The sequence below is a fragment of the Limnohabitans sp. TEGF003 genome (assembly GCF_055395455.1).
In genome coordinates, this window is sequence record NZ_AP029225.1 from 442,669 (window position 1) to 552,574 (window position 109,906).

General features: G+C 62.0%; 111 protein-coding genes and 1 tRNA gene (2 of these 112 running past the window's edge). 73 read left to right on the forward strand and 39 right to left on the reverse strand.

Annotation, left to right across the window (positions count from 1 at the left end):
* Both ppk1 and ACZ5RT_RS02240 read left to right on the forward strand, forming a co-directional pair.
* On the forward strand, positions 1-751 hold the 3' end of the coding sequence (ppk1, locus tag ACZ5RT_RS02235) for a polyphosphate kinase 1 (RefSeq protein WP_464453375.1). 1,334 nt of this gene lie to the left of the window's left edge; the window shows 751 of its 2,085 coding nt (coding positions 1,335-2,085); its start codon lies off the left edge, out of view; the stop codon is at positions 749-751.
* A 5-nt stretch (positions 752-756) separates the two neighbouring features.
* Complete coding sequence (locus ACZ5RT_RS02240; protein WP_291926322.1) at positions 757-1,218, forward strand: SixA phosphatase family protein; 462 nt, start codon at positions 757-759, stop codon at positions 1,216-1,218.
* A gap of 114 nt (positions 1,219-1,332) precedes the next feature.
* On the opposite strand, the gene ACZ5RT_RS02245 is transcribed toward ACZ5RT_RS02240, so the two are convergent.
* From ACZ5RT_RS02245 to ACZ5RT_RS02270, 6 genes are all read right to left on the reverse strand, one after another.
* Positions 1,333-2,835: a Ppx/GppA phosphatase family protein gene (locus tag ACZ5RT_RS02245; RefSeq protein ID WP_464453376.1), complete on the reverse strand. Its 1,503-nt coding sequence runs from the start codon at positions 2,833-2,835 to the stop codon at positions 1,333-1,335.
* 106 nt (positions 2,836-2,941) lie between these two features.
* On the reverse strand, positions 2,942-3,970 hold the full coding sequence (gene arsB / locus ACZ5RT_RS02250; RefSeq protein ID WP_464453377.1) for an ACR3 family arsenite efflux transporter: 1,029 nt from the start codon (positions 3,968-3,970) through the stop codon (positions 2,942-2,944).
* A 55-nt stretch (positions 3,971-4,025) separates the two neighbouring features.
* Positions 4,026-4,514: an arsenate reductase ArsC gene (locus tag ACZ5RT_RS02255; protein WP_464453378.1), complete on the reverse strand. Its 489-nt coding sequence runs from the start codon at positions 4,512-4,514 to the stop codon at positions 4,026-4,028.
* 28 nt (positions 4,515-4,542) lie between these two features.
* Entirely contained in the window at positions 4,543-4,875 is a 333-nt protein-coding gene (locus ACZ5RT_RS02260; protein ID WP_464454177.1) for an ArsR/SmtB family transcription factor, read from the reverse strand.
* 23 nt (positions 4,876-4,898) lie between these two features.
* The gene (gene arsJ / locus ACZ5RT_RS02265; protein WP_422172483.1) at positions 4,899-6,185 is read right to left on the reverse strand and encodes an organoarsenical effux MFS transporter ArsJ; all 1,287 of its coding nucleotides are present in this window, start codon (positions 6,183-6,185) and stop codon (positions 4,899-4,901) included.
* A gap of 1 nt (position 6,186) precedes the next feature.
* Positions 6,187-7,230, reverse strand: coding sequence for an ArsJ-associated glyceraldehyde-3-phosphate dehydrogenase (locus ACZ5RT_RS02270; protein WP_464453379.1), 1,044 nt, complete (start codon positions 7,228-7,230; stop codon positions 6,187-6,189).
* Between the two features lie 179 nt (positions 7,231-7,409).
* On the opposite strand from ACZ5RT_RS02270, the gene ACZ5RT_RS02275 reads away from it, so the two are divergent.
* The 13 genes from ACZ5RT_RS02275 (at position 7,410) to ACZ5RT_RS02335 (ending at position 20,434) form a co-directional block, all read left to right on the forward strand.
* Entirely contained in the window at positions 7,410-9,635 is a 2,226-nt protein-coding gene (locus ACZ5RT_RS02275; protein ID WP_464453380.1) for a PhoX family protein, read from the forward strand.
* Between the two features lie 392 nt (positions 9,636-10,027).
* The gene (pstS, locus tag ACZ5RT_RS02280; RefSeq protein WP_464453381.1) at positions 10,028-11,047 is read left to right on the forward strand and encodes a phosphate ABC transporter substrate-binding protein PstS; all 1,020 of its coding nucleotides are present in this window, start codon (positions 10,028-10,030) and stop codon (positions 11,045-11,047) included.
* Between the two features lie 122 nt (positions 11,048-11,169).
* The gene (pstC, locus tag ACZ5RT_RS02285; protein WP_464454179.1) at positions 11,170-12,147 is read left to right on the forward strand and encodes a phosphate ABC transporter permease subunit PstC; all 978 of its coding nucleotides are present in this window, start codon (positions 11,170-11,172) and stop codon (positions 12,145-12,147) included.
* A 13-nt stretch (positions 12,148-12,160) separates the two neighbouring features.
* Positions 12,161-13,009, forward strand: coding sequence for a phosphate ABC transporter permease PstA (pstA, locus tag ACZ5RT_RS02290; protein ID WP_108426998.1), 849 nt, complete (start codon positions 12,161-12,163; stop codon positions 13,007-13,009).
* Between the two features lie 19 nt (positions 13,010-13,028).
* Positions 13,029-13,808 carry a phosphate ABC transporter ATP-binding protein PstB gene (gene pstB / locus ACZ5RT_RS02295; RefSeq protein ID WP_108426997.1) on the forward strand — a complete coding sequence of 260 codons (780 nt, stop codon included), beginning with the start codon at positions 13,029-13,031 and terminating at the stop codon, positions 13,806-13,808.
* 13 nt (positions 13,809-13,821) lie between these two features.
* Positions 13,822-14,520, forward strand: a complete 699-nt coding sequence (phoU, locus tag ACZ5RT_RS02300) for a phosphate signaling complex protein PhoU (protein ID WP_108426996.1) — start codon at positions 13,822-13,824, stop codon at positions 14,518-14,520.
* Complete coding sequence (gene phoB, locus ACZ5RT_RS02305; RefSeq protein WP_464453382.1) at positions 14,517-15,212, forward strand: phosphate regulon transcriptional regulator PhoB; 696 nt, start codon at positions 14,517-14,519, stop codon at positions 15,210-15,212. The genes phoU and phoB overlap by 4 nt, the downstream gene beginning before the upstream one ends.
* A 3-nt stretch (positions 15,213-15,215) precedes the next feature.
* Entirely contained in the window at positions 15,216-16,550 is a 1,335-nt protein-coding gene (gene phoR / locus ACZ5RT_RS02310; RefSeq protein WP_464453383.1) for a phosphate regulon sensor histidine kinase PhoR, read from the forward strand.
* Positions 16,551-16,678: 128 nt separating this feature from the next.
* Positions 16,679-17,089: a DUF1924 domain-containing protein gene (locus tag ACZ5RT_RS02315; RefSeq protein ID WP_422172475.1), complete on the forward strand. Its 411-nt coding sequence runs from the start codon at positions 16,679-16,681 to the stop codon at positions 17,087-17,089.
* Positions 17,086-17,571, forward strand: a complete 486-nt coding sequence (locus ACZ5RT_RS02320) for a diheme cytochrome c (protein WP_464453384.1) — start codon at positions 17,086-17,088, stop codon at positions 17,569-17,571. The genes ACZ5RT_RS02315 and ACZ5RT_RS02320 overlap by 4 nt, the downstream gene beginning before the upstream one ends.
* 57 nt (positions 17,572-17,628) lie before the next feature.
* On the forward strand, positions 17,629-18,393 hold the full coding sequence (locus ACZ5RT_RS02325; protein ID WP_422172473.1) for a cytochrome b/b6 domain-containing protein: 765 nt from the start codon (positions 17,629-17,631) through the stop codon (positions 18,391-18,393).
* Between the two features lie 29 nt (positions 18,394-18,422).
* Entirely contained in the window at positions 18,423-19,091 is a 669-nt protein-coding gene (locus tag ACZ5RT_RS02330) for a winged helix-turn-helix domain-containing protein (protein WP_291926397.1), read from the forward strand.
* On the forward strand, positions 19,088-20,434 hold the full coding sequence (locus tag ACZ5RT_RS02335; protein WP_464453385.1) for an ATP-binding protein: 1,347 nt from the start codon (positions 19,088-19,090) through the stop codon (positions 20,432-20,434). The genes ACZ5RT_RS02330 and ACZ5RT_RS02335 overlap by 4 nt, the downstream gene beginning before the upstream one ends.
* 19 nt (positions 20,435-20,453) lie before the next feature.
* Here ACZ5RT_RS02335 and ACZ5RT_RS02340 read toward each other — a convergent pair whose 3' ends face one another.
* Positions 20,454-23,162, reverse strand: coding sequence for a cation-translocating P-type ATPase (locus tag ACZ5RT_RS02340; protein WP_464453386.1), 2,709 nt, complete (start codon positions 23,160-23,162; stop codon positions 20,454-20,456).
* A 106-nt stretch (positions 23,163-23,268) separates the two neighbouring features.
* On the opposite strand from ACZ5RT_RS02340, the gene ACZ5RT_RS02345 reads away from it, so the two are divergent.
* Positions 23,269-23,880 carry a hypothetical protein gene (locus tag ACZ5RT_RS02345; protein WP_416559349.1) on the forward strand — a complete coding sequence of 204 codons (612 nt, stop codon included), beginning with the start codon at positions 23,269-23,271 and terminating at the stop codon, positions 23,878-23,880.
* On the opposite strand, the gene ACZ5RT_RS02350 is transcribed toward ACZ5RT_RS02345, so the two are convergent.
* Complete coding sequence (locus ACZ5RT_RS02350; protein ID WP_422172469.1) at positions 23,869-25,860, reverse strand: site-specific recombinase; 1,992 nt, start codon at positions 25,858-25,860, stop codon at positions 23,869-23,871. The genes ACZ5RT_RS02345 and ACZ5RT_RS02350 overlap by 12 nt on opposite strands.
* Before the next feature lie 96 nt (positions 25,861-25,956).
* On the opposite strand from ACZ5RT_RS02350, the gene ACZ5RT_RS02355 reads away from it, so the two are divergent.
* Positions 25,957-26,412 (forward strand): MaoC family dehydratase, encoded by a 456-nt coding sequence (locus tag ACZ5RT_RS02355; protein ID WP_464453387.1) that lies wholly within the window; start codon positions 25,957-25,959, stop codon positions 26,410-26,412.
* Here ACZ5RT_RS02355 and trmL read toward each other — a convergent pair.
* Complete coding sequence (gene trmL, locus ACZ5RT_RS02360; RefSeq protein WP_464453388.1) at positions 26,403-26,900, reverse strand: tRNA (uridine(34)/cytosine(34)/5-carboxymethylaminomethyluridine(34)-2'-O)-methyltransferase TrmL; 498 nt, start codon at positions 26,898-26,900, stop codon at positions 26,403-26,405. The genes ACZ5RT_RS02355 and trmL overlap by 10 nt on opposite strands.
* 22 nt (positions 26,901-26,922) lie before the next feature.
* Positions 26,923-27,669: a phosphoribosyltransferase family protein gene (locus ACZ5RT_RS02365; RefSeq protein WP_464453389.1), complete on the reverse strand. Its 747-nt coding sequence runs from the start codon at positions 27,667-27,669 to the stop codon at positions 26,923-26,925.
* A gap of 86 nt (positions 27,670-27,755) precedes the next feature.
* Between ACZ5RT_RS02365 and ACZ5RT_RS02370 the strand changes: the two genes are divergently transcribed.
* From ACZ5RT_RS02370 to ACZ5RT_RS02405, 8 genes are all read left to right on the forward strand, one after another.
* Positions 27,756-28,670 (forward strand): biotin synthase, encoded by a 915-nt coding sequence (locus ACZ5RT_RS02370; RefSeq protein ID WP_464453390.1) that lies wholly within the window; start codon positions 27,756-27,758, stop codon positions 28,668-28,670.
* A 94-nt stretch (positions 28,671-28,764) separates the two neighbouring features.
* Positions 28,765-29,241, forward strand: a complete 477-nt coding sequence (locus ACZ5RT_RS02375; protein WP_291926424.1) for a DUF2244 domain-containing protein — start codon at positions 28,765-28,767, stop codon at positions 29,239-29,241.
* A gap of 77 nt (positions 29,242-29,318) precedes the next feature.
* Complete coding sequence (gene coxB / locus ACZ5RT_RS02380; RefSeq protein ID WP_291926427.1) at positions 29,319-30,491, forward strand: cytochrome c oxidase subunit II; 1,173 nt, start codon at positions 29,319-29,321, stop codon at positions 30,489-30,491.
* A gap of 32 nt (positions 30,492-30,523) precedes the next feature.
* Entirely contained in the window at positions 30,524-32,140 is a 1,617-nt protein-coding gene (gene ctaD / locus ACZ5RT_RS02385; RefSeq protein ID WP_108426980.1) for a cytochrome c oxidase subunit I, read from the forward strand.
* A gap of 5 nt (positions 32,141-32,145) precedes the next feature.
* On the forward strand, positions 32,146-32,262 hold the full coding sequence (locus tag ACZ5RT_RS02390) for a cytochrome oxidase small assembly protein (protein WP_369907575.1): 117 nt from the start codon (positions 32,146-32,148) through the stop codon (positions 32,260-32,262).
* A gap of 10 nt (positions 32,263-32,272) precedes the next feature.
* On the forward strand, positions 32,273-32,902 hold the full coding sequence (locus ACZ5RT_RS02395) for a cytochrome c oxidase assembly protein (protein ID WP_422172462.1): 630 nt from the start codon (positions 32,273-32,275) through the stop codon (positions 32,900-32,902).
* Positions 32,899-33,123 (forward strand): DUF2970 domain-containing protein, encoded by a 225-nt coding sequence (locus tag ACZ5RT_RS02400; RefSeq protein WP_291924531.1) that lies wholly within the window; start codon positions 32,899-32,901, stop codon positions 33,121-33,123. The genes ACZ5RT_RS02395 and ACZ5RT_RS02400 overlap by 4 nt, the downstream gene beginning before the upstream one ends.
* Before the next feature lie 44 nt (positions 33,124-33,167).
* Positions 33,168-34,049, forward strand: coding sequence for a cytochrome c oxidase subunit 3 (locus ACZ5RT_RS02405; RefSeq protein WP_422172461.1), 882 nt, complete (start codon positions 33,168-33,170; stop codon positions 34,047-34,049).
* Between the two features lie 118 nt (positions 34,050-34,167).
* Here the strand turns inward: ACZ5RT_RS02405 and ACZ5RT_RS02410 are convergent, their stop codons facing one another.
* Positions 34,168-34,401, reverse strand: a complete 234-nt coding sequence (locus ACZ5RT_RS02410; protein WP_199220066.1) for a twin transmembrane helix small protein — start codon at positions 34,399-34,401, stop codon at positions 34,168-34,170.
* A gap of 14 nt (positions 34,402-34,415) precedes the next feature.
* On the opposite strand from ACZ5RT_RS02410, the gene ACZ5RT_RS02415 reads away from it, so the two are divergent.
* The 5 genes from ACZ5RT_RS02415 to ACZ5RT_RS02435 are packed head-to-tail and all read left to right on the forward strand — an operon-like array spanning position 34,416 to position 38,468.
* Positions 34,416-35,159: an SURF1 family protein gene (locus ACZ5RT_RS02415; RefSeq protein ID WP_464453391.1), complete on the forward strand. Its 744-nt coding sequence runs from the start codon at positions 34,416-34,418 to the stop codon at positions 35,157-35,159.
* Positions 35,110-35,823 (forward strand): SCO family protein, encoded by a 714-nt coding sequence (locus ACZ5RT_RS02420; RefSeq protein WP_464453392.1) that lies wholly within the window; start codon positions 35,110-35,112, stop codon positions 35,821-35,823. Before ACZ5RT_RS02415 ends, ACZ5RT_RS02420 begins: the two co-directional genes overlap by 50 nt.
* 3 nt (positions 35,824-35,826) lie before the next feature.
* On the forward strand, positions 35,827-36,957 hold the full coding sequence (locus tag ACZ5RT_RS02425; protein WP_464453393.1) for a COX15/CtaA family protein: 1,131 nt from the start codon (positions 35,827-35,829) through the stop codon (positions 36,955-36,957).
* On the forward strand, positions 36,954-37,850 hold the full coding sequence (cyoE, locus tag ACZ5RT_RS02430) for a heme o synthase (protein ID WP_108426972.1): 897 nt from the start codon (positions 36,954-36,956) through the stop codon (positions 37,848-37,850). Before ACZ5RT_RS02425 ends, cyoE begins: the two co-directional genes overlap by 4 nt.
* 9 nt (positions 37,851-37,859) lie before the next feature.
* Complete coding sequence (locus tag ACZ5RT_RS02435; RefSeq protein WP_422172457.1) at positions 37,860-38,468, forward strand: SCO family protein; 609 nt, start codon at positions 37,860-37,862, stop codon at positions 38,466-38,468.
* Positions 38,469-38,527: 59 nt separating this feature from the next.
* Here ACZ5RT_RS02435 and ACZ5RT_RS02440 read toward each other — a convergent pair whose 3' ends face one another.
* From ACZ5RT_RS02440 to ftsY, 3 genes are all read right to left on the reverse strand, one after another.
* The gene (locus ACZ5RT_RS02440; protein ID WP_464453394.1) at positions 38,528-39,532 is read right to left on the reverse strand and encodes a Bug family tripartite tricarboxylate transporter substrate binding protein; all 1,005 of its coding nucleotides are present in this window, start codon (positions 39,530-39,532) and stop codon (positions 38,528-38,530) included.
* 104 nt (positions 39,533-39,636) lie between these two features.
* The gene (gene rpoH, locus ACZ5RT_RS02445; RefSeq protein ID WP_464453395.1) at positions 39,637-40,569 is read right to left on the reverse strand and encodes an RNA polymerase sigma factor RpoH; all 933 of its coding nucleotides are present in this window, start codon (positions 40,567-40,569) and stop codon (positions 39,637-39,639) included.
* Positions 40,570-40,725: 156 nt separating this feature from the next.
* Positions 40,726-41,757: a signal recognition particle-docking protein FtsY gene (gene ftsY / locus ACZ5RT_RS02450; RefSeq protein WP_464453396.1), complete on the reverse strand. Its 1,032-nt coding sequence runs from the start codon at positions 41,755-41,757 to the stop codon at positions 40,726-40,728.
* Positions 41,758-41,785: 28 nt separating this feature from the next.
* Between ftsY and ACZ5RT_RS02455 the strand changes: the two genes are divergently transcribed.
* Both ACZ5RT_RS02455 and ACZ5RT_RS02460 read left to right on the forward strand, forming a co-directional pair.
* A complete protein-coding gene (locus ACZ5RT_RS02455) occupies positions 41,786-43,228 on the forward strand; it encodes a M16 family metallopeptidase (protein WP_464453397.1) in 1,443 nt (480 codons plus the stop codon).
* Positions 43,229-43,269: 41 nt separating this feature from the next.
* Positions 43,270-44,640: a M16 family metallopeptidase gene (locus tag ACZ5RT_RS02460; protein WP_464454181.1), complete on the forward strand. Its 1,371-nt coding sequence runs from the start codon at positions 43,270-43,272 to the stop codon at positions 44,638-44,640.
* A gap of 4 nt (positions 44,641-44,644) precedes the next feature.
* Here the strand turns inward: ACZ5RT_RS02460 and ACZ5RT_RS02465 are convergent, their stop codons facing one another.
* Positions 44,645-45,175 (reverse strand): hemerythrin domain-containing protein, encoded by a 531-nt coding sequence (locus ACZ5RT_RS02465; protein ID WP_291924506.1) that lies wholly within the window; start codon positions 45,173-45,175, stop codon positions 44,645-44,647.
* Positions 45,176-45,436: 261 nt separating this feature from the next.
* On the opposite strand from ACZ5RT_RS02465, the gene ACZ5RT_RS02470 reads away from it, so the two are divergent.
* The 3 genes from ACZ5RT_RS02470 (at position 45,437) to coaD (ending at position 47,068) form a co-directional block, all read left to right on the forward strand.
* Positions 45,437-45,724 (forward strand): hypothetical protein, encoded by a 288-nt coding sequence (locus ACZ5RT_RS02470; protein ID WP_464453398.1) that lies wholly within the window; start codon positions 45,437-45,439, stop codon positions 45,722-45,724.
* A 140-nt stretch (positions 45,725-45,864) separates the two neighbouring features.
* Positions 45,865-46,512, forward strand: coding sequence for a 16S rRNA (guanine(966)-N(2))-methyltransferase RsmD (rsmD, locus tag ACZ5RT_RS02475; protein ID WP_464453399.1), 648 nt, complete (start codon positions 45,865-45,867; stop codon positions 46,510-46,512).
* 49 nt (positions 46,513-46,561) lie between these two features.
* Positions 46,562-47,068: a pantetheine-phosphate adenylyltransferase gene (gene coaD, locus ACZ5RT_RS02480; protein WP_291924500.1), complete on the forward strand. Its 507-nt coding sequence runs from the start codon at positions 46,562-46,564 to the stop codon at positions 47,066-47,068.
* A 127-nt stretch (positions 47,069-47,195) separates the two neighbouring features.
* Here the strand turns inward: coaD and recJ are convergent, their stop codons facing one another.
* The 3 genes from recJ to ACZ5RT_RS02495 are packed head-to-tail and all read right to left on the reverse strand — an operon-like array spanning position 47,196 to position 50,150.
* Positions 47,196-48,989, reverse strand: a complete 1,794-nt coding sequence (gene recJ / locus ACZ5RT_RS02485; RefSeq protein WP_464453400.1) for a single-stranded-DNA-specific exonuclease RecJ — start codon at positions 48,987-48,989, stop codon at positions 47,196-47,198.
* Positions 48,990-49,007: 18 nt separating this feature from the next.
* Positions 49,008-49,967, reverse strand: coding sequence for a hypothetical protein (locus tag ACZ5RT_RS02490; RefSeq protein WP_464453401.1), 960 nt, complete (start codon positions 49,965-49,967; stop codon positions 49,008-49,010).
* A 39-nt stretch (positions 49,968-50,006) separates the two neighbouring features.
* A complete protein-coding gene (locus tag ACZ5RT_RS02495) occupies positions 50,007-50,150 on the reverse strand; it encodes a hypothetical protein (RefSeq protein WP_416559300.1) in 144 nt (47 codons plus the stop codon).
* A gap of 97 nt (positions 50,151-50,247) precedes the next feature.
* On the opposite strand from ACZ5RT_RS02495, the gene ACZ5RT_RS02500 reads away from it, so the two are divergent.
* The 3 genes from ACZ5RT_RS02500 to ACZ5RT_RS02510 all read left to right on the forward strand — a co-directional run bounded on the left by ACZ5RT_RS02500 (position 50,248) and on the right by ACZ5RT_RS02510 (position 53,281).
* Positions 50,248-51,444, forward strand: coding sequence for an MFS transporter (locus ACZ5RT_RS02500; RefSeq protein ID WP_464453402.1), 1,197 nt, complete (start codon positions 50,248-50,250; stop codon positions 51,442-51,444).
* A 21-nt stretch (positions 51,445-51,465) separates the two neighbouring features.
* Positions 51,466-51,933: a CoA-binding protein gene (locus ACZ5RT_RS02505; protein WP_464453403.1), complete on the forward strand. Its 468-nt coding sequence runs from the start codon at positions 51,466-51,468 to the stop codon at positions 51,931-51,933.
* A gap of 64 nt (positions 51,934-51,997) precedes the next feature.
* Entirely contained in the window at positions 51,998-53,281 is a 1,284-nt protein-coding gene (locus ACZ5RT_RS02510) for an O-acetylhomoserine aminocarboxypropyltransferase/cysteine synthase family protein (RefSeq protein WP_422169788.1), read from the forward strand.
* A gap of 68 nt (positions 53,282-53,349) precedes the next feature.
* Here the strand turns inward: ACZ5RT_RS02510 and ACZ5RT_RS02515 are convergent, their stop codons facing one another.
* Together ACZ5RT_RS02515 and nhaA are read right to left on the reverse strand one after the other, a co-directional pair.
* The gene (locus tag ACZ5RT_RS02515; protein WP_464453404.1) at positions 53,350-54,192 is read right to left on the reverse strand and encodes an acid phosphatase; all 843 of its coding nucleotides are present in this window, start codon (positions 54,190-54,192) and stop codon (positions 53,350-53,352) included.
* 135 nt (positions 54,193-54,327) lie between these two features.
* Positions 54,328-55,515, reverse strand: coding sequence for a Na+/H+ antiporter NhaA (gene nhaA, locus ACZ5RT_RS02520; RefSeq protein ID WP_464453405.1), 1,188 nt, complete (start codon positions 55,513-55,515; stop codon positions 54,328-54,330).
* A gap of 90 nt (positions 55,516-55,605) precedes the next feature.
* Between nhaA and ACZ5RT_RS02525 the strand changes: the two genes are divergently transcribed.
* From ACZ5RT_RS02525 to ACZ5RT_RS02575, 11 genes are all read left to right on the forward strand, one after another.
* Positions 55,606-56,874, forward strand: a complete 1,269-nt coding sequence (locus tag ACZ5RT_RS02525) for a lipoprotein-releasing ABC transporter permease subunit (RefSeq protein WP_464453406.1) — start codon at positions 55,606-55,608, stop codon at positions 56,872-56,874.
* The gene (gene lolD, locus ACZ5RT_RS02530) at positions 56,867-57,562 is read left to right on the forward strand and encodes a lipoprotein-releasing ABC transporter ATP-binding protein LolD (protein WP_464453407.1); all 696 of its coding nucleotides are present in this window, start codon (positions 56,867-56,869) and stop codon (positions 57,560-57,562) included. The genes ACZ5RT_RS02525 and lolD overlap by 8 nt, the downstream gene beginning before the upstream one ends.
* A gap of 4 nt (positions 57,563-57,566) precedes the next feature.
* The gene (locus ACZ5RT_RS02535; protein WP_464453408.1) at positions 57,567-58,391 is read left to right on the forward strand and encodes a TatD family hydrolase; all 825 of its coding nucleotides are present in this window, start codon (positions 57,567-57,569) and stop codon (positions 58,389-58,391) included.
* Complete coding sequence (locus ACZ5RT_RS02540; RefSeq protein WP_464453409.1) at positions 58,388-58,933, forward strand: DNA-deoxyinosine glycosylase; 546 nt, start codon at positions 58,388-58,390, stop codon at positions 58,931-58,933. Before ACZ5RT_RS02535 ends, ACZ5RT_RS02540 begins: the two co-directional genes overlap by 4 nt.
* Positions 58,930-59,700 (forward strand): class I SAM-dependent methyltransferase, encoded by a 771-nt coding sequence (locus tag ACZ5RT_RS02545; protein WP_464453410.1) that lies wholly within the window; start codon positions 58,930-58,932, stop codon positions 59,698-59,700. Before ACZ5RT_RS02540 ends, ACZ5RT_RS02545 begins: the two co-directional genes overlap by 4 nt.
* Before the next feature lie 150 nt (positions 59,701-59,850).
* On the forward strand, positions 59,851-60,339 hold the full coding sequence (locus ACZ5RT_RS02550; protein WP_464453411.1) for a tripartite tricarboxylate transporter TctB family protein: 489 nt from the start codon (positions 59,851-59,853) through the stop codon (positions 60,337-60,339).
* 13 nt (positions 60,340-60,352) lie between these two features.
* Entirely contained in the window at positions 60,353-61,864 is a 1,512-nt protein-coding gene (locus ACZ5RT_RS02555; protein ID WP_464453412.1) for a tripartite tricarboxylate transporter permease, read from the forward strand.
* Between the two features lie 172 nt (positions 61,865-62,036).
* Positions 62,037-63,011, forward strand: a complete 975-nt coding sequence (locus ACZ5RT_RS02560; protein WP_464453413.1) for a Bug family tripartite tricarboxylate transporter substrate binding protein — start codon at positions 62,037-62,039, stop codon at positions 63,009-63,011.
* A gap of 1 nt (position 63,012) precedes the next feature.
* Positions 63,013-64,635 carry a gamma-glutamyltransferase family protein gene (locus ACZ5RT_RS02565; RefSeq protein WP_464453414.1) on the forward strand — a complete coding sequence of 541 codons (1,623 nt, stop codon included), beginning with the start codon at positions 63,013-63,015 and terminating at the stop codon, positions 64,633-64,635.
* Positions 64,635-65,543, forward strand: coding sequence for a DMT family transporter (locus ACZ5RT_RS02570; RefSeq protein ID WP_291924462.1), 909 nt, complete (start codon positions 64,635-64,637; stop codon positions 65,541-65,543). The genes ACZ5RT_RS02565 and ACZ5RT_RS02570 overlap by 1 nt, the downstream gene beginning before the upstream one ends.
* A gap of 40 nt (positions 65,544-65,583) precedes the next feature.
* The gene (locus ACZ5RT_RS02575) at positions 65,584-66,384 is read left to right on the forward strand and encodes an SDR family oxidoreductase (RefSeq protein WP_291924460.1); all 801 of its coding nucleotides are present in this window, start codon (positions 65,584-65,586) and stop codon (positions 66,382-66,384) included.
* A gap of 122 nt (positions 66,385-66,506) precedes the next feature.
* Here the strand turns inward: ACZ5RT_RS02575 and ACZ5RT_RS02580 are convergent, their stop codons facing one another.
* Complete coding sequence (locus tag ACZ5RT_RS02580; protein ID WP_291924458.1) at positions 66,507-67,406, reverse strand: DMT family transporter; 900 nt, start codon at positions 67,404-67,406, stop codon at positions 66,507-66,509.
* Positions 67,407-67,529: 123 nt separating this feature from the next.
* Between ACZ5RT_RS02580 and ACZ5RT_RS02585 the strand changes: the two genes are divergently transcribed.
* Entirely contained in the window at positions 67,530-68,513 is a 984-nt protein-coding gene (locus ACZ5RT_RS02585) for a quinone oxidoreductase family protein (protein WP_108426948.1), read from the forward strand.
* Positions 68,514-68,607: 94 nt separating this feature from the next.
* Here the strand turns inward: ACZ5RT_RS02585 and ACZ5RT_RS02590 are convergent, their stop codons facing one another.
* From ACZ5RT_RS02590 to ACZ5RT_RS02605, 4 genes are all read right to left on the reverse strand, one after another.
* Entirely contained in the window at positions 68,608-69,756 is a 1,149-nt protein-coding gene (locus ACZ5RT_RS02590) for an aminotransferase class V-fold PLP-dependent enzyme (RefSeq protein WP_464453415.1), read from the reverse strand.
* Positions 69,757-69,929: 173 nt separating this feature from the next.
* Entirely contained in the window at positions 69,930-70,445 is a 516-nt protein-coding gene (lspA, locus tag ACZ5RT_RS02595) for a signal peptidase II (RefSeq protein WP_108426946.1), read from the reverse strand.
* A 31-nt stretch (positions 70,446-70,476) separates the two neighbouring features.
* Entirely contained in the window at positions 70,477-73,332 is a 2,856-nt protein-coding gene (ileS, locus tag ACZ5RT_RS02600) for an isoleucine--tRNA ligase (RefSeq protein WP_464453416.1), read from the reverse strand.
* A 132-nt stretch (positions 73,333-73,464) separates the two neighbouring features.
* Positions 73,465-74,502 (reverse strand): bifunctional riboflavin kinase/FAD synthetase, encoded by a 1,038-nt coding sequence (locus ACZ5RT_RS02605; RefSeq protein WP_464453417.1) that lies wholly within the window; start codon positions 74,500-74,502, stop codon positions 73,465-73,467.
* Positions 74,503-74,683: 181 nt separating this feature from the next.
* On the opposite strand from ACZ5RT_RS02605, the gene ACZ5RT_RS02610 reads away from it, so the two are divergent.
* Positions 74,684-75,241, forward strand: a complete 558-nt coding sequence (locus ACZ5RT_RS02610) for an HNH endonuclease (protein ID WP_108427148.1) — start codon at positions 74,684-74,686, stop codon at positions 75,239-75,241.
* A gap of 131 nt (positions 75,242-75,372) precedes the next feature.
* The gene (locus tag ACZ5RT_RS02615) at positions 75,373-76,269 is read left to right on the forward strand and encodes a DNA ligase (RefSeq protein WP_464453418.1); all 897 of its coding nucleotides are present in this window, start codon (positions 75,373-75,375) and stop codon (positions 76,267-76,269) included.
* A gap of 126 nt (positions 76,270-76,395) precedes the next feature.
* On the opposite strand, the gene ACZ5RT_RS02620 is transcribed toward ACZ5RT_RS02615, so the two are convergent.
* A complete protein-coding gene (locus ACZ5RT_RS02620) occupies positions 76,396-77,511 on the reverse strand; it encodes an acyl-CoA dehydrogenase family protein (protein WP_464453419.1) in 1,116 nt (371 codons plus the stop codon).
* 10 nt (positions 77,512-77,521) lie between these two features.
* Positions 77,522-78,703: an acyl-CoA dehydrogenase family protein gene (locus ACZ5RT_RS02625; RefSeq protein WP_108426942.1), complete on the reverse strand. Its 1,182-nt coding sequence runs from the start codon at positions 78,701-78,703 to the stop codon at positions 77,522-77,524.
* Between the two features lie 118 nt (positions 78,704-78,821).
* Here ACZ5RT_RS02625 and purN point away from each other — a divergent pair, with 118 nt between their 5' ends.
* Positions 78,822-79,397, forward strand: coding sequence for a phosphoribosylglycinamide formyltransferase (gene purN / locus ACZ5RT_RS02630; RefSeq protein WP_464453420.1), 576 nt, complete (start codon positions 78,822-78,824; stop codon positions 79,395-79,397).
* Here purN and ACZ5RT_RS02635 read toward each other — a convergent pair.
* Positions 79,394-79,630: a DUF1653 domain-containing protein gene (locus ACZ5RT_RS02635; protein ID WP_291924441.1), complete on the reverse strand. Its 237-nt coding sequence runs from the start codon at positions 79,628-79,630 to the stop codon at positions 79,394-79,396. The genes purN and ACZ5RT_RS02635 overlap by 4 nt on opposite strands.
* A 53-nt stretch (positions 79,631-79,683) precedes the next feature.
* On the opposite strand from ACZ5RT_RS02635, the gene ACZ5RT_RS02640 reads away from it, so the two are divergent.
* Positions 79,684-80,982 (forward strand): RsmB/NOP family class I SAM-dependent RNA methyltransferase, encoded by a 1,299-nt coding sequence (locus ACZ5RT_RS02640; protein ID WP_464453421.1) that lies wholly within the window; start codon positions 79,684-79,686, stop codon positions 80,980-80,982.
* A gap of 111 nt (positions 80,983-81,093) precedes the next feature.
* Positions 81,094-82,305, forward strand: coding sequence for a DesA family fatty acid desaturase (locus ACZ5RT_RS02645; protein WP_291924437.1), 1,212 nt, complete (start codon positions 81,094-81,096; stop codon positions 82,303-82,305).
* 258 nt (positions 82,306-82,563) lie between these two features.
* Here the strand turns inward: ACZ5RT_RS02645 and rpmG are convergent, their stop codons facing one another.
* The 3 genes from rpmG to trxB all read right to left on the reverse strand — a co-directional run bounded on the left by rpmG (position 82,564) and on the right by trxB (position 84,309).
* Positions 82,564-82,734 (reverse strand): 50S ribosomal protein L33, encoded by a 171-nt coding sequence (gene rpmG / locus ACZ5RT_RS02650; RefSeq protein ID WP_006298735.1) that lies wholly within the window; start codon positions 82,732-82,734, stop codon positions 82,564-82,566.
* Positions 82,735-82,760: 26 nt separating this feature from the next.
* Positions 82,761-82,994 (reverse strand): 50S ribosomal protein L28, encoded by a 234-nt coding sequence (rpmB, locus tag ACZ5RT_RS02655; RefSeq protein ID WP_108426937.1) that lies wholly within the window; start codon positions 82,992-82,994, stop codon positions 82,761-82,763.
* Between the two features lie 355 nt (positions 82,995-83,349).
* Positions 83,350-84,309: a thioredoxin-disulfide reductase gene (gene trxB / locus ACZ5RT_RS02660; RefSeq protein ID WP_108426936.1), complete on the reverse strand. Its 960-nt coding sequence runs from the start codon at positions 84,307-84,309 to the stop codon at positions 83,350-83,352.
* A gap of 162 nt (positions 84,310-84,471) precedes the next feature.
* On the opposite strand from trxB, the gene ACZ5RT_RS02665 reads away from it, so the two are divergent.
* The 7 genes from ACZ5RT_RS02665 (at position 84,472) to ACZ5RT_RS02695 (ending at position 92,601) form a co-directional block, all read left to right on the forward strand.
* Positions 84,472-86,874 carry a DNA translocase FtsK gene (locus tag ACZ5RT_RS02665; protein WP_108426935.1) on the forward strand — a complete coding sequence of 801 codons (2,403 nt, stop codon included), beginning with the start codon at positions 84,472-84,474 and terminating at the stop codon, positions 86,872-86,874.
* Positions 86,875-86,879: 5 nt separating this feature from the next.
* On the forward strand, positions 86,880-87,566 hold the full coding sequence (gene lolA / locus ACZ5RT_RS02670; RefSeq protein WP_464453422.1) for an outer membrane lipoprotein periplasmic chaperone LolA: 687 nt from the start codon (positions 86,880-86,882) through the stop codon (positions 87,564-87,566).
* A 16-nt stretch (positions 87,567-87,582) separates the two neighbouring features.
* Positions 87,583-88,881 (forward strand): replication-associated recombination protein A, encoded by a 1,299-nt coding sequence (locus ACZ5RT_RS02675; protein ID WP_291923733.1) that lies wholly within the window; start codon positions 87,583-87,585, stop codon positions 88,879-88,881.
* 187 nt (positions 88,882-89,068) lie between these two features.
* Complete coding sequence (locus tag ACZ5RT_RS02680) at positions 89,069-89,998, forward strand: branched-chain amino acid ABC transporter permease (protein WP_422171638.1); 930 nt, start codon at positions 89,069-89,071, stop codon at positions 89,996-89,998.
* Between the two features lie 11 nt (positions 89,999-90,009).
* The gene (locus tag ACZ5RT_RS02685; RefSeq protein WP_464453423.1) at positions 90,010-91,086 is read left to right on the forward strand and encodes a branched-chain amino acid ABC transporter permease; all 1,077 of its coding nucleotides are present in this window, start codon (positions 90,010-90,012) and stop codon (positions 91,084-91,086) included.
* An 11-nt stretch (positions 91,087-91,097) separates the two neighbouring features.
* Entirely contained in the window at positions 91,098-91,883 is a 786-nt protein-coding gene (locus tag ACZ5RT_RS02690) for an ABC transporter ATP-binding protein (protein ID WP_233249409.1), read from the forward strand.
* Between the two features lies 1 nt (position 91,884).
* Positions 91,885-92,601 carry an ABC transporter ATP-binding protein gene (locus ACZ5RT_RS02695; RefSeq protein ID WP_108331346.1) on the forward strand — a complete coding sequence of 239 codons (717 nt, stop codon included), beginning with the start codon at positions 91,885-91,887 and terminating at the stop codon, positions 92,599-92,601.
* A 98-nt stretch (positions 92,602-92,699) separates the two neighbouring features.
* On the opposite strand, the gene ACZ5RT_RS02700 is transcribed toward ACZ5RT_RS02695, so the two are convergent.
* The gene (locus tag ACZ5RT_RS02700) at positions 92,700-93,665 is read right to left on the reverse strand and encodes a Bug family tripartite tricarboxylate transporter substrate binding protein (RefSeq protein ID WP_464453424.1); all 966 of its coding nucleotides are present in this window, start codon (positions 93,663-93,665) and stop codon (positions 92,700-92,702) included.
* 147 nt (positions 93,666-93,812) lie between these two features.
* Positions 93,813-94,853 (reverse strand): CDP-6-deoxy-delta-3,4-glucoseen reductase, encoded by a 1,041-nt coding sequence (locus ACZ5RT_RS02705; RefSeq protein ID WP_464453425.1) that lies wholly within the window; start codon positions 94,851-94,853, stop codon positions 93,813-93,815.
* Between the two features lie 47 nt (positions 94,854-94,900).
* On the opposite strand from ACZ5RT_RS02705, the gene ACZ5RT_RS02710 reads away from it, so the two are divergent.
* Entirely contained in the window at positions 94,901-95,863 is a 963-nt protein-coding gene (locus ACZ5RT_RS02710; RefSeq protein ID WP_422171632.1) for an SDR family oxidoreductase, read from the forward strand.
* Positions 95,860-96,261: an RNA-binding S4 domain-containing protein gene (locus ACZ5RT_RS02715; RefSeq protein WP_291924405.1), complete on the forward strand. Its 402-nt coding sequence runs from the start codon at positions 95,860-95,862 to the stop codon at positions 96,259-96,261. The genes ACZ5RT_RS02710 and ACZ5RT_RS02715 overlap by 4 nt, the downstream gene beginning before the upstream one ends.
* A gap of 66 nt (positions 96,262-96,327) precedes the next feature.
* Here the strand turns inward: ACZ5RT_RS02715 and ACZ5RT_RS02720 are convergent.
* Positions 96,328-96,412: transfer RNA gene (locus ACZ5RT_RS02720), tRNA-Leu, on the reverse strand.
* A gap of 38 nt (positions 96,413-96,450) precedes the next feature.
* Here ACZ5RT_RS02720 and cysM point away from each other — a divergent pair.
* From cysM to ACZ5RT_RS02735, 3 genes are read left to right on the forward strand one after another with little or no spacing between them, the layout of a single operon-like run.
* Positions 96,451-97,353: a cysteine synthase CysM gene (cysM, locus tag ACZ5RT_RS02725; protein ID WP_291924402.1), complete on the forward strand. Its 903-nt coding sequence runs from the start codon at positions 96,451-96,453 to the stop codon at positions 97,351-97,353.
* Positions 97,354-97,364: 11 nt separating this feature from the next.
* Positions 97,365-97,922, forward strand: coding sequence for an NUDIX hydrolase (locus ACZ5RT_RS02730; RefSeq protein WP_464453426.1), 558 nt, complete (start codon positions 97,365-97,367; stop codon positions 97,920-97,922).
* On the forward strand, positions 97,922-98,149 hold the full coding sequence (locus ACZ5RT_RS02735) for a sulfurtransferase TusA family protein (RefSeq protein ID WP_291924413.1): 228 nt from the start codon (positions 97,922-97,924) through the stop codon (positions 98,147-98,149). The genes ACZ5RT_RS02730 and ACZ5RT_RS02735 overlap by 1 nt, the downstream gene beginning before the upstream one ends.
* A 107-nt stretch (positions 98,150-98,256) precedes the next feature.
* Here the strand turns inward: ACZ5RT_RS02735 and galU are convergent, their stop codons facing one another.
* Together galU and ACZ5RT_RS02745 are read right to left on the reverse strand one after the other, a co-directional pair.
* Complete coding sequence (gene galU, locus ACZ5RT_RS02740) at positions 98,257-99,141, reverse strand: UTP--glucose-1-phosphate uridylyltransferase GalU (RefSeq protein WP_464453427.1); 885 nt, start codon at positions 99,139-99,141, stop codon at positions 98,257-98,259.
* Between the two features lie 25 nt (positions 99,142-99,166).
* Positions 99,167-102,190 carry a valine--tRNA ligase gene (locus ACZ5RT_RS02745; RefSeq protein WP_464453428.1) on the reverse strand — a complete coding sequence of 1,008 codons (3,024 nt, stop codon included), beginning with the start codon at positions 102,188-102,190 and terminating at the stop codon, positions 99,167-99,169.
* A 330-nt stretch (positions 102,191-102,520) separates the two neighbouring features.
* Here ACZ5RT_RS02745 and ACZ5RT_RS02750 point away from each other — a divergent pair, with 330 nt between their 5' ends.
* From ACZ5RT_RS02750 to ACZ5RT_RS02760, 3 genes are all read left to right on the forward strand, one after another.
* Positions 102,521-102,943, forward strand: coding sequence for a rubrerythrin family protein (locus tag ACZ5RT_RS02750; RefSeq protein WP_108426923.1), 423 nt, complete (start codon positions 102,521-102,523; stop codon positions 102,941-102,943).
* A 107-nt stretch (positions 102,944-103,050) separates the two neighbouring features.
* Entirely contained in the window at positions 103,051-104,400 is a 1,350-nt protein-coding gene (locus tag ACZ5RT_RS02755) for a (Fe-S)-binding protein (RefSeq protein ID WP_464453429.1), read from the forward strand.
* Positions 104,401-104,411: 11 nt separating this feature from the next.
* Positions 104,412-105,002, forward strand: a complete 591-nt coding sequence (locus tag ACZ5RT_RS02760; protein WP_291928912.1) for a DUF3501 family protein — start codon at positions 104,412-104,414, stop codon at positions 105,000-105,002.
* Positions 105,003-105,074: 72 nt separating this feature from the next.
* Here the strand turns inward: ACZ5RT_RS02760 and ACZ5RT_RS02765 are convergent, their stop codons facing one another.
* The 3 genes from ACZ5RT_RS02765 to ACZ5RT_RS02775 all read right to left on the reverse strand — a co-directional run bounded on the left by ACZ5RT_RS02765 (position 105,075) and on the right by ACZ5RT_RS02775 (position 108,127).
* Positions 105,075-106,046, reverse strand: a complete 972-nt coding sequence (locus ACZ5RT_RS02765) for a Bug family tripartite tricarboxylate transporter substrate binding protein (protein ID WP_464453430.1) — start codon at positions 106,044-106,046, stop codon at positions 105,075-105,077.
* A gap of 30 nt (positions 106,047-106,076) precedes the next feature.
* A complete protein-coding gene (locus ACZ5RT_RS02770) occupies positions 106,077-107,198 on the reverse strand; it encodes an NADH:flavin oxidoreductase/NADH oxidase (RefSeq protein WP_464453431.1) in 1,122 nt (373 codons plus the stop codon).
* A gap of 233 nt (positions 107,199-107,431) precedes the next feature.
* Positions 107,432-108,127 (reverse strand): pseudouridine synthase, encoded by a 696-nt coding sequence (locus tag ACZ5RT_RS02775; RefSeq protein ID WP_422171597.1) that lies wholly within the window; start codon positions 108,125-108,127, stop codon positions 107,432-107,434.
* Here ACZ5RT_RS02775 and yaaA point away from each other — a divergent pair.
* The 3 genes in view from yaaA to ACZ5RT_RS02790 are tightly spaced (at most 23 nt apart) and all read left to right on the forward strand, a layout consistent with a single transcriptional unit that may run on beyond the window.
* Positions 108,126-108,902, forward strand: a complete 777-nt coding sequence (yaaA, locus tag ACZ5RT_RS02780; protein WP_464453432.1) for a peroxide stress protein YaaA — start codon at positions 108,126-108,128, stop codon at positions 108,900-108,902. The genes ACZ5RT_RS02775 and yaaA overlap by 2 nt on opposite strands.
* A complete protein-coding gene (gene queF, locus ACZ5RT_RS02785; protein ID WP_464453433.1) occupies positions 108,899-109,744 on the forward strand; it encodes an NADPH-dependent 7-cyano-7-deazaguanine reductase QueF in 846 nt (281 codons plus the stop codon). Before yaaA ends, queF begins: the two co-directional genes overlap by 4 nt.
* 23 nt (positions 109,745-109,767) lie before the next feature.
* Positions 109,768-109,906 carry the 5' portion of a PACE efflux transporter gene (locus ACZ5RT_RS02790; RefSeq protein ID WP_464453434.1) on the forward strand. It continues 290 nt past the right edge of the window, so only the first 139 of its 429 coding nucleotides appear in the window; it begins with the start codon at positions 109,768-109,770; its stop codon lies beyond the right edge, outside the window.

Sequence of the window (109,906 nt, forward strand, 5' to 3'; positions counted from 1 at the left end):
TTTGGTGACCCGCCGCGAAGGCCGCTCCCTCAAGCGCTACGGACATTTGTCGACCGGCAATTACAACCGCCGCACCGCAGCGCTGTACACCGACATCAGCTACCTCACAGCAGACGCTGACATCACATCGGACATGGACCAATTGTTTGGTCACTTGGCCAGCCAAAGCCGCTTGCCCAAAATGAAGCGCTTGCTGGTCGCGCCTTTTCAGCTGCACAGCGACTTGCAATCGCGCATCGAGGCGGTGGGTGACGCGGCGGCGCGTGGTGACTTTGCACGCATCGTCATCAAGATGAACGCCCTGACCGACCAACCGCTGATCGAGGCTTTGCTGGAAGCCGGACAAAAGGGCGCGAAGATTGACTTGATCGTGCGGGGCGCTTGCATGTTGCCTGCGCGTGTGGCGGGTTTGAGTGAAAACATCCGCGTGCGCTCGGTCATTGGCCGCTTTCTGGAACATTCCCGTGTGTTTTATTTCTGCGCCGGTCAGGAAGAGTCGCTGTATTTGTCCAGCGCCGACTGGATGAGTCGCAACATGACACGCCGGATCGAGCTGGCCTGGCCTGTGACCGACCCGGTTTTGCGTCAGCGCATCATCGACGAATGCCTGATCGCCTACCTGCACGATGGCCGTGACGCCTGGGATTTGGCGGCAGACGGTCAATACCACCGGGTCGGTCTGACGGTTCCAGGTCATGGTGCACAAAACGCCTTGATGCAGCGCTACGGGGCGTCTACCCAAGGGGACTGAGAGCGATGGATTTGATTTTGTGGCGTCACGCCGAGGCCCACGAGGCCGAACCCGGAGAAGATGACTTGCAAAGGGCTCTGACGCCGCGTGGCCGCAAGCAGGCCGAGCGCATGTCGGTTTGGCTCGAAAGCCAGCTGCCAGAAGGCACGCGCATTTTGAGCAGCCCTGCGGTCAGGGCCGAGCAAACGGTTCGTGCTCTCGGGCGCAAATACAAAGTTCGCGATGCCTTGTCACCGGGCGCTTCGGTGCAGGATATTCTGGAAACAGCAGGTTGGCCCGATGCCAAGTACCCGGTTTTGCTGGTTGGGCACCAGCCCGCACTGGGGGCGGTGATTTCACAGTTGCTGCGCATGCCCGATGCGGCGTGCGCGGTGCGCAAGGGGGCCGTATGGTGGTTGCGCAGGCGCAGCCGTGAAGGTCAGGATCAAACCGTTTTGCTGACCGTGACCGCCCCAGAGCGTCTGTGAGGAGGCTCAGTCCTTGGCGGGCCGACCGGTTTTGATGGTCGGAACGCTGCTCAGCGCCTTTTTGAAGCTCACGTCAGTCAGACCATGTGCGCGCTCACTGTGTGCGGATGGTTGTCAGTCTGTGAGCACTTCGAACTGCCATTCGGTTTTTTGCCAAGCCGTTTTTTCTTCACGCAAGAGGTGGGCCGACTGCGGCCAGAGCTCGGCCCAGTCGCTGCGCAAGGTCAAGCGCGCGGTGCGTTGCAGGGCATCGCAGTGGATGGTCAAACCCGACAGGTCCGGGTCGCGTCGGGCATGGCACAAAATGACCGCCAATCGGAGCGCCATGAGCTGCTGGACAAAGCTGGCGTCATCCATCTCGATTTCAAGTTTGCGCAATTTGCCCCGATGCCCCAACACCAATTGGCTCAGGCGGTGCAACTCATTGAGGGTGAAGCCGGGCAAGTCGGTGTTGTCCAGGATGTAAGCGCCATGCTTGTGGTAATCGCTGTGCGAGATGCGCATGCCGGTTTCGTGCAACTGGCAGGCCCAGTGAAGTTTTTGCAGATAGCGCTGACGATCTTGCGCTGAAGTGCTGCCGCTTTCCGGGATGAGCGATTGCAACAGGCTTTGGGCCGTGCGTGACACCCGTTCGGCCTGCAGCTTGTCGGTACCAAAGCGTTGCGCCAGCCAGTCCACCATCGATGACCTGACATCCTGTGTGCTTTCCCGATCGATCAGATCGTAAAGCGCACCGTGCCGGAGCGCACCTTGGGCCGCTTGCATCTCGTCGATGTGCAGCAGATCAAACACCGCTTGCAAGACGGCCAGCCCCCCACCAATCACGGGCTTGCGGTCTTCCTTGACCCCTTCGAGCCGCAGGTTGTCTGGTTTTTGGGCTTTGAGCAGGCGGTCCTTGAGCCAGGCGAGGCCTTCGCGGGTGATGAGACCCTCTGGCCACCCGGAAGCGGTCAAGACATCGGCCACAGCACCGACCGTGCCGGACGAGCCATAGCATTTGTCCCAGTGGTTGCGGTTGAACAGGATCTGGGCTTCATCAAGCACCGCCTTGGCCGCAATTTCCGCAGATTTGAAGCAGGCCGGTGTCCAAATCCCGTCGGGAAAGAACTTCATGGACCAGGCCACGCTGCCCACGCGGTAAGACTCCAGCGTGTTGGCTTTTTCACGTTGACCCAAAATCATCTCGGTCGAGCGACCTCCGATGTCCACCACCAGGCGACGCTCATCGGATTGCGGCAGCAGGTGTGACACGCCCAGATAGATGAGTCGGGCTTCTTCCTTGCCGGCGATCACCTCGATCGGGAAGCCCAGTAGGCGTTTGGCCTTGCTCAGAAAAACATCGCGGTTGCGTGCTTCGCGCAGGGTTTGCGTGGCCACGGCCCGCACCTGGCTGGGGCGAAAGCCTGCAATGCGTTCGCCAAATCGGGCCAGGCATTCCCAGCCCCTGGTCATGGCCTCTTCTGTCAGATGGCGCTCGGCGTCCAGCCCATTGCCTTGCCGAACGGTCTCCTTGATGTATTCGACCCGCCGCAGTTGTCCCGCATCCATCTGACCGATTTCGAGGCGAAAGCTGTTGGACCCCAGGTCAATGGCAGCGTAAAGGGACTTGGTTTGCATGGACGCAGTGGGTACGGCAAAAGAGCCACAGATTATGTGACGGATGTATGAAACTTGAATGACAGCCCAAAACGCAGTCGAGACAGGTTAAAGCGCAGGCCGGGTTTCAAGGGGTTGTCTGGGCCACTGACCGGGGTGCCCAGGCGTTGACCAGTGCGACCAGTGTCAACATCACCGGCACCTCGACCAACACGCCCACCACCGTGGCCAAGGCTGCGCCCGATTGCAGGCCAAACAGCGAGATGGCGACCGCCACAGCGAGTTCAAAAAAATTGGACGTGCCAATCAGGCAGGCCGGTCCCGCCACGTTGTGCGGCAGCTTGAGCCAGCGTGCGCCCCACCAGGCGATGAAAAAAATACCATAGGTCTGCAACACCAAGGGTACGGCAATCAAGGCGATGACGAGTGGTTGCTCGATGATCGTATGAGCTTGAAAACCGAACAACAGCACCACGGTGGCGATCAAGCCACTGATCGACAGTGGTTTGAGTTGCGCAACACGGCGCTGCAGCCGCTCGCTGCCTTGGGTCAGCCACCTCTGGCGGCACGCCATGCCTGCGGCCAGTGGCAAGACCACATACAAGACGGTGGAGAGCAGCAGCGTTTCCCAGGGCACGGTGACATCGGTCACACCCAGCAAAAAAGCGGCGATGGGGGCAAAGGCCACCACCATCACCAGGTCATTCACCGACACCTGGACCAGCGTGTAGTTGGCATCGCCCTTGACCAGCTGGCTCCACACAAACACCATGGCCGTGCACGGGGCCACGCCCAGCAAAATCATGCCCGCAATGTAGTCATTGGCCGATTGGGGATCGACCCAGGGGGCAAACAGGTATTTGAAAAACAGCACGCCCAAAGCGGCCATGGTGAAAGGCTTGATGAGCCAATTGACCACCAGGGTCAGCAGCAGGCCCTGCGGTTTTTTCCCCACGTCTTTCACTGCGCTCCAGTCGATCTGCACCATCATCGGGAAAATCATGACCCAGATGCACAGCGCCACCACCAGGTTGACATGCGCCCATTCCAGGCTGGCCACGACCTGAAAAATCCCGGGGGCGATCAGGCCCAAGCCCACCCCAGTGAGGATGCCCAAGGCGACCCAGATCGACAGGAAACGTTCAAAAATACCCATGCTGTTGTTCAGTTCTTGTGTGTGGGGTGTCCCGCGCCAGGGCGCGGAGGGATCTTCAGGACTGGCCAATCCGATCCAGCTCTTTTTTCAGCGACAAACGGTCCAGCTTGTCGATAGGCAGGCTGAGCAAAATCGATATCCGGCGGTGCAATTTGATGAACGCCTCCCGGAAGGCCTTGTCTTTGTTGGCTTCACTGCCGCTGGCGTGCGAAGGGTCTTCCACGCCCCAGTGCGCACTCATGGGCTGGCCAGGCCAGACCGGGCAGACTTCACCGGCAGCGTTGTCGCAAACGGTGATGACGAAGTCCATGACCGGGGCATCGGGCGTGGCAAATTCAGACCAGCTTTTGCTGCGCAGCCCTTGGGTGTTCAGCTGGTGCCGCGTGAGGCAGCGCAGGGCTTCTTCCTTCACGGTGCCATCGGGTTGGCTACCCGCGCTGTAGGCCACAAAACGGTGCGGCCCCAGGTGGTTCATGATGGCTTCGGCCATGATGCTGCGTGCGGAGTTGGCAGTGCAAATGAAAAGGATGTTGTGTTTTTTCATGTGAGCGTCCATGGGTGAGAAAAAATCGTCAGCAGCATGCGGTGTCACACGCCACGGTGGGCATGTCGTCGCAAGGCACGCCTTGGCAGCAGTGGTCGGTCAAGAAGCCGACCAGGTTTTGCATGGTCGGCATGTCGGCGCGGTAACGCATGAACCGGCCTTCGCGTTGCACGCTCACCAGGCCCGCATGGTGCAGTTCCTTGAGGTGAAAGGACAGCGTGTTGGCAGGCACCGCCAGCGCTTGCGTCAACTGGCCCGGTTGCATGCCTTCAGGGCCTGCACCCACGATGGCGCGGAACAAACGCAGCCGCGAGGTTTGCGCCAAAGCCGCCAGTGCCTTGACGGCGAGGTCTTCGTCCATGGCGTTCAAAACGGTGTCGGTGGTCATGGGGTGCCTGTCTTTTCTGAAGGGGGGGTGTGCTCAAGCAAGCCCAAGGGCAGGCGCAGTGTGGTCAGCCAGCACAGCAGCAGCATCAGCGCCGATCCCAAGAGGGCGTACAACAGCCCGCCCCATTGGTACAGCAGGCCTGACAGCAGCGTGCCCATGAAGCGGCCCAGCGCGTTGGCGGCGTAGTAAAAGCCCACGTCTTCGGCCGCTTTTTCAGAGCCTGCATAGGCCAGCACCAAATAACTGTGAACCGAAGAGTTGATGGCAAAGGCAAAGCCGAACAGGCTCAGACCCCCGACCACCCACCATTGCAGCTGCGGCGCTTGCAGCCAAAGCGCAGCGGCGATGCCCAACGGAATGAGCGTGAGCACCGCCGACCACCAGCGGGCTGCAGGCACTTCGCGGCTCAGACCGTCGGCGCTGCGGCGCACCAGCTGCGGGGCCAGTGCTTGCACCAGGCCATAGCCAATGGTCCACGCGGCCAAAAAGCCGCCCACCATGGTGAAGGTCCAGCCCACCGAGTAGAGGAACACCGGTACGCCCACCACAAACCAGACATCACGCGCACCAAACAAGGCCACGCGGGCGGCGGCCAGTGCGTTGATGCCTGCGCTTTTGGCGAACAACTCTTTGGCCGAGCCCGAAGGCTTGCTCTTGCCCATCATGGGCGGCAGGCTCGTCACCACCCCGATCAGCACCAAGGCAAGAAGGCCCGACATGGCCCACAGCGAGCCCTGAAAACCCAGCGTCTCCAGCAGCAAACCACCCAGAAAAAAGCCAAAGCCTTTCATGGCGTTTTTGCTGCCCGTGAACCAGGCCACCCACTTGAAGAGTTGGCCGTTGCCTTGGTCTTTGGCTTGCGCCTGCGTGATCTTGATGGCCGATTTGCTGGCGGTTTTGGTCAGGTCTTTGGCCACGCCACACACGCCCTGCGCCAGCACCACCCAAGCCACCGACATGGTTGCTGTCCACTCGGGCTGTAAGGCCGAGAGCAAACCAAAGCCGATGATCTGCGTGACCAGTCCCACGGTGAGCATGCGGGCGATGCCAAAGCGTGTGGCCAGCCAGCCGCCGATCAGGTTGGCCAACACACCCGCGCCTTCGTAGAGCAAGAACAAAAAGGCCAGCGTGAACGGCGAGTAACCCAGCTTGTAAAAGTGCAGCAGCACCAACATGCGCAACGCGCCGTCGGTCAGGGTGAAGCCCCAATAGGCGGCGGTCACGATGCCGTATTGACGTTCTGCGGCGGTGATACCGCCGTCGTTGCGCTCAGCCGCGTTCATCTCAGATGCCGACTTCTTGCATGTGGCAGGCCAAATCGACCATGCGGCAGGCGTAGCCCATTTCGTTGTCGTACCAGGCGTAGACCTTGAGCAGTGTGCCGTCGGTCACCAAGGTGGACAGTGCGTCCACGATGGCGCTGCGTGTGTCGCGGGCGTAGTCCACGCTGACCAAGGGCCGCTCCTCGTATCCCAAAATGCCTGCCAGCGGGCCTTGGGCCGCAGCGGCAAACAAGGCGTTGACTTCTTCGGCGCTGGTTTCGCGCTTCATCTCGAACACGCAGTCGGTCAGCGACGCGTTGAGCACCGGAGCACGCACGGCGTGGCCGTTGAGCTTGCCTTTGAGTTCGGGGTAGATCAAGGCAATGGCGGTGGCGCTGCCCGTGGTGGTGGGGGCCAGGCTCATCATGGCGCTGCGGGCGCGGCGCAGGTCTTTGTGCGGCGCGTCTACCACCAGGTTGGTGTTGGTCGGGTCGTGGATGGTGGTGATCTGACCGTGCCGAATGCCAATGGCTTCGTGCACGACTTTGACGACCGGGGCCAGGCAATTGGTGGTGCACGATGCGGCCGTGACGATGCGGTCTTTGGCCGGGTTGTAGAGCGTGTGGTTGATGCCGACCACGATGTTCAGCACATCGCCCACCTTGACAGGCGCGGCCACGATCACGCGCTTAGCGCCCCGGTCCAGGTGGCCTTCAATCGTTTCGGGGGTGAGGAACTTGCCCGTGCATTCCAGCACCAGGTCCACGCCCATGTCGCCCCAAGGGATGTCGGCCGGGTTGGCGTGCGACGAGAAGCCCAGGGTGCGATCTCCGATGCGGATGTGGCGATCGCTCTCGGCTTCAATGCGCTCGCGCCACTTGCCCTGAACACTGTCAAACGCGAGCAAATGCGCCGTGGCGGCTGCGCCGCCTTTGAGTTCGTTGACATGCACCACCTCCAGGCGGTTGCCTGCGCGGGGGTCGTCAGACGGGCGCTCGGCAGCGCCCATGGCTGCACGCAAGGCCAAGCGGCCAATGCGGCCCATACCGTTGATACCGATTTTCATGGGTTATCTTTCAATGCTTCTGGAAATGTAATGTTCGTCACTGTGCCATGCATTTGTGACGCATTCATGACAAGATTTCAGAGGCAGTCGGCCGAGGATCTGTCATTCAACCTTCAGATTTTCGCCATCAAAATGTCACGTGAAAGCCCTCCAATGGCTCTTTTCCCCTGGAGCTTCACATGTCTCACCACGATCTTGACCCGATTTGCAACACCTCTGACAACCCCCACTTTCAAGATGTCCTGAGCCAGTCCTTGCAAAATCCCGCACGTCGGGGTTTGTTGCGCGGTGGTTTGGGTCTGGCGGGTCTGGCCATGCTGCCCGGCTGTGCCAGCTTGACCACAGGCGCGCCTGCTGCGCCCAAAGCCTTGGGCTTTGCTGCGGTGGGAAAAAGCCTGCTCGACAACGTGATCTTGCCGCCGGGCTACCAATACAGCGTGCTGCACGCCACAGGCGATGCGCTCGATTCGGCCTTGGCGGCCTATTCCAACCGCGGCCTTGAGTCGGACGACTGGTCGCGCCGCATTGGCGATCACCACGATGGCATGGACATTTATTACATCGACGCCAATGGCCGCTATTCCGAGAAGGACACGGGCCGCGCCGTGCTGTGCGTGAACCACGAAAGCTCGGCCGATGCGCACTTCATGCACCCCAATGGCCAAACTTCCAACAAGGTCAGCGGCAAGAAATTTACCCAATTTGGCGACTGGGATTTGGGCGTCCGCCCTGAGTTGGAAGTGCTCAAGGAAATCAACCACCACGGCGTCTCTGTGGTCGAGATCGTGAAAACGCCGCAAGGCTGGCGAATCAAGCAAGATTCGCCCCTGAACCGCCGTATCACCGCACAAACGCCTGTGCGCATCAGCGGCCCCCGCGCTTCGATCGAGCAGATTCGCAGTTTGATGGTGACCCGCTGGGACACGGCCGGGGCCATGGCTCGCGGCACACTCAACAACTGCGGCCATGGCAAAACGCCGTGGGGCACGTATTTGGGCTGCGAAGAAAATTGGGCCTATTACTTCCAGACCACCAGCGAAGGTCAAGCCTTGACAGCGAAAGAGCTGGCTTCGCGCAAGCGCTATGGTGTGGCCGCTGCCGCGCCTGCTGCCGGTTCGACCAAGTCTGTCAGCCAGGGCTGGCACACCGTGTCGTCCACCGATGACCGCTTTGCCCGCTGGAACCTCGCGGCCGTGGGAGCGAATGCCGAAAAGGATTTCCGCAACGAAGCCAACACCTTTGGTTTCAACGTGGAGATCGACCCCCTGGCTCCCAACTCCACGCCGGCCAAGCGCGTGGCCATGGGCCGGTTTGCGCACGAAGCTGCGGTGTGTAGCCTGCCTGTGGCGGGCCAGCCTTTGGCGTTCTACATGGGCTGCGATGCACGCAACGAATACATCTACAAATTTGTGAGCACCGCCGTGTGGGACCCACGTGACGTGGGTGGTGGCATGGCCGCTGGCGACAAGTACCTGAGCGAGGGCAAGCTCTATGCGGCCCGCTTTGATGCTTCAGGCCAGGGCGAGTGGCTGGAGCTGACCATCGCAGACCCGCGCATTGCCAAGTACAGCGCCTACCCATTCGCCAATCAGGGGGATGTGCTGGTGAATGCCCGACATGCCGCCGATGCCGTGGGTGCAACCAAGATGGACCGTCCGGAGTGGGGCGCCGTCAACCACCGCAATGGTGAGGTGTACTTTGCCCTCACCAACAACAGCGCCGCCAACCGCACGCCTGGCAAAACCGATGCAGCCAACCCCCGTGCCTACATGGATCTGGATGGAAAAAAAGGCATGGGTAATCCGCACGGTCACATCATCCGTTTCAAAGAGCCAGGTCATCAAGCTACGGCCAAAAACTTTTCCTGGGATATCTTCTTGTTCGGTGCCGAGGAAGACTCCGGTGACGCCAACCTGTCGGGCCTGACCGCCAAGAATTCGTTCTCTTCGCCCGACGGCCTGTGGTTCAGCAAAGCCACCGGCATCTGCTGGATCCAGACCGACGATGGGGCCTTCACCGACGAAACCAACTGCATGATGCTGGCCGCCATTCCGGGCCAGGTGGGCGACGGCGGCAAAGTCACCGTGAAAAACAAGATGGTGGTGGGGGGGGCCGAGCAGACAGGCACGCAAGAGACCTTCTTGGGTGCCGCATTGGGCGAGGCCAAACTTCGCCGCTTCCTGGTGGCACCTCCAGGCGCTGAAGTGACAGGCATCACCGAAACACCGGATGGCCGTACCTTGTTTGTCAACATCCAGCACCCCGGCGAATTGTCCAAGCCCCTGTCCTCAAGCGCAGCGCCTCAGAGCGTCTGGCCAGGCAACCAGGGTTATGGCGTGGCCGGTCGACCCCGTTCGGCCACCATCGTCATCACGCGCAAGGATGGTGGCGTGATCGGCTTGTGATGCCTCACGAAAATCACCTCTGCCCGCTTGTCGGGTGAGTCCAAGGCCACGCCAACGCGCGTGGCCTTTTCAATTCAGGCGCTGCATGACCCCCCAAGAGCGCCATACCGCAGCGATGGCGGTGAACAGGCCCAAAGGTTGAAATCAGAAGGAAAACGCAATATTTAGGTACTTTTGATTGCAAAAAACCTCAAATCCAAGCGTTCAAGCCCGTTCCCCGATTGATCGGGGCAAGTCTTTGTTGCATTGACACGCGGCGCGTCACCAAAACAAGTGGTGAATTGACACGCAGTTGTCACAATTGGTGGATAGAGTTGAAACAAGGGAGCAGGAAACGATCTTGCGCACCTTTTGAAGAGCAGAATTTTTATCACCCTGAACCAGGAGTTGACATGTTGAAATTGAAATCCGTCATGGCCGCTGTGGGCCTGAGCGTTGTGGCGGCCACCACATGGGCTGCCGACATCACCGGCGCCGGTGCCACATTCCCTTATCCGATTTACGCCAAATGGGCTGAGGCCTACAAGAAAGAGACTGGCACCGGTTTGAACTACCAGTCGATCGGCTCTTCTGGTGGCATTCGTCAGATCCGCGCCAAGACCGTCACGTTTGGCGCGTCGGACGCCCCTGTGCCCGGTGCGGACCTGGACAAGGACGGCATGGTGCAATTCCCGGCCATCATTGGCGGCACCGTGCCTGTGGTGAACCTCGAAGGTTTCAAGCCCGGCGAGTTGCGCATCACCGGCCCTGTCATGGCCGAGATGTTCATGGGCAAGATCACCAAGTGGAACGACCCCAAGTTTGTTGCTTTGAACCCCGGCAAAAAGCTGCCCGACCAGAGCATCACCGTGGTGCACCGCGCCGATGGTTCCGGCACCACCTTCAACTGGACCGATTACCTGACCGCCGTGAGCAAAGAGTGGGCTGATACCGTGGGCAAGGGCGCTGCGGTCAAGTGGCCTGCTGCTTCGTCGGTGGGTGGCAAGGGCAATGAAGGCGTGGCCGCCAACGTGAACCGTGTCAAGGGCGCGATCGGCTACGTGGAATACGCCTACGTCAAGAAAAACAACATGAACTTCCTGCAGTTGCAAAACGTCGATGGCAAGTACGTCAGCCCTGACGACACCACTTTCGCAGCCGCCGCTGCCGGTGCCGACTGGTTCAGCGTGCCCGGCATGGGCATCTCGATGGTGAACGCCAAAGGCGCCACCAGCTGGCCTGTGAGCACTGCTTCGTTCATCCTGATGTACAAGGACCCGAGCGACAAGAACCTGTCCAAGGAAGCCATCAAGTTCTTTGACTGGGCCTTCAAAAACGGCAAGGGCATGGCTGCCGAGCTGGACTATGTGCCATTGCCGGACGCTTTGACCAAGCAAATCCGCGAGCGCGTCTGGACACAGATCAAGAACTGATGAGCCTCTGAAGGGTGTCGCTGGCGACACCCTGCCATGCAGCCCCGCCATCGCAGGATGCCGGGGCATGCACGCTGAAAGTGAACACGATGCAGTTGTCTCAAGGAATCAATATGGACCCGATGGCCGTGGCGGACAGTGCGACCCAAGCCAACATGATGGCGGTGGTCAAGCGCCAACGCTTGCAGGATTTTTTCTTCCACAAGATCACCATGGGTTTTTCCCTGCTGGTGTTGTGTGCCTTGATGGGCATCATCATTTCGTTGCTGATCAACGCCTGGCCGTCCTTTGCCAAGTTCGGTCTTGGCTTTGTCTGGCGCGTCGAATGGGACATCATCAACGGTGAGTTCGGCGCAGCGATTGCCATCTTTGGTACGGTGGTCAGTGCGCTCATTGCGCTGGTGATCGCCGTGCCTTTGTCTTTTGGCATTGCCCTGTTTTTGACCGAAACCTGCCCGACCTACCTGCGCCGCCCATTGGGCACAGCCATTGAGTTGCTGGCGGCGGTGCCTTCGATCATTTACGGCATGTTCGGCTTGTTCATTTTTGCGCCTTTGTTTGCCGAATATGGCCAGCCTGCACTGCAGTCCACCTTGGGTCAGATGCCCTTGATTGGCAGTTTGTTTGGTGGTGCCATGAACGGCATTGGCATTTTGGCGGCCGGCATCATTTTGGCCTTCATGATCTTGCCCTTCATTGCTGCTGTGATGCGCGATGTGTTCGAGATCGTGCCGCCTATCCTGCGCGAGTCGGCCTATGGCCTGGGTTGCACCACCTGGGAAGTGGTGCGCAACATCGTTTTGCCCTACACCCAAAAAGGCGTGATTGGCGGCATCATGCTGGGCCTGGGCCGGGCCCTGGGCGAGACCATGGCCGTGACCTTTGTGATCGGCAATTCGCAGCGCATCAGCGCTTCGCTGTTTTCGCCAGGCACGTCGATCGCCTCGACGCTGGCCAATGAGTTCGGCGAAGCCGATGACTTCCACCTCACCACCCTGTTTGCGCTGGGCTTTTTGTTGTTCGTGATCACCTTTGTGGTGTTGGCCTTGGCCAAGATCATGATCATCCGGGCCGAAAAAGCCAAAGGCACCAAGACCTGAAAGGCCTGACACCATGAATCTGACCATTTACGCGCGGCGCAAACGCGTCAACCAGATCGGCCTGACCTTGTCCATGCTGGCCATGGCCTTGGGCTTGTTTGTGCTGCTGTGGATTTTGTTTGTGCTGTTCAAGAACGGCATCTCGGCCATCAACTGGGCCATGTTCACCGAATCCACGCCAGCCCCCGGCTCCGAGGGCGGTGGCTTGGCCAATGCCATCGTGGGCAGCGTCATGATGGTGCTGGTCACCGCCCTGGTCAGCACGCCCATTGGCATTTTTGCGGGCGTGTACCTGGCCGAATACGGGGACGAAAGCAAGACCGCCGAGCTGACCCGTTTTGTCACGGACATCATGCTGTCCGCGCCTTCCATTGTGTTGGGCCTGTTTGTGTACGCCATTCTGGTGGCCCAGGTGAAGCACTTTTCGGGTTGGGCGGGCTCGCTGGCGCTGGCGCTCATTGCCATTCCGGTGGTGGTGCGCACCACCGAGAACATGCTGCGCCTGGTGCCAGGCAGTCTGCGTGAAGCCGCTTTTGCACTCGGCGCACCGCGCTGGAAAGTCGCGACCTTCGTGACTTTGCGTGCCGCCAAAGCGGGCGTGATGACCGGTTTGTTGCTGGCGCTGGCCCGCATCAGCGGTGAAACCGCACCGCTGTTGTTCACCGCCTTGAACAACCAGTTCTTCTCATGGGACATGAACTCGCCCATGGCCAACTTGCCTGTGGTGATTTTCCAGTTCGCCATGAGCCCCTATGACAACTGGGTCCGACTGGCCTGGGGTGGCGCACTGCTGATCACCCTGACGGTGCTGGTCCTGAACATTTTGGCCCGCGTGTTCTTCCGCGAAAAAGTCAAAGCCTGATTGAAAGACAAGGTTTCCTATGCCCAATACCGCTTCTGTGCCACTCAAAAATGCCATTGAAATCCGCGACCTCAGCTTTTTCTATGGCACCTTCAAGGGCCTGAAAAACGTCAACCTCAACATCGCCGAGCACAAGGTCACCGCCTTCATCGGGCCTTCGGGTTGCGGCAAGTCCACGCTGCTGCGCACGCTCAACCGCATGTACAGCCTGTACCCTGGTCAGCGCGCTGAGGGTCAGATCAACTTTTATGGCCAGAACATTCTGGACCCCAAACAGGATTTGAATTTGCTGCGTGCCCAGGTGGGCATGGTGTTCCAGAAACCGACACCGTTCCCGATGTCGATCTACGACAACATCGCTTTCGGCATTCGCTTGTATGAAAACCTCAGCCGTGCCGACATGGACGAGCGCGTCGAGTGGGCCTTGACCAAGGCCGCCATCTGGAACGAGGTGAAGGACAAGCTCGGCCAAAGCGGTTTGTCGCTGTCAGGTGGCCAGCAGCAGCGTCTGTGCATCGCCCGCACTGTGGCGGTCAAGCCCAAGGTCATCTTGCTGGACGAGCCCACCTCGGCGCTCGATCCGATCTCGACTGCCAAGGTCGAAGAGCTGGTCAGCGAGTTGAAGAAGGACTACACCGTGGCCATCGTCACGCACAACATGCAGCAAGCGGCCCGTGTGTCCGACTTCACGGCTTACATGTACCTGGGCGAATTGGTCGAATTCGGGCAGACCGAGCAGATCTTCATGAAGCCCGCCCGCCAAGAGACCGAAGACTACATCACTGGCCGTTTCGGCTGATCAGGAGCACACCATGGAAAAACACATTTCAAGTCAGTTCGATGCGGACCTGACCAGCGTCTCTTCCCGCGTTCTGGAGCTGGGTGGCCTGGTGGAGTCGCAAACCCGCCATGCGGTCTATGCCTTGGCCCAGTTCAGTCTGGAAGTGGCCAACCAGGTCATTGCCACCGAAAAACAAGTCAACAGCTTAGAGGTCGAGATCGACGCCGAGCTGGCTTCCATCATTGCCCGTCGCCAGCCCACGGCACGCGATTTGCGCTTGCTGATGGCGATCTCCAAAATCACGGCCAATCTGGAGCGTGCTGGCGATGAGGCCGAGCGCATTGCCCGCATGGTCAAACTGATCCTGGAGCAGGGCAGCCCGCGCAATTTGCCATCGTCGGAATTGCGTGTGGCGTCCGACCTGGCCTCCGGGCTGTTGCGCAAGGCCCTGGATGCGTTTGCACGGCTGGATGTGAACACGGCTTTGGTCATCCTGAAAGAGGACGACCTGATCGATGCCGAGTTCAACGGTTTTGTCCGCAAGCTCGTCACCTACATGATGGAAGACCCGCGCACCATTTCGGCCAGCCTGGACTTGCTGTTTGTGGCCAAGGCCATTGAGCGCATCGGCGACCATGCCAAAAACATCGCCGAGTTTGTGATCTACGTGGTCAAAGGTGCCGACGTGCGCCACACGGCCCTGACGGACATCGAAAAAGCGGTCCAATGAGAAGCTTGCCGAGAATTCTGATCGTCGAGGATGAAGCGTCGATTGCCGAATTGATTTCGGTGAATTTGCGACACAACGGTTTCCAGCCAGTCTGGGCGATGGACGCGGAATCGGCGCAACGTGAGCTCGACGAGATCCTGCCGGATGTCATCTTGCTCGATTGGATGCTGCCGGGTGAAAGCGGCCTGACGCTGGCGCGCCGCTGGCGTGCTTCGGCGCGTACCAAAGTCGTGCCGATTTTGATGCTCACCGCCCGGGGTGATGAAGCCGATCGTGTGGCGGGACTGGATGCCGGTGCCGACGATTACATCGTCAAGCCGTTTTCGCCGCGTGAATTGCTGGCGCGCATCCGCGCGGTCTTGCGTCGGCGTGTGCCCGAATCGGCGGGTGGGGCGGTGAAGATTGGCCAGTTGCAGCTCGATGCCGACACCTACCGGGTGAGCTGGCAGGACAAGCCCCTGAAGGTCGGGCCGACGGAGTTCAAATTGCTGCAATACCTGATGCGGCACCCAGAGCGGGTACACACCCGGGGCATGCTGCTCGACAAGGTCTGGGGCGATCATGTCTACATCGAAGAGCGCACCGTGGATGTGCATGTCAAGCGTTTGCGCGAATCGCTGGGCGATGCGGGCGCGATGATCGAAACCGTGCGGGGTGCGGGCTACCGCCTGACGGCCGCACCTGCGGTGTAAGACATGTGGATCGCTGTTCTTGAAATCCTGACGCTGATGGCGCTGGTGGCCGCGCCTGCGTGGTTCTGGGGCGGTCCGTTGGAGGCAGCACTCGCGGCATGCGTTGCGCTGCTGTGGATGCTGCTTTTACAGATCTGGAAAGTTCGGCGTCTGGAGTTGTGGCTGTCCCAGCCCGATTGGCGAACGGAGCTGCCCTGGAAAGGCGTGTGGGCCGAGATTGCTCAGCGCATTCAGCGGCAATTGCGGCTCAATGACAAACAGCTGCTCACCAGCGAACAGCGCCTGCAATATTTCCTCCAAGCCATTCAGGCCTCTCCCAACGGGGTGACCTTGCTCGATGCCGAGGGCCGCATCGAGTGGTGCAATGCCACGGCGAGCAACCACCTTGGCCTGGACGCCAAGCGGGATGTGAAGCAGCACATCGTGCATTTGCTGCGTGACCCGGTTTTTTCCAGGTACTTTGCACAAGGCCAACACGATGCTGAAGTCATCATCGATGGGCGGTCCAACTCGCTGATTCAGACACCCAAGCTCTCGGTCCAGCTGCATGCTTATGGTGATGGGCAGCTTTTGCTGCTCAGTCGGGACATCACCTCGGTGACCTTGGCCGATGCCATGCGCCGGGATTTTGTGGCCAATGTGTCGCACGAAATTCGCACGCCCTTGACCGTCTTGAGCGGATTTGTGGAAACCCTGCAAACCCTTCCCTTGAACGAGCAAGAACGCCAGAATTATTTGCAACTGATGTCGGTGCAGGCCGAGCGCATGCAAAGTCTGGTGGCGGATTTGTTGACCCTGTCACAACTGGAAGGCAGCTCGCCGCCCGGTAACCACGAGCAGGTGCCTTTGCCGGAGTTGATGACGCAAGTCGCCGCCGATGCGGCGGCTTTGTCGGCGGTTCTCTCGGGTCAAGAGGGTGACGAGCGTGGTCCCGTCCATGTGCTCAATTTTGACACCCAGGCGGATTGGGCCTTGCTGGGTGTGCGTTCCGAATTGCTCAGCGCAGTGTCGAATCTGGTGAGCAATGCCGTGCGCTACACCCCTGCGGGCGGCACGGTCCATGCAACTTGGGTCAGGACCCCCGAGGGCGCGACATTCTCCGTGACCGATACCGGTCCGGGCATTGCCCCTGAACATTTGCCGCGTTTGTCTGAGCGCTTTTACAGGGTCGACCGCAGCCGCTCACGCGAGACGGGTGGCACAGGTTTGGGCTTGGCCATTGCCAAGCATGTGGTGCAACGCCATGGGGGTGAGTTGCGCATTGAAAGCCAGGTGGGCAAAGGCTCCAAGTTCATGCTGACTTTCCCGGCCAGTCGGGTGGTGCCGTTGAAGGATTGACGGCGGGCATCGCCGTTTGGCAGGCCGTCTGGGTTTGTCGCGCAGGGGTGCCCCAGCGGTATGGCTTAAGAGTCGCTTCAGGTAAGACCTTTAATCTCGAGTTTGAGACGGGATGAAAGGTCGATGCCATGTTGAACTTTAAAAAATGGAGCTGCCCGATTGCCTGGGCGCTTGCCTTCTTGGCCTGGGGCTCAGGCGCACATGCGCTGGAGGCGACGCCCGAGTCGGAACTGCAGCGCTGGCAGCAAGCCGCAGGGCAAGCGGGCGATGCGGCCAAAGGTCAGGTCTTTTTTCAGCAGCGCCATGGCGGCGAGTGGTCGTGTGCGTCCTGCCATGGGCAGCCACCGACCCGCGAAGCCAAGCATGCGGCCACCGGCAAAAAGATCGCTGCTTTGGCCCCGGCTTTCAATGCCGAACGCTTGACCGACAGCGCCAAGGTCGACAAGTGGTTCAAGCGCAATTGCAAGGACGTCTTGTCGCGTGAATGCACACCTGCTGAAAAGGCCGATGTGCTGGCTTATCTGGTGGGTCTGAAATGAGCGGGCTGACGTTTTCCAAATTGCCCGCTGGGTGTGTGTGGTGGGGCGTGTTATGGCTTGAGCTGTCTGCGCCGGTCATGGCCGATGGGCCGCTGATGCCCGCGCAGGTGCCGTCTGTTTACAAACAGGAGTGTGCGGCCTGTCACACGGCCTACCCGCCGGGCTTGTTGCCTGCGGCGTCGTGGCGTCGCATCATGGGTGGGCTGGACCGGCATTACGGCAGTGACGCCTCTCTGGAGCCCGCCCAAGTGCAACAAGTGTCTGCATGGCTCTTGGCCCATGCCGGCACCTACAAGCGCGTGCGAGAAGAGCCGCCACAAGACCGCATCACGCGTTCTGCCTGGTTTGCGCGCAAGCACCGCGAAATCGCACCCGCCGTCTGGCAACGCGCCAGCATCCAAAGTGCGGCCCAGTGCAGTGCCTGCCACACCCAGGCCGAGCAAGGCCAGTTTGACGAACACCAGGTGCGAATCCCCCGTTGACCTGGGCCCCAACCGGCCGTGCAAACGGCAGGGGGTTTTGAACACAAGGAATTTGAAATGATGACCCATGCTTCTCCTGGTACCGCTGCCCGCACTGAGGCGCCCGCGCCAACCCGTCGCACGGTGGATGCGTTCACGCGCACGCTGCACGCTTTGTTGGCGATGAGTTTTTTGGGTGCCTACATCACGGCCGAGAGCGAAATTTTCAGGTTGGTGCACGTGACCCTGGGCTACACGCTGGGCGGTTTGTTGCTGGTGCGTGTGGTTTGGGGTTTGCTGGGGCCGCGCCATGCGCGTTTGTCTGCGCTGCTGGGCAAGTTGCGCGGCTTGGGTGCCTGGCTGCAGGGGCTTGGTCATGGGCTTGGTGGCGTGCAGGCCTCATGGCGTCAGGGGCAAAACCTGTACATGGCCTTGACGGTTGCGGCGGTGTTGCTGGCCATTGTCCCGGTGGTGTTGTCTGGCTACGTCACCTACCAAGAGTGGACGGGTGAGTGGATGGAAGAAGTGCACGAGTTTTTCGGCAACGTCATGTTGGCGGCCGTGCTGGCGCACATCGCCGGGGTGGTGGTCCTCAGTCTGCTGCGTCGCCGCAATCTGGCCACGCCCATGTTGACCGGGCGTGTGGAAGGCGCCGGGCCCGATTTGATCCGATCCAACCAGGGGTGGTGGGCCATTGTGTTGCTTGCTGCGGTTGTGTCGTTCTGGGTGTGGCAGTGGCAGGCCTCACCTCAGGGACAGGGCGAGGGCGTGGCCGCCTGGTTGCACCCTGCACCCGGCAAGGCACAATCGATGCAGAGCGACGATCATGACGATGACGATTGATTTTTCAGACCCCCATTCAGGCTGGACACATGCGCGTTTTATTGGCGGAAGATGACGAGTTGCTGGGCTCCGGCCTGAAAGCCGGTTTGCAGCAGCAAGGCTTTTGGGTGGACTGGGTCCGCGACGGCGTGGCGGCTGAGCGTGAGCTGTTGGCCGGGGTGTACGAAGCCTGCGTGCTCGACTTGGGTTTGCCTCGCCAGGATGGCATGCAGTGCCTGGCGGCGGTGCGCCGCCAAAAAGTCACCACCCCGGTGTTGATTTTGACGGCGCGGGATGGCGTGCCCGACCGCATCGCCGGACTGGATGCTGGTGCCGATGACTACCTGGTCAAACCGGTGGATTTGATGGAGCTGGCCGCACGCCTGCGGGCACTGGTGCGCCGTGCCCATGGCGTCGCAGAGCCCACTCTGGAGGCCGGGGCTTTGCGCCTGGACCCGGCCTCGCGCCAGGTATGGCTGGGCGAGCGGGCGGTCGAATTGTCCTCGCGTGAGTACGAGGTGCTGCACATTTTCATGCTGCACGCGGGCCGTGTGCTGACCCGTGGACAGATCGAACAGCACCTGTACCAATGGGGAACCGAGGTGAGCAGCAACACGGTCGAGGTTCACATTTACAACCTGCGCAAGAAGCTGCATGCGGACGTGATCGAAACCCTGCGAGGCGTGGGGTACATGCTGCCCCAGCAAGTCAAGGCATGAAAGTCTGGCGACCTTCTTCGCTTCAATGGCGGCTGACGCTCAGCCTGTTGGCGGTCACCGGGCTGGTCTGGACTTTGGTGCTGGTCATGACATGGCTCAAAACCGAGCACGAGCTCAGCGAGTTGCTGGACGCCCATCTGGCGCAAACCGCAGCGGTGCTGGCGGTGCAGACCAGCGATGAGCACGACGACGACTTCACCACCGCACCGGTGCTGCACAAGTACCAGCCCCGGGTCGCTTTTCAGGTCTGGCATGAAAAAAAGCTGGTCTTTCGCTCGGCCGAGGCCCCTGTGTCGCCGTTGGCACCTTGGGGCCGAACCGGCATCTCCGACCAGCGGCTCGGTGACCAAGCCTGGCGTGTCTTTGCCACGCCCGGGCGCGAGCGCGATGTTCAGGTCATGGTGGCCGAGTTGCAATCGGCCCGCAACGACATCCTGAAAGCGGGCCTGAAGTCCGCCATCGTCCCCATGCTGCTGGCTTTGCCTGTTTTGGCCTTGCTGATCTGGGGGGCGATTTTCAAGTCCTTCGCGCCGCTTCGCCAGCTGAGCCAGTCGGTCTCGCAGCGCCAGGCCGATGCCCGCGAGCCTCTGAGTGAAGAGGTGTCGGCCGAAGTGCGGCCGCTGGTCAAGGCCCTGAACCGTTGGTTCGAGCAGACGGCCCAGCAAATGGATGGCGAGCGCCGTTTCACGGCCGATGCTGCACATGAGTTGCGAACACCGATTGCGGCCATTCGCATGCAGGCACAAGTGGCGCGTGGAAGCGATTCCGACAGCGATCGCCAGATGGCCCTGGATGCCGTGTTGCGGGGGTGTGACCGTGCCACACGGCTGGTGACCCAGCTCTTGCAGTTGGCCCGACTCGATGCCGATGACGCCGCGCAGGGCGCTGTGGTTTGCGATGCCGTCGCCGACACCCAGGCCCTGTTGGCGGACCTGGGTCCGCAGGCACGTGCCAAACAGCAAGTCTTGAGTCTTGACGCGCCTGCTTCCTTGCATGTGCCCATGCCGCCCGGTCTGGTGGGGGTGTTGGTGGGCAATCTGGTGGACAATGCCCAGCGCTACAGCCCGGTGGGTGCACAGATCCGTGTGCGTTGGGAAGCATCACCAACCCCAAGCCTCAGTGTCGAAGACAGTGGCCCGGGTTTGAGTCCTGCCGATCTGGACCGATTGGGGGACCGTTTCTTTCGGGTCCCCGGCAATGGCGCGGATGGCAGTGGGTTGGGGTGGTCGATTGTTCGGCGCTTGGCCCAGCGCTACCACTTGCAGGTGACGTTGGGGCACAGTCCAGACTTGGGTGGGTTGAGCGTCGTCGTGCGCTGGCCTGCCGTGCCAGCGCACAACTGAGGGGCTTGTGCGCTCAGGTTCAGCCACGGCCCTGGGGTGGGCTTGGCCTTGCGCTCATGGCCCAGTGCAAAACCGAGACGCCGACACCGCTGAGCGCACCTGAAGCGACCGCGGTGAGCCACGGCCACAGCGGCGGGGGCTCAAACTGAAGCGGGCCTGAGAGCCAGGGCCAATGGATGGCCAAAACCAGAAAGAAACCGGCCAAGGCGATCACCCCGTAGGCCACGGCGTTGGGTGTGCGCAAGCTGCGCCAGAACTGACCACCGCCTGCACGGTTGGACAGGATCAAGGCAGCATTGCCGGTGATCAGCGTGATGAACAGCATGGCGCGGATTTGCGCTTCGCTCAAAGCCGCAGTCAAAGCCATCGCATCCAGCGCAGGTGTCCACGGCATCGACCAGAACGCCTCGCCTGCGCCAGGCCACAGCTTGGCAATGGCGTACGTCAGGGCCACACAGGCCAGCACCGCCAGTCCTTGTCCCAAGGCCAGGCCGATGGTCCGAGCGCCAAACAGGGCCGTGCGGGTATCGCGGGGTGCTTGACGCATCACGTTGGCCGGGGCGGGCTCGTTCTCGAAGGCCAGCGAACAGGCTGGGTCGATCACCAGCTCCAGCAAGGCCACATGCAAGGGCAGCATCAGTGCAGGCCAGCCCATCAGCATGGGCACCAAGGCCATGCCCGCGATCGGGATGTGGATCGCAAAGATGTACTGCATCGACTTTTGCAGGTTGCCGAAAATGCGGCGGCCCAAACGGATGCCCCGAACGATCGAGGCGAAGTTGTCGTCCACCAGCACCAGGTCGGCGGCTTCGCGGGCGACGTCGGTGCCCCGTGCGCCCATCGCGATGCCCACGTGGGCGGCCTTCAGGGCCGGGGCGTCGTTCACGCCATCGCCCGTCATGGCCACCACCTGACCCTGCGCCTGCAGCGCCTGCACGATGCGCAGTTTCTGGTGCGGCGAGATGCGTGCACAGACGGTGACGTGGCGCAGCCGCTCGCGCAAAGCGGCGTCATCCAGGCCTTCCAGGACATCACCGGTCAGGGTTTCACCCTCGGGCAGTCCGGCTTGCCGGGCGATTTCGCGCGCTGTGGCAGGGAAGTCGCCCGTGATCACAATGACCTGAATGCCGGCCGATTGGCAGTCGGCCATGGCCTGCGGAATTTCGGGGCGCAAGGGGTCGGTCAGCCCGATCAGGCCCAGCCATTCAAAGTCAAAGTCGTGCGGGGTATCGGGGTAGCTTTGGCCTTCAAATCGGCTATGTGCCACCGCGAGCACGCGCAAGCCCTGTGCGGCCATGTCTGCCACGCGGGCCAGCCAGTGCGCGCGTGCACTCGGGCTCAGGTGGCACAGGTCCATGACGGCTTCGGGGGCCCCTTTGACCGAGACCACATGCGGGTCATCTGGGTCGAACTGCCAGACATGCGACATGGCTTTGAGGCTGGGGCTGAGGGCGTAGGTTTGCACCAGCTGGCCCTCGCCAAAAGCGCGATCGGCCTCGCTCAGATGGTCTTTGCCCATCGCATGGAAGGCGGTCTCCATTGGGTCGAAAGGTGTGGGGGCACTGGCCAGAATGGCGTGCTCGATCAAGGGGTGAAAAGCCGTGGAGAGTGGTGCAGCGGTTGCGGCCGGCGTGGACGACGCTTGGCCCATTGCGGGTGTGCGCCACTGCAGCACCTCGCCAGGCTCTGAGCTGCCAGCCACCCGGGGCACGGCCAGTGCGGTCACGGTCATGCGGTTTTGCGTCAGGGTGCCGGTTTTGTCGGTGCACAGCACACTGATCGCCCCCAGGGTTTCGATGGCGTTGATGTGCCGGGTGAGCACGCCCTCACGCGTCAGGCGACGCGCGCCCATGGCCGGAAACAGCGTGAGGACCACGGAATACTCTTCGGGCAGGATGGCCATGGCCAGCGCGATGCCCGACAGCAAAGCGGGCACCCATTGACCGGTGCGCCAGACCAGGGTCAGCACCATCACCACGCAGAGCACCGCCACCAGACTGGCCAGCACCTGGACCAATTGGGCGGTCTGTTGTTGCAAGGGGGTGTCGGCTTCTTGTACCTGGTCCAATGACAGACCAATTTGTCCGATCTGGCTGCGCATGCCGGTGGCCGTGACCCGCACCTGGCCGCTGCCGCGCACAACAAACGTGCCGCCATGCACGCAGGCCTGGGGTGGCGGCTTGGGCATTGGCGACCCTGAGCCGCCTGGCTGTGGCTCCAGCGGGCTTTTGTCCACGGCCACCGATTCGCCCGTCAACAGGGATTCGTCCATTTGCAGGTTGCTGGCCTGCAGCAGCCAACCGTCTGCAGCCACCCGGTCGCCTTCTGACAGCAGCAAACAGTCGCCTGCCACGACGTCGCTGGCGGGGATCAGCTGTGTTTGGCCGTCTCGCAGCACACGGGCCTGGGCTTGTGTGAGCTGGCGCAGGGCCTCAATGGTAGCTTCGGATTTCCCCTCCTGGTAAAAACTCAGCACCAGCACGGCCAAGACAAAGACCGACAGCGTCAGACCTTCGGTCAGGTCGCCCAGCAGCATGTACAGCAGTGCTGCCGTGACCAGCAAGGCGAACATGGGTTGGCGCAGCATGTCGGCCAGGCGTCGCCAAACGGAGCGACGCGTGCCCTGCGCCACTTCGTTCGGGCCATCCGCGGCCAGCCGCACTTGGGCTTGGGCTGTGGTCAAGCCTTGTGCGGTGTTAAGGTGATCGGGTGGATGATCGATTGCCATGGTCATCGCTCAGTTTGCGGGTGCTCATGCGGGCGCGTTTTGACGCAAGTCAAGTGAAGCCGATGGCCTCGCCCTTTGTCCATCTGCGTTCGCCCTAGGAGGCCCCATGAACCCCAAAATTCAGGAATTTCTGGACCGCATTCAGCAGCTGGAAGCGGCCATTGAGCAAGAAGCCAAAAGCCGCCGACAACAGTGGCAGGCCGATTTTGAAGAACACAAGGTGCGTTTTGAAAAAGAGGTGCTGGCGCAGCAAAAGCGCTTCAAGGAGGGCTTGCTCGGTTATGTGCTCACGGCCGAGTGGCGGCATGTGTTGTGTGTGCCCTTCATTTACCCGGTGCTCTTGCCCATGCTGCTGCTTGACGCGTTTGTCACGCTCTACCAATGGGTGTGCTTTCCCCTGTGCGGCATTCCCCGCGTCAAGCGCTCGGACTATTTTGTGTACGACCGCACGCACCTGGCCTATTTGAACTGGCTGGAAAAAATCAACTGCGCCTACTGCTCGTATGGCAATGGCTTGATGGCCTATGGCCGTGAGGTGGTGGGATTGACCGAAAAATACTGGTGCCCGATCAAGCACGCACGTCGCATGATGCAAACGCATGCGCACTACCACGGCTTTGCCGATTACGGCGACGCTGAAAACTACCGCGCCGAATTGGCCCGTTTGCGGGCCGAACTGATGCAGATGCGAACGGACGCTTCGAACTCAGACCTCTGATGCCGCAGCAGGTGCGGGTGGCCGCAGGAACGACATCGGTTGTGTGCGGATGCGCTGCACAATGGCTTGGCGGATGCGCCCCCGGTTGGCCATGCTGACACTTTGTGAGGTCAAGGCCACGCGGAAGGCCAGGTAAAAACTCACGCCCAGGTTGAGCGGGCCAATCACGAGCAAGCCCGCCAAGGCCCAGCTGAAGGCCGGTGTGCCGAGTGCGGGCAGGCCCAGCGTGAACGCTGCTGCGGCGATTTGACCGGCCGAGAGGGTCACGTGCCGGACGTCCAGACCCAGTCCAAAAAATTGGGCAATGACCGGCACCAGCCCGAGCATCAAGCCCAGCGAGATGTTGGCGGCCAGGCCTGAAACATGGCTTTGCAGATACAGACCCAAGCGTTCTGCCCGCTGCACCCCGATCCAGCGGCGCAGGCGGGGGTGGTAGCGCAAAGCCGAGCCCAGCTGGTGCAGCACAAAAGCGTTTTCCACCCAGCCTGCGACGATGCTGGAGACAAACAGCAGCACGCCTGTGAAGGCGGCGAACAAGGCCGTGGGGCCCAGCAAACTGACCGAGGACAGCACATAACGGGCTTCGGCCTCGTTGGCCATGGGGGCCAGTCCGAGTTGGGTCAGCGCCAGGCAAATCAGCAACACCATCGGCACCACAGCCAGCAGGTTGCCCAAAATGGCCGCAATCTGGGACCGGAACAGGTGAGCCACCTCGTCCACAAAGCCTTGCACGCCTTCGTCGTTGTCGATGGATTTGAGTTTGGCGGCCATGGCGGGCGCTGTCACGGCCGGTTGTTTGGTGGCCACTGTCCAGTGCAGCAGCATGACCAGCACAAACGACATCGCGTAGTTGGTGCCTGCAGCCAGGCCTGCCCAGAAAGGGGAGAGGGCCAGACCCACGATCGCGAATTTGGCCCAGGTGGTCAGGCCGATGACCGCGCCACCGCCCAGTGCCTTGCCCAGCATGCGCCGGTATTCCACAGCGTTGCGGGTGATGTAGTGCTCACCGTTTTCAGCGCTGCGCTGCGCCACTTTTTCGGCCAGCATGTGGCTGTTGGCAGCCCACAGGCTGCGGATGCTGCGGCTGTCGTGGCAGACCTGCGCCAGGTGCGCCAGCAAAGCCAGCATGGCCGGGATGGGTTCGTGCGTGAGCAAGGCTTCCATCAGGTATTTGCAGCGGATCACCAGATGCCGCAACTGCCGCAGCCGGAACACGATGCCCACCGAAATGCCGTGTTCTTGCAGGTGGGCATAGACGGTGTAGGCCGCATGCCTGCAATGGTCCAGTTGCAGCTTGAGGGCTTGTGCGGCCGTTTGGCAGGCTTGACTGTGCGGGCCGTGTTGCTGCAAGGCCTGGCGAAACACCTCCAGCGCCATGGGCAGATCGTGAAATGGGCGGGTGTTTTCGTCCCGGCTGCTCATGCGAGTGCGGATTTCCGCCGAGTGGCCGGTGGCATTGATCTGGCCCACGCAATAGGTCAGCGCGTCCATCAGATTCTCTTGCAAGGCCGGCGGGGCTTGCGCAGGGGCCTGGGGCAGCATCAGCCGCGTCAAACCGCCCAGCGTGTGCTCGTCCAGAGCTTGCAACCATTGCACATCAAAAGGTTCTGGCTGCAGAAACAGGAACAGTGCACCCAGATCGCCTGTATCGGGGGTGGCGGGCAACAGCTTCATGCGCAGGCGCTGGCCCATGTCGCTGATGAACGCCGTGCGCGGTGCAAAACCCAAGTCGGCCAGCAAAGGCGTGGGATCGGTGTCGTCCAGAAACGCCCGCCACCAGCTTTGCCAGGCGGCCGTCAAGTCGGGGCGGGCCAGCAAGGCATCGACCAGCAGGCCCAGCCGGGCCGCCGCTTCCCCGGGCGATTGCCGGTCACCACGCACCCACTGGACCACATCGTTGAGCCACAGGTGACGGTCGACCCGGTGGGGCAGTTGCATCAGTTGTTGTGTCAGGCTCAGCAGGGTCGGTGGAGAGGGCATGCGGTAGAGGGGTGGTGGTTGTCGTTTTTCACCATACCGCAAAGTGGTGTCTCTTCGTCGACAGCCCGGCTTTTGCAAGGTGAATAAAGTAACCAAATGAAAACATTTCAAACATTGGCCGATCTGGCCGCTTGCGTGGGCCATGATGTGGCCGCGACCGAGTGGGTGACCATCACCCAGCAACAGGTCAACCAGTTCGCCGAGGCCACGGGTGATCACCAGTGGATCCACGTCGACGAGGAGCGAGCCAAGCAGGGTCCCTTTGGCGCACCGATCGCGCACGGCTTTTTGACCTTGTCCTTGTTGTCGCAGTTCTTTGACAAAACCATTGTGGTCACATCGGCGCGCATGGGCGTGAATTACGGCCTGAACAAGGTGCGTTTCATGGCGCCGGTGCCGGTGGGCAGCCGTTTGCGCGCGCACCTGCATTTGCACTCGGCCACGCCCATTGAAGGCAACGGCTTGCAGCTGCAGTGGAATGTGACGGTGGAGCGCGAAGGCAGCGACAAACCGGTGTGTGCGGCCGAGTCGCTGGTGCGCATTTACGCCTGAGTCGGCAGGCCCGGTGCCGGGCTGGCCCCGGCAAAGCCGTTTTGGCGCCAGGCCTCGAACACGGTCACTGCCACCGCGTTCGACAGGTTCAGGCTGCGCTGGCCCTCGCGCATGGGCAGTTTGATGCGCTGGGCCGGGGCGAACTGTTCACGCAACTCGGGCGACAAGCCCCGGGTTTCCGAGCCAAACACCAGCCAGTCGCCGGGTGTAAAAGCCACACCATGCGCAGCGCGGCTGCCGCGTGTGGTCAGGGCAAACATGCGCTCGGGGTCGGGTTGTTCGTGTGCCAGAAAGCTGGCCCAGTCGGCGTGGCGGCGCAAGTCGGCGTACTCGTGGTAGTCCAGACCCGCACGGCGCATGTGCTTGTCGTCCATCGAAAAGCCCAGCGGTTCGATCAGGTGCAGTGTGCAGCCGGTGTTGGCCGCCAGGCGGATGACGTTGCCGGTGTTCGGCGGGATTTCGGGCTCAACCAGGACGATATGGAACATGGCCGGTATTGTGCCTTGGCCTTCAGGCGTCGCTGCCTGCTTCGGTGCGTGCCAGCACCAGGGCGCTGACCTGCGCAGCCCCGGCTTCGCGCAGCACCCGGGCTGCGGTGTGCAGGGAGGCGCCGCTGGTCATGACGTCGTCAATCAGCAGCACTTTTTGGCCGCGCAGTTGTGCGGCCCGCAAGGGCTCTACCGCGAAAGCGCCCACCAGATTGGCCAGCCGCTGCGCACGGGGCATGGTGCGCTGCGAAGGCGTGTCGCGGGTGCGCAGCAGCAATTGGGCGTCGGCTTTGTTCGGGCTCAATTGGCGTGCCAGCAGCCAGGACTGGTTGTAACCGCGTTCGGCCAGGCGCTGGGCCGACAGCGGAATCGGCAGCACCCAGTCGGCCGCGTCCAGTGTGTCTTCGGCCCAGGGGCTGCTCAGCATCAGGGTGGCCAAAGGCCCGGCCCAGCCAGGTTGCTGCTGAAACTTGTAGCGGGCGATCAGGTCCACCCAAGGCCAGGCATAGGCGGTGGCTGCCAGACACCGGTCCAGTGGCGGCGGGGTTTGGATGCAGGCGCCGCAGCGCTCGCTGGGGTGGGGTAAGGGCAGGGCGCAGCCCGAGCAGCGGTGTTGTGGCTGGGCAAAGCGGCTGATGCAGGTTTCGCACAGCGGTGACTGGGGCCAGCTTTGGCAAACTGCGCAGCGGCTGGGCAGCCAGCCCCAAACAGGGTCGAGGTGCGGCGACCAGAGTCTTGAGCCTATCCCTTGGAACCATTTGGGCCACATGAAATCAATATACTGCCGCCACCCCCTGACCACAAGGCGAACCTGTCGTTGGCCTGAAGCAGGACCTCCTCTTTTGAGCCTTGGCCATGTCTGCACCTGAACGCCCCCCCTCGCTGGACCCTGTTGCCGCTGCCCGCTGGTCGGCGCATCCGGTGGGCGAGGCTTCGCCTTGGCTGCACGAAGAAGTGGCTTCTCGCATGCAGGAGCGGCTGGATTTCATCAAGTTGCAGCCCGAGCGCTGGGTCCATTGGGAGCCTTGGCGCGGTGGGCTGCAGGCGCAGCGGGCTTTGCAAAAGCGTTACCCGAAAGCCGAAGTCTGGTTGACCAGCGAACAGCCGGCTGAGGCCATGGCCGCGCGAGAGGTGGCGCAGGCCCGTTGGTGGCAGGCCGAGCGTTGGTTTGGGCCCCGCATCGCGCTGGGCTTGCCGCCAGCAGGCCAGGCCCAGATGCTGTGGGCCAACATGCTGCTGCACACCTGTGCCCAACCTCAACAAATTCTGAAAATCTGGCACAACACCCTGGCTGTGGATGGCTTTTTGATGTTTTCGTGTTTGGGGCCCGACAGCTTGCGGGAATTGCGCGAGGCCTATGCCCGTCAGGGCTGGCCCGCACCTGCCCATGAATTCACCGACATGCACGACTGGGGTGACATGCTGGTGGAGGCTGGTTTTGCCGAACCGGTCATGGACATGGAGTGCATCACCCTGACTTATGAAACGCCTGAGCGCCTGCTGGCCGATTTGCGTGCCTGGGGCCGAAATTTGCACGTCCAGCGTTTTGCAGGTCTGCGAGGGCGTCGCTGGCGAGCGCAGCTGGATCAGGTGCTGATGGCACTGGCCAGACCTGAAGAGGGCGGGCGTTTGTCGCTCAGTTTCGAGATCGTGTATGGCCATGCGCTGAAACCCCAGCCACGAGCCGCTGTGAGTGCCCAAACCGAAATCGGCTTGGATCAGATGCTTCAAATGCTGCGCAGTGGCAGCCGGATATCCGACAAAGTTTGAGTTGAATCAAAACCCCGAGTTAACTCGGGTAAAATCCGCCCGGTTTTGGCCAGATTGCGTGCCGCCAGCATGTTAGGTTATTGAAAGTTGACACGTGTCAAATCCAACTTACCAGTTTGCACAAGAGTCCGGACCGGCCATTCAATGGCAGCTTCGGCGCAATTGCTCGGTGACGCCCGCCCAGCTGGGTTGGCTTTACCTGTCCTTGTGTGTCTTGTCGCTGGGCATTGGGGTGTTCTTCTGGATGCAGGGGGCCACTTTGGTTCTGGCTTTCGCTGGGCTTGAAATCGCGCTGGTGGGCTTGGCTTTTTTGGCCTACGCCCGACATGCGACCGATGGCGAATGGATTTCATTGCAGGGCACCAGCCTGGTGGTGGAGAAAGAGTCTGCCGGACGCCGTGAGCGTGCTGAGTTTGCGCGTCAGTGGGTGAGGGTTGAGCCCAAATCCGGTGACCACAGCCTGATCGAGTTGTCAGGCCAGGGTCGCTCGATCGAGGTGGGGCGCTTTGTGCGCCCCGAGCTGCGTCAGGTTTTGGCGCGAGAAATCAGAAGGGCATTGCGTTCCGCGTGATGCCTGGCGGTAGACAGGGCTGGGCCTGGTTTGCCAAAGGTGTGAGTTCAACAGAGTCTTGGAAGTTAGTGAGAACCATGAAGAATATTTCCAACCAATTGGCTTCGCTGCTATCCCGCGCGGGCATTTTTGCAGGCGCTTGGGTGGCTACGGCAGCCCATGCCGTCAATGATTTGCCGGGCGGCCCTGCGGTCAACCAGCTCAACTTCGCACCTGCAGCGACCAAAATCGCGGAAGAGCAGCACTGGCTGCACTGGATGATGTTGATCATCTGCACGGTGATCTTCATTGCCGTGTTTGCGGTCATGTTCTATTCCATCTGGAAGCACCGCAAGTCGGTGGGTCACAAACCTGCGACCTTCACCGAGTCCATCACCGTGGAGGTCGTCTGGACGGCTGTGCCTTTCCTGATCGTGATCCTGATGGCCTTGCCCGCCACCAAGGTGCTGGTGGCCCAGAAAGACACCACCAACGCCGATCTGACCGTGAAGGTCACGGGCTACCAGTGGAAATGGGGCTATGACTACATCAAGGGCCAGGGCGAAGGCCTGAGCTACATCTCCACCCTGGACTCCACCCAGCGTGCCATGTCTGACGCGGGCAAGCCAGAAGGCGACAACTACCTGCTGAAAGTGGACAACCCCCTGGTGGTCCCTGTGGGCCAGAAAGTGCGCGTGATCACCACTGCCAACGACGTGATCCATGCTTTTGCCGTGCCTGCTTTCGGCATCAAGCAAGACGCGATTCCCGGTTTCGTGCGCGACACCTGGTTCCGTGCCGAGAAGACCGGTGATTTCTACGGCCAGTGCCAGGAACTGTGCGGCAAGGAACACGCTTACATGCCCATCCATGTGAAAGTATTGTCTGCTGCCGATTACGCGGCCTGGGTTGATACCGAGAAGAAAAAGCAAGCGGCCAAAGCTGACGATCCAGCCAAAGTGTGGGCACTGGACGACTTGTCCAAGCGTGGTGAAAAAGTGTATGCCGCCAATTGCGCTGCTTGCCACCAAGCCAACGGCAAAGGTGCGGGTGCCATCAAGGCCATCGACGGTTCTGCCGTGGTGCTGGACGCTGACAAATCCAAGCAAATTGCGATTTTGCTCAACGGTGCTGGCAACGGTGCCATGCCTGCCTGGAAGCAGTTGTCGGACACCGAGATTGCCGCTGTGATCACGTACACCAAGAACAACTGGTCCAACAAGACCGGTCAAATCGTGCAACCGGCTGAAGTTCTGGCTGCTCGCAAATAAGCCGTACCGTATTCAAATCAAAGGAAATCAAGATGAGTGCCGTTCTAGACCATCACGATCACGCCCATGACGATCACGGTCACGCGCCTGCGGGCTGGCGTCGCTGGGTGTATGCCACCAACCACAAAGACATCGGTACTTTGTACCTGTTGTTCAGCTTTGCCATGCTCATGATCGGTGGCGTGTTGGCGCTGGGCATCCGCGCCGAGCTGTTCCAGCCCGGTCTGCAAGTGGTCAACCCCGAGTTGTTCAACCAGTTCACCACCATGCACGGCATCATCATGGTGTTCGGCGCGATCATGCCCGCCTTCGTGGGCTTTGCGAACTGGATGCTGCCTTTGCAAATTGGCGCTTCCGATATGGCCTTTGCCCGCATGAACAACTTCAGCTTCTGGTTGATGATTCCTGCTGGCCTGATGCTGGTCGGCTCGTTCTTCATGCCTGGCGGCGCACCTGCTGCGGGCTGGACGCTTTACGCACCTTTGACTCTGCAAATGGGTCCCTCCATGGATGCGGGTATTTTTGCCATGCACATCCTGGGTGCTTCGTCCATCATGGGCTCGATCAACATCATCGTGACCATCCTGAACATGCGCGCCCCCGGCATGACCTTGATGAAGATGCCCATGTTTGCATGGACCTGGCTCATCACCGCTTACTTGCTGATCGCCGTGATGCCTGTGTTGGCTGGCGCGATCACCATGACCTTGACCGACCGTCATTTCGGCACCAGCTTCTTCAACCCCGCTGGTGGTGGTGACCCGGTCATGTACCAGCACATCTTCTGGTTCTTCGGTCACCCCGAGGTGTACATCATGATCTTGCCGGCCTTCGGCATCATCAGCCAGATCGTGCCCGCGTTCTCGCGCAAGAAACTTTTCGGCTACGCCTCCATGGTGTACGCAACATCGTCGATCGCCATCCTGTCGTTCATTGTGTGGGCCCACCACATGTTCACGACCGGCATGCCTGTGACCGGCCAGCTGTTCTTCATGTACGCCACGATGTTGATTGCCGTGCCGACCGCTGTGAAGATCTTCAACTGGATCGCCACCATGTGGCGCGGTTCCATGACGTTTGAAACCCCCATGCTGTTCGCAGTGGGCTTCATCTTCGTGTTCACCATGGGTGGTTTCACCGGCTTGATTTTGGCCATGGCCCCCATCGACATCCAGTTGCAGGACACTTACTACGTGGTGGCCCACTTCCACTATGTGCTGGTGGCTGGTTCCTTGTTCGCTTTATTTGCCGGTTTCTACTACTGGGTGCCCAAGTGGACCGGTGTGATGTACAACGAAACACGCGGCAAAATCCACTTCTGGTGGTCGCTGATCTCCTTCAACATCACGTTCTTCCCCATGCACTTCCTGGGTCTGGCCGGCATGCCACGTCGTTATGCCGACTACCCCATGCAGTTCACCGACTTCAACATGATCGCTTCGGTGGGTGCATTCTTCTTCGGTTTTGCCCAGGTGTACTTCTTCCTGTTCGTGGTCTTGCCGACCATGATGGGCAAGGGCGAGAAAGCCGCTCAGAAGCCATGGGAAGCTGCCGAAGGTCTGGAGTGGGAAGTGCCCTCGCCAGCGCCCTTCCACACCTTTGAAAACCCACCCAAGCTGGACGCCACCGCGACCCGCGTGATCGGTTGATCGACATGGCCATGACACCTGAGCAAAGAAAAAGCAATGTGCGCCTGGGCCTGATCCTGGCTTCGGTCGCACTGGCGGTGCTGCTGGGTTTTGTGGCCAAGTTGCTTTTGTTGAACCCTTGAAAGACCTCCAATGAACCTGCGTGGTGAAAACCTGAAGATGGTGGGCAAGCTGGCGGTGGTGACCGCGGGCATGTTCTGCTTCGGTTACGCGCTGGTGCCCATTTACAAGGCCATTTGCGAAATCACAGGCATCAACATCCTGTCGATTTCCGAAACCCAGATCCCTGGCAATGCCAAGGCGGGTAAAGCGGCCGAGGTCTTGCGCAACAGCCAAGTGGACACCACGCGCACCATCACCGTCGAATTCGATGCCAACGTGCGCGGTCCCTGGCAGTTCAAGCCTGAAAAGCGATCCATGCAGGTTCACCCCGGTGAATTGAGCACGGTGATGTACGAGTTCCAGAATGTGCAAAACCGCCGCATGGCAGCGCAAGCCATTCCCAGCTATGCACCACGGCAGGCGGCCAACCATTTCAACAAGCTCGAGTGTTTCTGTTTCAACCAGTACACCCTGGAGCCTGGCGAAAAGAAGTCCTGGCCTGTTGCTTTTGTGATTGACCCGAAGTTGTCCAAAGACGTGACCACCATCACGCTGTCCTACACCTTCTTTGAAGTGGGTGGCAAGACACCGGCTGCGCCGACAGCACCCTTGGCGGCTGCCGTACAACCCTTGCCGGTCAAAACAGGTCTGGGTTCATGAACGGGCCAAAGCTTCCTGTGTCCAAAACGTCCTGGTTGCGTACCATTCAGGCCGTTCTTTGGTCCTTTGTCGGTCTTCGCAAGAATGCCGAATACCAGCAAGACATTGAGAAGCTCAATCCGTTCCACATCATCGGTGTGGCCATCGGCGCAGCATTGTTGTTTGTCCTGGGGCTGATCGCCCTGGTCAATTGGGTTGTGGTCCAGCCAACGGGCCTTTGATCCATCCAAATTAGATTTCGAAAGAAGAGAGAGCAGGAGTCCCCATGAGTTCAGCAGCACACGGCAGCACGCCTTATTACTTCGTACCGCACGAATCACGTCATCCGGTCATGTCGGCCATTGGCTTGTTTTTCGTGATCCTGGGCGCAGGCCAGTGGATCAATGGCTCCGAGTGGGGCATGTATTGCCTGTTTTTTGGCTTGGCCTGGTGGCTCATCGTTTTGTACCAGTGGTTCTCGGAAGCCGTTCGTGAAAGCGAAGGCGGCATGTACGGTCACAAGATCGACCTGTCCTACCGTTGGAGCATGACCTGGTTCATCTTCTCGGAAGTCATGTTCTTCGGTGCGTTCTTCACGGCCTTGTGGTGGGCGCGTTCGCATTCGGTGCCATCCTTGGGCAGCCTTGAAAACGCATTGCTGTGGCCTGACTTCAAAGCGGCCTGGCCCAGTGTGGTAGCCGGTGCCACCTCGTCGCCAGCGGGCATCGTTGAGCCTTTCCAGACCATGGGCCCTTTCTGGTTGCCCACGATCAACACGGCTTTGTTGCTGACATCGGGCGTGACTTTGACCATTGCACACCATGCCTTGCAAGTGGGTGACCGCAGCAAGACCATCAAGTACATGTGGTTGACCGTCTTGCTGGGTGTGACCTTCCTGTTCGTTCAGGGCTACGAATATGCGCACGCCTGGGGTGACCTGAACCTCAAGCTGTCGTCCGGCATCTACGGCTCCACTTTCTACATGTTGACCGGCTTCCACGGTTTCCACGTGTTCGTGGGCATGTTGATGCTCTTGTTCATCACCTTGCGTCTGCAAAAAGGCCACTTCACCAAAGACCGCCACTTCGGCTTCGAGGGTGCGGCTTGGTACTGGCACTTTGTGGACGTGGTCTGGCTGGGCTTGTACATCCTGGTGTACTGGATGTGATAGAGCCGATGGCACAACAAAAAAGCGCCCAAGGGCGCTTTTTTGTTGCGGGTTGGCCTCGTTGGAGTGGTGTGCAGTGCCAGATCGAAGTGGCAGCGGTCAAGCCAGCGGGATGCGTTCAGGTTCCCGGTGGAATGCCCGTGGGTTGGATCCAACCCATCTTCCAGGACACCAGCACGCAAATGAAGAGGACAATCGAAAAGCCCACCCGGAAAGCCAAAGCGGTGGCCATGTTGCCTTTTTTGGGTGCCTGGCCTTCGGCAGGGGGCGCGCTGCCTCGCATCATGTACATCAGGGCCGCACCCAGACTCAACAAAATGGCAACGAAGGCGATGGCAACCAGAATTTTCATGGACACATTATCCAATGACTGAGAAAACCCCGGGCTGGCAAAGATGGCTGGTGCTTGGCATGGCGCTGCTGGGTGTGGCTGTGACTTTCTCTCTCGGTCTGTGGCAGCTCGGTCGAGCGGCCGAGAAAACTGCGCTGCAAGACGCCAGAACGCAGCAATCGGCCATGGCCGCGCTGGACGGCCGCAGCCTGGGCTCGGCACCGGGCGACGCAGCCTCGCGTGCCGCGCTGATCCACAGGCGCATGGTGCTGACAGGGCGTTGGCTGCCCCAACACACGGTGTACCTGGAGAATCGGCAAATGAACGGCAAGCCCGGCTTCTTTGTGCTGACCCCGCTGCAAATCGAGGGCACGGGCGCGGTGATGCTGGTGCAGCGCGGCTGGGCGCAGCGCGCCTTCACCGACCGCACCGCATTGCCCCCCATCGAGACCCCGGCCGGGCAAGTCGAAGTGCCAGGGCATTTGGCCCCATGGCCATCAAGGCTCTATGACTTTGGCGGGGCCGAGCAAGGCCCGATACGGCAAAATCTCGACCTGCAAGCATTTCGGCGTGAGACAGCGCTGCCTTTGCTCGAAGTCACCTTGCTGCAATCAGGTGCAGCGTCTGAAGGCTTGCTGCGCGAGTGGCCTGTGGTCGCCAGTGGTGTTGAAAAGCACCACGGATACGCTTTTCAATGGTTTGGCCTGAGTGGCCTGATCGCTCTACTTTATGTCTGGTTCCAAATTGTCCAACCCCGCCGCCAAAAACGACCTGCCTGACAGCCCCCTGGCCATGACCGTGCACGAGATGCCCCGACCGGGCGATGTCGTGCAGGCCGATGCACAGCGCACGCGCATGGGCCGCTGGAAGATGATCGCCATGCTGCTGATCTGCGCTTCGCCGGTCATCGCTTCGTACTTCACCTACTACGTGGTGCGCCCGGAAGGACGCCGCAACTATGGCGAACTGATCCAGCCCCAAAAAGACATGCCCAAGGCTTCGGCCCAAAATCTGCAGGGCGCGGCGGTGCCCCTGGCCAGCCTGAAAGGCCAGTGGCTGCTGGTGAATGTGGGCTCGGGTGCGTGCGCTGAGCGTTGCCAGCAAAACCTGTACTTCCAGCGCCAGCTGCGCGAAATTTTGGGCCGTGACAAGGACCGTCTCGATCGCGTCTGGCTGATCACCGACGATGCCCCGGTGGCCGAGACCTTGCTGCCGGCCCTGAACATGGCGCATGTGCTGCGCCTGGATGCCGCCACGGTGCAAAGCTGGATCAGCCCGGCCCCAGGTCAGCAACTGCAAGACCATTTGTACGTGGTTGACCCGATGGGCAACTTCATGATGCGTTTCCCCGCCAACATGGATGTGCCCAGTGCGTCCAAAGCCAAACGCGATCTGGAGCGGCTGCTCAAGGCCTCAGCGTCCTGGGACCAAGCGGGGCGCTGACACATGACCGAAGTGGACCTGTACAACCTGGCACCTGTTTTCCAGTTGATGGCCGTGGGCCTGGCCGTGGCCGCCTTGCCCCTGGCCTGGTGGTTCTGGCGGCAGCGCAGTGCCACGCCCGCCAGCCGTTTGAAGGCCTTGACCCTGATCACCTTGTTCCTGACCTTCGATTTGGTGCTGTTTGGCGCTTTCACGCGCTTGACCGATTCCGGCCTGGGATGCCCCGATTGGCCGGGCTGCTACGGCAGTGCCACACCCCTCGGGGCGAAAACCGAAATCACGGCCGCGCAGACCGCCATGCCCACCGGGCCCGTGACGCACGGCAAGGCCTGGATCGAGATGGTGCACCGCTACCTCGCCACAGGCGTGGGGGTGTTGATCATGAGCCTGGCGGCCATGACCTGGTGGCAGCGTCGTCACAGCCGCGTGCTCAGCCCCTGGTGGCCCACTTTCACACTGGTCTGGGTGTGCTTGCAAGGGGCATTCGGGGCGTTGACGGTGACCATGAAGCTGTTCCCCGCCATCGTGACCTTGCACCTGATGTTCGGCATCGGCTTGCTGGCCTTGCTGATGGCGCAGGCCGTGCGTTACGAAGGGGCTGCATCCCGGCCCATCCCGTCGGCCTTGCGCAGTGGTTTGTGGTGGGGTTTTGGCTTGCTGTGGCTGCAAATCGCTTTGGGCGGCTGGGTCAGCACCAACTATGCGGTGCTGGCCTGTCCTGATTTTCCGACCTGCAACGGCCAGTGGGTGCCTGACATGAACTGGCAGGGCTTCAGCCTTTGGCGGGAGTTGGGGCTCACGCCCGAGGGTCAGGTCCTGCCTTTTGTGGCCCTGTCAACCATCCATTTTGTGCACCGCTCGGCGGCCTGGCTGGTGTTGGGGGTGTTGCTGTGGTGTGGCTGGCGCTTGCGTCAGCAAGCAAAACTGCACACGGCGGGCCGACTCTTGCTCGGCCTGTCGGCCCTGCAGTTCTTCACAGGTTTGAGCAATGTGGTGTTTGACTGGCCCCTGCTGGCCGCTGTGCTGCACACCGGGGGCGCTGCGGCGATGGTCGTCACGCTGACTTGGGTGCTCTCCATCAGTCGGGCCGATAATGCCTTGCGTTTTTCCAATCCATCAAGGCCTGCCGAATGACCGCCGCCACTGCCCGTTTGCCCCTGTCCGCCTGGCAACAGTATTACGCGCTGACCAAGCCCCGCGTGGTTCAGCTGATCGTCTTTTGTGCCTTGATCGGCATGGTGCTGGCTGTGCCCGGCCTGCCCAGTTTCGCTGAATTGAAGCTCGGCCTGTGGGCCTGCATCGGCATCTGGCTGGTGGCGGGTGCCGCAGCGGCCTTCAACTGCCTGGTCGAAAAAACCATCGACGCCAAAATGAAGCGCACCGCCTGGCGACCAACTGCCAAGGGCGAATTGAGTGACCGACAGGCCTTGCTGTTCTCGGCCGTGCTCTGCGCGGTGGGCTCGGCCGTGCTGTACGTGCTGGTCAACCCGCTGACCATGTGGCTCACCTTTGCCACCTTTGTGGGCTACGCCATCATTTACACGGTGATCCTGAAACCGCTCACGCCGCAAAACATCGTGATCGGCGGGGCCAGCGGGGCCATGCCGCCCGTGCTGGGCTGGGCGGCCATGACGGGCCAGGTCGGGCCCGAGGCGCTGATCCTGTTCCTCATCATCTTCCTGTGGACACCCCCGCACTTTTGGGCGCTGGCGCTGTACCGGGTAGAGGACTACCGCAAGTCGGGCCTGCCCATGCTGCCGGTGACGCACGGCAACGAATTCACCCGTCTGCAAATCCTGCTGTACACCATCGTGCTGATGGCGTCCTGCCTGATGCCCTTTGTGTACGGCATGAGCTCCTGGCTGTACCTGGCCGCGGCGGTGGTGCTGAGCATCGGCTTCATCGGCTATGCGGTGGCTTTGTATCGCGAATATTCGGACGAGCTGGCTCGCAAGACTTTCCGTTTTTCGCTGATCCACCTGAGCGCCTTGTTTGCCGCTTTGTTGATCGACCACTACATTTTTTGAGACCCCAGCATGTTGCAACGCAGAGTTTTTTCACGCGCCGCTTTGGCTTTGGGCCTGGCTGCCGTGGTCGGTGGCCTGATGGGTTGCGGTCAGGACAAACCGGCGTTCCGCGCGGTGGACATCACAGGCGCTGACTATGCCCAAGGCTGGGAGCTGAGCGACCAGGACGGTCAGGTGCGCACCCTCAAGGACTTTGCGGGCAAAGCCGTGGTGGTGTTTTTTGGTTTCACCCAATGCCCCGACGTCTGCCCCACCGCCTTGCAGGAAATGGCGCAGGCCAAACAATTGCTGGGGGCCGATGGGGCCAGGCTGCAGGGCATCTTCATCACGGTGGACCCTGAGCGCGACACACCGGAGTTGCTCAAGGCCTACATGGCCAATTTCGGTCCGGATTTTGTGGCCTTGCGCCCCACGCTGGAGCAGCTGCCCCAGGTGACCAAGGACTTCAAGATCTATTACAAAAAGGTCGAAGGCAAAACCCCCACCAGCTACACCATGGACCACTCGGCGGGCAGCTTCACCTTTGACCCGCAAGGGCGGATTCGCCTGTACAACCGCCATGCCAGCGGCGCCGAAGCGCTGGCCGCCGATGTGAAGATCTTGCTCAGCGGCAAATGAGTCCGGGCTGATGGGCCCGGGGCTGAACACACAGCTTCAGGTGTCCCGCTTCAGGTCCTTCAGTTCAACTCGATTTTCTGGCTGCGGATGATGTCGCCCAGGGCTTTCGTGTCGGACTGAATGCGGTTGCGCAAACCTTCGGGCGACGAACCCACCACCTGCCAGCCCTGCTGGAACAGCCGCGCACGCATCTCGGGCGCACGCACGATCTCGCTGACCACGGCCGACAGCTTGCTGGCCACAGCCGCGGGCATTGAGGCCGGAGCGGCCACCGCGTTCCAGATCTCCAGCTGGTAATCCTTCACGCCGATCTCGCTCAGACTGGGCACATCGGCGGCCAAGGGGCTGCGCCCGGTGCTGGATGTTCCGATGGCCCGCAATTTCCCGCCACGCACTTGGGCGGCGGCCATGGCGGGCGGCAGCAAGGCCAGTTGCACCTGGCCACCGATCATGGCGGTGATGATTTGCGGATTGCCGGGGTAGGGCACATGCACGGGCGCAATGCCAGCTTTGGTCTTGAGCAGTTCCATGCCCAGGTGCGCCACCGTGCCTACGCCAGGCGAGGCATAACTGAGTTGGTCACCCGCTTTTTGGGCCTGGCTCAGCCATTCGGCAGCGGTTGGGCCCGGTGCGTTGGCCGGTACTGCCAGCACCAGTGGCGCTTTGCCGATCAGGCTGATGGGCGCCAGGTCTTTGAGCGGGTCATAAGGCACCTTGGGGTTCAGGATGCGGGCAATCGTCATGTTGCCGTTGATCATCAGACCCAAGGTGTGGCCGTCGGTGGACTTGGCGACAAAGTCGGCGGCGATGTTGCCGCCCGCGCCCACCTTGTTCTCGACGATCACGTTCTGGCCCAGGGCTTTGGCCAGCGGTTCGGCCAAGGCACGCGCTGTCAGGTCGGGGCTGGAGCCTGCCGGAAAGCCCACCACCAGACGCACGGTTTGCGTGGGCCAGGACGCTGTTGGCGAGGCGGCCCAAGCGGGTGCCAGGCTCAAAGCCAAAGCCGTACCCACGGCTTGGACCCAGTGGCGACGGGAAAAACAGGCGGGGTGGCGAGTGGTCATGGCAGGGTCTTTCAAGACAAAAAAAGTTTCACTTTAACGCACGGCAAACAAAAAAATACCCGGTCAAAGACCGGGTAGGCGCAGGGCGGTTGTCTGCAGGGGCTTCAGGCGAATTCGACCAAAGCCTTCTTCATCTTTTTCATGGCCGCCACTTCGATCTGGCGGATGCGCTCGGCGCTCACGCCGTACTCGTCGGCCAGCTCGTGCAGCGTCATGCCGCCCGAGCCGTTGTCGTTCACCTTGAGCCAGCGCTCTTCCACGATGCGGCGGCTGCGGTCGTCCAGCACGCTCAAAGCGGTCGCGAGACCATCGCTGGCCATCACATCGCGCTGGTGCGCTTCGATCATGGCGGTGGGCTCGTGGTTCACATCGGCCAGGTAGGCGATGGGGCCAAAGGCCTGCTCACCGTCGTCCGAGGGGGCAGGGTCGAGCAGCACATCGCCGCCGGACATGCGCATTTCCATCTCCCGCACTTCCTCGCGCTTGACGTTCAGGCTGCTGGCCATCGCGTCCACCTGGTCGGGCGTCAGGGTGTCGCGGTGCGTGCCTTCGTCGGCATCGGCTTTGTAGCCCTGCTTCATCGAGCGCAGGTTGAAAAAAAGTTTGCGCTGGGCCTTGGTGGTGGCCACCTTGACCATGCGCCAATTTTTCAGGATGTACTCGTGGATTTCGGCCTTGATCCAGTGCAGCGCGTAGCTGACCAAGCGCACGCCTTGCTCGGGGTCGAAGCGTTTGACCGCCTTCATCAGGCCCACATTGCCTTCCTGGATCAGGTCGCCGTGGGGCAGGCCGTAGCCCAAATATTGGCGCGACACCGACACCACCAAGCGCAGGTGCGAGAGCACCAGCTTGCGGGCGGCTTCGAGGTCGTCGTTGGCTTTGAGTTGGCGGGCGGCCTCTTGCTCTTCCTCAAGGGTGAGCATGGGCATGCGGTTGACCGCAGAGATGTAGGCGTCGAGGTGGCCGAGCGAGGGCACGACCGCCCAGGGGTTGCTCAGCGCGATAGCTGTGGCGGGGGAACCAGTTTGAATGTTCATACCAGAACTCCTTTCAGAATACCCCAATATTAGCACTCTCTGGTGAGGAGTGCTAAAGGACGGCCTCGGGGTGCCAACAGTCCTCGGGTTTTCCCTGATTTTGCAGGCAACGCATGGCCAAGTCTGTGCGCTGGGGTACGGCGCAGGCCGGGGTGATCAGCTCAGCAGGGCTTGGGCAAACTCCCGGGCGTTGAAGGTTTCCAGGTCTTCCAGCTTCTCGCCCACGCCAATGAAATACACCGGAATCGGCTTTTCGCGGGCAATGGCGCACAGCACCCCGCCCTTGGCGGTGCCGTCCAGCTTGGTCACGATCAGGCCCGTCAGGCCCAGCGTGTCGTCAAAGGCTTTGACCTGGGTCAGGGCGTTTTGTCCGGTGTTGCCATCGATCACCAGCAGCACCTCGTGCGGGGCGGTGCCGTCGGCCTTTTGCACCACACGCTTGATTTTTTTCAGCTCTTCCATCAGGTGCAGCTGCGTCGGCAGGCGTCCGGCCGTGTCCACCAGCACCACATCGCGCCCCCGTGCGCGGCCAGCGCTCACCGCGTCAAAGCTCACGGCGGCCGGGTCACCGCCTTGTTGGCTGACGATCTCCACCGTGTTGCGGGTGGCCCAAACGGCCAGCTGCTCTTTGGCGGCGGCGCGGAAGGTGTCGGCGGCGGCCAGCAGCACGCTCAGACCTTCGTCCGCCAAATGTTTGGTGAGTTTGCCAATGGAGGTGGTTTTGCCCGCGCCGTTGACGCCCGCCACCATGATCACCGTGGGCTGGTGGTCGCCAATGACCAGCGGCTTTTGCAAGGGCTGCAGCAGGTCGGTGATGGCATCGGCCAGCAAGGTTTTGACCTGCGAAGGGTCGGTGGCCTTGCTGTCTTTCACGCGGCGCTTGAGGTCTTGCAGCAAATGCTCGGTCGCTTTGACCCCGGTATCGGCCATCAGCAAGGCGGTTTCCAGCTCTTCGTAGAGCTCGTCGTCGATGCGCGTGCCGGTGAAGACGGTGGTGATGCTGGAGCCGGTCTTGCGCAGACCGGCCTTCAGGCGGTCCAGCCAGCCCTGGCGAGCGGCCGGGGCAGCAGTGGGCAAAGCCGTGGGCTCAGCAGCCGTGACAGGGGCAGCAACAGGCGCCGCCGCGACAGGCGCAGCGGCCGATTGGACCTCGGTGGGCGGGGATTTTTTTTTGAAGAAACTGAACATGGTGTGGATTTCAAGGATCATGCATTCTATGAAACCGAACTTTCTCTTGGGACTTTCGCTGGCCACCGCCTGTCTGGCCAGCAGCGGCAGCGCCTGGGCGCAGGCACCACAAGGCTTGCAGCAGGCCCATGCCGCGCCCGGCCAGGCTGCAGCGGCCCAGGCCCACACCTTCACCCTGGCCAACGGCATGGCGTTGTGGGTCAAGCCCGACCGGCGCGCGCCGACTGCGGTGCACATGGTCTGGCTGCGTGCGGGCTCGATGGACGAGGTGGACGGCACGAGTGGCGTGGCCCATGTGCTGGAGCACATGCTGTTCAAAGGCACGCCCACCCTGGCTGTGGGCGAGTTCTCTCGCCGGGTGGCCGCTTTGGGTGGGCGTGACAACGCGTTCACGTCCAAGGACTACACCGGCTACTTCCAGCAAATTCCGTCGAACCAGCTCGAAGCCGTGATGCGTCTGGAGGCCGACCGCTTTGCCAACAACCAATGGCCCGACGCCGAATTCGCCAAAGAACTGGAAGTGGTGAAAGAAGAACGTCGCCTGCGCACCGAGGACAACCCGCGTGCCCAGCTGCACGAAATGCTGTCCGCGACCGCTTTGACCGCCTCGCCCTACCGCCGCCCCATCGTGGGCTGGATGAGCGATCTGGAAGCCATGACGGCGCAGGATGCCCGCGACTTCTACCGCAAGTGGTACACGCCAGCCAACGCCGCGGTGGTGGTGGCGGGCGATGTCGACCCGCTGCAAGTCAAAGCCTTGGCCGAGAAAACCTATGGCCTCATCCCGACCCGCGCCGTGCCCGAGCGCAAACCCCGGGATGAACCCGCGCAGCAAGGCCTGCGCCGTTTCGAATTCAAAGCGCCTGCCGAGCAGTCGTATGTGGCGCTGGCCTTCAAGGTGCCGCGCTTGGCGAGCCTCGCGGCCTCGCCCGAGCATGACGATGCCCTGGCCTTGACGGTGTTGGCCGCTGTGCTCGATGGCTACAGCGGTGCCCGGCTGGAACGTGCCCTGACGCAAGGCGAGAACCGCCTGGCCGACAGTGTGGGGGCGCACAATGGCTTGATGGGTCGCGGCCCTCAGTTCTTTTACCTGGACGGCGTGCCCGCCAAAGGCCAAAGCCCCGAAGCCCTGGAAGCGGCCTTGCGTGCCCAGGTGCAGCGCGTGGCCACAGAAGGCGTGACCGAGGCCGAGTTGCAGCGCGTCAAGACCCAATGGGTGGCCAGTGAAATCTACAAGCTCGACTCGGTGTTCAACCAGGCCCGGGAATTGGGCGTGGCCTGGACACTGGGCCTGCCTCCCGACTACGGCGCGCAGTTGATCGCGCGTTTGCGGCAAGTCACCCCCGCCCAGGTGCAGGCGGTGGCGCAAAAATACTTTGGCGATGACAGCCTCACCGTTGCCACCCTGCGGCCCCAACCCCTCTCGGGCCAGCCCCGGACACGCCCTGCCTTGCCGGGTGCCCGGCATTGAGCCGCGTTCCAGTCATGAAAGTTCCTCACCCCATGTCCCCGATGCCCTCCCTGTTCAAGACCCCCAAGGCTTTGCTGCGGTCTGCCTTGGCGCTGACCTGCTGGGGCGCGTCCTGCTGGGCGCAAGCAGCCTTGCCCATCCAGCACTGGACCCAGCCCAGCGGTGCACGCGTGTACCTGGTCGAGAGCCACGCCATCCCCATGGTCGATGTGCAGATCGATCTGGATGCGGGCAGCCGCCGTGATCCGGCTGCGCAAGCTGGGCTGGCCTCGGTCATGGCCGGGCAAATGGCCAGTGGCATGCGAGCCCATCCCCAGGGCCAGGGGCCGTATGCGCAGGCCATGGATGAAAACCAGATCGGTGAAGCCTGGGCCGACCTGGGCGCCAGCTTTGGCGGCAGTGCGGGTGCAGACCGCATGAGCTTTGCCCTGCGCAGCCTGAGCTACCCCGACCTGCTGGGCAAAGCCGTGGCCTTGGCGGCGCGGCAAATGGCGCATCCGGCCTTTCCCGAGGCCATGTGGGTGCGCGACCGCGAGCGCATGAGCGCGGCCATCCGCGAGTCGCTGACCAAACCGGCCACGCTGGTGCAGCACCGCTTTGCCTCGGCCGTCTACGGCACGCACCCTTACGGTTACCGCACCACCCCCGAGACCCTGTCACGCATCGGTGTGCAGGACTTGCAAAAGCTGCATGCCCAGTCGCTGCAGACCTGCCGTGCAACGGTGAGCGTGGTGGGCGCACTCACCCGGGCGCAGACCGATGCGCTGGTCACCCGTTTGCTGGCCTTGTGGCCCAACAAGGCGGCGTGCAGGCCCTTGCCCGCTGTGCCCGAAGTGGCGGCTTTGACCCAGGCGCAAAGCCTGACCGTGCCCTTCGATTCGGCCCAGGCCCATGTCCTGATCGGGCAGCCCGGCTACCCACGCAGCGACCCCGACTTCTTTGCCCTGCTGGTGGGCAACCACATTCTGGGCGGTGGGGGCTTTGTGTCGCGCCTGACCGAGCAAGTGCGCGAAAAGCGGGGTTTGTCCTACAGCGTGTACAGCTACTTTTCACCCGGTTTGCATGCGGGGGCTTTCACCGTGGGCCTGCAAACCCGCCCGGATCAAGCCGCGCAAGCGGTCGCGGTGGCACACGAGGTGGTGCAAACCTTTGTGCGCGAAGGCCCCACCGAGGCCGAATTGCAGGCTGCCAAATCCAATCTGGTGGGCGGCTTTGCGCTGCGCATCGACAGCAACCGCAAGCTGCTGGACAACGTGGCCAACATTGCCTGGAACCGTTTGCCGCTCACTTACCTGGACACCTGGACCCAGCAAGTCGAGCGGGTGAGCCTGGGCGATGTGCGCCGCGCCATGGCGCGGGTCTTGCAGCCCGAGCGCATGGTCACGGTGGTGGTCGGTGCCTCGGCACCTTGAGGGCTCAGATGTGGGCCGCAAAATGCGGCACATGCCGCATGTGCAAGGTCAGGCCCAGGGCCGCCATGTGGTTCTCATTGCGCCCCAGAATGGTTTGGGCCAAAGGTAAAAACGCCTGTTCTTCGAGTTGGGCATGCGCCTGGTAGCGCTGCACCAGGGACTGCAGCGCCAGCACATCCAGCGTGGTGTCCTGGCCTTTGGCCACTTTGCGCAAACCGGGCTCCAGCGACTCCCACAGTTTCTCCAGAGCACGGTGGTCGTGCGTCAACTGCTCGATCAGGCCTTCGATCTGCAATCGCTCAGCGCCCGCATTGGCACTTTGGCGAACCGCCGTGAACAGGTCCTTTTCTTCTTCGGTGTGGTGGCTGTACAAGGCTTGTCTGAAAAAGCCCAGGGTTTCTTCGGCAATTTTTCGGGCTTGGGCCGCAGGGCCCAGCAAAGCCGGCAAATCCTGCAGGCGAGACAGTTGTTCGAAGATGCCCAGGTGGCAATTGGAAAAATGTGAAATCGGGGCTTCTGTGTCGGCAGTGGTCATGGCGTCTTGCATCCAGGCAGGTGTTGAACATTCACTGTAGAGGGATGAGGCCTGCGGGCCAAGCTGGATTTGCCGATCATTTGATGTAGGTCATGTCGGTGTAACCCAAGACTTGGTGATGGTGTGTCTGCTTGCACGGCGGGCATACACATGGCGTTACAACTGCAGTGTGCGGTGGGTCATCAAGGCCGTGTCGGCCCGCGTTGTAGTGGCAAGTCCAGCAAGGTGTTGGACTTGCAACCTGAACCAAGGATCTTTCAAATGAACAAGCTGCTCGCCACCCTCGTCGCCGGTTTTTTTGCTGCTGGCGCATTCGCCCAAGCACCTGCTGCTGCGCCCGCTGCAGCTGCGGCTGCCCCTGCTGCTGCAGTGGCCACGGCCAAAACAGAAGCCAAAGATGCCAAGGCCGCTTTGAAAGCCGATGCAAAAGCCGAGAAAAAGTCCGCCACCAAAACAGACAAGAAAGCGGCCCAAGTTGCAGCCAAAGCCGATGCGTCGGTGGTGAAAGCGGAAGCCAAAGTGGACGCCAAAGTCGCCCAGCCCAAGTGAGCACCATGGCCAGGCTTCTGGCCTGGCCAGCGCAGATGAAAAAAACCAGCGGTTCGCTGGTTTTTTTTGTCGGCGCCTCAAGCCTGAGCAGGGGTCGCAGGTCCGGCGGCTCGTCGTCCTGGCCTTTACACTTGCGGGCTATGGCTTCACCCTCCTCTTCACGCCAGTCGTCCAGCGGCAGTTCCCGCCCAGCTGACGCCAAAAAGCCTCAGCACCGTGCGCCCAAAGGCCCGCCTTCGCACGAAATCCGCATCATCGGCGGGCAATGGCGCCGCACCCGGCTGAAGGTGATCGACAAACCCGGTCTGCGTCCCACACCCGACCGTGTGCGTGAAACCTTGTTCAACTGGCTGGGCCAGGACTTGAGCGGTTGGCGCTGTGTGGATGCGTTTGCAGGCACAGGCGTGTTGGGTCTCGAAGCCGCCTCTCGTGGCGCAGCCCATGTGCTGATGGTCGAGCAAGATGCTGTACTGGTGCGCGACTTGCAGGACAACGCCACTCGCCTCAAAGCCAGCATGGTCAGCGTGCAGCGCGGTGACGCCGTGACCGCCTTGGGCCGTTTGCCCGCGGCCAGTGTGGACCTGGTGTTTCTGGATCCGCCTTTTGACGGACCCTGGTTTGAGCCCGCCCTCATCGCTGCAGCCAAGGCCGTGCCCGTGGGTGGGTGGATTTATCTGGAAGCGCCTGTGGCCTGGACCGCTGAGGCCTTGGGTGCCTTTGGCCTTCAATGTGAACGCCACCTCAAAGCAGGCGCTGTCAACGCCCATTTGCTGCAACGAACCGCATAATTGACGGGCGAAACCCTTCAAGCCCGCTCCCGCCTTTCAAGGACCCCCCATGAGCCGCTCTGCCAACACCCTTGTGACCGCCGTGTATTCGGGCACGTTTGATCCGCTCACGCTGGGGCACGAAGACGCGATCCGACGCGCCGCGAAAATGTTTGACCGGGTCATCATTGCGGTGGCGGTGGCGCACCACAAAAAAACCCTGTTCAGCCTGGACGAGCGTGTGGCCTTGGCGCAAGCCGCTTTGGCCGATTGCCCCAACGTGAAGGCGCTGCCCTTTGACGGTCTGATTGTGGAATTTGTACGCGCGCAAAACGCCCAAGTCATCGTGCGCGGCCTGCGCTCGGTGACCGACTACGACTACGAAACGCAAATGTCGGGCATGAACCGCCACCTGGCCCCCGAGTTGGACACCGTGTTTTTGCACACCAGCGCGGGTGTGCAGCACATCAGCAGCACCCTGGTGCGCGAGATCGCCAAGCTCGGCGGTGATGTGTCGGGCTTGGTGTCTGCACCTGTGCTCAATGCCTTGCAGAGCAAGGTCGCGACCAAGCACTGAAAGCTGCTTGCACCGGGCAAGTCGGCCTTTTGTGGGAGCGAGCCCCTGCTCGCGAAGGGTGTCCCCAGCTCAGACGTTCATTCGGCCGCAGGGGCAGCCTCCCACAAAAAGCCTCAGCGATAACCCGTCAAAGCTCCGCGCCTTCGACCAAAAAGCGCACCCGCTTTTGGCCCTGCCACTCGTCGGCGTCCAGTCGGTAAGCCAATTTCACCCGCGCAGGCAAAGGCTCAGTCCGGCCAAACCAGATGCCGTCGACCGGCTGGCCTTGGTGCTTCATTTTGAGGGACAGGTGTTTTTCGCCCACCAGGCGCTGCGACACCACCTCGATCTCTTCGCAAAACACGGGCGGTGCAAAGCCCTGGCCCCAGACCTCGTGGTGCAGCATGTCCACCAGGTCCACCCGGCGGTACTCGGCGGGCAGCGGGCCATCGGTTTCCAGGCGGCGCTGCAGCGTGGCCGCGTCCAGCCATTCCATGGCCACCTGGTTCAGCGTTTCCTCAAAGACATCCAGATGCTCTTCGGCAATCGTGCAGCCTGCCGCCATGGCGTGGCCGCCAAAGCGCAGCAGCACGCCCGGGGCGCGTTTGGCCACCAGGTCGAGCGCATCGCGCAAATGAAAGCCAGCGATCGAGCGGCCTGACCCCTTGAGTTCGTGCTCCTTGCCCGGGGCGCTGCTGGCCGCGAACACAAAAGTGGGGCGGTGCAGTTTGTCCTTGATGCGCGAGGCCACGATGCCCACCACGCCTTCGTGAAAATCCGGGTCGAACACACAAATGGCAGGCGGCGGCTCGTCACCTTCGTCAAACAGCGACTCGGCCATTTCCATCGCCATCTCACGCATGTCGCCCTCGATCACGCGGCGTTCGCGGTTGATCGCGTCCAGCTGCTTGGCCAGCTCGTCGGCCCGGCCTGCGTCGTCGGTCAGCAGGCACTCGATGCCGAGTGTCATGTCGGCCAAGCGGCCTGCCGCGTTGATGCGCGGCCCCAGGGCAAAGCCAAAGTCAAAGGTCGTGGCCCTGGCGGTTTCGCGGCTGGCCGCCCGCATGAGCGCGGCCATGCCTGGGGGCAGGGCACCCGCACGCACGCGGCGCAGGCCTTGCGCCACCAGGCGACGGTTGTTGGCGTCGAGCTTGACCACGTCGGCCACGGTGCCCAAAGCCACCAAGGGCAGCAGGGCGTCGAGGCGCGGCTGAGGACGTGCCCCCACGCTCCCCACTTCGTGTGGTTCGCTGCCCCCCGAGGGGGTGCTCGCCAGCTTGGGGCGGCCCGGCGCTGGCTCGGTTGCATCAAACACGCCGCGCTGGCGCAGCTCGGCCCGCAGGGCCAGCAGCACGTAAAACATCACGCCCACGCCTGCGATGGACTTGCTGGCAAAGCCGCAACCGGGCTGGTTGGGGTTGACGATGACTTCGGCGCTGGGCAGTTCGCTGCCGGGCAAATGGTGGTCGGTCACCAGCACCTGCAGGCCCAGCGCTTGCGCCGCCTGCACGCCCGCCACGCTGGCGATGCCGTTGTCCACGGTGATCAGCACATCCGCGCCTTGCGCGTGCACACGCTCGGCAATGGGTGGGGTCAGGCCGTAGCCGTCGACCACGCGGTCGGGCACCAGATAGCTCACGTTGCGCGCCCCCAGCATGCGCAGGCCACGTACGCCCACGGCGCAGGCGGTCGCGCCGTCGCAGTCGTAATCGGCCACGATGCACAGGCGCTTGTTTTGCGCGATGGCGTCGGCCAGCAGCTTGGCCGCTTCCGTGGTGCCCAGCATGCCCGCCGGGGGCAGCAACAGGTTCAGCGCGTCGTCGAGTTCGTCTTTGGACTGCACGCCACGGGCGGCGTACAGGCGGGCCAGCAGGGGGTGGATGCCCGCTTGTTCCAGCGCCCAGGCGCTGCGGGGGGGCACATCTCGGGTGAGCAAATTCATGGGGCGATTCAGGGATGTTCAGGAGGTGATGAGGGCTTGGAGTGCCGCTGCAGGAGAGGGTTTGTTGAACAGCCGGGTTAATGTGCGAGTGGTGCGCTGGTACCAAGCGGCAGGTGCAGCGGTGTATGTGTGGGCTGTGTGCTCACTGCACAGGCTGAGCGTGCCTTGGCTCGTGGCCTTGACGTGTTGCAACAGGTCGGCCACGGCCGTGGCATCGAGTTGCTGCCAGGCTTGCTGCCAAGCCTGCACGTCGCCATGCAAAGCACTGCTGCGCAAGGCGTGCGACAAAGTCACGGCCTGTCCAGCGGCGGCTGTGTGCTCGGGCAGCATGCCCGCGCCGTGCAGCCAGAAGGCGTTCACGGTGTACTGCCGCTTGGCTTCTCGGGCATCGTTGACCGGATGGTTGTAGAGCAGCATTTGCATCTCGCTTTGCAGGCGCTGCAAGGGGCGGGCTGTCGGATGATCTGGCATCCAGGGCTTCACGTTCTGACCAATCACCCGGTCCAGCGAGGCGGTGGGCACGTCGGCCAGCAGCGCCCCTTGGACATGCCAGAGCAAGGCGCTGTGCCAGGTGACGTGCAGGCCGTCTTCCTGCAAGAACGGTTGCATGGCTTGCAGCAGTTGCTGCGATTCATCGTCAGACAGGTGCAAATGCGCCGGGTCGGCCATGACCACCTCGTCCATGCCGATTTGCCAATGGCAGGGCGTCATCCAGGCTTGGGGGGCGGTGCTGTGCGTGCCTTGCTGCGCCTGGTGCCAAGCGGCCCAGGGCAAGGTGTCGGCATCCGGTGACCAGCCCAGGGCTTGGGCTTGCAGGCGTTCGTGCGGCAGGTGCCAGGGGGTGGGGCGGCGGTCTTGCAACACCTGCTGGCGCTGCAGTTGGCCCAGCAGGGTTTGCAGCTTGGGCAACTGCAAACCGGCCCAGACCTCGGGGCCGGTGAAGGCCTGGCTGGCCGCATAAGGAATGATCAGGTGCATGGGGTGGGATTGTCGCAGGCCCCCAAACCTGGGGTGGCTTCAGTGGACGTTCATGCCGTAGACCACGGCCAAAGCGATGGCGAAAATGGCGGCCCAGATCGGGCGGTTGTGCTTTTCGATGAATTTGAGCACCACGTCTTCCAGGCTTTTGGATTCGTGCGGGGGGCGAGGGTCCTGTGTCATGGCTGCGCGCTCCAGCGTTGGGGTGAGCCATTATGGACAGACCGGCCGATCTCTTGAAGGCACAATGGCCAACACCTTTGAAAAGTACGGAGACCGCATGAAAGAGACCCCCTATGCCTGGGTGGTGGTTTGGGCCACTTTTGCTTGCCTGGCGCTGATCTTTGGGGTGTCGTATTCGTTTGCGGCATTTTTTGAGTCGTTTGCGGCCGAGTTCTCGGCGCAGCGGGCCGATGTGTCCTGGATCTTTGGCCTGTCGGGCTTTGTTTACTTTGTGCTGGGTGCGGGTGGCGGCATGCTGGCCGACCGCTTCGGGCCACGCATCGTGTGCTCGGCGGGCATGGCCTTGATTGCACTGGGTCTGCTGGCCACCAGCTGGGCCTCGTCCTTGCTGGCGGTGTATGTCAGCTACGGCTTGCTGGTGGGCCTGGGCATTGCGCTGGTGTACACGCCGTCGATTGCCAGCGTGCAGCCCTGGTTCACCACCCGGCGCGGCTTGGCCGGGGGCATTGCCAGCTCGGGCGTGGGCGCGGGCACTTTGCTGGTGCCGGTGCTGGTGGCCATGGCGATTGGCCCCATGCCCTGGCGCGAGGCCATGCAACTGCTGGCCTTGACGGTGTTGGTGCTGGGCTTGTTGGCGGCGGGTTTGCTGCGCCGCGCTCCTGCGACACAGGCCGCTGGCGGTGCGCCCAATGCGGGAGGCTCGGCCTCCGGACTGACTTTGCGCGAGACCTTGCGCAGCCCTACCTTCCGCTGGCTCTACCTGGCCACGGTGCTGGCCTCGCCGGTGATGTTCATTCCCTTTGCCCATGTGTCCGCCTCGGCGCGCGATCTGGGTCTGGGCGAAGCCTTTGCCGTGGGTCTGGTGGGCTTGATTGGTGTGGGCAGCCTGGTCGGGCGCTTTGCCATCGGTGTGGTGGCCGACCGGCTGGGCCGGGCGCAAACGCTGGTGCTGATGCAGCTGTCCATGGGCGCGTCGTATCTGCTGTGGGGCGCGGCGGGCGGGCAGGCCCTGCTGCTGGTGTTTGCGCTGTGGTTTGGCCTGAGCTATGGCTCCATCGTGTCGCTCTTGCCCGCCATTTGCATGGATTATTTTGGTGGCCGTTCGGTGGCCAGTGTGGTGGGCACGCTCTACAGCGGCGCGGCCCTGGGTAATTTGCTGGGCCCTGTGCTGGCTGGGGCGGCCTTTGATTTCAGTGGGCACTACCTGGGCGTGATGGCCGTGTGCGGCGTGCTGTCGCTGATGGCCACCTGGGCCTCACGGCAAATGAAACGCTGCGGCCAAGCGCGGTATTGATTTTCGAGAAAGAAGCACCTGATGCACAACGATTTGCACGCGCTGCGGCGCATCCTCAAAAGTTGCCCCACCATCGCGGTGGTGGGCCTGTCGGCCGAATGGCATCGGCCCAGTTACTTTGCGGCCAAGTACATGCAGTCGCACGGCTTCAAGATCGTGCCCGTGAACCCCCGCTATGCGGGCACGCCCGTGCTGGGCGAGACCTGTTACGCCAGCCTGGGCGATATCCCCTTCAAGGTGGACATGGTCGATGTGTTTCGCCGCAGCGACGACGTGCTGCCGATTGCCGAGCAGGCGGTGCAGATCGGGGCCAAGTGTCTTTGGCAGCAACTGGGCGTGGCCAACGCGCAGGCCGACGCCCTGGCCCGGCAGGCGGGCATGGATTCAGTGACCAACCGCTGCGTCAAGATCGAGCACGCCCGGCTGTTTGGCGGCCTGAACTGGGTGGGCGTGAACACCGGCATCATCTCGGCGCGGCGGCTGGTGTGAGGCCAGCCATCGCCCACGGGGGTGGGCGCCTAACCATTCAAGCCAACTTTTCAGACCGAACACCATGACCGACCGCCAATTCCACCCCGAAACCCTGGCCATCCACGCCGGGCAAATCCCCGATGCGGCCACAGGCGCACGCGCCTTGCCGATCTACCAGACCAGCAGCTTTGTGTTTGACAGCGCCGAGCATGCCGCATCGCTCTTTAACCTGCAAACCTTTGGCAATGTGTATTCGCGCCTGAGCAACCCCACGGTGGCGGTGCTCGAAGAGCGTGTGGCCGCGCTCGAAGGCGGGCGTGCGGCGGTGGCCAGTGCCTCGGGCATGGCGGCCGAAACCATGGCGCTGATGACCATCTTGCAATCGGGTGACCATGTGGTGGCGGCCGGGGCCTTGTACGGCGGCTCGGTGACCCTGTTGGCCACCAGCCTGGCCAAGTTCGGCATCGAGACCACCTTTGTGGACGCCACAAAGCCCGAGGCCTTTGCCGCTGCCATGCGTCCCAACACCCGGGCGGTGTATGCCGAGAGTCTGGGCAACCCGAGCATGGTGGTGCTGGACATTGCCGCCGTGGCCGAGGTGGCCCATGCGCACGGCGTGCCGCTCATCATCGACAACACCGTGCCCAGCCCGCTGCTGTGCAACCCGCTGGCGCTGGGCGCCGACATCGTGGTGCATTCGGCCACCAAATACCTGGCGGGCCACGGCACCACCTTGGGCGGCGTGGTGGTAGAGGGCGGCAAATTTCCCTGGGACAATGGCAAGTTCCCCGGCATGACCGAGCCCTCACAGGGCTACCACGGTGTGAAGTTTTACGAGACCTTTGGCGACTTCGGTTTCACCATGCGCTGCCGCATGGAAAGCCTGCGCGTGTTTGGCGCATCGCTCAGCCCCATGAGCGCCTGGCAAATCCTGCAGGGTGTTGAGACCCTGCCGCTGCGCATGAGCAAGCACTGCGACAACGCTTTGGGTGTGGCGAAATTTTTACAGGCCGACCCGCGCGTGGCCTGGGTCAACTACCCCGGCCTGAGTGACCACCCACAGCACGCCCTGATGCAGCGGCAGATGCGCGGCGCTTCGGGCCTGTTGTCGTTCGGCGTGAAGGGCGGTCTGGCGCAAGGCGTGAAGTTCATCGAGTCGGCCCAGTTCATGAGCCACCTGGTCAACATCGGCGACACCCGCACCCTGATCAGCCACCCGGCCAGCACCACGCACCGACAGCTCGATGAAGCCCAGCAACTGGCCGCAGGCGTGCCACCCGACATGGTGCGCATTTCGGTGGGTCTGGAGAACCTGGACGACATCCTGTGGGACATCGACCAGGCGCTGGACAAGGCCAGCCGCTGAACAGTCTTGGCAACAGCACTGGTCAGGGCTGGAGCCATCGAGCTGTGAAAACTACAGGCCTTGGTTTGTCAGCGCTTGAGGGCCGCAGCTTCGGCCGCGCAATCCTGGCGGTCTGACTTCAGGCCTTTGGCCCGGGCCTGCGCAATCTCGGCCTTGGCCAGCTGGGCTTGGGCCTGAAACACCGGGTCGGCCTGCAGGCGGGCCACGGCGGCAGCGCCCACCACGCGACCGGCTTCCAGGTCACTTTGCCAGTGCACGCCGCACACCATGCGGCTGTCGCCAAAGGCGTGGCCGCGTTGCAGCAAGGCATTGGCCTTGTCCGGGGCCAGGCCCGCCAGGATCAGGCCCCAGGCCCAGCCCAGCGCCGCGTGGCCTGAAGGGTAGGAGCCGTCTTTGGACAAGTGGGCTTCTTCCTTGGGGGCGCAGGTGGTTTCACCCAGCTCGGCAAAAGGACGCATGCGGTTGTAGTGGTCCTTGGCTTTGTAAGTCGCAAAGCCCGCGTCCACCAGACTGCGGCGCAGCAGCATGTTCAGGTGGGGCGTGGCCTCTTGCGAGATGGGCATGTCCAGGGCACATGAGAACACCCCAGCGGCTTCGGGGAACTTCAGGTTCACGTCCTTGAAAGCGTAGGTCCAGCGTGGCGTGTCGCGCAGGGCCCGGGTTTGCTGGTGCAGTTGCAGATCGGCCGCCTGGCGGGCCGAGCCAGGGGCGGGTGGGGGCGGCACCAGGGCCAGGCTGTCGGGCAGCTCCTTGCGGTCGATGTAGCCGTTCAGGTAACCCGAGCCTTTGCGGAATTCGCCCACCACTTCGGGTGAGGTCGGTGGGACAGCGGTTTGGACTGGGGCGGTTTGGCAGGCGCTGAGCAGGGCGGCAGCGGCCAGGGCGCTCAGGGGCATCAGGCGTGTGATCACAGGGGTCTCCTTGGTGGTGCAGTGGGGCCCGATGTCTCATGGGGCCTTTGGCATTTCAGACCGGAGCCGTGCTGAAAATCGTCACCGCTGCGACTTTTTAAGTGGAAACACCATGCCGGTTTTTGTCTGTTGAGGTCATCGGGCGTGCGAGCGGTGGTGGGTGCGCAACAGCCAAGTGCCCAACACACCTGCCACGAGCGAGCCACCCAGCACCCCCAGTTTGAGCTGGAATTCAAACTGCGGGCCGAGCCCGGCAAAAGCCAGGCCGCCAATGAACAAGCTCATGGTGAAACCGATGCCGCACAACATGCTCACACCCAACAGTTGCAGGGTTGACGCATGGGCAGGCGCTTGGGCCAGGCCGCTGCGGACCATCAGGATTGCCGCGCCAAAGACCCCGATGGCTTTGCCCGCGACCAGACCCAGGCCGATGCCCAGTGGCACAGGTGACATCAAGGTGCTGAAGCTGACCCCGTCCAGCACCACACCCGCATTGGTGAAGGCAAACATTGGCAAGACCCCATAGGCCACCCAGGGGTGCAGGCCGTGTTCGATGCTGGCCAGAGGTGACTGGCCACGCGCATCGCGCATGGGGATGGCCAGCGCCGTGATGACCCCGGCCAGCGTGGCGTGGACTCCGGACTTGAGCACGCACACCCACATCAACAGGCCCACCACGATGTAAACATCGACCCGGGTGATGCGCAGGCGGTTCAGCACGAAGAGCACTGCACCCGACAACAATGCGCCCGCCAGCATGGGCCAGGACAAGTTGGCGGTGTAGAACAGCGCAATGACAACGATCGCGCCCAGGTCATCGATGATGGCCACAGCGGTCAGAAACACCTTGAGCGACACAGGCACCCGCGAGCCCAGCAAGGCGACGATGCCCAAAGCAAACGCAATGTCGGTGGCCGCCGGTATGGCCCAGCCGCGCAAGGCTGTGCTGTCCCCCCAATTGATGGCGGTGTAAATCAATGCGGGCATGAGCATGCCCCCCAGTGCCGCCACAGCGGGCAGCAACAGCTGGCCTGGCCCTGAGAGCTCGCCCTCCAGGAACTCCCGTTTGATTTCCAGCCCCACCAAAAAGAAGAAGACCGCCATCCAAAGGTCATTGACCCACACAACCAGAGGCTTGGACAGCACCAGGGCCTGATCGCCAATGAGCACCTGGCCGGGGATGCTCAGAAAAAACTGGTACCAGGCCCCCCAGGGCGAATTGCTGACCAGCAAAGCCGCCAAGGCAGCCAGGGCCAGGACGATGCCTGGGGCGGACTCTTGGGCAAAAAAGCGCGCGACGGCGGATTTGGGAGGGGTTTTCATCGGGCCATTGTCCTCAATGGTGGCTGGCCGTTCACATTTCACGGCCCCCCGGTGGGGGCTTGTGGGGCGGGCATTGCACAATAGTGGCTTATGGCTTTTTTCAAGAACATCCCCTACGAGCTGGTGCTGGGCTGGCGCTACACCCGCGCAGGCCGGGCCACCCGGCGCAACGGCTTCATCTCCTTCATCTCGGGGGTGTCCATGATGGGCATTGGCTTGGGGGTGGCGGCGCTCATCATTGTGCTGAGCGTGATGAACGGTTTTCAAAAAGAGGTGCGCGACCGCATGTTGGGTGTGGTCTCGCACATCGAGGTTTATGCCGCCGATGGCGCTGCTGTGGCCGATTTGCCCGCCTTGCTGACCCGCTTGAAGGCGCACCCGCAGGTGCTGGGCGCGGCCCCCTTCATCACCGCGCAGGCCTTGCTGGCGCGGGGCGAGGACATGAAGGGCGTGCTGGTGCGCGGCATCGACCCGGCGCTGGAGCCCGAGGTCAGTGACCTGTCGAACGACACCCAAGCCGGGGTGCTGCAGCGCCTGCAGCCGGGCGCGTTCAGTCTGGTGCTGGGCCGCGATCTGGCCAACAACCTGGGTTTGCAAAACGGCGACCCGGTGACCCTGGTGTCACCCTCTGGCCAGGTGACGCCCGCAGGCGTGGTGCCACGCATGAAGCAGATGGGCGTGGTCGGCACCTTCTCGTCGGGCCACTACGAATACGACTCGGCGCTGGCACTCATGCACGTTGAGGATGCTGCCCGCATGTTCCGGCTGGAAGGCCCGAGCGGCGTGCGCCTGAAGTTGCGCGACCTGCACCAGGCGCGCGAGGTCGCGCGCGACCTGCAGCTGGACTTGGGGCCGCAATTTTTTGTGCGCGACTGGACGCAGCAGAACAAGACCTGGTTCGCCGCCGTGCAGGTCGAAAAACGCATGATGTTCATCATCCTCACGCTCATCGTGGCGGTGGCGGCTTTTAACCTGGTCAGCACGCTGGTGATGACGGTCACGGACAAACGCGCCGACATCGCGATCTTGCGCACGCTGGGGGCCAGCCCGCGCAGCATCATGGGCATTTTTGTGGTGCAAGGGGCGACGGTGGGCGTGATCGGCACCATGAGTGGTTTGTTGTTGGGCTTGCTGGTGGCCTTCAACATCGATGTGATCGTGCCTGCGCTGGAAAAACTGTTCAACGCCAGCTTTTTGCCGCGCGACATTTACCTGATCAGCCGCATGCCCAGCGAGCCCTTGGCCAGCGACATCCTGCCCGTGGCCATCATTTCTTTGGTCCTGGCTTTTGTGGCCACGCTCTACCCCAGCTGGCGTGCCAGCCAGGTCAACCCGGCGGAGGCGCTGCGCTATGAATGAGATGCAAAACCCCGTGGTGCTGCAGGCCCAGGGCCTGACCAAGCGCTTTTCCGAAGGGCGGCTGGATGTGACGGTGCTGCAAGGCGTGGACCTGGCCGTGCACGCGGGCGAGACGCTGGCCATCGTGGGCGCTTCGGGCTCGGGCAAAAGCACCTTGCTGCATTTGCTCGGTGGCCTCGATGCCCCCACCCAAGGTTCGGTGCAATTGAAGGGCCAGTTGCTGTCGGCCCTGAGCGCGGCCGAGCAAGGCCAGTGGCGCAACCGCTACCTGGGCTTTGTCTACCAGTTTCACCATTTGCTGCCCGAATTCAGTGCCCTGGACAACGTGGCCATGCCGCTGTGGATTCGCAGGCAGGACCGCGCCGAAGCCGCTGCCGTGGCCACGGGCTGGTTGCAGCGCGTGGGCTTGGGTGAGCGCCTGCACCACCGCCCCTCGGAGTTGTCGGGTGGCGAGCGCCAGCGTGTGGCCCTGGCCCGCGCCTTGGTCAACGACCCGGCCTGTGTGCTGGCCGACGAGCCCACGGGCAACCTGGACCGCGAAACGGCCGACGGCGTGTTTGCGCTGATGCTGCAACTGGCCCGCGAGCGCGGCACCGCTTTTGTGGTGGTCACACACGACCAGGCCCTGGCGGCGCGTTGCGACCGCCAGCTGCATCTGGTCAAGGGCGTGTTGCAAGCGCCTGTTTGACAGGATGTGGATCGACACGCACTGCCACCTGGACGCGGCCGAGTTTGACGCCGACCGCGATGCGGTGCGCGAGGCCGCCCGCCAAGCAGGCGTGATGCGTTGTGTGATCCCGGCGGTGCACGCCGCGCACTGGCCCCAGGTGGCGCAATGGGCCGAGCGGCATGGCGACGCTTACGCCTTGGGCATCCACCCTTTGTATGTGCCGCAAGCGCAAGAAGCCGATGTGTTGGCGCTGGACCGCGCATTGACCGAGCGGCGTGATGACCCGCGCCTGGTGGCCGTGGGCGAGATCGGGCTGGACTTTTTTGTGCCCGAGCTGTGCACGCCCCCCATGCGCGAGCGGCAATGGTTTTTTTACACCGCGCAACTCAAGCTGGCCCACAAGCACGGCCTGCCCGTCATCCTGCATGTGCGGCGCTCGGCCGATTTGCTGCTCAAAGGCTTGCGCCAGTGCCCTGTGGTCTCCGGCATCGCGCACGCCTTCAATGGCAGCACCCAACAGGCCGAGGCTTTTGTGGACCTGGGGTTTGTGCTGGGCTTTGGCGGCACGCTGACCTACGAGCGCTCTTTGCAATTGCGCCGCTTGGCCAGCGAATTGCCCCTGAGTTCGCTGGTGCTGGAGACCGACGCGCCGGACATCCCGCCGCAGTGGCTCTACCAGACCGCCAAGCAGCGGGCGCTGGGTGTGCCGCAGGGGCGCAACAGCCCGGCCGAGCTGCCGCGCATCGCGCAGGTGCTGGCCGGGTTGCGGGGACTGAGCCTGGCCGATCTGGCAGTTGCCACCTGCGCCAACGCGCAGCGGGCCTTGCCCCAACTGGCGGCCGCATGAGCAGCTCTGCGCCAACCGCGTCATCGGCCAGCCCCCGTTTGCAGGGTTTGCCGCCCTTGGTGGGGCCGGGCACGCGTGTGCTGGTGCTGGGCAGTTTCCCCAGCGTCAAGTCTTTGCAGTTGCAGCAGTATTACGCCCACCCGCAAAACCATTTCTGGCGCATCGTGCAGGCGCTGTGGCCCGATGCGCCCTGGCCTGCAGACCGGGACTACGCCCGCCGCTGTCAGTGCCTGCTGGCCCAGGGCGTGGGGGTGTGGGATGTGTACGCCGAGTGTGAGCGCGAAGGCAGCTTGGACAGCGCCATCCGCCACGCGCAGCTGAACGACTTTCCGGCGCTGCTGCAGCGCTGCCCGCACTTGAGCACCATCGCCCACAACGGCGGCGAGAGTTTCCGCCACGCCAAAGCGGTTGAGGCCTGTCTGGCGCAAGCCGGTCTGACCGGGCGTGTTTCGTTGCATCGCCTACCATCGACCAGTCCTGCAAATGCGTCCTGGACCTTTGAACAAAAACTCACCGCCTGGCGGGCGGTGCTGACCCCATGACCCGAAAAAAATCCTCTGTCTCCAGCCTTGAACTGCCCGAAGTCAATTTCTCCGAAGATGGCGACATTCGCTATCTGCACTTGGGCACCGAGTGGATTCAGGGCTCGATGTTTCTGGACCGGCCCTTCGACATTGAGCTCGAATATGTGCAGCGCATGTTCGGCTGGTTGCTGTTTTTCCCTCACGATGAAGTCAAGGGCGCACATGCCATGCAGCTGGGCTTGGGGGCGGGCACCATCACCAAGTTTTGCTACAAAAAACTCAAGATGACCTGCACCGCCGTGGAGCTCAACCCCGGCGTGCTGCACGCTTGCCGGGGCTGGTTCCGTTTGCCCCCCGACGACGAACGCCTGCGCGTGGTGCTGGCCGACGCATCGCTGGAAATCCAGAAAGACGAATGGCGCGGCACCGTGGATGCGCTGCAGGTGGACCTGTACGACGAAGAGGCCGCAGCCCCGGTGCTGGACACGCCCGACTTTTACCGCCATTGCCGCGAACTGCTCGCCCCGCAAGGCTGCATGACGGTGAACCTGTTTGGGCGCTCGTCGAGTTACGCCGAGAGTGTGGAGAAAATTTGCGCTGCCTTTGGCGAAGACGCGGTCTGGATTTTCAAGCCCACGCGTGAGGGCAACGCCATCGTGCTGGCGCAGCGCACCGCCAGCCGACCTTCGCGCGACGCGCTGCTGGAGGCTGCCAGCGCGATCGAAGAAAAATGGGGCCTGCCTGCCAGCAAATGGCTCAAGGTGTTCAAACCCCTCACCAAATGAGTGCATGCCCGCCCGCTTGGGGTGCGGAGGGGTGAAAAATTAAGGGTAAACCATGAGTCCCAAGGTCTGCCTGCATAGGTGTAACCCACATCCAGCCTGGGCGCTTGTTCGCGGAGAATCACCCCCAACTCAAATCAGAGGAGATATCTCGTGAACATCAAGAGTCAAAAAGACTTTTTTTCCGGCCTGTTCTACACCGTTGCAGGCTCGGCTTTTGCCTACGGTGCCACCAACTACACCGTGGGCACAGGTGCCCGCATGGGGCCTGGCTACTTTCCTTTGCTCTTGGGCATCATGCTGGCCCTCATCGGGGCCTTCGTCATGTTCAAAGCCTTGACGGTAGAAACACAGGACGGGGACAAGATCGGCTCCTGGGCCTGGAAGCCCTTGTTCTTCATCATCGCTGGCAACGTCTTGTTCGGCATTTTGCTGGGCGGTCTGCCCAGCATCGGTGTGCCAGCCATGGGCCTGATCGTCGCGATTTTTGGCACCACCATGGTGGTGAGCCTGGCGGGTGACACCTTCAATCTCAAAGAAGTTCTGATCCTGGCCGCGGTCCTGTCGGCCGGCAGTTACGGCGCTTTCGTGCTGCTGCTGAAGTTGCAGTTCCCCGTCTGGCCCACATTCATCACCGGTTGAGGAGAAATAATTCATGGAACTGTTTGACAACCTCGCCCTCGGTTTTGGGGTGGCTTTCACCTTTCAAAACCTGATTTACGCCTTCATCGGCTGTCTGCTGGGCACCCTGATCGGCGTTTTGCCCGGTGTGGGCCCTGTGGCGACCATTGCCATGCTGCTGCCTGCCACCTACGCGCTGCCCCCCGTGGCTGCGCTGATCATGTTGGCCGGTATTTACTACGGCGCCCAATACGGTGGTTCGACCACCGCGATTTTGGTGAACCTGCCGGGTGAAGCTTCCTCGGTCGTGACCATGATCGACGGCTACCAGATGGCCCGCAAAGGCCGTGCCGGTCCTGCTTTGGCAGCGGCGGGTCTGGGTTCTTTCTTTGCCGGTTGCGTGGGCACCTTGATTTTGGCGGCCTTCGCTGGCCCCCTGACCGAAGTGGCCTTCAAGTTCGGCCCTGCCGAATATTTTTCGCTGATGGTCTTGGGCCTGATCGGTGCCGTGGTGCTGGCTTCGGGTTCCCTGATCAAGGCCGTGGGCATGATCGTGCTCGGCCTGTTGATGGGTCTGATCGGTACCGACGTGAACTCGGGTGTGGCCCGTTTCAGCTTCGACATTCCTGAGCTGACCGATGGTGTGGGCTTCATCACCATCGCGATGGGCGTGTTCGGTTACGGCGAGATCATCTCCAACCTGTCCAAGCCTGAGGAAGACCGCGAAGTCTTCACCGCCAAAGTGACGGGCCTGATGCCCAACGCCGAAGACTTCAAGAACATGGTACCTGCCGTGTTGCGTGGTACCGCCTTGGGTTCGGCCCTGGGTATCCTGCCCGGTGGTGGTGCCTTGTTGGCAGCTTTTGCGGCCTACACCATCGAGAAGAAAACCAAACTTCGCCCCGGCGAAGTGCCTTTTGGTCAGGGCAACATCCGTGGCGTGGCCTCGCCCGAGTCGGCCAACAACTCGGCTTCGCAAACCTCCTTCATCCCCTTGCTGACCTTGGGCATCCCGCCCAACGCCGTGATGGCCTTGATGGTGGGTGCGATGACCATCCACAACATCCAGCCTGGCCCTCAGGTGATGACCAGCAACCCCGAGCTGTTCTGGGGTCTGATCGCCTCGATGTGGATCGGCAACGCGATGCTGATCATCCTGAACCTGCCGCTGATCGGCATCTGGATCAAGCTGCTGACGGTGCCTTACCGCTGGTTGTTCCCGGCCATCGTGCTGTTCTGCGCGATCGGGGTGTACTCGACCAACAACAACACCTGGGACATCTGGATGGTGGCCATGTTCGGTGTGGTGGGCTACACCTTCATCAAACTCGGCATGGAGCCCGCGCCTTTGCTGTTGGGCTTCATTCTGGGCCCGATGATGGAAGAAAACCTGCGCCGTGCCATGCTCTTGTCGCGTGGCGACTGGAGCGTGTTCGTCACGCGTCCCTTGTCGGCAAGTTTGCTGGCGGCGGCTTTGTTGCTGCTGATCATCGTGACGCTGCCGTCCATCAAGTCCAAACGCGAAGAGGCTTTCGTCGAAGACTGATGGCTTGGACCTGACCGCAGTCAACGGCCTCTTCGGAGGCCGTTGTTTTTGGTGGCTGCAATTCGTGTTCAGGCTGCGTGGTCTTGTCACTTGGGCGCAGCGCTGGCGTACGGCGTCTGCCAAAATGGTCTGTTCAATATTTGGCAAATTGGTCCCTTGGAGGAGTGTTCCCATGGAAAAAAGAAATTGGCTCCGCAGCCTGTGCGCTTCAGCGCTTGTCCTGCTGGTTTGGGGCGGTGCGCAAGCCCAGAATTACCCGACCAAACCTGTGCGTTTGATCGTGCCCTTCCCGGCGGGCGGGGCCACCGATTTGTTTGCCCGCACGCTGTCCCAAAAACTGAGCGAAAAAATGGGCGCTTCCCTGGTGGTGGAAAACCGCCCGGGTGCTGGCGGCACACTGGGCTCCGACCTGGCGGCCAAGGCCAGCCCCGATGGCTACACCTTGCTGCTGTCCACCTCCAGCACCCACTCGATCGGCCCCAATTTGAACCCGCGCATGCCCTACGACGCGGTCAAGGATTTCACCCCCATCAGCCAGGTGGGCAATGCGCCCAGCATCATGCTGGTGCCCAACAGCTCTCCGGCCAAAACGGTCAAGGAGTGGATCGACTACGCCAAAAAGAACCCCGGCCGTTTGAACTACGCATCGAGCGGCAACGGCACCATCGTGCAGTTGTCGGCGGAGCTGTTCAAGGCGCAGGCCGATCTGTTTGTCGTGCACATCCCCTACAAGGGCACAGCCTTGGCCATTCCCGATCTGGTCAGTGGCAAGGTCGATGTGCTGTTTGACAGCTTGCCCACCGGGCTGCCGCATGTCCGCGATGGCCGTTTGCGTGCCTTGGGTGTGACCACCCTCAAACCCACCGCTTTGGCGCCTGGCGTCCCCCCTATTGCCGATGTCCTGCCGGGTTACGAGTCCAACACCTGGTTTGGTTTGTTTGGCCCCAAAGGCTTGCCACCCGAAGTGGTGAGCCGTGTGAACACGGCGGCCAACCAAGTACTGCAGGACCCGGAAGTCATCGACAAGCTGCAACGCCTGGGCATTGAGGCCGTGGGTGGCACACCTGCACAGTTCACCGCCATGCTGGCCAAGGAGTCGGCCAAGTGGAAAAAGATCATCACCGAACGCAAGATCACTTTGGAATGACATGAACTTCGACTACCAGTTCCCCTACACCAGCACCCGCTTGCCGCTGTTTGCGCGCAATGTGGTCTCCACCTCGCACCCGCTGGCCGCGCAAGCAGGCTTGCGCATGATGCTCAAGGGCGGCAACGCGGTCGATGCCGCCATCGCCGCTGCCGCCGTGATCACCCTGACCGAGCCCGTGAGCTGCGGCTTGGGTTCGGACGCGTTTGCCATTCTCTGGGACGGCCAAGAGCTGCACGGCCTGAATTCCTCCGGCCCCGCGCCTGCGACCTGGACGCCCGAATACTTTCACCGCAAATACGGCGCCGAGACCAAAACACCGCCCAAGCGTGGCTTTGACTCGGTCACCGTGCCCGGCGCGGTGGCCGGGTGGGTGGCTTTGAGTGAGCGCTTTGGCAAACTGCCTTTTGCCGACCTGCTGGAGCCCGCCATCGAAGTGGCCGAGCGCGGTTATTTGATTCCCGTGGTGGTGCAGCAAAAGTGGGCTGCGGCCACACCCGAGCTGCAGTCGCAGCCCGGCTTTGCGCAAAGCTTTTTGCCTTGGGGCCGTGCGCCGCAAGTGGGCGAGTTGTTCCAGTTCAAGAACGCGGCGCGGGGCCTCAAGGCCATTGCCGCCACCAAAGGCCAGGCGCTTTATGGCGGTGAGATCGCCGAAGCCATTGAGCGTTTTGCCAAAGACAACGGCGGCAGCATCACGGCCAAAGACCTGGCCGACTTCAAGCCCGAGTGGGTCAAGCCCATGGCGCAAGACTACCGGGGCTACACCTTGCACGAGATCCCGCCCAACGGCCAAGGCATTGCCGCGCTGATCGCACTGGGTATCCTGTCCAATTTCGATTTGGCCAGTCACAAGGTGGACAGCGCCGACTCGCAACACCTTCAGATCGAAGCCATGAAGCTGGCTTTTGCCGACGTGTACCGCTACGTGGCCGACCCGCGCTTCATGGAGCTGCCGCCCGAGCAAATGCTGGACCCGGCCTATCTGGCCAGCCGCGCCAAGCTGATCGACATGAAAAAGGCGCAAGACTTCAAGGCGGGCAACCCGGTCAAGGGCGGCACGATTTACCTCACGGCCGCCGACGAAAACGGCATGATGATCAGCTTCATCCAGAGCAACTACATGGGCTTTGGTTCGGGCGTGGTCGAGCCGACTTACGGCATCAGCCTGCAAAACCGGGGTCACGGTTTCAGCACCGATTTGAAGGGCCAAAACCCTGCCAATTTGGTGTTGCCCGGCAAGCGCCCCTTCCAGACCATCATCCCGGCTTTCCTCACCAAAGACGGTCAGCCTGTGATGAGCTATGGCGTGATGGGCGGCAACATGCAGCCGCAAGGGCACATGCAAACCCTGGTGCGCATGCTCGACTACGGGCAGAACCCGCAAGCGGCTTGCGACGCACCGCGCTGGCGCTTCAACACGGGCCTGAACATCAACGTCGAAGCGGCGATGAATGGCGCCACCGTGCAGGAGCTGATCGCCCGTGGCCACCAGCTCGACATCATCAACGACTCCTACCAGGACTTTGGTGCAGGCCAGTTCATCTGGCGCATGGGTGACCCGGCCGTGCAGGGCTATCAGGTGGCCAGCGATCCGCGCCGCGATGGGCAGGCGGTGGGCTTTTGATGGCGGTGAGCCCAGCGCCGCAACTGAGCACAGGACTTTTGCTGGCGATGGCTGGCTCCATCGCATTCAGCGGCAAGGCCATCATCGTCAAGCTGGCTTACCGCCATGGTGTGGATGCGGTGACCTTGGTCATGTACCGCATGCTGTTTGCATTGCCCTGGTTTGTGCTCATGGCCTGGTGGGCCGGGCGTGGCAAAGCGGCCTTGACCCGGCGCGACTGGCTGGGCGTGGTGGGTTTGGGCTTTTGTGGTTATTACCTGTCGAGCTTTCTGGACTTCTGGGGGCTCGAGTACATCAGCGCCTCGCTCGAGCGCTTGATCCTTTACCTCAACCCCACCTTGGTCCTGGTGCTGGGTTGGGTGCTGTTCAAGAAGCGCATCACACACCGCCAAGGCGTGGCCATGGCCATCAGCTATGCCGGGGTGTTGTTGGTGTTTGGTCATGAAGTCAGTCTGGCCGGAACGCATGCCGCGCTGGGGGCGTTTTTGGTGCTGCTCAGTGCCATCACCTATGCCACCTACCTGACCTACAGCGGGCAGATGGTGCAGCGCCTGGGGGCCTTGCGCCTGGCCGGGCTGGCCACCACCGTGGCCTGTTTTTTCTGCATTCTGCAGTTTGCGCTGCTCAAGCCGATGGCCAGTGCCCAGGTGCCCGAACAGGTGCTGTGGCTGTCTTTGTTGAACGCCATCGCCTGCACGGTGCTGCCGGTACTTCTGGTCATGATGGCGATCGAACGCATCGGGCCGGGGCTCACCGCGCAAACCGGCATGATCGGCCCCATGTCCACCTTGTTGATGGGCGTGTGGTTGCTGGACGAACCCTTTAACATCTGGATCATTGCCGGGACCTTGCTGGTCTTGAGCGGTGTGTTTTGGGTCACGCGGCCTGCTGGCCGTGTACCGTCATGAGGCCGTGGGCCGCACAACATCAACTTTTTTGGAGATTGACATGGATTTGGGCATCGCAGGCAAATGGGCTTTGGTCGGTGGCGCAAGCAAAGGCTTGGGCTGGGGTTGTGCACGGGCCTTGGCGCTGGAAGGCGTGAATGTGGTCATGGTGGCACGCGGCGCCGAGGTGCTGAACAAGGCCGTGGACGACTTGCGTGCCGAAACAGGCGGCAAGGTTCAGCTGATCGGCGTGGCGGTGGACATCACCACCGAAGCTGGCCGCGAAGCCATCTGGAATGTGCCCGGCGGCCCCGGCAAGGACTATGACATCGTGGTCACCAACGCAGGTGGCCCGCCTCCCGGCGACTTCCGCGACTGGAATCGCGAGGCCTGGATCAAGGCGATCGATGCCAACATGCTCACGCCCATCGAACTCATCAAAGCCACGGTGGACCGCATGGCTGCCCGTGGTTTTGGCCGCATCGTGAACATCACCTCCAGCGCCGTCAAAGCGCCCATCGACGTGTTGGGCCTGTCCAACGGTGCCCGCAGTGGCCTCACGGGTTTTGTGGCCGGGGCTTCACGCAGCGCCATCGCCGCCAAAGGCGTCACCATCAACAACCTGCTGCCCGGTAAATTCGACACCGACCGCATCCGCTCGACCCTGCCCGCCATGGCGCAAAAGGTGGGCAAGACGGTGGAAGAGCTGCGTGCGATCCAGCAAGCGCAAATCCCGGCGGGCCGTTATGGCAACCCGCAGGAGTTTGGTGCGATCTGCGCCTTTCTGTGCAGCCAGCATGCGGCTTACATGACGGGCCAGAACGTGCTGGCCGATGGTGGGTCTTACGCCGGGACGTTTTAAGTCCGGGTGCCTTGTCCGGGTTCAGACATTCGGCTGCAGGGGCAGCCTTCCAAAGAAACCCGGCGTGTCATCCCTTTGTGGGGTCGAGCCCCTGCTTGCGAATCTCAGCTGGCAGCGTGCTTTCAATGCCGGGATGACACCCAAATGCCACCGATGATCAGCGCAAACGCCAGCGCGTGAAACAGCTGTGGCAGCTCGCCCAGAAATGCCGCCGAGAAGATGGCCGCGAACAGCGGTGTGAGGTTGGCAAAAAAGCCCGCCACTGCGGGGCCTGCCCGCTGGATGCCGAGGCCCCAGCAGCGGTAGGCCAGCACGGCCGGGCCAATGGCCACAAAAGCCAAGGCGCTGATCAGTGGCCAACCCCAGGTGATGTGGGCATCCGTCAGCCCCCACTCCAGGCCCGCGAACAGGCCGGACCAGGCCAGGCCAAACACCACCTGCGCGAGCAAGAATGCGGCCCAGTCTTGGCGAATCGCTTCGGGCTCGTCCCTGCGGCTGAGCAGCCAGCTGTACCAGGACCAACACGCCACGGCCAGCAAGATGAATAAATCGCCAATCACCAGGCGCACGGCCAAAAGCTGCGCCCAGTCGCCTCGCGACAGCACCACCAGCACGCCCACGATCGACAGCGCCGCGCCATACACCTGGGCGCGGCGCACCGGAGCCTGAAAAAACAGCGCCCCGATGGCCAGCATCCAGACCGGTCCACTGGCGGCCACCAAGGTCACATTCAGTGGGGTGGAGGTTTGCAGGGCCAGGTATTGCAGCGCGTTGTAGCAGCCCACGCCCAGCAAGCTGAGCAAGGCAAAACGCCGCCAGTGGGGCCACAGCCCACTGCTGCGGCGCAAAACCCAGGAAGCCAGCGGCAACAAAATCACGAAGGCCACGGCCCAGCGCAAGAGGTTGAGCGTGATGGGCGGCACCAGGGTGTTGACCAAACGGCCAATGACCGCGTTGCCAGCCCACAGCAGGGGGGGCACGGTCAGCATCAAGGCCGTGCCGGGAGAGAGTTTTTGGGACATGCGGCACTGTATCGGCATTCGGGTTTTCCCGCTGTCGCCGATCTGTCCCCACCCTGAACGCCCGCTCGTGATTCGTGGCAAAGTCACGCATCGTTTGCTTTCACACTTTCAGGAGAAATTCCCATGACCCTTGCAGTCCAGATCGATCAACACGGTGGTCCCGAAGTCATGAAGCTGGTCGATGTGACCGTGGGCGAACCCGGTCCTGGCGAGATCCGCATTCGCCACAAGGCCATCGGCCTGAACTTCATCGACGTTTACCAGCGCAGCGGCTTGTACCAGCTGCCCATGCCGCTCAAGCTGGGCATGGAAGCCTCGGGTGTGGTCGAGGCCGTGGGCGAAGGCGTCACGCACCTGAAGGTGGGTGACCGCGCCGCCTATGCCAGCCAGCCACCCGGCAGCTACTGCGAAGTGCGTGTCATGCCCGCCAAGTGCGTGTGTAAATTGCCCGACGCGATCTCGTTCGAGACGGGCGCGGCCATGATGCTCAAGGGCCTGACAGCCCAATATTTGCTCAAGCGCACGCTGCCCCAGGGCGGCTTGAAAGCAGGTGACTTTGTGCTGTTCCATGCCGCCGCTGGCGGTGTGGGTTTGATCGCGTGCCAGTGGGCCAAGGCTTTGGGCTTGCGCCTGATCGGCACGGCAGGCAGTGATGCCAAGTGCGCACTGGCCAAAGCCAATGGCGCCGAGTTCTGCATCAACTACGCCACCGAAGACTTCCAGGCCAAGGTCAAAGAGATCACGGGCGGCGCGGGCGTGAAGGTGGTCTACGACTCGGTGGGCAAAGACACTTGGGACAAGTCGCTCGACTGCCTGGCCCCGTTTGGCCTGATGGCCAGCTTTGGCAATGCCTCAGGCCCTGTGCCGCCGTTCCCCCCTGGCATCCTGGGCAACAAGGGTTCGATCTATGTGACACGCCAGACCTTGTTCAGCCACATCACCACCCGCGAAAACACCCAGGCCATGGCCGATGAACTGTTCGAGGCAGTGACCAGCGGCAAGGTCAAGATCCACATCGAACAGACCTTCCCCTTGGCACAGATCCAGGAAGCCCACAAGGCACTGGAAGCCCGCAAGACCACGGGTTGCACCATCATCACTTTGTGATGGTCGGGGTGTTGGCGCTGTCCAGCGTCGGCCCAAAATGAAAAAAAACCGCTGCCCTCAGGGCAGCGGTTTTTTATTGGGCGATTGACCTGAATCAGGCCGCCAACTTGGCCTTCGGCGCAATGGTTTCCAGCGCATCGCGCAGGTGCTGCAGCGTGCGTGGCACCTGGTGCCACTTGTCCAGACCGAACAGGCCCATGCGGAAGGTGCGGAAGTCGGCGGGTTCGTCGCACTGCAGGGGAACCCCTGCGGCCGTCTGCAGACCCAAGGCCAGGAACTTCTTGCTGCTCTGGATCTCGGGGTCGGTGGTGTAGCTCACCACCACACCGGGGGCTTCGAAGCCGGGCGCGGCCACGCTGGGGAAGCCGTGCTCCAGCAGCAAGGCGCGCACTGCGCGGCCCAGCGCCATTTGCTCTTCGCGCACCTTGGCAAAGCCGTAGGCCTCGGTTTCCAGCATGGCTTCCTGCAGGCGCTGCAGTGCGTCGGTGGGCAAGGTGGTGTGGTACATGTGGCCACCGCCTTCGTAGGTCTCCATCACCTGCAGCCATTTTTTGAGGTCCATGGCGAAGGTGGTGCTGGTGGTGTTGTCGATGGCCTTACGGGCGCGTTCGCTCATCATGACCATGGCGCAGCAAGGTGAGCTGCTCCAGCCTTTTTGCGGGGCGCTGATCAGCACATCCACGCCTGTGGCCTTCATGTCCACCCACATCGCGCCCGAGGCGATGCAGTCCAGCACAAACAGGCCGCCCACGGCATGCACCGCATCGGCCACGGCCTTGAGGTAATCGTCGGGCAGGATCATGCCGGCCGCGGTTTCGACGTGGGGGGCAAACACCAAGGCGGGTTTTTCGGCGGCAATGGCAGCGGTCACTTCGGCGATCGGGGCAGGAGCCCAGGCCGCTTGCGCGCCGTCTGCGATGCGGCGGGCTTTGAGCACGCTGTGGCTCTTGGGGATCTGGCCCATGTCAAAAATCTGCGTCCAGCGGAAGCTGAACCAGCCGTTGCGGATCACCATCACATGCTGGCCAGTAGCGAACTGGCGGGCCACCGACTCCATGCCGAAGGTGCCGCTGCCGGGGACCAGTGCGACCGAGTGCGCGCCGTAGACGGTTTTGAGCATGCGCGAGATGTCGGTCATCACGCCGCCAAAGCGTTTGGACATGTGGTTCAGGGCGCGATCGGTGTAGACCACCGAAAACTCAAGCAGGCCATCGGGGTCGATGTGGGGCAGCAATCCGGGCATGGGGATCTCCGTGTTTTTCAATCAGGTCGACCAGCTTACATGAGATCTGGCCGTTGTGGGTGTTGGCCACCGGGCGGTGCAGATGGCCTCATCAGTCGCTTCGTGCCAGCAAATCGGCCATCCGCAGCGCCCATTGGCCAACTCGGTGGGGTTGAAGGTGCAGGCGGTGTGGCTCAACGCCCGCGCCGGACCCGCAAAATTTCGTCCAGGATCAGCAGGGCCGCACCCACGCTGATGCCGCTGTCGGCCACATTGAAGGCCGGGAAGTGCCAGCCACCCCAGTAGAAGTCCAGAAAGTCGACCACGTAGCCGTGCAGCAGGCGGTCGATCACATTGCCAATGGCTCCGCCCAGGATGAGCGCGATGGCCAGGCAAAAGAGTTTTTGGCCCGCGTGCGAGCGCAGCATCCAGACCATGAAAAGGGCCGCCACCACGCCGATGCCGGTGAAAAACCAGCGCTGCCAGCCGCCTGCTCCCGCCAGAAACGAAAACGCCGCGCCATGGTTGTGCACCCGCACCAGGTTGAAAAACGAGGTGATGGGCGTGCTGTCGCCCAGCTGAAAGGCGCCCAGCACCAGCACCTTGGTGAACTGGTCGATCAACAGCACCAAGAGGGCGATGCCCAGCCACAGCGCCATGCCGGGGCTTTTGCCGGAGCCGCCTTTGCCGAATTTTCTGGAGCTGGCCATGGGTTTGCCTTGTGTGGTGGGTGCTTGAACTTCAGGCGACCTGGCGGGTTTCGCCCGCGCCGTGCAGGTTGCTGATGCAGCGGCCGCAAATGGTGGGGTGGGCGGCATCAACACCCACGTCGTCCGCGTAGTGCCAGCAGCGCTCGCATTTGGTGGCTTGGCTGGGCGTCACTTGCACGGCCAATGCATCGCCCGCCTGCACAGTGACTTTGGAGGTGATGAACACGAACTTGATGTCCGCGCCCAGGCTGGCCAGCAAGGCGTGGTCAGCGGCAGGCGCGGTGAGCGTGATCTCGGCTTGCAGCGAGGCCCCCACCTGGCCAGCAGAGCGCAGGTTTTCGATGTCCTTGTTCACCAGGTCGCGGATTTCGCGGATGCGGGCCCATTTGGTGAGCAACGCGGCATCGGCCGCACCGAAGTCGCTGAAGGTTTCCAGGAAGATGGACTCCGACTGGCCAAAGGTGCTCCAGGCTTCTTCGGCGGTGAAGGACAGGAAGGGTGCCATCCAGCGCAGCATGCCGTGGGTGATGCGGTAGAGCGCGGTTTGCGCACTGCGGCGGGCCAGCGACTTGGGGGCGGTGGTGTACAGGCGGTCTTTCAGCACATCCAGGTAGAACGCGCCCAGGTCTTCCGAGCAGTAGATCTGCAGCTTGGAGACCACGGGGTGGAACTCGTACTTGTCGAAGTGGGTGCGGATGTCGGCCTGCAACTCGGCGGCGCGGGCCAGGGCAAAGCGGTCGATTTCCAGCAGCTGGTCGTCGGGCACGGCATCAAGCGCCGGGTCGAAGTCGCTCACGTTGGCCAGCAGGAAGCGCAGCGTGTTGCGGATGCGGCGGTAGGCGTCGACCACGCGGGCCAGGATTTTGTCGTCGATGTTCAGGTCGCCCGAGTAATCGGTGGACGCCACCCACAGGCGCACGATTTCAGCGCCCATTTTGCTGGTCACGGTTTGCGGGTCCACCGTGTTGCCCAAACTCTTGCTCATCTTGCGGCCCTGGCCATCGGTGGCAAAGCCGTGGGTCAAGAGGCCCCGGTAAGGGGCGCGGTCGTACAGGGCGCAGCCCAGCAAGAGCGAAGAGTGGAACCAGCCGCGGTGCTGGTCGTGGCCTTCCAGGTACAGGTCGGCCTCAGGACCTTCGTTGTGGAAGGGCGGCACGCCGTAAGCGTCCTTGTGGCTGCCGCGCAGCACATGCTGGAAGGTGGAACCGGAGTCGAACCAGACCTCCAGGATGTCGGTGCTCTTGGTGTAGTGGGGCGCGTCTTGTGCGCCCAGCATCTCTTCCACCGTCACGCGGCTCCAGGCTTCGATACCGCCTTTTTCCACGATGTCGGCGGCCTGGTCCAGGATCTCCATGGTGCGCGGGTGCAGCTCGCCGCTGTCCTTGTGCAGGAAGAAGGGCACAGGCACGCCCCATGAGCGCTGGCGCGAGATGCACCAGTCCGGGCGGTTGGCGATCATGTCGCGCAGGCGGGATTTGCCGTTTTCGGGGTAGAACTGGGTTTGCTCGATGGCGTCGAGCGCCAGCTGGCGCAGGGTTTTGGGCGCTTTGTCCTTCGTGAACACACCCTCGCCCTCGTCCATGCGCACAAACCACTGGGCGGCGGCGCGGTAGATGACGGGCGTTTTGTGACGCCAGCAGTGCGGGTAGCTGTGGGTGATGGTCACGGTGGACAGCAAGCGGCCCGCGCCCCGCAGGGCGTCCAGGATGACCGGAATGGCTTTCCAGATGTGCAGGCCGCCGAACAGGGGGAAGTCGGCCGCGTAGGTGCCATTGCCTTGCACCGGGTTCAGGATGTCGTCGTACTTCAGGCCGTTGGCGATGCAGGAGTTGAAGTCGTCCACGCCGTATGCGGGCGAGGAGTGGACCAGGCCTGTGCCGTCGCTGTCGCTGACGTATTCGGCCAGGTACACGGGCGACAGGCGCTTGTAGCCCTCGTCCACGTCGTACAAGGGGTGGCGGAAGTTCAGGCCGCCCAGCGCCGTGCCTTTGGCGGTGGCCAGCACCGTGCCGCCTTGCAGGCCAAAGCGCTCCAGGCATTTGTCCACCAGCGATTCGGCCAGCACCAGGCAGCCCTTGTCGGTTTGCACCAGCGCATAGGTCAGCTCGGGGTGGGCGTTCAGGGCCTGGTTGGCGGGGATGGTCCAGGCGGTGGTGGTCCAGATCACGGCAAAGCCGCTTTGGCCCGCGGGCAGTGCCGTCAAGCCAAAGGCGGCAGCGAGCTTGGCCGCGTCATCGGTTTCAAAGGCCACGTCCAGCGTGTCGCTTTGCTTGTCCTGGTATTCGATTTCGAACTCGGCCAGCGAAGAGCCACAGTCAAAGCACCAGTACACGGGCTTGAGGCCCCGGTACACAAAGCCGCGCTCGATCACGCGCTTGAAGGCACGGATTTCACCGGCTTCGTTGGCCGGGTCCATGGTGCGGTAGGGGCGCTCCCAGTCGCCCAGCACGCCCAGGCGCTTGAAGTCTTCGCGCTGCTGGCTGATTTGCTCGGTGGCAAAGGCGCGGCTCTTGGCCTGCATGTCGTCACGGCTCAGGTTACGGCCGTGCAGTTTTTCAATCGCGTTTTCGATCGGCAGGCCGTGGCAGTCCCAGCCAGGGATGTATTGCGCGTCAAAGCCAGCGAGCTGCTTGGACTTGACGATCATGTCCTTGAGCACCTTGTTGAGCGCGTGGCCGATGTGCAGCTTGCCATTGGCGTAGGGCGGGCCGTCGTGCAGCACGAACAGCGGGGCACCCTGGCGCGCGGCGCGCAGTTTTTTGTACAGACCGCCGTCGTTCCAGTCTTTGACCCAGCCCGGCTCGCGCTTGGGCAGGTCGCCGCGCATCGGGAAGGGGGTGTCCATCATGTTGATGCGGGTGTCGGGGTTCTGGGTTTTGTCGGTCATGGTGCGTCGGGTCGAGAGGGCTTCGACAAGCTCAGCCCGAGCGGCGGGCCGTTCGGAGAGATCAAGAGGGGGTGGGCCGTGGAGGTCGTTCGCCCTGAGCCTGTCGAAGGGCAGCAAACGAGGGCCGGAGCGTCAAATTCGGTCGCGGGTGGTTTGGCGGCTGGTTTCACCATGGCGGGAGGCAAACCACGCTTGTGCATCGTCGCAGTCTTTGGCAATGCCCTGAGTCAGGGCGTCCAGACCGTCGTATTTGAGCTCGTCGTGTAATTTATGCAGCAAGTCCACGCGGATGATTTTACCGTAGCCCCCCTCGGCCCCCAGATGGGCGGGCCAGTCGAAGGCGTGGGTCTCGAGCAGCACGCGGCCGCCGTTCACGTCATGAGGGTCCAGCGAGGGGCGGATGCCCAGATTGGCCACGCCCCGCAGGGCCTGTTCGGCCAGGCCATGCACCTGCACCACAAAGATGCCGCTGGCGGCGGGTTTCCAGTGCGAGAAACGCAAATTCAACGTCCGAAAGCCGTCGCCAGCGCCTTGCGCTGTGGCGGCCAACTCGCGGCCGAGCTTGCGCCCATGCACCACATGGCCGCTGATGCTGTAGGGGCGGCCCAGCAGAGCGGCCACGTCCTGCATGCGGCCCTGGCCCAAGGCCTCGCGCACGGCCGAGCTGGACACGCGCAGGCCATGCACCTCGTAGCTGTTCATGCGGGCCACGTCAAAGCCCAGGCGCTGGCCTGCGGCGTCGAGCATGGCGTAGTCGCCCGCGCGTTTCGCGCCAAAGCGGAAATCGTCGCCCACCAGCACGTAGCGCACGCCCAGGCCCCTGACCAGCACTTGCTGGATGAAGTCTTCGGGCGACTGGCTGGCCAGCCGTGCATCAAAAGGCAGCACCACCACCTGGTCGACGCCACAGCGCTCGAGTTCCTGCAACTTGTCGCGCAGCGTGGCGATGCGGGCCGGGGCCAGATCGGGCTTGTTCAGCGCCCTGGCAAAGTAGTCACGGGGGTGGGGCTCGAAGGTCATCACGCAGCTGGGCACGCCGCGGTGCGCGGCTTCGCTGCGCAACAGCGCCAGCATGGCCTGGTGGCCACGGTGTACACCGTCGAAGTTGCCAATGGTCAGAGCGCAGGCGGGGGCCAAGTCGGGGTGGTGGAAGCCTCGGAAAACCTTCATGTCGCTGCTCATGTCCTGCCTGTGCGCTGGGCAAGCGCCAGCTTTCACGGATTTGTCAATGTAAGAGGGTATATTGTGACTGAGCCCGATTCCCCAGCGGTGGCACCCCAGCGCTCGGGGCCCAATCGAGACGGAACTTTTCGTGTCAGTGGTTTTTTTGAACTGTTGGATGGAGGCGTCTGTGAAGGTTTTGAAACTCTCGGCCCAAGGCTTGCCGCAATCGTGGATCACGCTGGAGCAGGCGGTCACGCATTACGCGGCCGATGAGGTGCGTTGGGAAGCGGGTCAGCAAGTGGCCGTTTTTCATGGCGGACACAACGCGCTCACCGGGCAGCAATCCATCATCACCGTCAACAGCATCATCGGCACCCAGGGCGTGCCCCGCATCAACCCGTTTGACATGCGCCCGGGCCTCACCAACACCAAACTCTTTGTGCGCGACCGCAACCTGTGCGCGTATTGCGGTGGGCATTTCCACGAGTCGGTGTTGACCCGTGAACACATCGTGCCCCTGTGCCAGAACGGTCCCGACCACTGGATGAACGTGGTCACGGCTTGCCGCTCCTGCAACCACCGCAAAAGCAGCCGCACGCCCGAACAAGCCAAGATGCCTTTGCTGTACGCGCCCTATGTGCCCAGCCTGTGGGAGGACTTCATCTTGCGCAACCGCCGCATCCTGGCAGACCAGATGGCGTTTTTGATGGCACATGTCCCCAAGAATTCGCGTTTGATGGCCTGAACGGGCAGCTTGGTCACGCGGCTTGCGTTGGCGGGCAAAGCGCCGCATCATCACTTCCTTTAAACAAAAGACCTCATTCCTGCTGGCTCTCAAGGCCATGCCAGGTGTTGGGGCGTTCAGGGAGACCGACCATGCCTCAGCCTTTGACATCCGGCCTCAGCCCGAGCCGTCGCGCCAGCTTGTCGGCGCTGCTGCTGTCGCCCTGGCTCTTGCCCCATGTCGGCGCACAGGCCTTGGGGCCGGTTCAGTCTGGGGGATCGCATGGCGTTCAGCTGGCCATGCCTTGGCCTCCAGGACGATCTCCGCAAGGTTTTCTGGTGAGTGAGAAATTCGACGGCGTTCGGGCCGTCTGGGATGGGCAGGTCTTGCGTTTTCGCAGTGGCCGTATGCTGGCGGCCCCCACTTGGTTCTTGTCGGCCTTGCCCCGGGTGGCGCTCGACGGCGAGCTGTGGATGGCGCGCGGGGCGTTTGACCGGCTCTCAGGTGTGGTGCGTCAGACCGAACCCGACGACGAGGCCTGGCGGGCGGTGAAGTACCTGGTGTTTGACGCGCCTGGCCATGCCGCCCCGTTTGCGCAGCGGGTGGCTTTTGTGCAATCCACACTGGCGCAAGCGCAGCAGCCCTGGCTGATGCCCGTGGCGCAGCGCGAGGTGAGCGACGCCCGCACTTTGCAAGCGCTTTTGCAGGAGACAGTGCGGCAAGGCGGCGAGGGGCTGATGCTGCACCGTGCCGATGCCCTGTGGCAGCCCGGCCGCAGCGATGCGCTCTTCAAGCTCAAGCCCGAGCCTGACGAAGAGGGCTTGGTGGTGGGGTACCAGGCGGGCAAAGGGCGTTTGGCGGGCATCACCGGGGCTTTGTTGGTGCAGATGCCTTCGGGTCAGCGCTTTGCCTTGGGGTCTGGATTGAGCGATGCTCAGCGTCGCAACCCGCCGCCCGTGGGGGCCTGGGTGACTTACCGTTACCGCGAACGCACACCTTCGGGCTTGCCGCGCTTTGCTTCTTTTTTGCGGGTGCGGGAGGCGGAGTGAGGCGCAGTCAAAAAGTGAGGTCGTCTGTGGGAGCGAGCCCCTGCTCGCGAATGTGTGCACGCGATACGGCATGCATTCGGCCGCAGGGGCAGCCTCCCACAGACCCACCAAGGCCTGAGGTTTCCCTCAGGCGAACACGCCAGCGGTTTCCTGCATGCGGGCCGACACTTCGCCCAGCTGGTGCAGGGTGTCACCAAAGGTCATGTCCAGCTGCGTCAATTTCTTGAAGTAGTGGCTCACGATGTACTCGTCGGTGACGGCAATGCCGCCATGCAGCTGCACCGCTTGCTGGCCGATGAAGCGCATGGACACGCCCAGTTGGTACTTGGCACGGGCCAGGGCGCGGCGGCGCTCGTCGGCGGGCGCGTGCAGCTTGAGGCTGGCGTAATAGCTCATCGAGCGGCCCAACTCCAGCTGCATCTTCATGTCGGCCACGCGGTGGCGCAGGGCCTGGAAGCTGGCAATCGCCACCCCAAACTGCTTGCGCGTGTTCATGTAGTCCACGGTGATGGCCATGGTTTTGTCCATCACGCCCACGGCTTCGGCGCAGGTGCAGGCGATGCCGATGTCCACGGCTTCTTCCAAAGCGCTCAGGCCGTTCAGGGTGATCAGCTGCGCGGGGGCTTGCTTGAGCACGACTTCGGCAGCGCGTGAGCCGTCTTGCGTGCCGTAGGCCTGGGTGCTCACACCGCTGGCGCTGCGCTCGACCAAAAACAGGGCGATCTGGCCGTTCACGGTGGCGGGCACCACAAAGGCATCGGCCTGGTCACCCACAGCCACCACGCTCTTGGTGCCGGTCACCAACCATGCACCGTTCGATTCGGTGGCTTGTGCCGCGCAGCGGCCGAGTTGGTAACGGGCGCCGCGCTCTTGCTGCGCCAGCACCACGATGGCTTCGCCTGCCGCGATGCGCGGCAACCAAGCGGCTTGCAGGGCAGCCGGGGCGTGGGTTTGCAGCGTGGCGCTGGTGATCAGGGTTTGGGTCAGCGGTTCGAGCACGATGCCGCGGCCGAGCTCTTCCATGGCGACCATGGCTTCGGTGGGGCCCATGCCCATCCCGCCGTGCTCTTCGCTCACATACAGGCCCGTCAGGCCCAGCTCGGCCATTTCGCCGTAAGCAGCGCGGTCAAAACCGCCTGCAGCGACGATGGCGCGGCGGCGGTCAAAGTCGTAGCCCTTGTCCACCCATTTGCGCACCGCGTCGCGCAGTTGTTCCTGGTCGTCAGAAAAATCGAAATCCATGTGTGTCTCCTTAACCCAGAACTGTCTGGGCGACGATGTTGCGTTGCACTTCGTTGCTGCCGCCGTAAATGGTGGTCTTGCGCATGTTGAAGTAGTTGGCGGCCAGGGGGGCGTTGGCCAGCGTGCCGCCTGGGAAGTTGCCTTGCCAGCCTGCGTCCATGGCTTCGAAGATGAAGGGCAGGGCAAAGGGGCCAGCGGCCTGCATCATCAGCTCGGTGTAGCGTTGCTGGATCTCGCTGCCCTTGATCTTCAAGAGGCCTGCGATGTCGAGCGAGTTCTTGCCGGATTTTTCGGCCGACAAGACGCGCAGCACCAGCATCTCCAGCGCCACGATGTCGACTTCGAGCTTGGCGATTTCGTCGCGGAAGCGCAGGTCGTCGTACACGCCTTCGGTTTTGGCGATGCGCTTCAAGCGCTCCAGCTCACGCTTGGCGCGGTTCACGTCGGCGATGTTGGTGCGCTCGTGGGCCAGCAGGTGTTTGGCGTAGTTCCAGCCCTTGTTTTCTTCGCCGATCAGGTTTTCGGCGGGCACTTCGACGTTGTCAAACCAGACTTCGTTGACTTCACACTCGCCGTCCAGCAGCTTGATGGGGCGCACGGTGATGCCGGGCGACTTCATGTCGATCAACAAGAAGGAGATGCCGGTCTGCGGCTTGCCTTCGGTGCTGGTGCGCACCAGGCAGAAGATCCACTCGCCGTATTGGCCCAGGGTGGTCCAGGTTTTCTGGCCGTTGACGATGTATTTGTCGCCCACGCGCTCGGCGCGGGTTTTGAGCGAGGCCAGGTCCGAGCCGGAGCCCGGCTCGCTGTAGCCCTGGCTCCACCAGACTTCGCCGCTGGCGATGCCGGGCAAAAAGCGTTTTTGCTGCTCGGCGTTGCCAAAAGCCATGATCACGGGGGCCACCATCACCGGGCCAAAAGGCACGACGCGGGGGGCACCCGCCAGGGCGCATTCTTCTTCGAACAAATGTTTTTGCACGGCGGTCCAGCCCGGGCCGCCAAACTGCGTGGGCCAGCCCCAGCCCAGCCAGCCTTTTTTGCCCAAAATCTTGGCCCAGCGCTGCATGTCGTCACGCGTCAGGCGCATGGCGTTGTGCACTTTGTGCGAAATGTCAGCGGGCAAGTTTGCCTTGACCCAGGTGCGAATCTCGTCGCGGAAAGCTAGCTCTTCGGGGGTGAATGCCAAATCCATGGGGTTTTCTCTCAAAATCAAACGACCGTGCTTTTTATCACGCGCAGGCCGATCCGGCATGTCCTTGGTGCGACAAATGTCGGCAGACCCGGGGCCTGCAGGGATAATCCAGCCCTTCATGAGAAACATCGTCATTCTGATTTCGGGCTCGGGCTCCAACATGGCCGCCATCGTGCGTGCCGCAGAGCAGGGCCGCTGGGCCCAACGCTTGAACGCCCGGGTGGCTGCCGTGCTCAGCAACCGGGCCGATGCCCCGGGCCTGGCTTTCGCCCAAGACCACGGCATCGCGACCCAGGTGCTCGACCACAAGGCCTTTGCCAGCCGCGAAGACTTTGATGCGGCCCTGATGGCCGAGATCGACCGGCATGCGCCCGCTTTGGTGGTGCTGGCGGGCTTCATGCGCATCCTGACCCCCGGTTTTGTGGCCCATTACGCCGGGCGCTTGCTCAACATCCACCCGTCCTTGTTGCCTGCTTTCCCGGGGCTGAACACGCACCAGCGGGCGATCGATGCCGGTTGCCGTTTTGCCGGGGCCACGGTGCACCAGGTCACGGCCGAGCTGGACCATGGCAGCATCCTGGCGCAGGCGGTGGTGCCAGTGCTACCGGACGACACCCCTGACACTTTGGCGGCGCGTGTGCTCAGCCAAGAGCACCTGATTTATCCGCAGGCGATTGCTCAGTTTTTGGCTTAATCGCCGATGCGTTCAAAGCGCGGTTGCACTTTTCCATTGAACTCGCCCACTTCGGTAAACATGGCCGCAGGCCTGACCCACAGGCCTTGCTCGCCATAGAGCGCCTGGTACAGCGTCATGGGCTGCAGGTCTTCGCTGTGGCGCACGGTGCCCAGCACGCGGTATTGGCCGCCTTTGTAATGGCGGTACAGACCTTGGGGCGTTTCGATCAGGGGTGGCAAATCTTCGGTCATGGCTTTGTGCTTGAGGTTTGAGACGGGCCAGCGGAATGGGACAATACGCCCCTATGCATCCAAAAGCCCTTTTAGACGCCTGCGCCGATCTGGTCAGGCTGGTCCTCCAATTTGAACATCCCGCCGACGCCGTGGTGTCGCGCTATTTCCGCGAACACCGCTCGCTGGGCCCACGCGAACGCGCCACTTTGGCCGAAACCGCTTTTGCCGTGCTGCGCAAAAAGCTGCTGTTTGAGCAGCTGGCCCGCTCGGGCACCGGCGCCAAAGAGCGCAAGCTGGCGATTTTGGGCTTTTTTGGCCCGCGCGATTTTCTGGCCTCTGCGCTCAACGACACCGAGAAAAAATGGCTCGCCACTTGTGATGCCATCCCGGCCGACGCCTTGATGGCCCCGCACCGCCACAACCTGCCCGACTGGATGGCGCAAGCCCTGCAAGCCCAGTTGGGCGAGGATTTTTGGGACTTGGCCGAGCATTTGCAGCAGCCTGGCACGCTGGACTTGCGCGTGAACATGCTGCAAGCCAAACGCAGCGACATCCAGAAAGAGCTGGCACAAGCGGGCATCGCTTCCGAGCCCACGCCTTACTCGCCTTGGGGTTTGCGTCTGCAAGGCAAACCCGCTTTGCAAAAGACCGATGCCTTCACCCGGGGTGCGATTGAAGTGCAGGATGAGGGGTCGCAGCTGCTGGCCTTGCTGGTGGATGCGCACCGGGGCGAGATGGTGGTGGACTTTTGTGCGGGTGCGGGCGGCAAAACGCTGGCGCTGGGCGCGGCCATGCGCAGCACGGGCCGTTTGTACGCGTTTGACGTTTCGGGCCACCGCCTCGATGCCCTCAAACCCCGCATGGCCCGCAGCGGCTTGTCGAATGTGCACCCGGCGGCCATTGCGCACGAGCGCGATGAGCGCGTGAAACGCCTGTCTGGCAAGATCGACCGCGTGCTGGTCGATGCACCCTGCTCGGGCCTGGGCACCTTGCGCCGCAATCCTGACTTGAAATGGCGGCAAAAACCCCAAGCTGTGCAAGAGCTGACTGAAAAGCAGCAAGCCATCCTGCAAAGTGCTTCCCGGATGGTCAAGTCGGGCGGTCGCCTGGTGTATGCCACCTGCAGTGTGTTGCCTGAGGAAAACGAACGGATTGCGCAAGCTTTCAGTGCCGCCAACCCGGACTTTGTCCCTTTGAATGTGGCCCAGGAACTCGACAGGCTCAAAGTGCCCCACGCCGCCAGCCTGTGCTCACCGGCCCCCTCGGGCGATGCCAGCCCCGATGCCCCGCCTGCCGGCACATTCCTGAGGCTTTGGCCCCATCGCCATGCGACGGACGGATTTTTCGCTGCAGCTTGGGTCAGAAAGTGAATTTTCTGTTTCATTCTGTTTGAAAACGGTCGAAACAGCTGTCCTTTTGGGGCTGGAAAACTTAAAATCAACAAATTGCCTGAAATCAGGCGTCAGTAGAAAGACGAACTCATGTTGTTGCCTGATTGGGCTTTTCTCGATGCAATCATTCATTGGATGGGCCATGGCCTGTTCGATTTGGCTTGGTGGCAAATGGTGTTGATCACCTTGGGCCTGACCCACATCACCATCGCCAGCGTCACCATTTTCCTGCACCGTCACCAGGCGCACCGCGCCTTGGACCTGCACGCCATTCCCTCGCACTTTTTCCGTTTCTGGCTGTGGTTGACCACCGGCCAGGTGACCAAGGAGTGGGCGGCCATCCACCGCAAGCACCACGCCAAGTGCGAGCAGGCCGAAGACCCCCACAGCCCGCATGTGCATGGCATCAAGACCGTGTTGTTCACCGGGGCCGAGCTGTACCGCAAGGAATCCAAGAACAAGGAAACCCTGCAGCGCTACGGCCACGGCACGCCCGACGACTGGATCGAGCGCAACCTCTACACCCGCTTTTCCTGGCAAGGTGTGGCCCTGATGCTGATCATCGACGTGGCGCTGTTTGGCTTCATCGGTCTGACCGTTTGGGCCGTGCAAATGGCCTGGATCCCGATCACCGCCGCCGGCATCATCAATGGCGCGGCGCACTACTGGGGTTACCGCAACTTTGAGGCGCACGACGCCAGCACCAACATTTCGCCCTGGGGCATCCTGATCGGTGGCGAAGAGTTGCACAACAACCACCACACCTACCCCACTTCGGCCAAGCTGTCGGTCAAGCCCTACGAGTTCGACATCGGCTGGTTGTACATCCGCACCCTGGAAACGCTGGGTTTGGCCACCGTCAAGAAGACGCCGCCCCGCTTGGCTTATGGTGACATTCGCCCTGTGGCCGACGAGAAGACGCTGGAAGCCCTGATCGCCAACCGTTACGAAGTGATGGCCGGTTACGCCCGCAACGTGAAAACCGTCATGCAGCAAGAAGCCAGCAAGATCAAACTGGATGCCCATGCCCTGAAGACGGCGCAACGCTGGTTGCACCGCGATGCGGCTAAAGTCCCTGCGTCTGCTCAAGCCCAGCTCAAGCAAGCCCGCGCCGCGAGCCCCGTGCTCGACAAAATGGTGCAAATGCGTGAAGAGCTCAGCCAGATTTGGCTGAACACCTCGCACTCACGCGAGCAACTGGCCGCCGATTTGCAAGCCTGGTGCCGCCGCGCCGAAGAAAGCGGCATCGCCGCCTTGCGCGACTTCTCGGTCAAGTTGCGTGCCGTGCGCCAAGCGGCCTGATCTTTGCCAGCAGTCGTTCCCAAAAGGGCCTTCGGGCCCTTTTGTTTTGGATCGGGTAGTGATACCGGCGCGCACTTGTCATACCCGCGCATGCGGGTATCCATGCCGGTCGAAGGCTCTTAGGCCCGGGTTGGTATGGCCATTGATGTGCCGCAGCTGGCAGTGCGAAGCTGCACAGAGTGCCACATTCGCCCATTTCAGGCATAAAAAAACCCGCTGCATGAACAGCGGGTTTTTTGTTGCAAGGCTCAGGCCGAATCACTTCAGCTTGATTTCCTTGTATTCCACGTGCTTGCGAGCTTTGGGGTCGAACTTCATGATCGACATTTTCTCGGGCATGGTTTTCTTGTTTTTGCTGGTCGTGTAGAAGTGACCAGTGCCAGCTGTGGATTCCAGCTTGATTTTTTCGCGTCCGCCTTTGGTTGCCATGGTAGATGACTCCTAATGTTCTGGGTTTAGGCTTGACCGCGTTCGCGCAGGTCAGCGAGAACGGCATCGATGCCATTTTTATCGATCAGGCGCAGAGCGGCGCTGGAGACGCGCAGACGCACCCAACGGTTTTCGCTCTCGACCCAGAAACGACGGTATTGCAGGTTCGGCAGGAACCGGCGCTTGGTTTTGTTGTTGGCGTGGGAAACGTTGTTCCCGGTCATTGGGCCTTTGCCCGTTACGTCGCAAACGCGTGCCATGTGGACACTCCGATACTTTTCAAACAGCCGGTGCCGATGGGCCTCATGCAGATTTGCATGGGGCCTGGCGTTCCAGCCTCACCTCGCCAAGATGGGTGGCGGTATCCCAGATCGCTGGCTCCGTGATCCCGAATGACAACCCGGGCAGTTCCAGCAAAGCCTTGAATTATAGCCAGAAAGCGGGGGCTTTTTTGTTGAACGCCTTGAAGCCTGGGGAGTTTTGCCCTTGGTGGGTGGGCGCAGGGGGGTGCCTTCCGGGGTTCAGAAGGCGCTTCGCTTGGCCACATCACCCCGGCAGGCACCCCCCTGCACCCATTTGCAATCCGTTGGCAGGAAAACTCAGGTCCGCAAGGCGTTAACCGTTGTGCTGTTCCAGAAAACGCTGCGCATCGAGCGCGGCCATGCAGCCCGTGCCTGCGCTGGTGATGGCCTGGCGGTAGACGTGGTCTTGCACGTCACCCGCAGCGAACACGCCCGGCACCGAGGTCTGGGTGGCAAAGCCTTTGAGGCCGCTTTGGGTCACGATGTAGCCGTTTTCGAGCTCCAGCTGGCCCTGGAAGATGTCGGTGTTGGGGGCGTGGCCAATGGCGATGAAGCAGCCCTTGAGTTCGACGTCGTGCAGGGAGCCATCTTTGGTGCTTTTCAGGCGAACGCCAGTCACTCCCGAAGCGTCGCCCAGCACTTCTTCCAGGGTCTGGAAGGTTTTGAGCTCGATCTTGCCAGCGGCGACCTTCTCCATGAGCTTGTCGACCAAGATGGGCTCGGCCTTGAACTTGTCGCGGCGGTGGATCAAATAGACCTTGCTGGCGATGTTGGACAGGTACAGGGCTTCTTCGACGGCGGTGTTGCCGCCACCCACGACGCAGCAGACCTGGTCGCGGTAGAAGAAGCCATCGCAGGTGGCGCAGCCGCTCACGCCGCGGCCCATGAAGGCAGTTTCAGAGGGCAGACCCAGGTATTTGGCCGATGCGCCCGTGGCGATGATCAGGCTGTCGCAGGTGTAGGTGCCGCTGTCACCGATCAGGGTGAAGGGGCGTTGCTCCAGCTTGACGGTGTGGATGTGGTCAAACACGATTTCGGTGTTGAAGCGCTCGGCATGCTCCTGAAAGCGTTGCATCAGGTCCGGGCCTTGCACGCCGTGCACGTCGGCGGGCCAGTTGTCCACTTCGGTGGTGGTCATGAGCTGGCCACCCTGGGCCATGCCGGTGATCAGCAGAGGTTTCAGGTTGGCGCGGGCGGCGTAGACGGCGGCGGTGTAGCCGGCAGGGCCGGAGCCCAGAATCAGGACTTGGGCGTGTTTGGCAGAGGCAGACATGGTGAGCGATCAGGTTGGGCGGTCGGTTGAAAGGAAAGCCAGTGCAATGCACCGAATCGTCTGATTGTAAGAAACCGTCAAAGACAAAGCGCAAAGAGGTCTTGCGCCTGCGCTGTCCGCGGTCTGGATGGGGCCTGATCGGGTAAGCTTGAGGCTTAATTTATGACCTATTCCCTGCACACATTGACCAACCCGACGGCCCGGGACAAGGCGCTGGAGGCGCCTCAGACTTTCTGGGCCCGATTCGCCCAGGAAATCGTTTTGTTGATGGGCGGTGCCTTGTTGCTGCTGTGCCTGCTGGCTTTGATGAGTTACCACCCTGCCGATCCGGCTTGGTCTACCTCGGGCAGCGGCCAGGGGGTGCGCAATTGGGTGGGGCCTTTGGGCGCCTGGCTGGCCGATTTGGCTTATTTCGGTTTGGGGTATTCCGTCTGGTGGTGCCTGGCGGCCGCTGGCCGTGCCTGGTTGGTCGGCTTGGCCCGCTGGATGCGCGGTCCTTCCGACGAAGAGTCGTCAGGCCAAGTGGCGGCTGGCCCGCGCAGCCGTTGGATTTTCTGGCTCGGCCTGCTGGTGCTGCTGACCGCCAGCGCCAGCATGGAGTGGGCACGCTTGTACCGGCTGGAGGCCCATTTGCCCGGGCACAGTGGCGGCGTTCTGGGCTATCTGGTCGGCTCCGCCAGCGTGCGCTGGCTCGGTTTCACGGGTGCGGCCTTGATGGGCATCGCCTTGGTGGTGGCGGGTGTCGCCATGGTGTTCCGGTTTTCATGGGGGCAGTTGGCCGAATCGATCGGTGCCCGCATTGACGGTCTGATCCAGTCCCGCCATGTGAAGCGGGAAATTGAGGAGGATCTGGCCCTGGGCCAGAAGGCACTGCGCGAACGCGAGCAAACCACACCCTTGCAGGCCATTGAGCCGCAATGGGACCTGAACCCTCTGACGGCCGCACCCGAAGGTCAACTCGATCTGGAGCCCGTGCCATTGCCTGCGCCGCCTCCTGTCCCCAGGGTCATAGAGCCCACCGTGATGGAGGTGCCGCGCAGCGACCGGGTGGTCAAGGAGCGCCAGAAGCCCCTGTTCACCGAACTGCCCGACAGCAAGCTGCCGCAAGTGGATTTGCTCGACAGCTTGTCCGTGCGGCAAGAAACGGTGTCCCCTGAGACGCTGGAAATGACCAGCCGCCTGATCGAGAAAAAGCTCAAGGATTTTGGTGTCGAGGTGCGTGTGGTGGCCGCAGCCCCAGGCCCGGTGATCACGCGTTACGAAATCGAGCCGGCCACGGGTGTCAAAGGCTCGCAGGTGGTGAATCTGGCCAAAGACCTGGCGCGTTCGCTCAGTCTGGTGTCCATCCGGGTGATCGAGACCATTCCCGGCAAGAATTTCATGGCGCTGGAGTTGCCCAACGCCAAGCGCCAGTCGATCAAGCTCAGCGAGATTTTGGGGTCACAGGTTTACAACGAGGCCAAGTCCCTGCTGACCATGGGCCTGGGCAAGGACATCATTGGCAACCCGGTGGTGGCCGATCTGGCCAAGATGCCGCACGTTTTGGTGGCCGGTACCACGGGTTCGGGCAAGTCGGTGGGTATCAACGCCATGATTTTGTCGCTGCTCTACAAAGCCGAAGCACGTGATGTGCGCCTGTTGATGATCGACCCCAAGATGCTGGAAATGTCGGTGTACGAAGGCATTCCGCACCTGCTGGCCCCGGTGGTCACCGACATGCGCCAGGCCGCTCACGGCCTGAACTGGTGTGTGGCCGAGATGGAAAAGCGCTACAAGTTGATGAGCAAGATGGGCGTGCGCAATCTGGCTGGTTACAACCAGAAAATCGACGAAGCCACTGCCCGCGAAGAGTTCATCTACAACCCCTTCAGCCTCACCCCGGACGATCCTGAGCCGCTCAAGCGCCTGCCGCACATTGTGGTGGTGATTGACGAGTTGGCCGACTTGATGATGGTGGTCGGCAAGAAGATTGAAGAGCTGATTGCACGCTTGGCCCAGAAGGCCCGTGCGGCCGGTATCCATTTGATCTTGGCCACCCAACGCCCCAGCGTGGACGTGATCACGGGCCTGATCAAGGCCAACATCCCGACCCGCATTGCCTTTCAGGTGTCGAGCAAGATCGACAGCCGCACCATCCTCGATCAGATGGGTGCCGAAGCCCTGCTGGGCATGGGCGATATGTTGTACATGCCCTCGGGCACGGGCTTCCCAATTCGCGTGCACGGCGCTTTTGTCAGCGACGAAGAAGTGCACCGCGTGGTGAGCTACCTCAAGAGCCAGGGCGAGCCCGACTACATCGAGGGCGTGCTCGAAGGTGGCACGGTGGACGACGATGGCGGCATGCTGGGCGAGGGCGACAGTGGCGAGAAAGATCCAATGTACGACCAGGCGGTGGAAGTGGTCTTGAAAAACCGCAAGGCCAGCATTTCGCTGGTGCAGCGCCACCTCAAGATCGGCTACAACCGAGCCGCCCGCTTGGTGGAAGACATGGAAAAAGCCGGTCTGGTCAGTGCCATGAGTGGCAGTGGTCAGCGTGAAATTTTGGTGCCCGCACGGGCCGAGTGAACCGAATGACAAACAATCTTGAACAGCGCCGAGCAGTGCTGGTTTGGGGCGGCAGCTTGGTGCTGGCTGTGGCTATGTGGTCATTGGCCCTGCCTGCGCAGGCGGACAGTGTGGACCTGCTGGCCCAGTTCATGAAGCAGGCCCGTAGCGGCCGCGCCGACTTCACCCAGGTGGTCACTTCGCCCAGCCGCGCAGGCCAGACCCCGCGAGCCAAAACCTCCAGTGGCCGTTTCGAGTTCCAGCGGCCCGGCAAATTCCGCTTTGACTACCGCAAGCCCTTTGTGCAAACCCTGGTGGCCGATGGGCAGACCTTGTGGCTGCACGATGTGGACCTGAACCAGGTCACGGCCCGCCAGCAATCACAGGCGCTGGGCTCGACCCCTGCCGCCTTGCTCACCGGGGCCTCGGATTTGCAGGTCCTGAAAAACGACTTTCAGTTCACGCCCGAGCCAGACCGTGACGGTCTGCAATGGGTGCGGGCCACGCCCCAATCGCCGGACGGGCAAATCCGTTCGGTGATGGTGGGTTTGCGTGCGGCGCCAAACGGCCCCGAGCTGGCCGTGCTCGATGTGCAGGACAGCCTGGGTCAGCGCTCCTTGCTCACTTTCACGGCTTTTGAGCTCAACCCGGTTTTGCCTGCCAGCACTTTTGTGTTCAAGGCTCCGGCGGGCGTGGACGTCATTCGGCCTTGATGCCGTCCGGGTGCCGATGAAAGCCGCCAGTCTCTCGCCCCATGCCCCCTTGGCCGAGCGCTTGCGCCCGCGCCACTTGGGGGAGGTGATCGGCCAGCAGCACTTGTTGGGCGAGGGCATGGCACTGCGCCTGGCGTTTGAGTCGGGTCAGCCGCACAGCTGCATTTTGTGGGGGCCGCCGGGTGTGGGCAAAACCACCATCGCCCGTTTGATGGCCGATGCGTTTGACGCGCAATTCTTGAGCATCAGCGCGGTGCTGGGTGGCGTCAAGGACATCCGCGAAGCGGTGGAAAAAGCCGAAGCCGCCCGCACAGGCTTGCACCCTCAGCGCACCATCATGTTTGTGGACGAGGTGCACCGCTTCAACAAAAGCCAGCAAGACGCGTTTTTGCCGCATGTGGAAAGCGGCCTGTTCACCTTCATCGGGGCCACCACCGAGAACCCTTCTTTCGAGGTGAATTCGGCCTTGTTGTCGCGGGCGGCGGTGTATGTGCTGCAGCCTCTGACCGAAGAAGACCTGCAAAGCATCGTGTTGCGGGCGCAGGCGATTCAAGCCATCCCCGCCATCGAGCCTGAGGCTCTGGCGCGCTTGCTGGCCTATGCCGATGGCGATGCCCGGCGTTTGCTCAACACCCTGGAAACCCTGGCCATGGCGGCCCAGCAGGAAAGCATCGACCCGGTGACCGACGCCTGGTTGATGCGTGTGCTGGGCGAGCGCATGCGCCGCTATGACAAAGGCGGCGAGCAGTTCTACGACACCATCAGCGCCCTGCACAAATCGGTGCGTGGCTCCGACCCCGATGCCGCCCTCTATTGGTTCGTGCGCATGCTCGACGGCGGTGCCGACCCGCGCTACATGGCTCGGCGTTTGATCCGCATGGCCAGCGAAGACATTGGCCTGGCCGACCCGCGTGCGCTGCGCATGGCGCTGGACGCCGCCGAGGTGTACGAGCGCTTGGGCAGCCCCGAGGGCGAGCTGACGCTGGCCCAGTGCGTGATTTACCTGGCCGTGGCCCCCAAATCGAATGCCGCTTACAAGGCCTTCAACGAGGCCAAGGCCTGGGTCAAAAAAGACGGCACCCGCCCGGTGCCCATGCATTTGCGCAATGCGCCCACCCAGCTCATGAAGCAGCTGGACTACGGCAAGGGCTACCGTTACGCCCATGATGAAGAGGACGGTTTCGCTGCGGGCGAGCGTTATTTGCCCGAAGGCATGCCCGAACCCGGTTTTTACAAACCCGTGCGCAGGGGCCTGGAAATCAAAATTGCCGACAAACTGGAAGAACTGCGAAAGAAAAATTCGGCCACAGGGTAATTACGGACGGGAATGAATACTGAGGGGATACTTTCTTTCACTACAATCCCGCCACCCCCGCCAGATGCTGCGCAAATCTGGCGGGGTTTTTGCTAGTTGTCAGGCCTCACCCAAAAGGTGATTCTTGACATGAGAACAACAACCGACGCGAAGATCCGCTAAGCGCAGATCAACAACGGAGAAATACATGGACGTCTTCTTCCAGCAGGTCATCAACGGCCTGGTCATGGGCAGCATGTACGCCTTGGTGGCCTTGGGCTACACCATGGTGTACGGCATCATCAACCTGATCAACTTTGCACACGGTGAAGTGCTGATGGTGGGGGCTCTGACGAGCTGGTCTGCCATCGGCATGATGCGTGACGCCATGCCGGGTGCACCAGGATGGGTCATCCTGATCCTGGCCACGCTGATTGCGTGTGTGGTGGCCGTGGTCTTGAACTATTCGATTGAAAAAATCGCTTACCGGCCCTTGCGCAACAGCCCCAAACTGGCCCCCCTGATCACCGCGATCGGCATGAGCATCTTGCTGCAAACCCTGGCCATGATCATCTGGAAGCCCAACTACAAGGCTTACCCCACCTTGCTGTCCAGTACCCCCATCAACATGGGTGGCGTGGTCATCACGCCCACCCAAATCATGATTTTGGGCGTCACGGCCGTGTCGCTGGCCATCCTGATGTGGCTGGTCAATTACACACGTCTGGGCCGCGCCATGCGGGCCACAGCCGAGAACCCGCGTGTGGCGGGCCTCATGGGCGTCAAGCCTGATATGGTGATTTCGGCCACCTTCGTGATCGGTGCCATCTTGGCGGCCATTGCGGGTGTGATGTACGCCTCCAACTACGGCACAGCGCAACACGCCATGGGCTTCTTGCCAGGCCTGAAGGCCTTCACCGCGGCGGTGTTTGGCGGCATTGGCAACTTGTCGGGCGCGGTCATTGGCGGCATTTTGCTGGGCCTGATCGAAGCCATTGGCTCGGGCTACATCGGCCACCTCACGGGCGGTGTTTTGGGCAGCCATTACACCGACATCTTTGCGTTCATTGTCTTGATCGTCGTGTTGACCTTGCGTCCCTCGGGCCTCATGGGTGAACGTGTGGCCGATCGCGCTTGATGGAGCCGAACATGAAAAAAAACAAGACACTTCAATACATCCTGATCGGTGCAGCGCTCATCGCCTTGCCCCTGATCCTGCAGATGTTCGGCAACGCCTGGGTGCGCATCGCCGACATGGCTTTGCTCTACATTTTGTTGGCCATTGGCCTGAACATCGTGGTGGGCTATGCCGGTTTGCTGGACCTGGGTTACGTGGCCTTCTTCGCTGTGGGGGCCTACATGTACGGCCTGCTGTCGTCGCCACACCTGACCAACACCTTTGCCTGGATTGCTGCGGCGTATCCGACCGGCATGCACATGCCCATCTGGCTGATCGTGCCGGTGGGCGCGGCGCTGGCCGGTTTGTTTGGCATGTTGCTGGGTGCGCCCACACTCAAGCTGCGCGGTGACTATTTGGCCATCGTGACTTTGGGCTTTGGCGAAATCATCCGCGTGTTCATGAACAACCTGGACCACCCGGTCAACATCACCAACGGCCCCAAGGGCCTGGACCAGATCGATCCGATTTCGATTTTTGGGCTGAACCTGGGCAAGAAACTGATGATTGGCGATTTTGAAATCGCTTCGGTCTCGCTGTATTACTACCTGTTCCTCAGCTTGGTGCTGGTCACGATTTTGATCTCGCACCGACTGGAAATTTCCCGCATTGGCCGCGCCTGGATGGCGATCCGCGAAGACGAAATTGCAGCCAAAGCCATGGGCCTGAACACCCGCAACCTCAAGCTGCTGGCCTTTGGCATGGGCGCTACCTTCGGCGGCGTTTCGGGTGCGATGTTTGCCGGCTTCCAGGGTTTCATCTCGCCCGAGTCCTTCAGCCTGATGGAGTCGGTGATGATCGTGGCCATGGTGGTGCTGGGTGGCCTCGGCTATTTGCCCGGTGTGATTCTGGGCGCCATCTTGTTGTCGGCCTTGCCCGAAGTGCTGCGCTACGTGGCAGGCCCTTTGCAGGAAATGACCGGCGGGCGTCTGGACTCGGCCATTTTGCGCCAGCTGCTGGTGGCGCTGGCCATGATCGTGATCATGTTGATGCGTCCCCGTGGGCTGTGGCCTTCGCCTGAGCATGGCAAATCGCTCAAGACGAAATGAAGGAGCAGAGCATGAACCCAACAGCCAACCAAGACACCGTCCTCAACGTCTCGGGCATTTCCAAGCGATTTGGCGGTCTGCAAGCCCTCACCGACGTGGGCATGACCATTCAACGCGGTCAGGTCTATGGCCTGATCGGCCCCAACGGCGCAGGCAAGACCACGTTTTTCAACGTGATCACGGGCCTGTACACGCCCGACAGCGGCACCTTTGAGCTGGCCGGCAAGCCCTACCAGCCCACAGCCGTGCACGAAGTGGCCAAGGCGGGCATTGCCCGCACCTTCCAGAACATCCGCTTGTTCGCCGAAATGACGGCGCTCGAAAACGTGATGGTGGGCCGACATGTGCGCACCCACTCGGGTTTGCTGGGTGCGATTTTCCGCACTGCCGGTTTCAAGGCCGAAGAAGCCGCGATTGCCAAGCGTGCGCAAGAGTTGCTCGATTACGTGGGCATTGGCAAATACGCGGACTACAAGGCCCGCACGCTGTCGTACGGCGACCAGCGTCGGCTGGAAATCGCCCGTGCTTTGGCCACCGACCCGCAATTGATCGCGCTGGATGAGCCCGCTGCCGGCATGAACGCGACCGAGAAGGTGCAGCTGCGCGAGTTGATCGACCAGATCCGCAAGGACAACCGCACCATCTTGCTGATCGAGCACGATGTGAAGCTGGTCATGGGCTTGTGTGACCGGGTCACGGTGCTGGACTACGGCAAACAGATTGCCGAGGGCACGCCTGCTGAAGTGCAGAAAAACGAAAAAGTGATTGAAGCCTATCTGGGCACAGGAGGGCACTGAGATGGCCAATGTTCTTTTGAAAGTCAAAGACCTGCAGGTCGGCTACGGCGGCATTCAGGCCGTGAAGGGCGTGAGCCTGGAGGTGCGCGAGGGCGAACTGGTGTCGCTGATCGGCTCCAACGGTGCGGGCAAAACCACCACCATGAAAGCCATCACCGGCACCTTGCCTTTGCAAGCGGGTGACATCGAGTACCTGGGCAAAAGCATCCAGGGTCAGGGCCCTTGGGACCTGGTCAAGCAAGGCCTGGCCATGGTGCCGGAAGGCCGCGGCGTGTTCACCCGCATGACCATCACCGAAAACCTGCAAATGGGCGCCTACATCCGCTCGGACGCTGCAGGCATCGCCGACGACATCGAGAAGATGTTCACCATCTTCCCGCGTCTGCGCGAACGCAAGGACCAGCTGGCGGGCACCATGTCCGGTGGTGAGCAGCAGATGCTGGCCATGGGCCGTGCTTTGATGAGCCGCCCCAAGGTCTTGCTGCTCGACGAGCCCTCCATGGGCTTGTCGCCCATCATGGTCGACAAGATCTTTGAGGTGGTGCGCGATGTGTACGCCCAAGGCGTCACGGTGCTGCTGGTGGAGCAAAACGCCAGCCGTGCCTTGGCCATTGCCGATCGCGGCTATGTGATGGACTCCGGTCTCATCACCATGACCGGTGTGGGCAAGGACATGCTGGAAGACCCCAAAGTGCGTGCAGCTTATTTGGGGGAGTGATCGCAGTCTGGATACCGGATCAAGTCCGGTATGACAACGCTCTGTTGTCACCCCGGACTTGATCCGGGGTCCATCTTCTTGCCGCTACAGCAACGGGTTCAATCCACCCGTGCGCCGCTGGTCTTGACCACGCTTTCGTAGCGTGCCAACTCTTTCTTCATGAAAGCACCAAACTGTTCAGGCGTGTTGCCCACCGGTTCTGCCAACAGTTGGGCGAAACGGGTTTTGGTTTCGGGCGCTTGCAGCGCTGCCACAAAGGCCTTGTTCAGCCGCTCAACCACATCGCGCGGTGTGGCGGCTGGGGCGACCAGGCCCCACCAGGTGTCGATTTCAAAATCCTTGAGCGTCTCGCTCATCGCCGGTATATCGGGCAAGGCGCTGCTGCGTTGGGCGGTGGTGACCGCCAGCGCCTTGAGTTTGCCCGCTTTGATGTTGGCTGCAGCCGTGGCCAGGTTGTCGAAGTTGAAATCGACCTGACCCGACAACAAGGCCAGTTGCGCGGGGTTGCCACCGTTGTAGGGGATGTGCACCGCAAAAATGCCAGCGGCCCGCTTGAACATCTCACCCGCCAGGTGGCCGGCACTGCCGTTGCCGCCTGAGCCAAAGTTCAGCTTGGCCGGGTTGGCTTTGGCATACGCCACCAGATCGGCCAGGGTGTTGATTTTCAGGCGCTGTGCGGTTTCGGCGTTCATCACCAGCACGTTGGGCACGCGCAGCATTTGTGTGATGGGCGCAAAGTCGCGGCTGGCGTCGTAGGGCATCTTGGCGAACAGCCAGGGGTTGATGGCGTGCGTGGCCGTGGCCGCGATGCCGATCGTCAGGCCATCGGGCGCAGCCTTGGCCACCAGGTCAGCGCCCAGGTTGCCACCCGCACCGGGCCGGTTTTCAATGATCACCGTGCCCAAGCTGTCTTTGACCCGCTCGGCCAAGGCCCGCGCCGTGACGTCGATCGGGCCGCCGGGGGCGTAAGGCACGATGATGCGGATCGGCTTGCCTTGGGCCCATGTTGGGGCAGTGAATGCGAGTGAAGTGGCAGCAAATTGGCGGCGGGTGATCAAAGTCATTTCAGGCTCCTGGCGAAAGAAGGTCAGCGCAAAGGCTCTTTGTGGGAGCGAGCCCCTGCTCGCGAATGTTTGCCATGGCTGGTGCGGTCATTCGGCCGCAGGGGCAGCCTCCCACGATAAATTTTGGGGCTGCCCCCAAGCTGTCGACTAGGCTTTCGCTTTGTCCGCCTCAGACGTGAACGAGTCGGCATAAAACTCTTCTTCAGGCAAACCGCCCAGGCTCACGTAATCGCGCTTGGCCGAGTCCACCACGATGGGCGCGCCGCAGGCATAGACCTGGTGGCCCGAGAGATCAGGGAAGTCCTGCAGCACGGCCTGGTGCACAAAGCCGGTGCGGCCGCTCCACTGGTCTTCGGCTTCAGCATTCGAGATCACGGGCACATAACGCAGGTTGGGCATCCCGGCCAGGCGCGCTTCGATCCAGTCGGCCATGTACAGGTCGGCCGGACGGCGGCCGCCCCAGTACAGCGTGGCCGGGCGGGTGATGCCCCGGTGCTGCATGTGCTCGATCAGTGCCTTGATGGGCGCAAAGCCTGTGCCCGAGGCCAACAGCACCATGGGCTTGTCGCTGTCTTCGCGCAAGTAAAAGCTGCCATACGGACCTTCCGCACGCAGGATGTCCTTTTCCTTCATGGTGGTGAACACCGGGTCGGTGAACTTGCCGCCGGGCATGTGGCGGATGTGCAGCTCCACCGTGGGCGGAGCAACCTCCAGGGTGTGCGGGGCATTGGCCATGCTGTAGCTGCGGCGCGAGCCGTCACGCAGCAAAAATTCGATGTACTGGCCCGCGTGGAACTTCATCACGTCGTTGGCGGGCAGTTGCAGCTTCAGCACGATCACGTCATGCGACTTTTTCTCCAGGCTGACCACGCGCACCGGCATCTTTTTGACGGGCAGGCCGCCCTCTGCGGTCACTTGTTTGGATTCGAGCACCACATCGCTTTGGGCGGTGGCGCAGCAGGTCAGCACAAAGCCTTGGGCTTCTTCCTCGTCACTCAGGGCTTTGGCCTGGTGCGGACCGTGCACCACGCTGCCCGAGATTTTTTTGCATTTGCACGAACCGCAAGCGCCGTCCTTGCAGCCGTAGGGCAGCCCAATGCCCTGGCGAATGCCAGCGGCGAGCAGGGTTTCGTTGTCGTCGGCGGTGAAGCTGCGGCCGCTGGGCTGCACGGAAATTTGAAAGCTCATCTTTTCGGTATCCTTGAGGGCTTGTTTCTGACCCGGAACCCCTGATTTTGCCTTCAAACCAAACCCCCTTGGGCGCACTGCCTGCCCGCTTTCGCCGCCAGCGTGTTTTGATCGTCGGCTGCGGCGATGTGGGGCTGCGCACGGCAGGCCAATTGGGGGCCCCGCAAAGCCAACGCGTGCGCCTGATGGCCTTGACGTCATCCCCAGAGCGTGTGCGGTTGCTGCGGGCCTGCGGCATCACCCCTTTGCAGGGCAATCTGGACGATGCGGCCAGCCTGAAGCGCCTGGCGGGCATTGCGCACCGGGTGATCCATCTGGCACCACCGCCCACCGACCGACGCGGCGAATCCGAGCGCGATCCGCGCAGCCTGGCTTTGGTGCGTGCCCTGCGTTTGCGCACGCCACCGCAAGCGCTGGTCTACGGTTCCACCACGGGTGTTTATGGCGACTGCGGGGGCCATCGTGTCGACGAGACCCGGACCGTGAACCCGCACACGCCACGCGCCCAGCGCCGTGTCGATGCCGAAAACCTGATGCGTTTTCTGGGGCGCAGCGGCGTGCGGGTGAGTGTGTTGCGCATCCCAGGCATTTACGCCCCCGACCGCGAAGGCGGTACGCCGCGTGAGCGCTTGCTCAAAGGCACGCCCGTGCTGGTGGCCAAGGAAGACGTCTACACCAACCACATCCATGCCAACGATCTGGCCCGTGCCTGCGCTGCGGCTTTGTGGCGCGGCAAGCCGCAGCGCGTGGTCAACGTCACCGACGACACCGATCTGAAAATGGGCGACTACTTTGACCTGGCCGCCAGCCTGTATGGTTTGCCCAAACCGCCCCGCATCTCGCGCCATGACGCCAACACCGCGCTGCCCTTGATGCTGCTGAGCTTCATGAGCGAGTCTCGCCGTCTGGACAACACCCGCATGAAGCGCGAGTTGAAAATCCGTTTGCACTACCCCCACGTGCGCGACGGCCTGAGCCCGCAAGGCGCTTTGTTTTCGGGTACGCGATGAATTCCTTGCGCATCGACAAATGGCTGTGGGCAGCCCGCTTTTATAAAACCCGCAGCCTGGCCAGTGATGAGATCGGCAAGAGTCGAGTGCAGGTCAACGGTCAGGATGCCAAGCCCTCCAAGGAGGTCAAACCCGGCGACACGGTGCGTTTGCGACAAGGGGCCGTGGAGCGCACGGTGGTGGTGCAAGGCCTCAGTGGTGTGCGCGGTCCGGCCCCGGTGGCGCAGCTGCTGTACACCGAAACCCCGGAAAGCATCGCGGCCCGCCAAAAAGCCGCCGAGCAACACCGTCTGGCCCGCGAACCCGCACTCAGCATCGAGCAAGGCCGCCCGACCAAGCGAGACCGCAGGCAAATCGATCGCAACTGGAACGACCGCTGGAGTGCGGGGATCGATTGAGGGTGCGGGGGCGATCGAAGTGCCCAAGAAAAAAGCCGCAAGTTGCGAGAACTTGCGGCTTTGCTCTGGTGCCCGGGGCCGGACTCGAACCGGCACGCCTTGCGGCGGGGGATTTTGAGTCCCCTGAGTCTACCAATTTCACCACCCGGGCGGTATTTGTGAAGACCCGAATTATGGCACATTATTGGGATGATTTATCCAACCATTGAAGATGCGATCGGTAAGACCCCCTTGGTGGCTTTGCAGCGTTTGGGGGCTGCCGACATGGCGGCTCGAAACAATGTGATCCTGGGCAAGCTGGAGGGCAACAACCCGGCGGGCTCGGTGAAAGACCGTCCTGCCCTGTCGATGATCCGGCGGGCCGAAGAGCGGGGCGAAATCAAGCCGGGCGATACCTTGATCGAGGCCACGTCCGGCAACACCGGTATTGCGCTGGCGATGGCCGCGGCCATCAAGGGCTACCGCATGGTCTTGATCATGCCCGAGGACCTGTCGATTGAACGCGCCCAGACCATGAAAGCCTTTGGTGCTGAGCTGATCCTCACACCCAAGAGCGGCGGCATGGAATACGCCCGCGATCTGGCGGACAACATGGCTGCGCAAGGCAAGGGCCGCATCTTGGACCAGTTTGCCAACGCCGACAACCCGCGCATCCACTACGAAACCACTGGCCCCGAAATTTGGGAGCAAACCGGCGGCAAGGTCACTCATTTTGTGAGCGCCATGGGCACCACCGGCACCATCACGGGGGTGTCGCGGTTTTTGAAAGAAAAGAACCCGGCGATTCGCATCATTGGTGCCCAGCCCAGCGAAGGCTCGCGCATTCCGGGCATCCGCAAGTGGCCCCAGGAGTACCTACCCAAAATTTACGACCCCAGCCAGGTGGATGAGCTGATTTATGTGAGCCAGAGCGACGCCGAGGAAACTTGCCGCCAGATGGCCCGCACCGAAGGCATTTTTGCCGGCATTTCCGCTGCGGGTGCTTGCTGGGTGGCCCAGCAGGTGGCCAAGACGGCGCAAGACGCGACCATCGTGTTCATCGTGTGCGATCGCGGTGACCGTTATTTGTCCACTGGCGTTTTTCCCGCCTGACCGGAGTTTTCATGGCTGAATACCGTTTTTGCCCCCAGTGCGCCAGTCCTCTGGCTTGGCTTTCGCAAATGGAGGACGGGGGCGAGACGATGCGCCTGCGTTGCACGGCCTGTGATTTCACGCACTGGAACAACCCGACCCCGGTGCTGGCGGGCATTGTGCAGGTGGGTAACCAGATTTTGCTGGCCCGCAATGCGGCATGGCCGGGGCGGCGTTTTGCGCTGATCACGGGGTTCATGGAGGCGGGCGAGACACCCGAAGACGGCATCAAACGCGAGATCGCCGAGGAAACGAACCTGAAGGTGTCGGCGCTCAAGTTGATCGGCGTGTACGACTTCCAGCGCATGAACCAGGTGATCATTGCCTACCATGCGGTGGCTGAAGGCGAAGTGCGTTTGTCGCCCGAGTTGGCCGAGTACAAGATGTTCGACTTCAAGGATCTGATCTGCTGGCCAGCAGGTACCGGTTATGCCTTGGGCGACTGGTTGCGCACCATCGGCATCGAGCCGAAGTTCATGACATGGGAAGAGCGTGCCGCGCAAAGCCAGGAACAGAATCAGGACACATGATGCAGATCGACAAGGAAATCGATACCAGCGGCTTGAATTGCCCCCTGCCTATTTTGAAGGCGAAGAAAGCCTTGAACGACATGAGCAGCGGTCAGGTGCTCAAAGTGATCGCGACAGATCCCGGTGCGGCCCGCGATTTCGAGGCCTTTGCCCGGCAGACCGGCCATGAGCTGGTCATGCAGGAAAAGACCGAGACGGCGTTTGTGTTTGCACTCAAACGCCGTTGAAGAACCAACAATCTCACTTCTTCTGTGGGAGGCCGCCCCTGCGGCCGAATGATTGCCATGGCTTAAACACCATTCGCGAGCGGGGGCTCGCTCCCACAGGGAGCTGATCAGAGGGTCAAACCCTTGAGGTAGTCGCGGAACGACGTGCCCACTTGCGGGTGTTGCAAGGCCAGTTCCACTGTGGCTTCCAGAAAACCCTCCTTGCTGCCGCAGTCGTAGCGCTTGCCTTCGTACTGGAAGGCGTAAACCGCTTCCCGCTGCATCAACCGGGCAATCGCATCGGTCAGCTGGATCTCGCCACCCACACCGGTAGGTTGGTTGCGGATCTCGTCAAAGATGCCCGGCGTGAGGATGTAGCGGCCCGCCACGCCCATGCGGGATGGGGCTTGCTCGGGGCTGGGTTTTTCCACAATTTTTTCAACACGGATGAGCTGTTTGCCTGCGGGTTCGCCCGCCACGATGCCGTAGCGTTTGACGTGTTCCAGCGGCACTTCCTGCACTGCCAGAATGGAGCGCCCTTGCTGGGTATGCGCCGCCACCATCTGGCTGAGCACCGAAGGGCCGCCTTGCAAACCCACCATCAGGTCATCGGCCAGCAGGACAGCAAAAGGCTCGTTGCCCACCATGGCTTCAGCGCACAGCACCGCATGGCCCAAACCGAGCGAGCGGGGCTGGCGCACATAGGCACAGACCATGTCGTCGGGCTGGACCGAGCGCACCAGGGACAACAGTTCGTCCTTGTGTGCGGCTTCGAGTTCGCTTTCGAGTTCGTAAGCGGTGTCAAAGTGGTCTTCGATGGCCCGCTTGCTGCGGCCCGTCACGAAAATCATGTGGCGCACGCCCGCGCTGTAGGCTTCTTCCACCGCGTACTGGATCAGCGGTTTGTCCACCACAGGCAGCATTTCTTTGGGCGCGGCTTTGGTGGCGGGCAAGAATCGAGTGCCCAAACCGGCTACAGGAAAAACCGCTTTACGAATCACGTTGTTGCTCATGTTGTCTCCCTTGGTTGGATGGCGGTTAGCCCAAACGTTGCAGTTGCTGGCGAATTTTGTCGAGCGTGGCCCCGAAGTCGGCCACGCGCTTTTTGGTTTCGTCCAGCACCGCTGGCGGGGCTTTGGCCACAAAGGCCTCGTTGCCCAGCTTGGCGTTGGCTTTGGCGATTTCGCCTTCCAGGCGGGCGGCTTCTTTGGTCAGGCGAATTTTTTCGGCAGCTACATCCACTTCGATGAACAGGCACAAACGCGCTTCGCCCACCACCGCCACAGGCGCGGCTTGCGCGGCAGCGGCCCATTCGGCTTCGGTGTCAAATACCTTGACTTCGCTCAACTTGGCCAGCGACTGCAGCACAGGCGCCACACTTTGCATGAAGGCGGTGTCGCCCAACACATACAAGGGCATGCGGGTGGCGGGCGAGACGTTCATCTCACCGCGCAGGTTGCGGCAGGCGTCGACCAGGGTCTTGAGCTTGGCCACATGGGCCTCGGCGGCCTCGTCGATGCGCTCGGGTTGGCTCACGGGGTAGGCTGCGATGCTGACCGATTCACCCGGACGGCCTGCGACCACCGACACTTTTTGCCAAAGCTCTTCGGTGATGAAGGGGATGATCGGGTGCGCCAGGCGCATGATGGTCTCGAGCGTGCGGATCAGGGTGCGGCGGGTGGCGCGTTTTTGCGCGTCGTCTCCGGTGTTGATCTGCACCTTGGCGATTTCCAGGTACCAGTCGCAGAACTCGTTCCAGACGAAGTCATAGATGATGTTGGCCACGTTGTCGAGGCGGTATTCGGCAAAGCCTTTGGCCACGTCGGCTTCCACGCGCTGCAGTTGTGAGCTGATCCAGCGGTCGGCCTGGCTGAAGGCCAGATAGCCGTGCACCGGGCCGCCCACTTCGCATTCGGCTTTGGTGTGCTCTTTGAGGCCGCAGTCCTGGCCTTCGCAGTTCATCAGCACAAAGCGGGTGGCGTTCCACAGCTTGTTGCAGAAGTTGCGGTAGCCCTCGCAGCGCTTGGAGTCAAAGTTGATGCTGCGGCCCAGGCTGGCCAGTGCCGCAAAGGTGAAACGCAGCGCGTCGGCGCCGTAAGCGGGGATGCCTTCGGGGAATTCTTTTTCGGTTTGCTTGCGGACCTTGGGGGCGGTCTCGGGCTTGCGCAGGCCTTGGGTGCGTTTTTCGAGCAGGGGTTCGAGCGTGATGCCATCGATCAGGTCAACCGGGTCGAGCACGTTGCCTTCGGATTTGCTCATCTTCTTGCCTTGGGCGTCGAGCACCAGGCCGTGGATGTAGACATGCTTGAAGGGGGCGCGACCTGTGAAGTGCGTGGTCATCATGATCATCCGGGCGACCCAGAAGAAGATGATGTCGTAGCCTGTAACCAGTACGCTGGAGGGGAGGTAGAGGTCGTAGTCGCTGAGGCTTTTGTTGGTGCTGGTTCCGCTGGCGGCAGTGGCACCGCCGGTCGTGCTCATACTCGCTTCGCTCGCCAAATCGCCCGATCCGGCGGCACCACTGCCGCCAGCTGCGTTGCTGGCAACTTTGCCGTCATTTCCCCAGCCCATGGTGCTGAAGGGCACCAAGGCGCTGGAATACCAAGTGTCGAGCACGTCTTCGTCGCGCTTGAGCGTCTTGCCAGGGGCCTTGGCTTGCGCCTCGGCTTCGTTGCGTGCGACGTACACATTGCCATCTTCGTCGTACCAAGCGGGAATCTGGTGGCCCCACCACAACTGGCGTGAGATGCACCAGTCCTGGATGTTGTTCATCCACTGGTTGTAGGTGTTGACCCAGTTCTCGGGCACAAAGCTCACGGCACCGGACTGCACCGCGTCGATGGCTTTTTGCGCAATGCTCTTGCCTGTGGCGTCGCCTTTGCCCACCTGGTTCATGGCCACGAACCACTGGTCGGTCAGCATGGGCTCGATCACCTGGCCCGTGCGGGCGCAGCGGGGCACCATGAGTTTGTGTTTCTTCACCTCGACCAAAGCGCCTGCGGCCTCCAAGTCGGCCACCACGGCTTTGCGGGCCACGAAGCGGTCCAGGCCCCGGTATTTCTCGGGCGCGTTGGCGTTGATGGTCGCGTCCAGGTTCAGCACGCAAATCATCTCCAGCTTGTGGCGCTGACCAACTTGGTAGTCGTTGGTGTCGTGCGCAGGCGTGACTTTGACCACGCCTGTGCCGAAATCCTTGTCCACGTACTCGTCGGCAATCACGGGGATGGTGCGGCCGCACAGGGGCAGGTTGACCTGTTGGCCGATCAGGTGTTTGTAACGCTCGTCTGCGGGGTGCACCATCACAGCCACGTCACCCAGCAGGGTCTCTGGGCGGGTAGTCGCAACAGTGAGTGAGCCAGAACCATCGGCCAGGTCATAGCGGATGTGCCACATCGAGCCGTCTTCTTCCTCGCTCTCGACTTCGAGGTCAGACACCGCGCTCATCAGCACCGGGTCCCAGTTGACCAGGCGCTTGCCGCGGTAGATCAGGCCTTGCTCGTACAGCTGCACAAAGGTCTCGGTCACCGTTTGGGACAGCTTGGGGTCCATCGTGAAGTATTCGCGGCTCCAGTCCACGCTGTCGCCCATGCGGCGCATTTGGCTGGTGATGGTGTTGCCGGACTCCTCTTTCCACTCCCAGACCTTGCTCACGAAGTTCTTGCGTGCCTCGGCAGGCGTGGGGCCCATGTCGTGGCGGCTGATGCCTTTGGCTTGGAGCTGGCGCTCCACCACGATCTGCGTGGCGATGCCCGCGTGGTCGGTGCCGGGAATCCAGGCGGTGTTGAAACCCATCATGCGGTGGTAGCGGGTCAACGAGTCCATGATGGTCTGGTTGAAGGCGTGGCCCATGTGCAGGGTGCCCGTCACGTTGGGCGGGGGCAGCTGGATGGCAAACGCTGGCGCACCGTCTTTGGCGGCCTGTGTGCCACGGAAACCGGCCACGCCGTAGCCGCGCTTTTCCCACTCGGGGCCCCAATGCGCTTCGAGGGCGGCAGGTTCGAACGATTTGGACAGGCTCTCAAGCCCGGGCTGGTGGACCGGGGTGGCGGGGGCGTTGCTCATGGCGGGGTCTTTTTCCAAAAGAAAACGGCAGCTCAGCAGATGCCGTGCAGGACCGTGTACGGTCCCAAAGGATTGATTTTACCCAGCCCATTCAGGTCCTCCGTGGGGACCGTGAGGCCACGCTGATCACGGGCTGCGCCCCGGAACAGGAGACCGATGGCGGCGCCCTCGGTGCTTTGTTGATATTTATCAATCCTCCGGGTCAATAGCGCTGACTAATCGGAGTCATTGCATCAATCTATTGGGCAGACTGGACAGTACAGAGTTAATCTATGTCGTCTCTGGCGATCCTGCCAGAGCCATTCAATCAAAACCCACAAGGAGATATCCATGGCAGCACTCAAAGGCTCGCGCACGGAACAATGCCTGAAAGACGCCTTCGCAGGCGAATCCCAGGCCAACCGTCGCTATTTGTACTTCGCGAACAAAGCTGACGTTGAAGGTCAGAACGACGTGGCAGCCCTGTTCCGTTCCACCGCAGAAGGTGAAACAGGTCACGCCCATGGTCACCTGGAGTTCCTGGAGCAATCCGGCGACCCCGCAACCGGTCTGCCCATTGGCTCCACACGCCAGAACCTGGCTTCGGCTGTGGCGGGTGAAACCCACGAGTACACCGACATGTACCCCGGCATGGCCAAGACCGCTCGCGAAGAAGGTTTTGACGAAATCGCCGACTGGTTCGAGACCCTGGCCAAGGCTGAGCGTTCACACGCCAACCGTTACCAGAAGGCCCTGAACGAATTGGTGGATTGATTCCCCCATGACGTCACCCGCTGCCCCGCAAGGTGCAGCGGGTTTTTCTCAGGGCTCGGCTGCAGAGTCTTCAGAAAAACCCTAAAAAAATCCCAAAGGAGCACTACATGGCCAAAGAAGGCAACCTCGAAGCCCCCACACGACATGCCCTCGGATGGGAGAACCCCGATTTCTACAACGAAGAAAAATGCTTCGAAGAGCTCGAGCGCATTTTTGACATCTGCCACGGTTGCCGCCGCTGTGTGAGCCTGTGCAATTCTTTCCCCACCTTGTTCGACCTGGTGGACGAAAGCAGCACCATGGAAGTCGATGGCGTCGACAAGAAGGACTACTGGAAAGTGGTGGACCAGTGCTTCATGTGCGACCTGTGCTACATGACCAAATGCCCCTACACACCGCCGCACGAGTGGAATCTGGACTTCCCGCACACCATGCTGCGGGCCAAGGCCATCAAGTTCAAAAAGGGCGAAGTGGGCGCAGCCGAAAAGTTTTTGGCCTCCACCGACACACACGGCTCGTTTGCGGGCATCCCGATCGTGGTGCAGGCGGTCAACGCCATCAACAAGACCGAAGCGGCCCGCAGCGTGATGGAAAGCGTGGCGGGCGTCGACAAGAACGCCTGGCTGCCTTCGCTGGCCACCAAAAAGTTCCGTTCCAGCGCCCCGGATGCCAAGGCGTCCAAAGTGGTGGATGGCGAAAAGACGCCCGGCAAGGTCGCCATCTATTCGACTTGCTACATCAACTACAACGAGCCCGGCATTGGCCACGATTTGCTCAAAATCCTGGACCACAACGAGATCCCGTACGTGCTGGTCGAGAAAGAAAAGTGCTGCGGCATGCCCAAGCTGGAGCTGGGTGATCTGGACTCGGTCAAGGCGTCCAAGGAAGCCAACATTCCGGTGCTGGCCAAGTACGCCAAGGACGGCTTCGCCATCATGGCGGCCGTGCCCAGTTGCGCCTTGATGTTCAAGCAGGAAATCCCGCTGATGTTCCCGGATTGCGCCGACACCCAGCTGGTCAAGGACGCGATGTGGGACCCGTTTGAGTACTTCATGGCCCGCAAGCGCGATGGCTTGCTCAAGACCGAATTCCCGCAAAAGCTGGGCTATGTGAGTTACCAGATCCCCTGCCACGGCCGGGTACAGAACATCGGCCGCAAAACCGAAGAAATGCTCAAGATGATCCCGGACACCGAGATCAACACCATCGAGCGCTGCTCGGGCCATGCCGGTACCTACGGCGTGAAAAAAGGCTCACACGAGATGGCGATGAAGATCGGCAAACCGGTGTTCAAGGCCATGGCCACCATGAAGGATGGCACCAAGCCCGACTTCATCAGCTCCGACTGCCCGCTGGGCGGCCACCACATTGCCCAGGGCTTTGAGGTCAATGGCCTGGGCGCGCCCGAACTGAACCACCCCTTGACCCTGGTGCGCAAAGCCTACGGTCTCAAATAAGGAACACTGCCATGCAACTGACCGGAAAAATCACGCCCGAGACCCTGATGTCTTTGGAGGCCTACACCAAGTGGCGCAAGGTCCACAAGCCCGAGGTGATTGCCCACCGCAAACTGCGCAGCGTGCAGCTGGGTGAGCACATCAACATGCAGTTCGAGAGCGAGACCACCATCCGCTATCAGATTCAGGAGATGTTGCGCATCGAAAAAGTCTTCGAAGAAGAAGGCATCCTGCAAGAGATCGAGGCCTACGCCCCGCTGGTGCCGGACGGCAGCAACTGGAAAGCCACCATGATGATCGAGTACACCGACATCAATGAGCGCAAACGCGAGTTGGCCAAGCTGATCGGCGTGGAAGACCGCATGTTTGTCGAGGTGGAAGGCCATGGCCGTGTGTACGCCATCGCCGACGAAGACCTGGACCGTGAGACCGATGAAAAAACCTCGGCCGTACATTTTGTGCGCTTTGAGCTGACACCCGCCATGTGCGCGGCCGTGAAAGCGGGTGCGGGCGTCAAGCTCGGGTGTGACCACACGCACTACCCCTCGCACATCGAAATCGCGGCCGATACTTTGGCCAGCCTGGCGGGCGACCTGAAGTAAGCCGCACCGATCCGCCAACAAAAAAGCCGGAGCAGGCCCCATGGCCTGCTCCGGCTTTTTGATGTCTGGCGCTCAGTCCAGCTTGATGTTGGCTGCCTTGATGGCTTGGGTCCAGTCGGCGATGTCGCGGTCCAGGATTTTGGTCATGTCGGCCGGGGCCACAAAGCGCACCTCGATGCCAGCCTGGTCGGCGCGTTGTTTGCTCTCGGGCAGGTCCAGGCTGCGTTTCACGGCATCGGCCAGTTGATTGACTGCAGCAGCAGGTGTTCCTGCTGGGGCGTAAAGGGCCACCCAGGATTCGAGGTCAAAGTTGGGGTAGCCGGCCTCCGCCATGGTGGGCACCTGGGGCATGCCCGCATGGCGTTTTTTACCCGTGACGGCCAGTGCCTTGAGCTTGCCGCCCTGGATGTGCTGCATCACCGAAGGCGGGGTGGTCATGAACACCTGCACTTGCCCAGCCAACACGTCGGCAATGGCCTGGCCCGAGCCTTTGTAAGGCACATGCACCAAATTCACCCCGGTTTGCTGCTTGAAGATTTCGGTGCCGATGTGCGAGACCGAGCCATTGCCCTGCGAGGCGTAGTTCAGCTTGCCCGGGTTTTGTTTGGCGTAGGCAATGAACTCCTTCATGTTGTTCACCGGCACCGAGGGGTGCACCGCCACCACGTTGGTGGCCACGGTGATCAGGCCCACGGGCGTCAGGTCTTTCAGCTCCCAGGGCAGTTTGCTCATCAGGATCGGGTTGGCCACGTGGTAACCCGAGTACGACACCAGCAAGGTGTGGCCGTCTTTGGGGCTGCGGGCCACCTGCTGGTAGGCCAGGTTGCCACTGGCGCCGCCCTTGTTTTCCACCACGATGGATTGACCGATCAGGCGACCCAGTGGCTCGGCAATCAGGCGGGCCGAGGTGTCGACCAAGCCGCCTGGCGGCACGGGCACGACCAGGGTGATGGGTTTGCTGGGGAAGGCCTGGGCCATCAAGGCCATGGGGGCGCACAAGCTGGCCACGGCCAGCAGTTTGGAAAATTGACGGCGAGTGTTCATATGTCTCTTTCTTTTTTGAGGGGGTGGAAATCAGCGCATGCCAATTTGGGCGTCGTTGAAAATGTTTTTGGCTTCGCGGGGCAAGCTGCGCCAGTACTGGTGTTGGGCATCGACGGTGCCACCCAAGGCCACAGCGGCTTCCCAGCCCCAGCGCGGCTTGTACAAAAAGCTGCGGGCCAGCGCCACCAGATCGGCGTCACCGCGTTGCAGCACGGCCTCGGCCTGGGCGGGCTCGGTGATCAGGCCCACCGCGATGGTGGTCAGGGCCGATGCTTCTTTGACCGCTTTGGCCAGGTGCACCTGGTACTCGGGGCCAATGGCAATTTTTTGCAGGGGCGAGACGCCGCCCGACGAGATGTGCACAAACTGCGCCCCGGCTTGCTTGAGCAGAACGGACAGCTGCGCGGTTTCTTCCACCGTCCAGCCGCCATCGACCCAGTCGGTGCCCGAGATGCGCATGCCCAGCGTGCCACCAAAAGCCTCGCGCACGGCTTTGAACACCTCCAGCGGAAAGCGGATGCGGTTTTCAAACGAGCCGCCATACGCGTCGGTGCGCTGGTTGGAAATAGGCGACAAAAACTGGTGCAGCAAATAGCCGTGCGCGGCGTGCAGCTCCACCGCCTCGATGCCCAGCTCTTGGCTGCGCCGGGCGGTGTTGACGAAGTCGGCTTTTATTTGCGCGATGTCGGCCAGGCTCAGTTCGGTGGGCGCAGCTTCTTGCGGCAGGTGGGGTAGGGCGCTGGGGGCCACGGTTTGCCAGCCGCCGTTTTCGGGGGCGATCAGCATGCCGCCGTTCCACGGGGCTGCACTCGATGCCTTGCGGCCCGCGTGGCTGATCTGGATGCACACGGGCATGGCGGGGGCCAGGCGTCGGGCACGGTGCAGTTTGTCGGCCAGCGCCGCTTGGGTGGCGTCGTCCCACAGGCCCAGACACCCGGGGCTGATGCGGCCCACGGCCGAGACCGCCGTGGCCTCGATGGTGAACAGGCCCGCGCCGCTGTTGAGCAGGTTGGTCCAGTGCGTCAGGTGCCAGTCGGTGGCCTGGCCGTGGTGGGCCGAGTACTGGCACATGGGCGCGATCACGATGCGGTTGGGCAAGGTAAGGGGGCCGGAGGGCGCGTGGAAGGTGAAAGGCGTGAAAAGCAGGCTCATGGGGTGTTTTGTCGCGGTCGGTTGAGTCTTGGCTCGCAGTAGCAAGCGCAGCCGTGCATCTTATGGAAAACTGGCAAGACGCTTATCCGTTGGGTGACATCACCCCTGTCAAGACGCTTATCTATTGGGTGACATAACCCCTGTCACCCCGGACTTGATCCGGGGTCCATGTATTCAGGCGAAGATAGAAAAAGAGATGACGGCTGATGGGTCAAGTCTGGAATCACTTCTCGTTAGCCAAAAGCGTTCCAAAGTGCCCATTCTTCAGGCAAGGGCGATTCCAGTTGCAGCCGCTGCCCGTTCACCGGGTGGGGCAGTGTCAGACTCTCTGCATGCAACCACAAGCGCTGCAGCCCAAGCAAACCCGCCACCGCCCGGTTGAGCGGCCCTTTGCCGTGGGTGGCGTCGCCAATGATGGGATGGGCGATGTGCTTCATGTGGCGGCGCAGCTGGTGGCGGCGGCCCGTGAGGGGGTGCAGGGCCAGTTCGGCGCAGCGGGTGCTGGCAAAGCCTTGCTGGGGCAGGGGCAGCTCGAAGCGGCGCAAGGTGGTAAAGCGGCTTTGGGCGGGCTGCACTTCCAGGCGCTCGGTGCGCATGTCGTCGGGCATGCGCTTCAAGGGGTGGTCGATCAGGCCTTCAGCCTCGGGCCAGCCGCGCACCACGGCGCGGTAGGTTTTTTGCAGGCCTTGGCCGCTTTCAAAGGCCTGGCCCAGCAGGCGGGCGGTGTCCGCGTTCAGCGCAAACAGCAGCACGCCGCTGGTGCCTTTGTCCAAACGGTGCGCGGGCCAGACCGGGCGGCCGAGTTGGTCGCGCAGCATTTGCAGGGCAAACCGGGTTTCACCCGCGTCCAAACCGGTGCGATGCACCAGCAGGCCGGGCGGCTTGGTCACGGCTGCAAGATAATCGTCCAGGTAAAGGATATTGAGCATGTTGTTCTTATTGTCACCCGCCAAATCTCTGGACTACGAAACCCCCGCAGCGGGCGTGCCCCACACGCTGCCGCAGTTCGTGCCGCAATCGCAGGCCTTGATCGAGGTGTTGCGCCAGAAGTCGCCCCAGCAAATCGCCGAGTTGATGGACTTGTCGGACACGCTGTCGGCGCTGAACGTGGCCCGCTACGAAGCCTGGAGCCCGAAGTTCACCGCCAAAAATTCCAAGCAGGCCGTGCTGGCCTTCAATGGCGATGTGTACGAGGGCCTGGACGCCAAGACCCTATCACCCCAAGAACTGGAGTGGGCGCAGGCCCATGTGGGCATTTTGAGTGGTTTGTACGGCGTGTTGCGCCCGCTGGACTGGATGCAACCCTACCGCCTGGAGATGGGCACCACGCTGCAAACCGACAAAGGCAACAACCTCTACAAGTTCTGGGGGCCGCAAATCGCCGAGTACCTGAACGGGCAACTGGCCAAGGACAAAACCCCGGTCATCGTCAACCTGGCTTCGCAGGAATACTTCAAGTCGGTGGACCTCAAAACCCTCAAAGCCCGCGTGATCGAGTGCGTGTTTGAAGACTTCAAGGGCGGTAAGTACAAGATCATCAGCTTCAACGCCAAGCGGGCGCGGGGCTTGATGGCGCGGTATGCGATTCAAAACCGCATCAGCCACCCCGAAGGCCTGTTGGGCTTTGACCTGGAAGGCTATGCCTACGACCCGGCCGTGTCGGAGCCGGACCGATTGGTCTTTCGCAGAAAAGTGCAAGCATGAACACCCCAGAACAATCGCAGCTGGGCAAGTCCAGCGCCTGTGTGGACCAGTACGACGCGAGCCTGCTGTTTCCCATCCCCCGCGCCACCAAGCGGGCCGAGATCGGCGTCACCGGGCAGCCCGTGTTTTTTGGGGCCGACCTGTGGACCGCGTTCGAGCTGTCCTGGCTCAACCCCAAAGGCAAGCCGCAAGTGGCGCTGGCGCACATCACCGTGCCTGCCGAAAGCACACACATCGTGGAGAGCAAGTCCTTCAAGCTGTACCTGAACAGCTTCAACAACACGCGGCTGGAGAGCGCCGATGTGGTGCGCGACATGATCCGCAGCGACATCAGCGCGGCCATCTGGCACGGCAGCGCCATGCAGGCCAGCGTGGGCGTGAAGCTGCTGCTGCAAGAGCAATTTGACGCCGAGCCCGTGCACGAGCTGGACGGCCTGAACCTGGACCGCATGGACATCGAATGCAGCCGCTACCAGCCCGCGCCCGATTTGCTGACAGCCAACCAAGACGAGCAGCCGGTCACCGAAACGCTGGTCAGTCACCTGCTCAAAAGCAATTGTTTGGTGACAGGTCAGCCCGACTGGGGCAGCGTGCAGATCAGCTACAGCGGCCCGCAGATCGACCAAGCGGGTCTGTTGCAATACATCGTGAGTTTTCGCAACCACAACGAGTTCCATGAGCAATGCGTCGAGCGCATCTTCATGGACATCTGGACGCGCTGCAAACCCACCAAACTCACGGTCTATGCCCGTTACACCCGGCGCGGCGGCCTGGACATCAACCCCTGGCGCACCAGTGCACCGGGCGCGTTGCCGCCCAATGTGCGCACGGCTCGGCAGTGAATGCATTCACCAAGTTCCCCAAGATGACCCCCACCACCCGCCGTGTTCTCCAGGCCCTTTTGTACGAGGCCATTGCCATCGCTGTGGTTGGGCCCGTGTTGAGTGTGGCTTTTGACAAGTCGCCCACCTCCACCTTGGGCCTGGCGGTTGTGTTGTCGAGCA

Coding starts and splice junctions, on each gene's coding strand:
- yaaA (WP_464453432.1), top strand. CDS start 108,126: ATGTTGTTCTTATTGTCACCCGCCAAATCTCTGGACTACGAAACCCCC.
- phoR (WP_464453383.1), top strand. CDS start 15,216: ATGTGGATCGCTGTTCTTGAAATCCTGACGCTGATGGCGCTGGTGGCC.
- lolA (WP_464453422.1), top strand. CDS start 86,880: ATGACAAACAATCTTGAACAGCGCCGAGCAGTGCTGGTTTGGGGCGGC.
- ctaD (WP_108426980.1), top strand. CDS start 30,524: ATGAGTGCCGTTCTAGACCATCACGATCACGCCCATGACGATCACGGT.
- nhaA (WP_464453405.1), bottom strand. CDS start 55,515: ATGAAAACCCCTCCCAAATCCGCCGTCGCGCGCTTTTTTGCCCAAGAG.
- ACZ5RT_RS02255 (WP_464453378.1), bottom strand. CDS start 4,514: ATGAAAAAACACAACATCCTTTTCATTTGCACTGCCAACTCCGCACGC.
- ACZ5RT_RS02765 (WP_464453430.1), bottom strand. CDS start 106,046: ATGAACACTCGCCGTCAATTTTCCAAACTGCTGGCCGTGGCCAGCTTG.
- pstC (WP_464454179.1), top strand. CDS start 11,170: ATGGCCGTGGCGGACAGTGCGACCCAAGCCAACATGATGGCGGTGGTC.
- queF (WP_464453433.1), top strand. CDS start 108,899: ATGAACACCCCAGAACAATCGCAGCTGGGCAAGTCCAGCGCCTGTGTG.
- ACZ5RT_RS02535 (WP_464453408.1), top strand. CDS start 57,567: ATGTGGATCGACACGCACTGCCACCTGGACGCGGCCGAGTTTGACGCC.
- ACZ5RT_RS02560 (WP_464453413.1), top strand. CDS start 62,037: ATGGAAAAAAGAAATTGGCTCCGCAGCCTGTGCGCTTCAGCGCTTGTC.
- ACZ5RT_RS02605 (WP_464453417.1), bottom strand. CDS start 74,502: ATGAAGGTTTTCCGAGGCTTCCACCACCCCGACTTGGCCCCCGCCTGC.
- arsJ (WP_422172483.1), bottom strand. CDS start 6,185: ATGAACGCGGCTGAGCGCAACGACGGCGGTATCACCGCCGCAGAACGT.
- ACZ5RT_RS02405 (WP_422172461.1), top strand. CDS start 33,168: ATGAGTTCAGCAGCACACGGCAGCACGCCTTATTACTTCGTACCGCAC.
- ACZ5RT_RS02675 (WP_291923733.1), top strand. CDS start 87,583: ATGAAAGCCGCCAGTCTCTCGCCCCATGCCCCCTTGGCCGAGCGCTTG.
- ACZ5RT_RS02615 (WP_464453418.1), top strand. CDS start 75,373: ATGCCTCAGCCTTTGACATCCGGCCTCAGCCCGAGCCGTCGCGCCAGC.
- ACZ5RT_RS02435 (WP_422172457.1), top strand. CDS start 37,860: ATGTTGCAACGCAGAGTTTTTTCACGCGCCGCTTTGGCTTTGGGCCTG.
- ACZ5RT_RS02490 (WP_464453401.1), bottom strand. CDS start 49,967: ATGCACCTGATCATTCCTTATGCGGCCAGCCAGGCCTTCACCGGCCCC.
- trmL (WP_464453388.1), bottom strand. CDS start 26,900: ATGTTCCATATCGTCCTGGTTGAGCCCGAAATCCCGCCGAACACCGGC.
- ACZ5RT_RS02565 (WP_464453414.1), top strand. CDS start 63,013: ATGAACTTCGACTACCAGTTCCCCTACACCAGCACCCGCTTGCCGCTG.
- rpmB (WP_108426937.1), bottom strand. CDS start 82,994: ATGGCACGCGTTTGCGACGTAACGGGCAAAGGCCCAATGACCGGGAAC.
- pstB (WP_108426997.1), top strand. CDS start 13,029: ATGCCCAATACCGCTTCTGTGCCACTCAAAAATGCCATTGAAATCCGC.
- ACZ5RT_RS02410 (WP_199220066.1), bottom strand. CDS start 34,401: ATGAAAATTCTGGTTGCCATCGCCTTCGTTGCCATTTTGTTGAGTCTG.
- ACZ5RT_RS02340 (WP_464453386.1), bottom strand. CDS start 23,162: ATGGCAATCGATCATCCACCCGATCACCTTAACACCGCACAAGGCTTG.
- ACZ5RT_RS02460 (WP_464454181.1), top strand. CDS start 43,270: ATGCCCTCCCTGTTCAAGACCCCCAAGGCTTTGCTGCGGTCTGCCTTG.
- ACZ5RT_RS02690 (WP_233249409.1), top strand. CDS start 91,098: ATGAACCCAACAGCCAACCAAGACACCGTCCTCAACGTCTCGGGCATT.
- cysM (WP_291924402.1), top strand. CDS start 96,451: ATGATTTATCCAACCATTGAAGATGCGATCGGTAAGACCCCCTTGGTG.
- ACZ5RT_RS02320 (WP_464453384.1), top strand. CDS start 17,086: ATGAGCGGGCTGACGTTTTCCAAATTGCCCGCTGGGTGTGTGTGGTGG.
- galU (WP_464453427.1), bottom strand. CDS start 99,141: ATGAGCAACAACGTGATTCGTAAAGCGGTTTTTCCTGTAGCCGGTTTG.
- ACZ5RT_RS02395 (WP_422172462.1), top strand. CDS start 32,273: ATGAACCTGCGTGGTGAAAACCTGAAGATGGTGGGCAAGCTGGCGGTG.
- rsmD (WP_464453399.1), top strand. CDS start 45,865: ATGGCTTCACCCTCCTCTTCACGCCAGTCGTCCAGCGGCAGTTCCCGC.
- ftsY (WP_464453396.1), bottom strand. CDS start 41,757: ATGTTCAGTTTCTTCAAAAAAAAATCCCCGCCCACCGAGGTCCAATCG.
- ACZ5RT_RS02705 (WP_464453425.1), bottom strand. CDS start 94,853: ATGAGCTTTCAAATTTCCGTGCAGCCCAGCGGCCGCAGCTTCACCGCC.
- ACZ5RT_RS02415 (WP_464453391.1), top strand. CDS start 34,416: ATGACTGAGAAAACCCCGGGCTGGCAAAGATGGCTGGTGCTTGGCATG.
- ACZ5RT_RS02245 (WP_464453376.1), bottom strand. CDS start 2,835: ATGCAAACCAAGTCCCTTTACGCTGCCATTGACCTGGGGTCCAACAGC.
- lolD (WP_464453407.1), top strand. CDS start 56,867: ATGAATGAGATGCAAAACCCCGTGGTGCTGCAGGCCCAGGGCCTGACC.
- ACZ5RT_RS02330 (WP_291926397.1), top strand. CDS start 18,423: ATGCGCGTTTTATTGGCGGAAGATGACGAGTTGCTGGGCTCCGGCCTG.
- ACZ5RT_RS02275 (WP_464453380.1), top strand. CDS start 7,410: ATGTCTCACCACGATCTTGACCCGATTTGCAACACCTCTGACAACCCC.
- ACZ5RT_RS02755 (WP_464453429.1), top strand. CDS start 103,051: ATGGCCAAAGAAGGCAACCTCGAAGCCCCCACACGACATGCCCTCGGA.
- ACZ5RT_RS02665 (WP_108426935.1), top strand. CDS start 84,472: ATGACCTATTCCCTGCACACATTGACCAACCCGACGGCCCGGGACAAG.
- ACZ5RT_RS02570 (WP_291924462.1), top strand. CDS start 64,635: ATGGCGGTGAGCCCAGCGCCGCAACTGAGCACAGGACTTTTGCTGGCG.
- ACZ5RT_RS02260 (WP_464454177.1), bottom strand. CDS start 4,875: ATGGACGAAGACCTCGCCGTCAAGGCACTGGCGGCTTTGGCGCAAACC.
- ACZ5RT_RS02685 (WP_464453423.1), top strand. CDS start 90,010: ATGAAAAAAAACAAGACACTTCAATACATCCTGATCGGTGCAGCGCTC.
- ACZ5RT_RS02620 (WP_464453419.1), bottom strand. CDS start 77,511: ATGGATTTCGATTTTTCTGACGACCAGGAACAACTGCGCGACGCGGTG.
- ACZ5RT_RS02390 (WP_369907575.1), top strand. CDS start 32,146: ATGGCCATGACACCTGAGCAAAGAAAAAGCAATGTGCGCCTGGGCCTG.
- ACZ5RT_RS02545 (WP_464453410.1), top strand. CDS start 58,930: ATGACCCGAAAAAAATCCTCTGTCTCCAGCCTTGAACTGCCCGAAGTC.
- ACZ5RT_RS02575 (WP_291924460.1), top strand. CDS start 65,584: ATGGATTTGGGCATCGCAGGCAAATGGGCTTTGGTCGGTGGCGCAAGC.
- ACZ5RT_RS02640 (WP_464453421.1), top strand. CDS start 79,684: ATGCATCCAAAAGCCCTTTTAGACGCCTGCGCCGATCTGGTCAGGCTG.
- ileS (WP_464453416.1), bottom strand. CDS start 73,332: ATGACCGACAAAACCCAGAACCCCGACACCCGCATCAACATGATGGAC.
- ACZ5RT_RS02645 (WP_291924437.1), top strand. CDS start 81,094: ATGTTGTTGCCTGATTGGGCTTTTCTCGATGCAATCATTCATTGGATG.
- ACZ5RT_RS02420 (WP_464453392.1), top strand. CDS start 35,110: ATGTCTGGTTCCAAATTGTCCAACCCCGCCGCCAAAAACGACCTGCCT.
- ACZ5RT_RS02715 (WP_291924405.1), top strand. CDS start 95,860: ATGAATTCCTTGCGCATCGACAAATGGCTGTGGGCAGCCCGCTTTTAT.
- ACZ5RT_RS02775 (WP_422171597.1), bottom strand. CDS start 108,127: ATGCTCAATATCCTTTACCTGGACGATTATCTTGCAGCCGTGACCAAG.
- ACZ5RT_RS02540 (WP_464453409.1), top strand. CDS start 58,388: ATGAGCAGCTCTGCGCCAACCGCGTCATCGGCCAGCCCCCGTTTGCAG.
- ACZ5RT_RS02750 (WP_108426923.1), top strand. CDS start 102,521: ATGGCAGCACTCAAAGGCTCGCGCACGGAACAATGCCTGAAAGACGCC.
- ACZ5RT_RS02510 (WP_422169788.1), top strand. CDS start 51,998: ATGACCGACCGCCAATTCCACCCCGAAACCCTGGCCATCCACGCCGGG.
- recJ (WP_464453400.1), bottom strand. CDS start 48,989: ATGAATTTGCTCACCCGAGATGTGCCCCCCCGCAGCGCCTGGGCGCTG.
- ACZ5RT_RS02700 (WP_464453424.1), bottom strand. CDS start 93,665: ATGACTTTGATCACCCGCCGCCAATTTGCTGCCACTTCACTCGCATTC.
- ACZ5RT_RS02525 (WP_464453406.1), top strand. CDS start 55,606: ATGGCTTTTTTCAAGAACATCCCCTACGAGCTGGTGCTGGGCTGGCGC.
- arsB (WP_464453377.1), bottom strand. CDS start 3,970: ATGGGTATTTTTGAACGTTTCCTGTCGATCTGGGTCGCCTTGGGCATC.
- ACZ5RT_RS02500 (WP_464453402.1), top strand. CDS start 50,248: ATGAAAGAGACCCCCTATGCCTGGGTGGTGGTTTGGGCCACTTTTGCT.
- lspA (WP_108426946.1), bottom strand. CDS start 70,445: ATGGCCAGCTCCAGAAAATTCGGCAAAGGCGGCTCCGGCAAAAGCCCC.
- coaD (WP_291924500.1), top strand. CDS start 46,562: ATGAGCCGCTCTGCCAACACCCTTGTGACCGCCGTGTATTCGGGCACG.
- ACZ5RT_RS02470 (WP_464453398.1), top strand. CDS start 45,437: ATGAACAAGCTGCTCGCCACCCTCGTCGCCGGTTTTTTTGCTGCTGGC.
- rpmG (WP_006298735.1), bottom strand. CDS start 82,734: ATGGCAACCAAAGGCGGACGCGAAAAAATCAAGCTGGAATCCACAGCT.
- ACZ5RT_RS02345 (WP_416559349.1), top strand. CDS start 23,269: ATGAACCCCAAAATTCAGGAATTTCTGGACCGCATTCAGCAGCTGGAA.
- ACZ5RT_RS02335 (WP_464453385.1), top strand. CDS start 19,088: ATGAAAGTCTGGCGACCTTCTTCGCTTCAATGGCGGCTGACGCTCAGC.
- ACZ5RT_RS02770 (WP_464453431.1), bottom strand. CDS start 107,198: ATGAGCCTGCTTTTCACGCCTTTCACCTTCCACGCGCCCTCCGGCCCC.
- ACZ5RT_RS02400 (WP_291924531.1), top strand. CDS start 32,899: ATGAACGGGCCAAAGCTTCCTGTGTCCAAAACGTCCTGGTTGCGTACC.
- ACZ5RT_RS02745 (WP_464453428.1), bottom strand. CDS start 102,190: ATGAGCAACGCCCCCGCCACCCCGGTCCACCAGCCCGGGCTTGAGAGC.
- pstA (WP_108426998.1), top strand. CDS start 12,161: ATGAATCTGACCATTTACGCGCGGCGCAAACGCGTCAACCAGATCGGC.
- ACZ5RT_RS02270 (WP_464453379.1), bottom strand. CDS start 7,230: ATGAAAATCGGTATCAACGGTATGGGCCGCATTGGCCGCTTGGCCTTG.
- ACZ5RT_RS02585 (WP_108426948.1), top strand. CDS start 67,530: ATGACCCTTGCAGTCCAGATCGATCAACACGGTGGTCCCGAAGTCATG.
- ACZ5RT_RS02760 (WP_291928912.1), top strand. CDS start 104,412: ATGCAACTGACCGGAAAAATCACGCCCGAGACCCTGATGTCTTTGGAG.
- ACZ5RT_RS02350 (WP_422172469.1), bottom strand. CDS start 25,860: ATGCCCTCTCCACCGACCCTGCTGAGCCTGACACAACAACTGATGCAA.
- coxB (WP_291926427.1), top strand. CDS start 29,319: ATGAAGAATATTTCCAACCAATTGGCTTCGCTGCTATCCCGCGCGGGC.
- ACZ5RT_RS02315 (WP_422172475.1), top strand. CDS start 16,679: ATGTTGAACTTTAAAAAATGGAGCTGCCCGATTGCCTGGGCGCTTGCC.
- ACZ5RT_RS02325 (WP_422172473.1), top strand. CDS start 17,629: ATGATGACCCATGCTTCTCCTGGTACCGCTGCCCGCACTGAGGCGCCC.
- trxB (WP_108426936.1), bottom strand. CDS start 84,309: ATGTCTGCCTCTGCCAAACACGCCCAAGTCCTGATTCTGGGCTCCGGC.
- ACZ5RT_RS02495 (WP_416559300.1), bottom strand. CDS start 50,150: ATGACACAGGACCCTCGCCCCCCGCACGAATCCAAAAGCCTGGAAGAC.
- rpoH (WP_464453395.1), bottom strand. CDS start 40,569: ATGAACATTCAAACTGGTTCCCCCGCCACAGCTATCGCGCTGAGCAAC.
- phoU (WP_108426996.1), top strand. CDS start 13,822: ATGGAAAAACACATTTCAAGTCAGTTCGATGCGGACCTGACCAGCGTC.
- ACZ5RT_RS02365 (WP_464453389.1), bottom strand. CDS start 27,669: ATGTGGCCCAAATGGTTCCAAGGGATAGGCTCAAGACTCTGGTCGCCG.
- ACZ5RT_RS02425 (WP_464453393.1), top strand. CDS start 35,827: ATGACCGAAGTGGACCTGTACAACCTGGCACCTGTTTTCCAGTTGATG.
- ACZ5RT_RS02505 (WP_464453403.1), top strand. CDS start 51,466: ATGCACAACGATTTGCACGCGCTGCGGCGCATCCTCAAAAGTTGCCCC.
- ACZ5RT_RS02355 (WP_464453387.1), top strand. CDS start 25,957: ATGAAAACATTTCAAACATTGGCCGATCTGGCCGCTTGCGTGGGCCAT.
- ACZ5RT_RS02695 (WP_108331346.1), top strand. CDS start 91,885: ATGGCCAATGTTCTTTTGAAAGTCAAAGACCTGCAGGTCGGCTACGGC.
- pstS (WP_464453381.1), top strand. CDS start 10,028: ATGTTGAAATTGAAATCCGTCATGGCCGCTGTGGGCCTGAGCGTTGTG.
- ACZ5RT_RS02625 (WP_108426942.1), bottom strand. CDS start 78,703: ATGGATTTGGCATTCACCCCCGAAGAGCTAGCTTTCCGCGACGAGATT.
- ACZ5RT_RS02580 (WP_291924458.1), bottom strand. CDS start 67,406: ATGTCCCAAAAACTCTCTCCCGGCACGGCCTTGATGCTGACCGTGCCC.
- ACZ5RT_RS02465 (WP_291924506.1), bottom strand. CDS start 45,175: ATGACCACTGCCGACACAGAAGCCCCGATTTCACATTTTTCCAATTGC.
- ACZ5RT_RS02590 (WP_464453415.1), bottom strand. CDS start 69,756: ATGCCCGGATTGCTGCCCCACATCGACCCCGATGGCCTGCTTGAGTTT.
- ACZ5RT_RS02680 (WP_422171638.1), top strand. CDS start 89,069: ATGGACGTCTTCTTCCAGCAGGTCATCAACGGCCTGGTCATGGGCAGC.
- ACZ5RT_RS02440 (WP_464453394.1), bottom strand. CDS start 39,532: ATGACCACTCGCCACCCCGCCTGTTTTTCCCGTCGCCACTGGGTCCAA.
- phoB (WP_464453382.1), top strand. CDS start 14,517: ATGAGAAGCTTGCCGAGAATTCTGATCGTCGAGGATGAAGCGTCGATT.
- ACZ5RT_RS02455 (WP_464453397.1), top strand. CDS start 41,786: ATGAAACCGAACTTTCTCTTGGGACTTTCGCTGGCCACCGCCTGTCTG.
- ACZ5RT_RS02555 (WP_464453412.1), top strand. CDS start 60,353: ATGGAACTGTTTGACAACCTCGCCCTCGGTTTTGGGGTGGCTTTCACC.
- ACZ5RT_RS02240 (WP_291926322.1), top strand. CDS start 757: ATGGATTTGATTTTGTGGCGTCACGCCGAGGCCCACGAGGCCGAACCC.
- ACZ5RT_RS02635 (WP_291924441.1), bottom strand. CDS start 79,630: ATGACCGAAGATTTGCCACCCCTGATCGAAACGCCCCAAGGTCTGTAC.
- cyoE (WP_108426972.1), top strand. CDS start 36,954: ATGACCGCCGCCACTGCCCGTTTGCCCCTGTCCGCCTGGCAACAGTAT.
- ACZ5RT_RS02735 (WP_291924413.1), top strand. CDS start 97,922: ATGCAGATCGACAAGGAAATCGATACCAGCGGCTTGAATTGCCCCCTG.
- ACZ5RT_RS02370 (WP_464453390.1), top strand. CDS start 27,756: ATGTCTGCACCTGAACGCCCCCCCTCGCTGGACCCTGTTGCCGCTGCC.
- purN (WP_464453420.1), top strand. CDS start 78,822: ATGAGAAACATCGTCATTCTGATTTCGGGCTCGGGCTCCAACATGGCC.
- ACZ5RT_RS02730 (WP_464453426.1), top strand. CDS start 97,365: ATGGCTGAATACCGTTTTTGCCCCCAGTGCGCCAGTCCTCTGGCTTGG.